This is a genomic window from Gallibacterium trehalosifermentans (genome assembly GCF_042433055.1).
Taxonomy (GTDB): Bacteria; Pseudomonadota; Gammaproteobacteria; order Enterobacterales; family Pasteurellaceae; genus Gallibacterium; species Gallibacterium trehalosifermentans.
The window spans coordinates 1-115,343 of record NZ_JBHLWB010000003.1; the positions used below are offsets into that span (position 1 = coordinate 1).

The 115,343-nt window shown below is 37.8% G+C and carries 113 protein-coding genes, 2 tRNA genes, 1 pseudogene and 1 riboswitch; of the genes and pseudogenes, 60 read left to right on the forward strand and 56 right to left on the reverse strand.

The annotated features are described in order from the left end of the window. Window positions 1-577 precede the first annotated feature (577 nt). A complete protein-coding gene (locus ACFFHK_RS03290) occupies window positions 578-1,186 on the forward strand; it encodes a hypothetical protein (protein ID WP_382369333.1) in 609 nt (202 codons plus the stop codon). A gap of 103 nt (window positions 1,187-1,289) precedes the next feature. Here ACFFHK_RS03290 and ACFFHK_RS03295 read toward each other — a convergent pair whose 3' ends face one another. After that, complete coding sequence (locus tag ACFFHK_RS03295) at window positions 1,290-1,631, reverse strand: YggL family protein (protein ID WP_382369336.1); 342 nt, start codon at window positions 1,629-1,631, stop codon at window positions 1,290-1,292. An 18-nt stretch (window positions 1,632-1,649) separates the two neighbouring features. Then, window positions 1,650-2,405, reverse strand: coding sequence for a tRNA (guanosine(46)-N7)-methyltransferase TrmB (gene trmB, locus ACFFHK_RS03300; protein ID WP_382369339.1), 756 nt, complete (start codon window positions 2,403-2,405; stop codon window positions 1,650-1,652). Between the two features lie 135 nt (window positions 2,406-2,540). On the opposite strand from trmB, the gene mutY reads away from it, so the two are divergent. The 7 genes from mutY to purB all read left to right on the forward strand — a co-directional run bounded on the left by mutY (window position 2,541) and on the right by purB (window position 7,525). Further along, window positions 2,541-3,656, forward strand: a complete 1,116-nt coding sequence (gene mutY / locus ACFFHK_RS03305; protein ID WP_382369342.1) for an A/G-specific adenine glycosylase — start codon at window positions 2,541-2,543, stop codon at window positions 3,654-3,656. Between the two features lie 22 nt (window positions 3,657-3,678). After that, window positions 3,679-3,951: an oxidative damage protection protein gene (locus tag ACFFHK_RS03310; protein ID WP_382369345.1), complete on the forward strand. Its 273-nt coding sequence runs from the start codon at window positions 3,679-3,681 to the stop codon at window positions 3,949-3,951. 13 nt (window positions 3,952-3,964) lie between these two features. Beyond that, window positions 3,965-5,047 carry a membrane-bound lytic murein transglycosylase MltC gene (mltC, locus tag ACFFHK_RS03315; protein ID WP_382369931.1) on the forward strand — a complete coding sequence of 361 codons (1,083 nt, stop codon included), beginning with the start codon at window positions 3,965-3,967 and terminating at the stop codon, window positions 5,045-5,047. A gap of 145 nt (window positions 5,048-5,192) precedes the next feature. Continuing rightward, window positions 5,193-5,268, forward strand: a tRNA-Phe gene (locus tag ACFFHK_RS03320). Between the two features lie 4 nt (window positions 5,269-5,272). After that, window positions 5,273-5,348 (forward strand) — tRNA-Asn (locus ACFFHK_RS03325). A gap of 164 nt (window positions 5,349-5,512) precedes the next feature. Then, window positions 5,513-6,142, forward strand: coding sequence for a high frequency lysogenization protein HflD (gene hflD / locus ACFFHK_RS03330; protein ID WP_382369348.1), 630 nt, complete (start codon window positions 5,513-5,515; stop codon window positions 6,140-6,142). A gap of 15 nt (window positions 6,143-6,157) precedes the next feature. After that, window positions 6,158-7,525: an adenylosuccinate lyase gene (gene purB / locus ACFFHK_RS03335; protein ID WP_382369351.1), complete on the forward strand. Its 1,368-nt coding sequence runs from the start codon at window positions 6,158-6,160 to the stop codon at window positions 7,523-7,525. A 102-nt stretch (window positions 7,526-7,627) separates the two neighbouring features. Here purB and ACFFHK_RS03340 read toward each other — a convergent pair whose 3' ends face one another. From ACFFHK_RS03340 to ACFFHK_RS03375, 8 genes are read right to left on the reverse strand one after another with little or no spacing between them, the layout of a single operon-like run. Further along, complete coding sequence (locus ACFFHK_RS03340; protein WP_382369354.1) at window positions 7,628-10,327, reverse strand: DEAD/DEAH box helicase family protein; 2,700 nt, start codon at window positions 10,325-10,327, stop codon at window positions 7,628-7,630. Beyond that, window positions 10,320-11,375, reverse strand: a complete 1,056-nt coding sequence (locus ACFFHK_RS03345) for a PDDEXK nuclease domain-containing protein (protein WP_382369357.1) — start codon at window positions 11,373-11,375, stop codon at window positions 10,320-10,322. Before ACFFHK_RS03345 ends, ACFFHK_RS03340 begins: the two co-directional genes overlap by 8 nt. A gap of 2 nt (window positions 11,376-11,377) precedes the next feature. Continuing rightward, window positions 11,378-13,045, reverse strand: coding sequence for a site-specific DNA-methyltransferase (locus tag ACFFHK_RS03350; protein ID WP_382369360.1), 1,668 nt, complete (start codon window positions 13,043-13,045; stop codon window positions 11,378-11,380). A 19-nt stretch (window positions 13,046-13,064) separates the two neighbouring features. Beyond that, the gene (locus ACFFHK_RS03355; protein WP_382369363.1) at window positions 13,065-14,363 is read right to left on the reverse strand and encodes an AIPR family protein; all 1,299 of its coding nucleotides are present in this window, start codon (window positions 14,361-14,363) and stop codon (window positions 13,065-13,067) included. A gap of 41 nt (window positions 14,364-14,404) precedes the next feature. Continuing rightward, window positions 14,405-14,806: a hypothetical protein gene (locus ACFFHK_RS03360; RefSeq protein WP_382369366.1), complete on the reverse strand. Its 402-nt coding sequence runs from the start codon at window positions 14,804-14,806 to the stop codon at window positions 14,405-14,407. After that, complete coding sequence (locus ACFFHK_RS03365) at window positions 14,806-17,688, reverse strand: SNF2-related protein (protein ID WP_382369369.1); 2,883 nt, start codon at window positions 17,686-17,688, stop codon at window positions 14,806-14,808. Before ACFFHK_RS03365 ends, ACFFHK_RS03360 begins: the two co-directional genes overlap by 1 nt. Window positions 17,689-17,748: 60 nt before the next feature. Then, window positions 17,749-18,324 carry a ribosome biogenesis GTP-binding protein YihA/YsxC gene (yihA, locus tag ACFFHK_RS03370; protein ID WP_382369933.1) on the reverse strand — a complete coding sequence of 192 codons (576 nt, stop codon included), beginning with the start codon at window positions 18,322-18,324 and terminating at the stop codon, window positions 17,749-17,751. 52 nt (window positions 18,325-18,376) lie between these two features. Beyond that, window positions 18,377-18,814: a DUF805 domain-containing protein gene (locus ACFFHK_RS03375; RefSeq protein ID WP_382369373.1), complete on the reverse strand. Its 438-nt coding sequence runs from the start codon at window positions 18,812-18,814 to the stop codon at window positions 18,377-18,379. Window positions 18,815-19,064: 250 nt separating this feature from the next. Here ACFFHK_RS03375 and eno point away from each other — a divergent pair, with 250 nt between their 5' ends. Continuing rightward, window positions 19,065-20,366, forward strand: a complete 1,302-nt coding sequence (gene eno, locus ACFFHK_RS03380; RefSeq protein ID WP_382369376.1) for a phosphopyruvate hydratase — start codon at window positions 19,065-19,067, stop codon at window positions 20,364-20,366. Window positions 20,367-20,454: 88 nt separating this feature from the next. On the opposite strand, the gene ACFFHK_RS03385 is transcribed toward eno, so the two are convergent. The 4 genes from ACFFHK_RS03385 to ubiK form a co-directional block, all read right to left on the reverse strand. Next, entirely contained in the window at window positions 20,455-21,963 is a 1,509-nt protein-coding gene (locus ACFFHK_RS03385; protein WP_382369379.1) for a methyltransferase regulatory domain-containing protein, read from the reverse strand. A 94-nt stretch (window positions 21,964-22,057) separates the two neighbouring features. Continuing rightward, window positions 22,058-22,744 (reverse strand): metallophosphoesterase family protein, encoded by a 687-nt coding sequence (locus ACFFHK_RS03390; protein WP_382369382.1) that lies wholly within the window; start codon window positions 22,742-22,744, stop codon window positions 22,058-22,060. 7 nt (window positions 22,745-22,751) lie between these two features. Then, window positions 22,752-24,014 (reverse strand): multifunctional transcriptional regulator/nicotinamide-nucleotide adenylyltransferase/ribosylnicotinamide kinase NadR, encoded by a 1,263-nt coding sequence (gene nadR, locus ACFFHK_RS03395; RefSeq protein WP_382369385.1) that lies wholly within the window; start codon window positions 24,012-24,014, stop codon window positions 22,752-22,754. Window positions 24,015-24,130: 116 nt separating this feature from the next. Further along, the gene (gene ubiK, locus ACFFHK_RS03400) at window positions 24,131-24,391 is read right to left on the reverse strand and encodes a ubiquinone biosynthesis accessory factor UbiK (protein WP_382369388.1); all 261 of its coding nucleotides are present in this window, start codon (window positions 24,389-24,391) and stop codon (window positions 24,131-24,133) included. Window positions 24,392-24,478: 87 nt separating this feature from the next. Next, window positions 24,479-24,619: riboswitch (FMN riboswitch) on the forward strand. A gap of 218 nt (window positions 24,620-24,837) precedes the next feature. On the opposite strand from ubiK, the gene ribB reads away from it, so the two are divergent. Beyond that, a complete protein-coding gene (gene ribB / locus ACFFHK_RS03405; RefSeq protein ID WP_382369391.1) occupies window positions 24,838-25,476 on the forward strand; it encodes a 3,4-dihydroxy-2-butanone-4-phosphate synthase in 639 nt (212 codons plus the stop codon). 48 nt (window positions 25,477-25,524) lie between these two features. Here ribB and tusA read toward each other — a convergent pair whose 3' ends face one another. After that, complete coding sequence (gene tusA, locus ACFFHK_RS03410) at window positions 25,525-25,764, reverse strand: sulfurtransferase TusA (RefSeq protein ID WP_382369394.1); 240 nt, start codon at window positions 25,762-25,764, stop codon at window positions 25,525-25,527. 73 nt (window positions 25,765-25,837) lie between these two features. On the opposite strand from tusA, the gene pepQ reads away from it, so the two are divergent. The 3 genes from pepQ to hemG are packed head-to-tail and all read left to right on the forward strand — an operon-like array spanning window position 25,838 to window position 28,304. After that, the gene (pepQ, locus tag ACFFHK_RS03415) at window positions 25,838-27,160 is read left to right on the forward strand and encodes a Xaa-Pro dipeptidase (protein WP_382369397.1); all 1,323 of its coding nucleotides are present in this window, start codon (window positions 25,838-25,840) and stop codon (window positions 27,158-27,160) included. Between the two features lie 8 nt (window positions 27,161-27,168). Then, window positions 27,169-27,780 carry a YigZ family protein gene (locus ACFFHK_RS03420; RefSeq protein ID WP_382369400.1) on the forward strand — a complete coding sequence of 204 codons (612 nt, stop codon included), beginning with the start codon at window positions 27,169-27,171 and terminating at the stop codon, window positions 27,778-27,780. A gap of 8 nt (window positions 27,781-27,788) precedes the next feature. Next, complete coding sequence (gene hemG, locus ACFFHK_RS03425; protein ID WP_382369403.1) at window positions 27,789-28,304, forward strand: menaquinone-dependent protoporphyrinogen IX dehydrogenase; 516 nt, start codon at window positions 27,789-27,791, stop codon at window positions 28,302-28,304. 65 nt (window positions 28,305-28,369) lie between these two features. Here the strand turns inward: hemG and rpsT are convergent, their stop codons facing one another. After that, window positions 28,370-28,633, reverse strand: coding sequence for a 30S ribosomal protein S20 (gene rpsT, locus ACFFHK_RS03430; protein ID WP_066107914.1), 264 nt, complete (start codon window positions 28,631-28,633; stop codon window positions 28,370-28,372). 286 nt (window positions 28,634-28,919) lie between these two features. Between rpsT and murJ the strand changes: the two genes are divergently transcribed. From murJ to ispH, 5 genes are all read left to right on the forward strand, one after another. Continuing rightward, window positions 28,920-30,485: a murein biosynthesis integral membrane protein MurJ gene (gene murJ, locus ACFFHK_RS03435; protein ID WP_382369407.1), complete on the forward strand. Its 1,566-nt coding sequence runs from the start codon at window positions 28,920-28,922 to the stop codon at window positions 30,483-30,485. Between the two features lie 206 nt (window positions 30,486-30,691). Further along, on the forward strand, window positions 30,692-31,630 hold the full coding sequence (gene ribF / locus ACFFHK_RS03440; protein ID WP_382369409.1) for a bifunctional riboflavin kinase/FAD synthetase: 939 nt from the start codon (window positions 30,692-30,694) through the stop codon (window positions 31,628-31,630). Between the two features lie 141 nt (window positions 31,631-31,771). Beyond that, window positions 31,772-34,591, forward strand: coding sequence for an isoleucine--tRNA ligase (gene ileS, locus ACFFHK_RS03445; protein WP_382369412.1), 2,820 nt, complete (start codon window positions 31,772-31,774; stop codon window positions 34,589-34,591). A gap of 127 nt (window positions 34,592-34,718) precedes the next feature. Beyond that, the gene (gene lspA / locus ACFFHK_RS03450) at window positions 34,719-35,219 is read left to right on the forward strand and encodes a signal peptidase II (protein ID WP_382369415.1); all 501 of its coding nucleotides are present in this window, start codon (window positions 34,719-34,721) and stop codon (window positions 35,217-35,219) included. Beyond that, on the forward strand, window positions 35,219-36,163 hold the full coding sequence (gene ispH / locus ACFFHK_RS03455; protein WP_382369935.1) for a 4-hydroxy-3-methylbut-2-enyl diphosphate reductase: 945 nt from the start codon (window positions 35,219-35,221) through the stop codon (window positions 36,161-36,163). The genes lspA and ispH overlap by 1 nt, the downstream gene beginning before the upstream one ends. A gap of 52 nt (window positions 36,164-36,215) precedes the next feature. On the opposite strand, the gene gnd is transcribed toward ispH, so the two are convergent. From gnd to nudE, 8 genes are all read right to left on the reverse strand, one after another. Further along, complete coding sequence (gene gnd, locus ACFFHK_RS03460) at window positions 36,216-37,670, reverse strand: decarboxylating NADP(+)-dependent phosphogluconate dehydrogenase (protein ID WP_382369418.1); 1,455 nt, start codon at window positions 37,668-37,670, stop codon at window positions 36,216-36,218. A 39-nt stretch (window positions 37,671-37,709) separates the two neighbouring features. Beyond that, the gene (locus ACFFHK_RS03465; RefSeq protein ID WP_382369421.1) at window positions 37,710-38,012 is read right to left on the reverse strand and encodes a nucleotidyltransferase family protein; all 303 of its coding nucleotides are present in this window, start codon (window positions 38,010-38,012) and stop codon (window positions 37,710-37,712) included. Beyond that, window positions 38,005-38,439, reverse strand: coding sequence for a nucleotidyltransferase substrate binding protein (locus ACFFHK_RS03470; protein ID WP_382369424.1), 435 nt, complete (start codon window positions 38,437-38,439; stop codon window positions 38,005-38,007). The genes ACFFHK_RS03465 and ACFFHK_RS03470 overlap by 8 nt, the downstream gene beginning before the upstream one ends. An 80-nt stretch (window positions 38,440-38,519) precedes the next feature. Continuing rightward, on the reverse strand, window positions 38,520-39,539 hold the full coding sequence (locus tag ACFFHK_RS03475; protein WP_382369427.1) for a PDDEXK nuclease domain-containing protein: 1,020 nt from the start codon (window positions 39,537-39,539) through the stop codon (window positions 38,520-38,522). Window positions 39,540-39,576: 37 nt separating this feature from the next. Then, window positions 39,577-40,287 carry a 6-phosphogluconolactonase gene (pgl, locus tag ACFFHK_RS03480; RefSeq protein WP_382369430.1) on the reverse strand — a complete coding sequence of 237 codons (711 nt, stop codon included), beginning with the start codon at window positions 40,285-40,287 and terminating at the stop codon, window positions 39,577-39,579. Between the two features lies 1 nt (window position 40,288). Then, window positions 40,289-41,788: a glucose-6-phosphate dehydrogenase gene (gene zwf / locus ACFFHK_RS03485; protein ID WP_382369433.1), complete on the reverse strand. Its 1,500-nt coding sequence runs from the start codon at window positions 41,786-41,788 to the stop codon at window positions 40,289-40,291. A gap of 105 nt (window positions 41,789-41,893) precedes the next feature. After that, the gene (gene cysQ / locus ACFFHK_RS03490) at window positions 41,894-42,718 is read right to left on the reverse strand and encodes a 3'(2'),5'-bisphosphate nucleotidase CysQ (protein WP_382369436.1); all 825 of its coding nucleotides are present in this window, start codon (window positions 42,716-42,718) and stop codon (window positions 41,894-41,896) included. Between the two features lie 10 nt (window positions 42,719-42,728). Then, the gene (nudE, locus tag ACFFHK_RS03495) at window positions 42,729-43,271 is read right to left on the reverse strand and encodes an ADP compounds hydrolase NudE (protein WP_382369439.1); all 543 of its coding nucleotides are present in this window, start codon (window positions 43,269-43,271) and stop codon (window positions 42,729-42,731) included. Window positions 43,272-43,402: 131 nt separating this feature from the next. On the opposite strand from nudE, the gene hslR reads away from it, so the two are divergent. After that, window positions 43,403-43,810, forward strand: a complete 408-nt coding sequence (gene hslR / locus ACFFHK_RS03500; protein WP_382369442.1) for a ribosome-associated heat shock protein Hsp15 — start codon at window positions 43,403-43,405, stop codon at window positions 43,808-43,810. A 6-nt stretch (window positions 43,811-43,816) separates the two neighbouring features. After that, window positions 43,817-44,305 (forward strand): transcription elongation factor GreB, encoded by a 489-nt coding sequence (greB, locus tag ACFFHK_RS03505; RefSeq protein ID WP_382369445.1) that lies wholly within the window; start codon window positions 43,817-43,819, stop codon window positions 44,303-44,305. Here the strand turns inward: greB and ACFFHK_RS03510 are convergent. The 5 genes from ACFFHK_RS03510 to ACFFHK_RS03530 form a co-directional block, all read right to left on the reverse strand. Then, entirely contained in the window at window positions 44,300-44,734 is a 435-nt protein-coding gene (locus ACFFHK_RS03510; protein WP_382369448.1) for a SoxR reducing system RseC family protein, read from the reverse strand. The two genes, greB and ACFFHK_RS03510, sit on opposite strands and share 6 nt — an antisense overlap. Then, on the reverse strand, window positions 44,731-45,687 hold the full coding sequence (locus ACFFHK_RS03515; RefSeq protein ID WP_382369451.1) for a MucB/RseB C-terminal domain-containing protein: 957 nt from the start codon (window positions 45,685-45,687) through the stop codon (window positions 44,731-44,733). The genes ACFFHK_RS03510 and ACFFHK_RS03515 overlap by 4 nt, the downstream gene beginning before the upstream one ends. A 112-nt stretch (window positions 45,688-45,799) precedes the next feature. Then, entirely contained in the window at window positions 45,800-46,363 is a 564-nt protein-coding gene (locus ACFFHK_RS03520; RefSeq protein ID WP_382369454.1) for a sigma-E factor negative regulatory protein, read from the reverse strand. Between the two features lie 23 nt (window positions 46,364-46,386). Beyond that, window positions 46,387-46,962: an RNA polymerase sigma factor RpoE gene (rpoE, locus tag ACFFHK_RS03525; protein ID WP_382369457.1), complete on the reverse strand. Its 576-nt coding sequence runs from the start codon at window positions 46,960-46,962 to the stop codon at window positions 46,387-46,389. Window positions 46,963-47,097: 135 nt separating this feature from the next. Continuing rightward, the gene (locus tag ACFFHK_RS03530; protein ID WP_382369460.1) at window positions 47,098-47,349 is read right to left on the reverse strand and encodes an FAD assembly factor SdhE; all 252 of its coding nucleotides are present in this window, start codon (window positions 47,347-47,349) and stop codon (window positions 47,098-47,100) included. A 145-nt stretch (window positions 47,350-47,494) separates the two neighbouring features. On the opposite strand from ACFFHK_RS03530, the gene recO reads away from it, so the two are divergent. The 6 genes from recO to murB all read left to right on the forward strand — a co-directional run bounded on the left by recO (window position 47,495) and on the right by murB (window position 54,294). Beyond that, window positions 47,495-48,214, forward strand: a complete 720-nt coding sequence (recO, locus tag ACFFHK_RS03535; protein ID WP_382369937.1) for a DNA repair protein RecO — start codon at window positions 47,495-47,497, stop codon at window positions 48,212-48,214. 3 nt (window positions 48,215-48,217) lie between these two features. Beyond that, entirely contained in the window at window positions 48,218-49,552 is a 1,335-nt protein-coding gene (rlmD, locus tag ACFFHK_RS03540) for a 23S rRNA (uracil(1939)-C(5))-methyltransferase RlmD (protein ID WP_382369463.1), read from the forward strand. A 63-nt stretch (window positions 49,553-49,615) separates the two neighbouring features. Beyond that, entirely contained in the window at window positions 49,616-50,425 is an 810-nt protein-coding gene (locus ACFFHK_RS03545; protein WP_382369466.1) for an ADP-ribosylglycohydrolase family protein, read from the forward strand. A 242-nt stretch (window positions 50,426-50,667) separates the two neighbouring features. Further along, window positions 50,668-52,893 (forward strand): GTP diphosphokinase, encoded by a 2,226-nt coding sequence (relA, locus tag ACFFHK_RS03550; protein WP_382369469.1) that lies wholly within the window; start codon window positions 50,668-50,670, stop codon window positions 52,891-52,893. 9 nt (window positions 52,894-52,902) lie between these two features. Next, window positions 52,903-53,259 carry a diacylglycerol kinase gene (locus ACFFHK_RS03555; protein WP_382369472.1) on the forward strand — a complete coding sequence of 119 codons (357 nt, stop codon included), beginning with the start codon at window positions 52,903-52,905 and terminating at the stop codon, window positions 53,257-53,259. 3 nt (window positions 53,260-53,262) lie between these two features. Further along, the gene (gene murB, locus ACFFHK_RS03560; RefSeq protein ID WP_382369475.1) at window positions 53,263-54,294 is read left to right on the forward strand and encodes a UDP-N-acetylmuramate dehydrogenase; all 1,032 of its coding nucleotides are present in this window, start codon (window positions 53,263-53,265) and stop codon (window positions 54,292-54,294) included. A gap of 52 nt (window positions 54,295-54,346) precedes the next feature. On the opposite strand, the gene ACFFHK_RS03565 is transcribed toward murB, so the two are convergent. The 3 genes from ACFFHK_RS03565 to rdgC form a co-directional block, all read right to left on the reverse strand. Further along, a complete protein-coding gene (locus tag ACFFHK_RS03565; protein WP_382369478.1) occupies window positions 54,347-54,988 on the reverse strand; it encodes a Fic family protein in 642 nt (213 codons plus the stop codon). 4 nt (window positions 54,989-54,992) lie between these two features. Further along, window positions 54,993-55,175 carry an antitoxin VbhA family protein gene (locus tag ACFFHK_RS03570; RefSeq protein WP_382369481.1) on the reverse strand — a complete coding sequence of 61 codons (183 nt, stop codon included), beginning with the start codon at window positions 55,173-55,175 and terminating at the stop codon, window positions 54,993-54,995. Between the two features lie 92 nt (window positions 55,176-55,267). Then, window positions 55,268-56,173 (reverse strand): recombination-associated protein RdgC, encoded by a 906-nt coding sequence (gene rdgC / locus ACFFHK_RS03575; protein WP_382369484.1) that lies wholly within the window; start codon window positions 56,171-56,173, stop codon window positions 55,268-55,270. Window positions 56,174-56,250: 77 nt separating this feature from the next. On the opposite strand from rdgC, the gene proC reads away from it, so the two are divergent. Both proC and ACFFHK_RS03585 read left to right on the forward strand, forming a co-directional pair. Then, complete coding sequence (gene proC, locus ACFFHK_RS03580; protein ID WP_382369487.1) at window positions 56,251-57,066, forward strand: pyrroline-5-carboxylate reductase; 816 nt, start codon at window positions 56,251-56,253, stop codon at window positions 57,064-57,066. After that, complete coding sequence (locus ACFFHK_RS03585) at window positions 57,066-58,241, forward strand: 3-phenylpropionate MFS transporter (RefSeq protein ID WP_382369939.1); 1,176 nt, start codon at window positions 57,066-57,068, stop codon at window positions 58,239-58,241. Before proC ends, ACFFHK_RS03585 begins: the two co-directional genes overlap by 1 nt. A gap of 44 nt (window positions 58,242-58,285) precedes the next feature. Here ACFFHK_RS03585 and xerD read toward each other — a convergent pair whose 3' ends face one another. Then, window positions 58,286-59,179, reverse strand: coding sequence for a site-specific tyrosine recombinase XerD (gene xerD, locus ACFFHK_RS03590; RefSeq protein ID WP_382369490.1), 894 nt, complete (start codon window positions 59,177-59,179; stop codon window positions 58,286-58,288). 181 nt (window positions 59,180-59,360) lie between these two features. Between xerD and ACFFHK_RS03595 the strand changes: the two genes are divergently transcribed. After that, window positions 59,361-60,686: a sodium-dependent transporter gene (locus tag ACFFHK_RS03595; protein ID WP_382369493.1), complete on the forward strand. Its 1,326-nt coding sequence runs from the start codon at window positions 59,361-59,363 to the stop codon at window positions 60,684-60,686. Window positions 60,687-60,948: 262 nt separating this feature from the next. After that, window positions 60,949-61,938, forward strand: a complete 990-nt coding sequence (locus ACFFHK_RS03600) for an amidohydrolase family protein (RefSeq protein WP_382369496.1) — start codon at window positions 60,949-60,951, stop codon at window positions 61,936-61,938. Window positions 61,939-62,320: 382 nt separating this feature from the next. Here ACFFHK_RS03600 and ACFFHK_RS03605 read toward each other — a convergent pair whose 3' ends face one another. The 3 genes from ACFFHK_RS03605 to pgk all read right to left on the reverse strand — a co-directional run bounded on the left by ACFFHK_RS03605 (window position 62,321) and on the right by pgk (window position 65,879). Then, the gene (locus tag ACFFHK_RS03605; protein WP_382369499.1) at window positions 62,321-63,514 is read right to left on the reverse strand and encodes a sugar efflux transporter; all 1,194 of its coding nucleotides are present in this window, start codon (window positions 63,512-63,514) and stop codon (window positions 62,321-62,323) included. A 64-nt stretch (window positions 63,515-63,578) separates the two neighbouring features. Beyond that, on the reverse strand, window positions 63,579-64,661 hold the full coding sequence (gene fbaA / locus ACFFHK_RS03610; RefSeq protein ID WP_382369502.1) for a class II fructose-bisphosphate aldolase: 1,083 nt from the start codon (window positions 64,659-64,661) through the stop codon (window positions 63,579-63,581). A 54-nt stretch (window positions 64,662-64,715) separates the two neighbouring features. After that, complete coding sequence (pgk, locus tag ACFFHK_RS03615) at window positions 64,716-65,879, reverse strand: phosphoglycerate kinase (RefSeq protein ID WP_382369505.1); 1,164 nt, start codon at window positions 65,877-65,879, stop codon at window positions 64,716-64,718. A 331-nt stretch (window positions 65,880-66,210) separates the two neighbouring features. Here pgk and ACFFHK_RS03620 point away from each other — a divergent pair, with 331 nt between their 5' ends. The 9 genes from ACFFHK_RS03620 to ACFFHK_RS03660 all read left to right on the forward strand — a co-directional run bounded on the left by ACFFHK_RS03620 (window position 66,211) and on the right by ACFFHK_RS03660 (window position 74,144). After that, on the forward strand, window positions 66,211-66,471 hold the full coding sequence (locus ACFFHK_RS03620; RefSeq protein ID WP_382369508.1) for a YfhL family 4Fe-4S dicluster ferredoxin: 261 nt from the start codon (window positions 66,211-66,213) through the stop codon (window positions 66,469-66,471). A gap of 134 nt (window positions 66,472-66,605) precedes the next feature. After that, window positions 66,606-67,598, forward strand: coding sequence for an aspartate--ammonia ligase (asnA, locus tag ACFFHK_RS03625; RefSeq protein WP_382369511.1), 993 nt, complete (start codon window positions 66,606-66,608; stop codon window positions 67,596-67,598). 111 nt (window positions 67,599-67,709) lie between these two features. Beyond that, window positions 67,710-67,949 carry a hypothetical protein gene (locus ACFFHK_RS03630; RefSeq protein WP_382369514.1) on the forward strand — a complete coding sequence of 80 codons (240 nt, stop codon included), beginning with the start codon at window positions 67,710-67,712 and terminating at the stop codon, window positions 67,947-67,949. A 412-nt stretch (window positions 67,950-68,361) separates the two neighbouring features. Next, window positions 68,362-68,598, forward strand: a complete 237-nt coding sequence (gene relB, locus ACFFHK_RS03635) for a type II toxin-antitoxin system RelB family antitoxin (protein ID WP_382369517.1) — start codon at window positions 68,362-68,364, stop codon at window positions 68,596-68,598. Further along, on the forward strand, window positions 68,567-68,845 hold the full coding sequence (locus ACFFHK_RS03640; protein ID WP_382369520.1) for a type II toxin-antitoxin system RelE family toxin: 279 nt from the start codon (window positions 68,567-68,569) through the stop codon (window positions 68,843-68,845). Before relB ends, ACFFHK_RS03640 begins: the two co-directional genes overlap by 32 nt. A gap of 383 nt (window positions 68,846-69,228) precedes the next feature. After that, window positions 69,229-69,810: a fimbrial protein gene (locus tag ACFFHK_RS03645; RefSeq protein WP_382369523.1), complete on the forward strand. Its 582-nt coding sequence runs from the start codon at window positions 69,229-69,231 to the stop codon at window positions 69,808-69,810. Between the two features lie 80 nt (window positions 69,811-69,890). Further along, complete coding sequence (locus ACFFHK_RS03650) at window positions 69,891-70,613, forward strand: fimbria/pilus periplasmic chaperone (RefSeq protein WP_382369526.1); 723 nt, start codon at window positions 69,891-69,893, stop codon at window positions 70,611-70,613. A 64-nt stretch (window positions 70,614-70,677) separates the two neighbouring features. Beyond that, entirely contained in the window at window positions 70,678-73,158 is a 2,481-nt protein-coding gene (locus ACFFHK_RS03655; protein ID WP_382369529.1) for a fimbria/pilus outer membrane usher protein, read from the forward strand. An 11-nt stretch (window positions 73,159-73,169) separates the two neighbouring features. After that, window positions 73,170-74,144 (forward strand): fimbrial protein, encoded by a 975-nt coding sequence (locus tag ACFFHK_RS03660; protein ID WP_382369532.1) that lies wholly within the window; start codon window positions 73,170-73,172, stop codon window positions 74,142-74,144. Between the two features lie 26 nt (window positions 74,145-74,170). Here ACFFHK_RS03660 and ACFFHK_RS03665 read toward each other — a convergent pair whose 3' ends face one another. Together ACFFHK_RS03665 and ACFFHK_RS03670 are read right to left on the reverse strand one after the other, a co-directional pair. Beyond that, window positions 74,171-75,916: an ABC transporter ATP-binding protein/permease gene (locus ACFFHK_RS03665; RefSeq protein WP_382369535.1), complete on the reverse strand. Its 1,746-nt coding sequence runs from the start codon at window positions 75,914-75,916 to the stop codon at window positions 74,171-74,173. A 93-nt stretch (window positions 75,917-76,009) separates the two neighbouring features. After that, a complete protein-coding gene (locus tag ACFFHK_RS03670; protein WP_382369538.1) occupies window positions 76,010-78,163 on the reverse strand; it encodes a TonB-dependent siderophore receptor in 2,154 nt (717 codons plus the stop codon). A 274-nt stretch (window positions 78,164-78,437) separates the two neighbouring features. Here ACFFHK_RS03670 and ACFFHK_RS03675 point away from each other — a divergent pair, with 274 nt between their 5' ends. Next, window positions 78,438-79,085 (forward strand): bifunctional 4-hydroxy-2-oxoglutarate aldolase/2-dehydro-3-deoxy-phosphogluconate aldolase, encoded by a 648-nt coding sequence (locus ACFFHK_RS03675; protein ID WP_382369540.1) that lies wholly within the window; start codon window positions 78,438-78,440, stop codon window positions 79,083-79,085. A gap of 65 nt (window positions 79,086-79,150) precedes the next feature. On the opposite strand, the gene ACFFHK_RS03680 is transcribed toward ACFFHK_RS03675, so the two are convergent. Beyond that, window positions 79,151-79,744: a YajG family lipoprotein gene (locus ACFFHK_RS03680; RefSeq protein WP_382369543.1), complete on the reverse strand. Its 594-nt coding sequence runs from the start codon at window positions 79,742-79,744 to the stop codon at window positions 79,151-79,153. Window positions 79,745-79,854: 110 nt separating this feature from the next. Here ACFFHK_RS03680 and ACFFHK_RS03685 point away from each other — a divergent pair, with 110 nt between their 5' ends. The 12 genes from ACFFHK_RS03685 to mnmA all read left to right on the forward strand — a co-directional run bounded on the left by ACFFHK_RS03685 (window position 79,855) and on the right by mnmA (window position 90,234). After that, window positions 79,855-80,163, forward strand: a complete 309-nt coding sequence (locus ACFFHK_RS03685) for a BolA/IbaG family iron-sulfur metabolism protein (protein WP_382369546.1) — start codon at window positions 79,855-79,857, stop codon at window positions 80,161-80,163. A gap of 449 nt (window positions 80,164-80,612) precedes the next feature. Continuing rightward, on the forward strand, window positions 80,613-81,953 hold the full coding sequence (locus tag ACFFHK_RS03690; protein ID WP_382369941.1) for a Na(+)-translocating NADH-quinone reductase subunit A: 1,341 nt from the start codon (window positions 80,613-80,615) through the stop codon (window positions 81,951-81,953). Between the two features lie 2 nt (window positions 81,954-81,955). Further along, on the forward strand, window positions 81,956-83,194 hold the full coding sequence (locus ACFFHK_RS03695; RefSeq protein WP_382369549.1) for an NADH:ubiquinone reductase (Na(+)-transporting) subunit B: 1,239 nt from the start codon (window positions 81,956-81,958) through the stop codon (window positions 83,192-83,194). After that, the gene (locus ACFFHK_RS03700; RefSeq protein ID WP_382369552.1) at window positions 83,187-83,957 is read left to right on the forward strand and encodes a Na(+)-translocating NADH-quinone reductase subunit C; all 771 of its coding nucleotides are present in this window, start codon (window positions 83,187-83,189) and stop codon (window positions 83,955-83,957) included. Before ACFFHK_RS03695 ends, ACFFHK_RS03700 begins: the two co-directional genes overlap by 8 nt. Then, window positions 83,957-84,580 (forward strand): NADH:ubiquinone reductase (Na(+)-transporting) subunit D, encoded by a 624-nt coding sequence (locus tag ACFFHK_RS03705; protein ID WP_382369555.1) that lies wholly within the window; start codon window positions 83,957-83,959, stop codon window positions 84,578-84,580. The genes ACFFHK_RS03700 and ACFFHK_RS03705 overlap by 1 nt, the downstream gene beginning before the upstream one ends. Window positions 84,581-84,583: 3 nt before the next feature. Further along, the gene (nqrE, locus tag ACFFHK_RS03710) at window positions 84,584-85,180 is read left to right on the forward strand and encodes an NADH:ubiquinone reductase (Na(+)-transporting) subunit E (RefSeq protein WP_382369559.1); all 597 of its coding nucleotides are present in this window, start codon (window positions 84,584-84,586) and stop codon (window positions 85,178-85,180) included. 13 nt (window positions 85,181-85,193) lie between these two features. After that, window positions 85,194-86,417 carry an NADH:ubiquinone reductase (Na(+)-transporting) subunit F gene (gene nqrF / locus ACFFHK_RS03715; RefSeq protein ID WP_382369562.1) on the forward strand — a complete coding sequence of 408 codons (1,224 nt, stop codon included), beginning with the start codon at window positions 85,194-85,196 and terminating at the stop codon, window positions 86,415-86,417. A 27-nt stretch (window positions 86,418-86,444) separates the two neighbouring features. Further along, complete coding sequence (locus ACFFHK_RS03720; RefSeq protein WP_382369943.1) at window positions 86,445-87,494, forward strand: FAD:protein FMN transferase; 1,050 nt, start codon at window positions 86,445-86,447, stop codon at window positions 87,492-87,494. Continuing rightward, window positions 87,494-87,721 (forward strand): (Na+)-NQR maturation NqrM, encoded by a 228-nt coding sequence (nqrM, locus tag ACFFHK_RS03725; RefSeq protein ID WP_382369565.1) that lies wholly within the window; start codon window positions 87,494-87,496, stop codon window positions 87,719-87,721. Before ACFFHK_RS03720 ends, nqrM begins: the two co-directional genes overlap by 1 nt. A 56-nt stretch (window positions 87,722-87,777) precedes the next feature. Beyond that, window positions 87,778-88,125, forward strand: coding sequence for a WG repeat-containing protein (locus tag ACFFHK_RS03730; RefSeq protein ID WP_382369568.1), 348 nt, complete (start codon window positions 87,778-87,780; stop codon window positions 88,123-88,125). 38 nt (window positions 88,126-88,163) lie between these two features. After that, the gene (locus ACFFHK_RS03735) at window positions 88,164-89,060 is read left to right on the forward strand and encodes a DMT family transporter (RefSeq protein ID WP_382369571.1); all 897 of its coding nucleotides are present in this window, start codon (window positions 88,164-88,166) and stop codon (window positions 89,058-89,060) included. A 19-nt stretch (window positions 89,061-89,079) separates the two neighbouring features. After that, a complete protein-coding gene (mnmA, locus tag ACFFHK_RS03740) occupies window positions 89,080-90,234 on the forward strand; it encodes a tRNA 2-thiouridine(34) synthase MnmA (protein WP_382369574.1) in 1,155 nt (384 codons plus the stop codon). Window positions 90,235-90,606: 372 nt separating this feature from the next. Here mnmA and ACFFHK_RS03745 read toward each other — a convergent pair whose 3' ends face one another. Genes ACFFHK_RS03745 through cscK form a run of 3 tightly spaced genes read right to left on the reverse strand, consistent with a single transcriptional unit; the run spans window position 90,607 to window position 94,029 of the window. Next, window positions 90,607-91,623, reverse strand: coding sequence for a LacI family DNA-binding transcriptional regulator (locus ACFFHK_RS03745; RefSeq protein WP_382369577.1), 1,017 nt, complete (start codon window positions 91,621-91,623; stop codon window positions 90,607-90,609). After that, a complete protein-coding gene (locus tag ACFFHK_RS03750; RefSeq protein WP_382369580.1) occupies window positions 91,620-93,086 on the reverse strand; it encodes a glycoside hydrolase family 32 protein in 1,467 nt (488 codons plus the stop codon). The genes ACFFHK_RS03745 and ACFFHK_RS03750 overlap by 4 nt, the downstream gene beginning before the upstream one ends. 16 nt (window positions 93,087-93,102) lie before the next feature. Next, the gene (gene cscK / locus ACFFHK_RS03755; protein WP_382369583.1) at window positions 93,103-94,029 is read right to left on the reverse strand and encodes a fructokinase; all 927 of its coding nucleotides are present in this window, start codon (window positions 94,027-94,029) and stop codon (window positions 93,103-93,105) included. 203 nt (window positions 94,030-94,232) lie between these two features. Between cscK and ACFFHK_RS03760 the strand changes: the two genes are divergently transcribed. After that, a complete protein-coding gene (locus ACFFHK_RS03760) occupies window positions 94,233-95,657 on the forward strand; it encodes a sucrose-specific PTS transporter subunit IIBC (protein WP_382369586.1) in 1,425 nt (474 codons plus the stop codon). Between the two features lie 71 nt (window positions 95,658-95,728). On the opposite strand, the gene ACFFHK_RS03765 is transcribed toward ACFFHK_RS03760, so the two are convergent. The 3 genes from ACFFHK_RS03765 to ispB are packed head-to-tail and all read right to left on the reverse strand — an operon-like array spanning window position 95,729 to window position 97,947. After that, window positions 95,729-96,211 carry a PM1805 family lipoprotein gene (locus ACFFHK_RS03765; protein ID WP_382369589.1) on the reverse strand — a complete coding sequence of 161 codons (483 nt, stop codon included), beginning with the start codon at window positions 96,209-96,211 and terminating at the stop codon, window positions 95,729-95,731. Between the two features lie 42 nt (window positions 96,212-96,253). Continuing rightward, entirely contained in the window at window positions 96,254-96,964 is a 711-nt protein-coding gene (locus ACFFHK_RS03770) for an epoxyqueuosine reductase QueH (protein WP_382369592.1), read from the reverse strand. 11 nt (window positions 96,965-96,975) lie between these two features. Next, on the reverse strand, window positions 96,976-97,947 hold the full coding sequence (ispB, locus tag ACFFHK_RS03775) for an octaprenyl diphosphate synthase (protein WP_382369945.1): 972 nt from the start codon (window positions 97,945-97,947) through the stop codon (window positions 96,976-96,978). Between the two features lie 262 nt (window positions 97,948-98,209). Here ispB and rplU point away from each other — a divergent pair, with 262 nt between their 5' ends. The 5 genes from rplU to ACFFHK_RS03800 all read left to right on the forward strand — a co-directional run bounded on the left by rplU (window position 98,210) and on the right by ACFFHK_RS03800 (window position 101,692). Then, a complete protein-coding gene (rplU, locus tag ACFFHK_RS03780; RefSeq protein ID WP_382369595.1) occupies window positions 98,210-98,521 on the forward strand; it encodes a 50S ribosomal protein L21 in 312 nt (103 codons plus the stop codon). 19 nt (window positions 98,522-98,540) lie between these two features. Then, window positions 98,541-98,798 carry a 50S ribosomal protein L27 gene (gene rpmA, locus ACFFHK_RS03785; protein ID WP_382369598.1) on the forward strand — a complete coding sequence of 86 codons (258 nt, stop codon included), beginning with the start codon at window positions 98,541-98,543 and terminating at the stop codon, window positions 98,796-98,798. A gap of 81 nt (window positions 98,799-98,879) precedes the next feature. Beyond that, the gene (gene mutM, locus ACFFHK_RS03790; protein ID WP_382369601.1) at window positions 98,880-99,710 is read left to right on the forward strand and encodes a bifunctional DNA-formamidopyrimidine glycosylase/DNA-(apurinic or apyrimidinic site) lyase; all 831 of its coding nucleotides are present in this window, start codon (window positions 98,880-98,882) and stop codon (window positions 99,708-99,710) included. A gap of 141 nt (window positions 99,711-99,851) precedes the next feature. Further along, a complete protein-coding gene (gene pckA, locus ACFFHK_RS03795) occupies window positions 99,852-101,465 on the forward strand; it encodes a phosphoenolpyruvate carboxykinase (ATP) (RefSeq protein WP_382369604.1) in 1,614 nt (537 codons plus the stop codon). 83 nt (window positions 101,466-101,548) lie between these two features. Beyond that, the gene (locus ACFFHK_RS03800) at window positions 101,549-101,692 is read left to right on the forward strand and encodes a hypothetical protein (protein ID WP_382369607.1); all 144 of its coding nucleotides are present in this window, start codon (window positions 101,549-101,551) and stop codon (window positions 101,690-101,692) included. Window positions 101,693-101,747: 55 nt separating this feature from the next. Here the strand turns inward: ACFFHK_RS03800 and rarD are convergent, their stop codons facing one another. The 8 genes from rarD to yceD form a co-directional block, all read right to left on the reverse strand. Then, window positions 101,748-102,653, reverse strand: coding sequence for an EamA family transporter RarD (rarD, locus tag ACFFHK_RS03805; protein WP_382369610.1), 906 nt, complete (start codon window positions 102,651-102,653; stop codon window positions 101,748-101,750). 70 nt (window positions 102,654-102,723) lie between these two features. After that, a complete protein-coding gene (gene acpP / locus ACFFHK_RS03810; RefSeq protein ID WP_382369613.1) occupies window positions 102,724-102,954 on the reverse strand; it encodes an acyl carrier protein in 231 nt (76 codons plus the stop codon). Between the two features lie 250 nt (window positions 102,955-103,204). After that, window positions 103,205-103,933 carry a 3-oxoacyl-ACP reductase FabG gene (fabG, locus tag ACFFHK_RS03815; RefSeq protein ID WP_382369947.1) on the reverse strand — a complete coding sequence of 243 codons (729 nt, stop codon included), beginning with the start codon at window positions 103,931-103,933 and terminating at the stop codon, window positions 103,205-103,207. Then, window positions 103,933-104,883, reverse strand: a complete 951-nt coding sequence (gene fabD, locus ACFFHK_RS03820) for an ACP S-malonyltransferase (protein WP_382369616.1) — start codon at window positions 104,881-104,883, stop codon at window positions 103,933-103,935. The genes fabG and fabD overlap by 1 nt, the downstream gene beginning before the upstream one ends. Before the next feature lie 30 nt (window positions 104,884-104,913). Then, window positions 104,914-105,864: a beta-ketoacyl-ACP synthase III gene (locus ACFFHK_RS03825; RefSeq protein ID WP_382369619.1), complete on the reverse strand. Its 951-nt coding sequence runs from the start codon at window positions 105,862-105,864 to the stop codon at window positions 104,914-104,916. A gap of 74 nt (window positions 105,865-105,938) precedes the next feature. Then, window positions 105,939-106,955 carry a phosphate acyltransferase PlsX gene (gene plsX, locus ACFFHK_RS03830; RefSeq protein WP_382369622.1) on the reverse strand — a complete coding sequence of 339 codons (1,017 nt, stop codon included), beginning with the start codon at window positions 106,953-106,955 and terminating at the stop codon, window positions 105,939-105,941. Between the two features lie 21 nt (window positions 106,956-106,976). Beyond that, window positions 106,977-107,141: a 50S ribosomal protein L32 gene (rpmF, locus tag ACFFHK_RS03835; RefSeq protein WP_013745784.1), complete on the reverse strand. Its 165-nt coding sequence runs from the start codon at window positions 107,139-107,141 to the stop codon at window positions 106,977-106,979. Window positions 107,142-107,156: 15 nt separating this feature from the next. Further along, the gene (yceD, locus tag ACFFHK_RS03840) at window positions 107,157-107,684 is read right to left on the reverse strand and encodes a 23S rRNA accumulation protein YceD (protein ID WP_382369627.1); all 528 of its coding nucleotides are present in this window, start codon (window positions 107,682-107,684) and stop codon (window positions 107,157-107,159) included. 208 nt (window positions 107,685-107,892) lie between these two features. Here yceD and asd point away from each other — a divergent pair, with 208 nt between their 5' ends. Both asd and bamJ read left to right on the forward strand, forming a co-directional pair. After that, window positions 107,893-108,777 carry an archaetidylserine decarboxylase gene (gene asd / locus ACFFHK_RS03845; protein ID WP_382369630.1) on the forward strand — a complete coding sequence of 295 codons (885 nt, stop codon included), beginning with the start codon at window positions 107,893-107,895 and terminating at the stop codon, window positions 108,775-108,777. Between the two features lie 24 nt (window positions 108,778-108,801). Next, window positions 108,802-109,434: a BamJ family beta-barrel-assembly machinery protein gene (gene bamJ, locus ACFFHK_RS03850; protein WP_382369633.1), complete on the forward strand. Its 633-nt coding sequence runs from the start codon at window positions 108,802-108,804 to the stop codon at window positions 109,432-109,434. 187 nt (window positions 109,435-109,621) lie between these two features. Here the strand turns inward: bamJ and ACFFHK_RS03855 are convergent. From ACFFHK_RS03855 to ushA, 3 genes and pseudogenes are all read right to left on the reverse strand, one after another. Beyond that, window positions 109,622-111,794: pseudogene (locus tag ACFFHK_RS03855) on the reverse strand (Tex family protein); the annotation flags it as partial. Between the two features lie 114 nt (window positions 111,795-111,908). After that, on the reverse strand, window positions 111,909-113,195 hold the full coding sequence (locus tag ACFFHK_RS03860) for an ATP-binding protein (protein ID WP_382369636.1): 1,287 nt from the start codon (window positions 113,193-113,195) through the stop codon (window positions 111,909-111,911). 311 nt (window positions 113,196-113,506) lie between these two features. Further along, window positions 113,507-115,168: a bifunctional UDP-sugar hydrolase/5'-nucleotidase UshA gene (gene ushA / locus ACFFHK_RS03865; protein WP_382369639.1), complete on the reverse strand. Its 1,662-nt coding sequence runs from the start codon at window positions 115,166-115,168 to the stop codon at window positions 113,507-113,509. Between the last annotated feature and the right edge of the window lie 175 nt (window positions 115,169-115,343).

Sequence of the window (115,343 nt, forward strand, 5' to 3'; positions counted from 1 at the left end):
TGTGAGAGTAGGACACTGCCAGGTTTTTGAATTAGAGAGAGCCTCCGTAGCGATACGGAGGTTTTTTGTTTTTTTGGGGGAGAGTAGGAAAGAACGCTAACAAGAAGTTAGCGTTTTTTTTACGACAAATATAAAATCTAATGTGTTACATCAAATCTAGCCCTAGACAGCGATTCCCTCTCCCTCTCTTTCCACACACAACTCCAATAAGAAAAAGCGAGAGAAAACAAACGAAAAAGCGGAGAAACGTTCAAACGTCCTAAAGTGATAATGGAGCTATACCGATTTTTTATCATCATTGACAGGTAGAAGAGCGAGAAGTGAAGAAGAAAGGAAAAGAAAGTCATGTTGTTTGTTGAGATGGATTTAGTCTATTATCTTAAGCCTAGTTATCAACTAAATAGGTATCCCATGTATAAGGTAAAAAAATTTGGGTAGATATAGTAAGCATTATCCAGCTATGCTTCGTTCAGGTTTATGTTTAGTGATGATATTGGTTATTACTAGAAATAACTGACACAATTAGACATATAGTGGTTAATGTCAATATAATTTCTAACTGGATTAATGTGTATATATGAATGATGAAATGAATATTTCAGCAAACTTTGTTGCTAAAGTGATGAAGTCTTTATTGTTCACTTTTATAATTTTTGTACTCGGGTTGTGTAGTCATATTGTTTATGATGTATCAAGATCTGTCTTGCCAGGGAAAGTGTTTCCAGTTCCACTTAAAGCCAATGGCGCCACTTATGAATTTGAGTATATTCCCCCAAATGCTAGTTTAAGAAGACAAACTCTATTTCTATATATAGATAAACAAGATTATCTCTTATGGAGAAAGAAATTAAAATTAGGAGATGAAGATTTTAGTATAGGGTATGTTTTTACTATTCAAATGACAATTTATCATAAAAATAAAAAAGTCTTTGAAAATACCTATTCTTATAAAAATACTTATAACTCTCCAAGTGTCTTTCTTAATGATAAACCAATTAATATTCAAGGATTTACTGCTTTTAATGTGAAATATCCTTATCCTAATAATTATTTTAAATTTAAATCAGGAGAAAAATATAAGATTGTATTTAAAGATTTATCTACTGATCCAGAAATCAAACATTTAAGAATCTATTTAGGTCTAGATGGTGCTGGCGAGGGTAGCGTTTATAAAGTTAAGCCATAAATTTGCAGGAGAATTGCATCAGAAATATATTAAAAAAGCTTAAAACCTTATAACAAAAGGCTTTAAGCTATTTTTGAGAAACATACACTGGTATTTCTAGGACTTATTTAGTAACTGGAAAATCCCACCAAATATCAAATAGTTCGCTAATTTCAATTTGAGAGAGTCCATTTTGTTCTAACCAAGTTTTGACTAATTGACGGTGAGAATCATCACATTTCCCAAGTTTTTCTAAACAAACTAAGCCTTCCCAGTGTAAATAACCACTTCCTTCATAGGCGAGTCCGTTAGGTTTGATGACTTCATCAATAAAACGATCAACAACTTGATCGATCTCACTTACAGGCGTATTTTCTGCAAATTGCCAATTCACCAGAAAACCTAATTCTTGGAATTCAGCAATGTGCATTTTTTTACGTTGTCTGCGATTGCGTTGATATGCCATAGTATCCTCCTTTTTGGATTATTGATTTTTAATAAAATAGAGATCCCACACGCCATGCCCTAGACGCTGCCCACGCTGCTCAAATTTGGTTAATGGGCGAGAATCTGGACGTGGGATAAAGTCATTTGTAATAGAAGTATTGGATAGATTTGATTGAGATCTTAATACTTCTAGCATATGTTCAGCATAATTTTCCCAATCTGTTGCCATATGGATAAAGCCATTAGGTGTTAATTTTTGCATAATTAATTCAATAAAAGGCGTTTGTACGATACGTCTTTTATGATGTTTTGCTTTTTGCCATGGATCTGGGAAAAAGAGTTGTAAACCTGCTAAAGAATTGTCAGAAATATTATCTTGTAGAATTTCGATGGCATCATGACAAATAACACGTAAGTTATTCACTTTCTGTTCTAGTGCAGTAGCAATACACGCGCCAACACCTGGAGTATGAACTTCAATACCTAAATAATTATATTGAGGATTTTGCTTTGCCATTGTAACTAATGATTGCCCCATACCAAAGCCAATCTCTAATATTACGGGGTGGGTATTACCAAAAATTTTTGCAAAATCAAAAGGTTGTTGTTGATGTTCTAAGCCAAAGAATGCCCAATTATCATTCATTGCACGTTTTTGGGCTTCGCTTAGTCGTCCAGTTCTTAACACGAAACTTCGCACTTTACGCATATAGCGCCCGTCTTCGGTAAATTCTGGGGTATTCACTGTTTTTCGCTTTTGCTCAGCAATATTATGTAAAGAATCTTGTTGCATGGAAAAATATATAAATAGTCGGTTCTACAATAAAAACGGCGGGTATTTTACCTGATAATTGACGGTTTTTGTGATGTTTTCATCAAATTCCTTGTGATACACTCGCACAATTTAATCGAGTTGTGAGAGAAATTTATGTGGATTGCAGAATCAACGCCACAAGCTCCCTTTGCTACTGCAGTTTTATCTTGGTATGCGAAATATGGGCGGAAAACATTACCTTGGCAGATAAATAAATCTTTGTATGGGGTGTGGTTGTCAGAAATTATGTTGCAGCAAACACAAGTAGCAACTGTTATTCCCTATTTTGAGCGTTTTATGCAACATTTCCCGACGGTTGTAGCCTTGGCAGATGCGTCTATTGATGAAGTTTTACATTTATGGACTGGGTTAGGCTATTATGCAAGAGCTAGAAATTTACATCGAGCCGCGCAAATTATCCGTGATCAATATCAGGGAGCCTTTCCGACAGAGTTTTCTCAAGTATTCGCATTGCCTGGTGTGGGATTAAGTACGGCTGGTGCAATTTTGTCTTCTTGTTTAGATGCGCCTTATCCTATATTAGATGGTAATGTGAAACGTGTTTTAACGCGTTATTTTGCGATTGAGGGCTGGCCTGGTGAGAAAACAGTAGAAACAATTTTGTGGCAAAAAAGTGCGATGGTAACGCCGCAATCTCAAGTTACTGCGTTTAATCAAGCCATGATGGATTTAGGTGCTTTAGTTTGTACAAGAAGTAAGCCAAAATGTAACTTGTGCCCGCTGGCAAGGGATTGTATCGCTTATCGTGATAATAGTTGGAGTGCATACCCAAGCAAGAAACCTAAGAAAACATTACCTGAACGAGAAAGCTATTTTTTATTGTTAGTTGAGCGGTCTAGAGTATTATTACAACAGAGACCAGCAGAGGGATTGTGGGGAGGGTTGTACTGTTTTCCGCAATTTGAAACGAAAGAAAAATTAGAGCACTTTTTACAACAACATCACTATCAAATTAGTGAAGAATTGCCTATTTTCCGTCATACGTTTAGCCATTTTCATTTAGATATTCACCCAGTTGTGGTAATGAATACACCGCAAGAAAGGGGATTGCAAAAAAATGTTGCGGAAAGTTGTGCAGAATATAAACAGAGAGTACAAAACGAACGTGAATATTGGTATGATCTAGCGGATTTTTCGCCGCCAAAAATTGGCTTAGCAACGCCAGTCAAAAATTTGTTGTTACAGTTAGCGGCAAATATAACAAAATAACAAATGATACAAGGATAATAGTATGGCAAGAACCGTTTTTTGTGCGTATTTAAAGCAAGAAGCAGAAGGGTTGGATTTTCAACTTTACCCAGGTGAACTCGGTAAACGTATTTTTGATTCAATCAGTAAACAAGCTTGGTCTGAATGGTTAAAAAAACAGACTATGCTCGTCAATGAAAAAAAATTAAATATGATGAATCCTGAACATCGCAAATTATTAGAACAAGAGATGGTGAATTTCTTATTTGAAGGTAAAGATATTCATATCGAAGGTTATGTTCCTCCTTCAAAGTAATAATTATATGAAAATAAAAAAATATTTTATTGCCACTGCATTAGCACTCTTATTAGTCGGGTGTGGCTCTACATCTCCTAATCGAGATGATATTGATTACGATGATGCCTTTGCAAAGGATACGCGTGCGTTAGATATTCTAACAGGGCAGTTTTCACATAATATTGACCGTATTTGGGGCGTTAATGAACTGCTGGTCGCTAGTCGTAAAGATTATGTGAAATATACGGATAAATATTACACTCGTAGCCATGTAAGTTTTGATGAGGGTGTGATAACGATTGAAACCCAGACAAGTTTGGCACGTTTGAAAAATGCGATAGTACATACTTTGTTAATGGGATCTGATGCAAATGGTATCGACCTTTTTGCTGATGGCGATGTGCCAATTAGTTCTCGTCCATTCTTATTAGGGCAGGTATTAGATCATCAAGGCGCACAAATTCCAGATATTGCAGTTGCTTCTGCCTTTGCCGATTATTTAGTGAACAATAAGTTGCAGAGTCGCCGTTTAAGTAATGGGCATGTTGTACAATTTGTTGTGATCCAAATGATTGCAAATCACGTTGCTATTCGTGCACAAAAATATATTCCATTTATTCGTAAAGCAGCACGTCATTATAATATTGATGAAAGTTTGATTCTTGGTATTATGCAAACGGAATCCAGTTTCAACCCGTATGCGATTAGTTATGCCAATGCGATGGGATTAATGCAGGTTGTTCCGCATACTGCTGGGCGAGATGTTTTTCAAATGAAAGGCAAAAGTGGCGTGCCATCGAAGAAATATTTATTTGATCCATATAAGAATATTGATGCTGGGGTTTCTTATCTATGGTTATTACAAAATAAATATTTAGCGGGAATAACCGATCCTACTTCACGTCGTTTTGCAGTGATTTCAGCGTATAATAGTGGTGCAGGCGCTGTATTACGTGTTTTTGATGAAGATAAAGAGATTGCAGTAAATAAAATTAATCGCTTATTACCTGAGCAGGTGTATCGTATTTTAACAACAAAACACCCATCAGCGCAGGCGAGAAATTACCTGCTCAAGGTTGATAAAGCACAGAAAAGTTATCGAGTCATTCGTTAATTCTGCTAGTTTTAGTGGTGATTTAGTATTAATTTTATCCGTTTTGGATAGAAAAACGGCTAACGTATGAAAAAAAGAAATTTTTTTCAAAATAGTGGTTGACTTGAAAGCCAAAAAAACGTTTAATACGCACCACTAAGACGTTGCCCAGATAGCTCAGTCGGTAGAGCAGGGGATTGAAAATCCCCGTGTCGGTGGTTCGATTCCGCCTCTGGGCACCACTCTTCCTCCTTAGTTCAGTCGGTAGAACGGTGGACTGTTAATCCATATGTCGCTGGTTCAAGTCCAGCAGGAGGAGCCAAATTCTAGAAGGCTGTTACAATTAATGTTGTAACAGCCTTTAATTTTTTCTACCAAGTGGTCAGAAGATAGCTTTTAAAAAGAGCAGAACGGTGTTATATTTTTGCACCTATTTTGTCATCATTTTAGTATCAATAACTTAGCACAAATAAGGTCTTTCTCTTTATGGACGATTATGCGAATTTAGCGATTGCACTAGCAGGTGTTTGTCAATCCGCAAAGTTAGTTCAACAATTAGCACATCAAGGCACTGTCGCAGAACAAGATCTCTCTTCTACCTTAGAAAGTCTTTTAGTTATCCAAGCAGACAAAACCGTTGATATTTATGGTGGCACATTGGCTAATCTAAAATTAGGGCTAGCAACGTTATTAGAACAGCTTAATGGGCAAAATGGTCGATTAGATGCTGAATTGAGTCGTTATTGGCTAAGCCTCTTGGCATTGGAAAGTAAATTAAACAATAATGCAGAGAAAAAACAACAATTAGTCGATAGAATCCAATATTTACCAGCACAGTTAGAGTTTCATAATGACTTGTTGGATAACTCAATGTTGGCTGTGTTAGCTGGTATTTATGTTGATATTATTAGCCCATTAGGTGCTAAAATTCAGGTAAAAGGTGTGCCGTTATATTTACAGCAGCCTGATATTCAAAATCGTATTCGAGCTTGCTTATTAGCGGGTATTCGTTCTGCGGTATTATGGCGTCAGTTAGGTGGTTCAAAGTGGAAATTACTCTTTTTCCGCAGAAAACTAATCCAAGCGGCGCAACAACTGTATTCTTCCCTTAAATAGACGGAGTGATTCTTCATGCAACTTAATGCGTTAACAGCACTTTCCCCGCTTGATGGTCGTTATCAAAATAAAACAGATGCATTACGTCCAATTTTTAGTGAATTTGGCTTATTGCGTTTTCGGGTAACGGTCGAAGTGCGTTGGTTACAAAAACTGGCAGAAGCGCCAGCCATTACAGAAATCCCCCTTTTATCAAAAAAAGCAATCGATTACCTAAACGATATTATTGCGAATTTTGATGTACAAGATGCACAGCGAATTAAAGAGATTGAAGCAACAACTAACCACGATGTTAAGGCAGTTGAATATTTCTTAAAAGAGAAGTGTCTGGCGCTTCCAGAGCTGGCTGCAATTAGTGAATTTATTCACTTTGCTTGCACCTCAGAAGATATTAATAATCTTTCACACGCACTGATGTTAAAAACGGCAAGAGAAGAGGTTATTTTGCCAGAATGGAAAAAGATTATTACTGAAATTAGCCGTTTAGCCGAAACCTATAAAACGATCCCATTACTTTCTCGTACTCACGGGCAACCTGCTTCGCCAACAACAGTTGGTAAAGAAATGGTGAATGTAGCTTATCGTTTACAGCGTCAATATCAACAACTACAACGTGTAGAAATTCTCGGTAAAATTAATGGTGCTGTGGGTAACTACAATGCACATTTATCCGCTTATCCTGATATTGATTGGCATCTATTTAGCCAACAATTTGTGCAAGATTTAGGAATTGATTGGAATCCATACACCACTCAAATTGAACCGCATGATTATATTGCTGAGTTTTTTGATTGTGTAATGCGTTTTAACACTATTATTATCGATTTTGACCGTGATATTTGGGGTTATATTGCCTTAAATCATTTCAAACAAAAAACTATTGCGGGTGAAATTGGTTCATCTACCATGCCACATAAAGTGAATCCGATTGATTTTGAAAATTCAGAGGGGAACTTAGGCGTAGCGAACGCATTGATGAGTCATTTGGCGCAAAAATTACCAATTTCTCGTTGGCAACGTGATTTAACTGATTCAACTGTATTACGTAATTTAGGTGTTGGCTTAGGATATAGCTTAATTGCTTATGCTGCGACTTTAAAAGGTATCAGTAAATTAGAAGTGAACGAGGCTCATTTACTGGCGGAATTAGATCAGAACTGGGAAGTGCTTGCTGAACCAATTCAAACCGTAATGCGCCGTTATGGTATCGAAAAACCGTATGAAAAATTAAAAGAATTAACGCGTGGTAAGCGTGTTGATCAGCAAACGATGCAACAATTTATTGATGGTTTAGCGATTCCAGAAGAGGAAAAAGCACGCTTAAAAGCATTAACACCAGCTAATTATATTGGCGCAGCAATTCAGTTAGTAGATGCGTTTTGATTAGGTAAGTTAATCTGACCTTGAAAAATGGCATAGTTCAGCAAAATATCAACGTTTTTGTCTACTATGCCAATAAGTAACACTCACCAAGGGAGGAGGTACTTATTTTCCATTGATATATAGATCAAAATCCTCCAACCTTTTATCTTCTGTAACTTGATCGTGTGAAATAATCAAATATTTCCAAGGCTTACTATTTGTTTTTTGTGCATATTCTGCTGCATACTCACACCAAGTTCTTGCTGCATTGGCTTTTGCTTGTACCTCCGGATTATCCAAATCCGTTCTTGCTTTTGTTTCAATCATTAAAAGAGAATCTTTTGTTTCCACAACAAAATCAGGAACATATTCTTTCTGCTCTGCATTAATTTGATAATAAATATGAAATTGTCCTTTGTTAGGTTTAAACCATTTTTGTGCATCTCTTTCTAAAATCACTGCAAAACGACGTTCAGTATCTGAATCAAATTTTTGTAGAGGGTATAAACATTTTTTAAATCCACCAAATAAAATTTGTCGAATACGCCCAATATTAGTGATAGTTTCACGCACAGAATAGATTTTTTCATTTGCCGATGAGGTGTAATTACAAGGTCTTAATGTTGTAAATCCTTGACTTACTTTTACTTCGTATGATGTAGCAGATTCCCAGAAATGTGCCATCATTTGTGAATGAATTTCTCTAGCAATCAAGCGACGATTTATATCTAATACATTTAACAGTTCTTCTTCACTTAAATAGCTTTGAAAATGTGTAACCACTTGTTTTGCTAAATCATAGAGAAAATCGGCTTGCGCAAAATAGTCAATATCTTCATAATCTAACAAGGCAAATACAATATAATCTTCAGGTCGTTTTTCGATTAACCCCAATTCTGTAGCTAAACTACTTTGTTCATTCGTCTGTAAATTGTGGATGGTTATTTCACGCTTACTAGGCTGTAGATGTAAAGATGAAACATCTAAGGTAAACGGATGAAAACCTGTTTTGATATCTCCTGCAGGTACAACTACAATTCTTGGAATATCAATAGATTGTTCTACAATGAATTGTGTTGTTTTGCTAACAACTGCTGCAATATCAATCTCTTCAGGTAATAATTCACCTTGTATAGAAGGTAAGTTTTGGTGTACTTGTGACATTATTTTTTCTTGAATGTCAGGCTGTAATAATGTTTTAATCGTTTGAACTTCTATTGGTTTCTTTTCATATTGTGCAGCAACTTCTAACACAACTTGAGCAATTTGTTTTTCTCTGTCTGAATTAAATGTAATGAGTTTTTTAGTATTTTCATTAGTTAGTGAAATGTCTGTAGCGAGAGATTCTACTGAATCTTGAGCAGTTAAATAATGTTCAAGATTACTCTTCACTTGTACACTCACTTTTTCTTCATCGTCATTAGGAGTTTCTAAAATCACTTGTTTTAATTTCAGGATAGAATCGCCTTTATTGGCTTCATCAATAATTTCTTGGAATTTATCGTGTGCGATAATGTTTAATCGATCAACAGGTTCCACACCTGTACGCTTGCCATAAGGCAAACGCAACCCACGTCCAATACTTTGCTCAATCAACGTCCGTGCATTAGCTGCTCGTAATGGCACAATAGTATAAAGATTGGTCACGTCCCAACCTTCTTTAAGCATATTGACGTGAATCACGATTTCGGTCGGCTCATCTCTACTTTCAACCGCTAATAGCCGAGTGATCATTTCTTCTTCATCTTTGCCACTTTTACTAGAGTCCACCTGAATGACTTTACCTTTGTAGCGACCATTGAAAAATGTTTCTGATTCTATTAAATCTAATAAATTCGCTGCATGTGTGGTATCTCGAGCAATGACCAACATAAATGGCTTAACAATTTCTACATTATTCTCACGTGCATAAGTTGTTAGTTCTACTTTTACATTTTCGTGTACTCGTATGCCATCTTGTAATTTGATGGTTTCTATTTCTTCTATTGTATGATTTTGGGCGTTAAAGTTACGCTGTGTTACCACGGCTGGCATTTTGACAAAACCATCTTCCATTGCTCGGGCTAATGGATAATCAATTACTACATTTTTAAAGGGAATAGGAGCTTTGCTGGATTCTACAAAAGGTGTTGCCGTTAATTCCAATCCAAGTAATGGATTAAGTTCATTAATAGACCTCATCCCTGCTGCTGCCCGATAACGATGTGATTCATCCATCAGCAAAACTAAATCGGGTAAATTAGCAAGATAATTAAAATAACTTTCCCCCAATACCTCACGCATTCTTTTAATTTTGGGTTCTTTACCACCACGCACTTCAGAATTGATTTTCGAGATATTAAAAATATTAATTCTTACCTCGCCAAATAACTCTCCCCCATAAATATTTTGTTGCTCATAATTCTCTCCAGTAATGACTCTAGGAGGATTAATGGCAAGCTCAGAAATGCCTCTAAATACATATTTAGTAGTATTCGGCGAAAAATCAGCAATCAATTTATTGTAAATCGTTAAATTTGGCGCCAACACAAAGAAATTATTGATGCCATACGCTAGATGCAAATAACTGATAAATGCTCCCATCAAACGAGTTTTACCTACCCCTGTTGCCAAGGCAAAGCATAACGATGGAAACTCACGCTCAAAATCCGTTAAGGTTGAAAACTCAGCTTTTAGTTTTTCTAGAATAACCGTAATATCTCTTTGTTTGGATAATATTTCAGGTGCCGTTTCCAATGCTGTAACCAATTTATCCAGTGATTCCATTTGTGGTGGTCGTAACGATAAACGTCCATTAATATAGTGTTGTGTTCGGTTATTCACGGTTTTCTCCTGCAAAATTATATCCTTGTTCCCAAAGTGTAAGTTCATTTTCTAACTCTTCTACACTGGGTAATTTTGTTTCTAATGTTTCCGGTAGAGTCCGCACCAATTCATATTCAGCGATACCGATAGGTTTATCCATACCGGATAATGCATATTCTGCGACTAATTGATTTTTAGCCCGGCATAACAATATACCTATAGTTGGGTTGTCATCTGCTGCCTTTAACTGAGCATCTACTGTGGATAAATAAAAATTGAGCTGCCCTGCATCTTCAGGTTTAAATGCTGTTGCTTTTAATTCAATAACAACATAGCACTTTAAGCGAGTATGATAGAACGATAAATCAATAAAAAACTCATCTCCAGCAACTTCTAAGCGAAATTGTCGCCCCACAAAAGCAAACCCTTTACCCAACTCCAATAAAAATTGGCTAATATGTTGAATCAAAGCTGTTTCAATATCTCGCTCTTGAGCTGCTTCCTCTAATCCTAAAAAATCAAAAAAGTAAGGATCTTTTAAATTTTCTTGTGCCAATTTAGCCTGTACGGTAGGTAATCGCTGCTGAAAATTGGTTACTGCTTTGCCTTGACGCTCATATAATTGATTTTTAATTTGTACTTCCAGTGTTGTTCTACTCCAAGCTTCTTCAATAGCTTTTTGTATATAAAATTGTTGGGTAGAATGATCTTTAATCCGTGTCATGATCAATACATTATGCCACCACGGTAATTGTGCAGCAGTCTGCTGCACAATTTGCTCATCAGGAAAAAACTCGGCAAAAGCCCGCATATATTTTAAATTTCTTGTCGAAAAACCTTTCATTTCGGGAAAAGCTTCTCGTAAGTCTCTTCCAAAACGTTCAATAACCTTACTACCCCATCCCTGAGCATTTTGTTGTTGCAAAATTTCTCTGCCAATAGTCCAATACAACATAATTAATTCGGCATTGACAGCCAGTGCAGCACGTTGTCTAGCAGTACTAACTTTAGATTTAATAGTTTGTAGCCATGCTTGATAATTTTCTTGATGACTGATTTCTTGCATAACTATTCCGCATCATCAAACAAGCTTTGCTGGCTAACAGGCTTCTGGCTGTCTGAAGCCTGATCAACATGCTCAGATTCCGATTCTGCCATCGGTAAATTGGAGACATTTAAACTATAATCATCATGCCCCCATTCACATCGTGCCAAAATCATTTTGGGAATTTTCTTTAAAGTCAGATTTGGCCATCTTTCCATAGCTTTTGCAGCAGTAATACCACGCCACGCCGAACAACAAATTAACAAACTACGTTTTTCACCCACTTCATCAGACAGTAATTGTAATTGTTCGGCAGATAAACTTTGCGTAGTAACATAAATAAAGTCATTTTCAGTAGAAAATCCGTGTTGCCACCACAAAATTTCAGACGGTTGATAGGTAAAACCTTCTAGTTTAGCTAAGGCTTCCGCCAACATTTCCACATTATATTCAGGATTAATAATTGGATTACCCCAATGGTCATTGACAATCAAACTCGGTGCCAAACGATAATAACGAAAACCGCCACCGCCTTGCCAATTTACCGCTTTACTAATACCGCCTTGATCGGTGCCATCAATCACTTTTTGTAAGCGTGGAATAATATGCGTATGGCAATGCTCACCTAACTCCACCATAATCCAACGCCGTCCCATTTTATGGGCAACCGCACCTGTGGTACCTGAACCAGCAAAAGAGTCGAGAACAAGATCGCCTTTATTTGTTGCTAAATGAATAATGCGTTCTAATAACTTCTCTGGTTTTGGGGTATCAAAAACATCATCAGCGTTAAATTGTTTGACTTCTTTTTTAGCATCTTGGTTATGCCCGACTTCTTGGTAAGTCCATAAAGTCATTGGAGTAACACCATCTTTAACTTCTGCTAAAAATCGTTTAATACGTGGAACTCCAGTCCCTTTAGAACCAAACCATATTCTGTTGTCTAATAAAAATTCCTCATATCTTTCTTTAGTTAACAACCAGCATCTCCCTTTAGGGGGTAAAACTTTTCTGCCACAGGGAGTTGTTATTTCGTAAACCTTACTATCAACAACTGGTCCTACCGAAAAATTATCAGATTGCCAAGGTCCTCTAGGGTCATTATCTGGATTTTTATATGGCGAATTTGCATCTTCACTCCTAGGAAGTTTATTTAATTCAAGCCCTATAGAATTTTTTGCATATACTAATATTGCATCATGACTTCTAGACAAGGTTTTTTTTAAATTAATGGGGGCATAGGCTCTTTGCCAAATAACTTCATCAATAAAGTTTCCTCTACCAAAAATTTCATCACACAAAACTTTTAAATAATGACTTTCATCAGCATCAATAGAAATCCAAATTGAACCATTATTAGCTAATAAATTTTTAAGGATTTCTAGACGATCTCGCATTAATCCTAGCCAAATAGAATGCTCCAAGCCATCATCATAATGTTCGAAAACATTACCTGTGTTGTACGGTGGATCAATATAAATACACTTTACCTTACCTGTAAACTCTTGTTCCAGTGCTTTTAAAGCCAACAAGTTATCACCAAAAATTAAGCGGTTATCAAAAATATCATTTTCTGACCGCACTTTGGCATGATACGATTTTTTGGCATCTTCCAACAGGATTCGTGCTTCTAACTTAGGACGTTTTTCCTTACCTATCCAAGTCAGTTCAAGTTTTTGTTTTTTGGTCATCACTACTACACCTTAAAATTTATTTACCTGAATTTAATTGTCTCATCAGTCTATCTTTAATCGTTTTGCAATCTGTTTGATTTTCAAAAATAGCCTGAGCAGATTTTCCCCACAGTTCATTCTGTATAATATTCACCAAATTCTGGCATACCTTATCAATTGAAACAGATAAGTTTTGTTTTTCTTCTTGACTAATAAAAAAACTATTGCCGTATTGTAGTTTATGCTTGATAAAAACAATATGAATAATCAACCAAATCCCTTGATTTAAAATATCTTTTGCTTGCAAATTAACATTTGCATCAAATGGTTCACCATTGGCACGATCCTTCACTACTTTGGCAATAAACCTACCGATTTGTACAATTCGCCATATTTCCTTAGCCGTCCTTGAATCAGGAAATAATTTTTGATAGGCATCTTTCATTTTTTCACGATGAGACGTTAAGCCAATTTGTCTAAATAATCTTTTTTTATCAGACTTAGCCGCTATAACATATTGTTGCCAATCATTTCCTGTTACCGTACACGCTAAAAGTGGAACTAGCTCCCTAATGTTAAAGCAAGTATCAGAATTAGGTGGATCATCATTACCTTGTTTGATTAAATAAGTAACTCCAGCCATATTTAATGTATCTTTTAATTTAACTTGATTATCATCCAAAGATGCAAAATCTTCTAAATCAACAGCATTTTGTCTATTTCTAGCTTGAGTTACTTCAATAGAGAAATTATCTGGTGTACCATTTAAAGATAAAAAAGTAGCAAAAACCCAAGTAGGATGCTCTTGATAATATGTAGAAGATTTATTACCAATTACACCGACAGTTTGGGCTCCATTAATGATAGATAAGCCTTGAACTTTAAATTTTCCTTTCTGTCGATTGGAATCTCTTGGGTACACTTCACTGATTGAACCACATAAAAATGTAATACCATTATTAAAATAGAAAAAGTGTTCTGGATGATCATCTAATGTTTTTGCTAAACTTTGATTAACGGATGTTTCTCCCTTAAATCTACGTATATTTTTTTCAACAAGTAAATGTTTATGTTGACTCCATAGTTCTAATAATTTTTCTGCATTTATTTGTCCATAATAAGCTTTATAGGGTTTCTGTATATGTCCAAAATTTATCAATTCAATTTCATTATCAATTGACTCATTAGCTGAACAAGCGGTGTGGATTTCGTGTAAAGTACTTAATCCATAAGCATAACAACGTATAGATTCAGGTGATGAATCATTAAAAGCCTGTTCTATATCAGTAAAAATATTTCTTCTATCATCTGAAATAGCTGTTCCTGAATATGCCAAAATAGCTTTAACTCTACATACACCACTATCTATAGCTTCTCTTATCTGACTTTCTTTTTCCCTAAGGAGTTATTAAATCTCTCTACTTTTCCATGAAGTAAATCAATAATACCATCACGGAACTTAGAAACATCTCCTAATTCTGGCTCTCCAGTACCGCTAGCAATATATTTTGACTGAATCAACCAAATGACATGACTACTATCAACAAAAACTGAGTCAATTCCATGATCCTGCCCTCCATCAATACTGGCAGCAATTGCATCGTCTATGCTTACTAATGCCTCTTCGTGTAATACGAAAGCAGCAATAGCTTTTGATAAAAAATTGCTTTTTCTAGCTTCTTCATCTTTACCGCTCGCATTAATCTTATCCCAATAGTCTTGCTCTAATTTTTGACATAATAGATCTAACTCTAGTGGTATAATTCTTTCTCTTGCCATCACACCATCTCCCATTCAATCAAAAACATTTCTTTTTGTTCCACCTTTGAAGTCAGACTACTCTCCAATTCCTCAATCAACTGGTTACGCTTCACATCAATTTCATCCTGTCTATCAAACAATTCTCGGCGTTGTTTGTTACGCTTACCTTCCAATTCTCGTTGCTTTTTCTGCCACATCAACTTTTCTTCCAGTGTTGTAGCAGATGCTGCTGTACGGCGAACTTCCTTAATTTCACGATCTGTTTCTTTAATTGCTTGCTCTAAAGCATTTTTTAAATCATCAGCCCAATCATCTAACTTTTGAACTTCTTGTTCAAAATAAGACAAATTACGAGCTTTGGAGGCTTGCAATAAGGACTGATACCGCTGAGTAATATCTTTTTCTAAAATCGATTCGTCAAAATGTTCATCAAGATCACCAACAATAATTGCAGGTAATTGCAATAATTTCTCCGGATCATCATCAACGAGAATCTCACCATTCTTGGTTATCGCAGATAATAAACAATATTCCTCAGTTCTACCCAATGCCTCAATAGTAACAAGTAAAAACTTCAGATACCCACCTTGACCTCGATAAGGTTCTAAGGTACTGATTTGTTTACCATAAGCTTGGTAATCCAATCGAATTTTTTGATTAGGACAAATGCGATTTTTGGCTTGTTCTAGAATAGCTTGTGCTAAAGGGTGATTTACCCGATATAAATAGGCATCTCCATTTTGGCGAGGTAATTCATAACGCCCTATCGGAGCAATATTAGACCAATATTCAGGTAAGCTTAGTACATTAAAGCCTGCAGTATCAAATTGTGCATACTGTCCTAATTCACTTTGAGTAATATCTAAAAGAATTTTTTCATATTTATTGCGAATAATTTGGCTGTTTTCAGCATAGATCTTTAATCGTTCTGCTACACTTTCATCAAAATTTTCTAATAAAGTTTGACGAGTTTTGGTCATTGCTTGATTGATTTCATCAGATAGCTCTTGTTGCAAATATGCAAATGCCTGTTGAATTTCTTCAGGTTGACGACAATCACGATAGATTTCTGCAATACGACGTTCAATATCTACACCTGAACCAATCGCACCTAATACTTCATCACTCGCTCCAAATACGCCTTCAAAAAGTTGAAATTTTTCTGCTAACAGCTCATAAACTCGAGCATCAGCTTCATTATTTCTATCAACAAAATTGACAACCACCACATCATGTTTTTGCCCATAGCGGTGACAACGTCCTATCCGTTGTTCTATACGCTGTGGATTCCATGGTAAGTCATAATTGATAACCAAAGAACAAAACTGTAAGTTAATACCCTCTGCACCTGCTTCAGTCGCAATCATAATCGTTGCACGATCTTTAAAATATTCTACTAAAGCTGCTCGGGTATCTGCTGTTTTTGAACCTGTAATTTTGTCTGTGCCTTCATGTTGGCATAACCATTCTTTATAAATTTTTTGAGCTTGTAGATCGCTATTTGTACCATTAAATAGAACAATTCCCTCGCCATTTTCACCTGCATAATGGGTATCAGCAAGACGTTGTTGTAGGTACTCTTGTGTGCGTTTGGATTCTGTAAAAATGATAGCTTTTTTTGCTGCACCTAAACGTTCTAATTCTGCAAAAGCTCTATCTAATGCTGTTAATAAAGCATCACCTTTTGCATCATTGCGGATGTTTTCGGCTAAGTTTTTGAATTGTTTTAACTCATTGATTTCATCAACAATAGCTTGATACTCTTGTTGTGATATTTGAGGCTCATTATCAACTTCATCTGACCATTCTTCTGCTGTTTCATCTAAACTTTCGTAATCTTGATCTAATGACTCTACTAAATCCTCTTCATCTATTTCAGATAACTGATTTTGTAAACGTTTACTTAAAGTATCTAATGCTCCAGCAATAGCTCGACTACTGGAGGCTAATAATTTCCATAATACTAAGGAAATAAGCTGTCGCTGTCCCGCTGGCAATGCTTTGGCATTATCACGTCTTAGATATTCAGAAACCAATTCAGATAATCGCTTTTCATCTTGGGAAGGAGTGAATTCTTGTACAATTGCACGTCGTGCAGTATAAGCTACATAAGGTTGAACTTGTCTTCGCAAAGTCCGCTTACAAATTGACTGTAATCGATGACGTAAATTTTGCAAATTTTTTTCATTTGCTTTTATCGTAAATAGATCTCGAAAGCTATCTAAATCACCAAAAACACGCTCATCAATAATACTGACTAAACCATATAATTCTAATAAAGAGTTTTGTAGAGGTGTTGCTGTTAATAAAACTTTAGCATGGACATGACTTAATGCTTCTTGTAGAGCTTTCGCTATCACATTAGATTTTTTATATACATTACGTAAACGATGTGCTTCATCTAAAATCACTAGATCCCATTGTATTTGCTTAAGTTCTTTAGCTTTAGCTTTTGCAAATTGATAAGAACAAATTACCGGGATATTCTGAGAAAAAGGTGTTTCCCCTTGTTTTTGTAATGTATTAAAAATTTTGCTTTCTAAAATTATGCTTTGAAGACCAAATTTTTCCTGTAATTCTTGATACCATTGTTTACGTAAATTGGCTGGAACAATAATTAAAATTTTACGTTTACGTTCTGCCCAACGTTGTAATATAACTAAACCGGCTTCAATTGTTTTTCCTAACCCTACCTCATCTGCTAAAATTACTCCTTTAGATAAAGGATTTCGACAAGCAAATAAAGCAGCATCTACTTGGTGTGGGTTTAAATCAACCTGAGAATCAACAAGAGTCATCGCTAATGAATCGATACTCGATTGGTCTGCTTGGCGTGTTAATAACCAAGCATAATACTGGGTTTGATGCGGAATTAAAAAAGTTTTTTTAGTATTATTCATAAAGATTACATATGTTATTAGATCATTAATACAAAATTTATAATATATTAACTGCTATTATTAGCCCTTACTAGTTACCCCAAACCACCCATCTAACTTCTGGGCGAGTTTATCAACCCCAAATTTTTTTAGCGAAGAGAAAGTTTCAACTTGAATATCACCTTGGAAAGGTAGGATTGCCTCTCTTACCATTTTGAGCTGTTTGCTGCGTTCACTTTGGCTTAATTTATCGGCTTTAGTGAGGAGTAGTAAGATAGGTAAGTTAGCACTAACAGCCCATTCAATCATTTGTTGGTCGAGATCTTTTAGGGGGTGGCGGATATCCATTAAAATGACTACACCGCCTAAGCATTCACGTTTTTGTAAGTATTCACCAAGCGATTTTTGCCATTGTAATTTTAATTTTTCAGGTACGGCAGCATAGCCATAACCTGGTAAATCAACAATTTTGCAGTTTTCACTGACTTCAAAGAGGTTAATTAATTGAGTCCGCCCTGGTGTTTTTGAGGTTTTTGCTAAGTTTTTTTGATTAGCTAAGGTGTTTAATGCTGTAGATTTTCCCGCATTAGAACGCCCAGCAAACGCAATTTCCACACCAGCATCAGCGGGTAATTGCGAAATATTTGCGGCACTCATTAAAAAATGGGTTTTGTGATAATTTAATTTGAATTCAATATTTGACACAAGATTATCCTTTTTTGAAAGTAATGGTTTCGCCTTTTATGCCGTAACGGTTTTCAGTGTTCTGCCCAATAAATACGCCCCATTCCATTAATAACATTGCTAAGATAAAAATTGGAAAATAGCGTCCTAGAATTAGTTGCATTGTCCCTTGACTATAAGGCGCAATCAGTACACAGCATAATGGTACGAGTAAAATAGTAATTGCTTTACCTGATCGACCACGATCATGTAAGCGTTTAATAATAATCACCAGCCAGCAATAACCAACAAAAATTAATGGTATAACAGCAAGCAATGCGGTAGTGGTTTGTTGAAATAATGAACGAATTGGAAAAAGATTGGCAATAATAAATAGCAGGGTTGCACATAATCCTGTTCCGATCCAAAAACCTTGACGGTTTAATCTCCCTTTAAGAGAAAAAAGTGCTTGTGTAATGTACATAAATCAGATTTTTTGATGAAAAAAGTGTCTTTTTTGCAAATTTGCCATTATACAGGGAATAGGTGGAAAAAGTGAAAAGTTTGCTACATTTTATGTGTCGTTAAAAGTTTATTTTAAAGGGAGTAAAAAATCTTAATTGTGATCAAGTTCACATCATTTTTTACAAGACAAAAATTAAAAATCGTTTTAATATTAGCACCGTTTTTTGATTTCTATCTTTGAAAATTAACTTAAATATGAGGAAAAACAAATGGCAAAAATCGTTAAAGTTCTTGGCCGTGAAATTATCGACTCTCGTGGTAACCCAACTGTAGAAGCAGAAGTTCACTTAGAAGGTGGTTTCGTTGGTTTAGCAGCTGCTCCATCTGGTGCATCAACAGGTTCTCGTGAAGCATTAGAATTACGTGATGGTGATAAAGCACGCTTCTTAGGTAAAGGGGTATTAAAAGCTGTTTCTAACATCAATGACATCATTGCACCAGCATTATTAGGTAAAGATGCGGCACAACAAGCTGAAATCGACCAAATCATGATCGATTTAGATGGTACTGATAATAAATCTAAATTAGGTGCTAACGCAATTCTTGCCGTTTCTCTTGCGAATGCAAAAGCAGCAGCTGCTTCTAAAGCATTACCACTTTATGCATGGATTGCAGAATTGAACGGTACTCCAGGTCAATATTCAATGCCATTACCAATGATGAATATTATCAATGGTGGTGAGCACGCAGATAACAACGTTGATATCCAAGAATTTATGATTCAACCAGTTGGTGCAAAAACGTTACGTGAAGCATTACGTATTGGTGCAGAAGTATTCCACAACTTAGCGAAAGTATTAAAATCAAAAGGTTTAAATACTGCAGTTGGTGATGAAGGTGGTTTCGCACCTAACTTAGCTTCTAACGCTGAAGCATTAGCGTGCATTAAAGAAGCTGTAGAAAAAGCAGGTTATGTATTAGGTAAAGATGTTACTTTAGCAATGGACTGTGCATCATCTGAATTCTATAACAAAGAAACTGGTATGTATGAAATGAAAGGTGAAGGTAAATCATTCACTTCTAAAGAATTTACTCACTACCTTGAAAAACTTTGTGAAGAATATCCAATTAAATCTATCGAAGATGGTCAAGATGAATCAGATTGGGAAGGTTTCAAATATCAAACTGAAGTACTTGGTGGTAAAATCCAACTTGTTGGTGATGACTTATTCGTAACTAATACTAAGATCCTTAAAGAAGGTATCGAAAAAGGTATCGCTAACTCAATCTTAATCAAATTTAACCAAATTGGTTCATTAACTGAAACTTTAGCAGCAATTAAAATGGCTAAAGATGCAGGTTATACCGCAGTAATTTCTCACCGTTCTGGTGAAACTGAAGATGCAACTATTGCTGATTTAGCAGTTGGTACAGCAGCAGGTCAAATCAAAACTGGTTCTATGAGCCGTTCAGATCGTGTGGCGAAATATAACCAATTAATCCGTATTGAAGAAGCTTTAGGAGATAAAGCGCCATTCTTAGGTTTAAAAGCGGTAAAAGGTCAAGCTTAATTAACGATTAAGAACATTAGGCTAAGATAAAAAACTGCACCATAGTGTGCAGTTTTTTTATTACTTATTTTCAATATAAAATTAATGCTTATTCTACGGTAGGTATATTCATATAGTTCTTTTCAATAAAGAGTCTGATATCAGATACAAATTGATTTACATTATTTTTTTGCTGTTCTATTTCTTCTTTAGAGAGATCTTTCTCCATATTATTTAATAGAATTTTAGCTATATCATCGTCTGTTTTCGTACCGTCTAATAATTGGATCACTTGAGATTCTAAATTACCTAATTCCATAATAAATCCTTGGAAATTAGCTATTTTTATAATGGGTTGAGAAATATTCAACAGATAATTAATACTTTTTCTATAAGCTTTACTAACGTTAATTTTTTCTTCTTTTATGATCGCTCGATATTCTGTTGTTGCAAAAATAATATCTGTATAAATAAGATTAGAAATAACTTTAGAATAGAGTGTGCGTGTATCTTGATCTGCATAATATTTTTCAATGAAATCGCTTAACTTAATCATTTGGGGAAATTCTATTTTCAGATTATCCAAGATATTTTTTGTTAGTTCATCTTGACTTTCCACATTTCTATCTTTTAAGAAAATATATAAATTCTTAATATTTTCAATATGTAAATCTTTAGAAATATGAATTTTTTCTTTATTTCGTGCGTGTGTAATAATACTACGCCTGAATTGTGTATTTTTCATAAAATCATAATATTGTTCTTTATGAAGAATATTATCGCCACATTCATTGGTTAAAAGCGTTTCGATTTCAGGGTTATTAAAGACAGGGAAGGTCAAACTTAAATCAGAATCAGAGATATAGGCTAGGTCAAATTGTTGTAATCGCTTATCAAATTCATAGAGATACATTGGGTGATTATAAGCTTCATAATACTCATGATAGATATAATAGTCGTCTTTTTTACGTATAAATTCTGCATATTCTTTTATATCTTCATCTAAAATAGAATGCTTCTCTAAAAATTCTAATGCACCTTTTCCGTAGCTGACTTTATCTTTGATACCGATTGTAATATCTTGTTGTTGAAGCATTTTAACGCGTAATTGCATAATATCTTTTAATACTTCAATTTTTTTCCAACCTGGGTAAGTATTATAAGAAATGATAGCAGAACCATTTTCTGCAAGATGATGATGGATAACGTCAAGAATTTTATCTTGTACTATTTCTGATACCCAACTAAACACCCCATGACAAATAATATAATCAAATTTACCAAAGCTATGATCGAAATCCATCACATTTTTATGGTACAGCTTGATATTTTTTAACCCTAAATATTCAATTAATTTTTGCCCTTCTTGAATTTGATGTTCGGATAGATCAATACCAATAACTTCTGCATTTGGGTTTGCTAACGCAAAAGATAAAATATTTCCGCCATAGGAACAGCCTATCTCAAGGACTCTCGCAGTGCTGAGGGGGGGGGTATCAAAGCCAAAAAGAGATAGAATTGTTTTTTGTCTATCTGGTTGGGTGTAGGCAAATGGTTTTGATGGATAAGGTAATCCATCATAATCTTTCAATGTCCGTTGAAAATCAGTATTCATCATTTTTCTAAAAACTTCATTAAAAAGTAAGGAATACTATCTTAAATAGTTACTTTTCCTTAAGCTTGAGTAAATAAATGTTTCTAGATGTATATTATTATCGATCGTCTATCCCGATCAAGAGGTAATTCCCATTTATATCACTTAAACTACGAAAACCGATATTAAAAATTTGGTAAGGACGTATCCGACTTTTCAGTTGGGTATAATCAAAATTATCATGGTGATGACCGTGAAAGATTTTTTTAACTCCCATACTTTCAGCTAATTGATTGATCGCTGCAAATCCAGAAGGGTGTGGCTTAGGTGCTTCATGGCAGATGAGAATATCAGCTTGTTGTGTAGCAAGCGTATCAATATCAGAAGGAAAAATAGATGTACGATGACGTAGTGGTAAACCGCCTCGCCAAATTTTATCTTGAGTACAATATTGGCAATAATGAATAGGATCAAAGAATAAAGGTTTATTTGGTGGCATCCAAATTTGCCCACGAAAAACACCCCCTAATCCTGCAATTTTTATACCTTCAATTTCAGCCACACGCCCATGTAAATTCCGTTGCTGCCATTTACTTCCCCAAAGTGCTTCAAATGCGGCAACTGTTTTACTATCATGATTACCATGGATAAACCAAAGATCACAATATTGCGCCAGTTTATCAAGTTCTTTGCAGTCAGTGAGTTGTAAATCACCAAGAATAATCAGCGATATTGGCGTATTATTTTGGATAAATGGATAAAGGTGTTCAAAATATCCGTGAGGATCACCAGCAAAAAGTAGCATGAATTACCTATTTCTCCTTATCGTCAAATATCTCATAAACGGATTCATCATTTAGTACTCGTTCTACAATCTTTTTCACTTGAATATAGCGTTCTAAATAACTTGGTGATTCAATTTCAATATAAGGAATTTTATATTTTTCTAATAACTTCTTGAGTAGTTGTTGAAAACGTTGGCGCTGTTGTTGAGAGCCTAAACTACGTAAGCCATCACCGACCCATGCCGTATTATTATTTAATAAAATAGTAACATCAAAGGGATATTCCTTAATCATTGAGTCTAAAAATGGGTGTGCTTTACCCTCATATTGAATACAGAATGCTTGTGTTGTTATAAAATCGGTATCAATAAATGCAACTTTATGAGCGTGTCGTAACGCATAATCAACATAACGTTGATGACCTAATGCCATTAATGGATAGTCAGAATATTGCATTGCTTGCTCGTTCCCACCTAGTTTTTCAAATACAAATTCCCTACCATATTCCCAAGCAGAAGTTGTATTAAATACCGCAGAGAGTTTATTTACTAACATGGTTTTGCCACTACTTTCACCCCCGATAATAGCAATCGTTTTAGCAAAGAATGGACGAACTTCTTTGGGAATAAATTTCCAATATTGGAAAGGGTGATTACGAATTTTTGTAGCAGATACATTAAAGAATGCACGCTCAGGATCAACGAGAACTACATCAAGATGTAAATATTTTTCATATGGTTCTTTATCTTGTGGCTCACTGGAAAAAACAACACTAGGTGAAAAATGTTTCTCTTTAAAGAGGTTTTTGACACGATCTGACCAATCTTGCCAACCATTGGGATAGGTAGCAATTCCATCTTCAACTAGATGATGGATAAAAATTTGTTTTTGCTGATATTTAAAAATCTGCTGTATCCAACGTAGGCGATCTTGTTCGGTTGGCATTTTTTTCATTTTACTGTCATAAAACAGTTTTAAATCGCGTTCCGTATCGGTACAAACAACCACGTGCAGCTCATCTACCTTACTAAAAGCTTCATAAATCATATTAATATGACCAGTATGTACAGGATAGAACTTGCCGAAAATCACACCGACTTGCTTATTTTGTGTATTAGAAATTTGTAAAGCGTGATGGATTGCATTGAGCTTTTTTGCACTTGGATTTTGAATTTTACCACCCACAAGTTGGTTGTAATAAGCACGAGTAATTTGAGCTTTTTCGCAGACTTCTGCGACTTTCATACCTAATTGTTTACGTTTTTGCTGTAAATAAAGAAAATCAGTCATATTATGCTCCTTTAATGGGGAGCATAATACGCAACAAATTAGGCATTGTCATTAGTCTTATGTTATCTATATAAGCTATATCAAAAATTAATTTTCCAATAAACGTCTTGTATATGCTACGTTTTTGGCTGCTCATCTTTTTGTTGTAATAACGCATCAACTCGTGCTTCTAATGCCATGAGTTTCTCACGGGTACGTAATAAAACTTGTGTTTGTACGTCAAATTCTTCACGCGTTACTACATCTAATTTAGTAAGTTGCGCTTGTAAAACCTGCTTAATTTTATTTTCAATATCACTACCAAGATCTTGTAAGCCTTTTGGCAGGGTATTTTGTACTTGTTGAATAATTTCTTCGATTTTTTTCGGATTTAACATAAGCACCTCATTATTTTTGCGCCAACATTGTATGAGAAAAACTTGGAATTTACTAGGCAACGGAAATTTTTTCTTTTATACTGCACAACGCATTCTCAGGGCGGGGTGAAACTCCCCACCGGTGGTAAGCGTCAGTAAGCCCACGAGCGTTCGTATTTGATATGAAGTCAGCAGATTTGGTGAAAATCCAAAGCCGACAGTGATAGTCTGGATGGTAGAGAACTGCGGTATTCCTAAGATAGAAAACAGGATTTTTTTGTTATTACGCAAAAATAAATCTTTCTATAATGTATTCATATATTCGATAATGTCTTATCAATATGCGATTAAAGTCTATATTGATAGCACTTGTCGCATATTGTAGAGAATTCATTATATTTTCTTCTGCCGTATTCCCATTAATCGCCCTGATTCTGGTACTAACAATTAACTAAGGATAATTTACCATGAGTCAGTCAATTCTTTCTCAATTTGGCAATGCCGAACAACGTGTGCGTAATGCGATTGCTGCATTGCAACAAGGAAAAGGGGTATTAGTGTTGGACGATGAAGATCGCGAAAATGAAGGCGATTTAATCTATCCAGCAGAAACTATTACGCCAGCCCAAATGGCAAAACTTATTCGTTACGGTAGTGGTATCGTTTGCCTTTGCCTTACTGATGAACTTTGTCAAAAATTAGCGCTTCCACCGATGGTGGAAAATAATACTAGTGTTAATCGTACAGCATTTACGGTTACCATTGAGGCTGCGCAAGGTGTCTCTACTGGAGTATCTGCACAAGATCGTGTTACCACAATTAAGGCTGCTGTTGCAGATAATGCAAAACCAAGCGACTTGCATCGCCCAGGACATATATTTCCTCTACGAGCTAATGATAAAGGCGTGTTAGGACGCCGTGGACATACAGAGGCATCAGTGGATTTAGCGGAACTAGCAGGTTTTAAACGTGCAGGTGTGATTTGTGAAATTACCAATGATGATGGTTCAATGGCACGCACTCCAGAGATCGTAAAATTCGCTTTAGCACAAGGCTATCCAGTCGTTACTATTGAGGATTTAGTGGCGTATAAGTTAAATCATTAATCAATAATGATGAAAAAGCCTAATGTGAATATGACATTAGGCTTTTTCTTATTTCCCTTTCTTAATCCAATATTGATAAGGTGTTGTCGCTGTTTCACTTTGCAATAAGGTATGTTCCATAAATTGGCAAAAACCAGGAATATCACGGGTGGTGGCGGGATCATCGGCTAAAATTAACAGAATCTCACCATTTTGCATTTCACGAATTTTTTTCCGCACTAACATTACGGGTTCAGGACAACGTAATCCTTGAGTATCCAAGGTTTGATTAATTTTCCATTCGGTCATATGATTGTTGCTTATTATAAATAAAGCAGTAATGATACTGCATTTTGCAACAAGATGGGATAGTGAGGAACCGATGAACCTATTATTTGCAACACATTTAGCTCGTATTCAAGAATTGGTGCGTGAAGCATTATCTTGCTGTCGTTTAGATGGCGTTTGGATTCACGCAGGACAAGCGACTCACTATTTTTTAGATGATCAAACCAAACCTTTTCGTATTAATCCTTATTTTAATTATGTTGTACCAATGCCACAGGCTGAGGGAAGTTGGGTCTTTTTAGATGGTTATAGCAAGCCACAGCTCTATTTTTATCAACCAAAAGATTATTGGTATTTTGTTGAGGCGTTACCAGAGGATTTTTGGTGTGATCAGTTTGATTGGCATGTTTTTACTGATACAGAGCAAGTAGTTACCTTTATTAATGACCGTAAAAATTGTGCCTTTATTGGGGAAGATGAAGCGTTAGCAAAAGCGTTAGGCTTTTTTGCTATTAATGATCGTAAGTTGTTGAATATTCTTAATTATTATCGAGCATATAAAAGTGAATATGAAATCACTTGCATCTTTCAGGCGCAAAAGCCTGCTTTATTGGGGCATCAAGCAGCGAAACAGGCTTTTGATGAGGGGAAAAGTGAGTTTGCGATTAATGCAGCTTACTTACAAGCCAGTGAACAATCAGATTTAAATGTACCTTATGGCAATATTGTGGCATTAAATCAACACGGCTCCGTATTACATTATAATCGTTTAGATAAACAAGTTCCGACCGAAACCAAGAGTTTTCTGATTGATGCAGGGGCAACTTATTATGGTTATGCGTCTGATATTACTCGTACTTATCAACGTGCGGAACATTCACTATTTCGTCAGTTATTGCAAGGAATGGAAACAATTAAGCAAGATATTATTGCCGATTTGCAAATTGGCTATAACTATTTAACTTATCATACGCAAATGCAACAACGTGTGGCACAACTGCTGCATGATACTGAATTAGTGAAATTACCAGCAGAACACATTTTTGATCTCGGAATTAATCGGGCGTTTTTACCACACGGTTTAGGGCATTTTTTAGGTTTACAGGTTCATGATATTGGTGGTTGGCAACAAAATAAACGAGGTGCGATTAAGCGTCCCCCAGAAGTGTATCCGAGTTTACGTTGTACTCGAGAATTAGCGGAAGGTATGGTGTTAACCGTTGAGCCAGGACTTTATTTTATTGAACTATTATTAGCACCATGGCGTACTCACGAATGTGCAAATAAAATTGATTGGCAAGCGATTGAATCCTTAAAAGCATTTGGGGGGATTCGAACCGAAGATAATATTGTGATGCGTGCTAGTGGTGCGGAAAATCTCACCGTGAAAATGCAGCAACAACTGCAACAATCATAAGGAACGTTATGCAGTATCCTGTGTTACAGCAAGCGGTGAATTTTAGTGAAGAGATTAAAAAAAGCCGTTTTATTACTTATCTCCAGCCAGTAGCAAATTTAGACGAAGCAAAGCAGTTTTGGCAACAGATTAAAGCGGCGCACCCTGATGCCCGTCATCATTGTTGGGCAACGGTAGCCGGTGCGCCAACTGACTCGCAGCAGTATGGTTTTTCTGATGATGGTGAGCCGTCAGGCACCGCAGGTAAACCAATGTTAAATGTCTTGTTAGGCAGTGGAATTGGTGAAATTTGTGCCGTGGTTGTGCGTTATTATGGGGGAATTTTGTTAGGTACGGGCGGGTTAGTGCGTGCTTATGGCAATGGGGTACAACAAGCCTTAAAATTAGCAACCACCACGATCAAAGTAGAGCGACAACAGTATCAATTAGTCTGTCAGTATGCACAATGGGCGTGGCTGGAGACGTTGTTGAAACAGTATGATGTGGAAATTGTGCAACAAACTTATACCGATCAAGTTTGTTTAGTCCTAGCGATTGCTCCTGAGCAGGTTGGTGAACTGAATACACAACTAAATGAACGTTCTGCGGGACAACTTGAATTACAACAATTAGAAACTTGAGAATAACTATGAAAACATTGATTTTATATTTAACCCATGATGGGCAGACACGAAAAATTGCGGAAGCCATTTCAGCACAACTTACGGGGCAATGTGTGATAGCAAATTTGACTGAGAATATGAATATTGATCTTATGCCGTATGATCGTGTGGTATTGGGAGCTTCTATTCGTTATGGCAAGTTTAATCCTAAGTTATACGCCTTTATTCGTGAGCATAAACAACAGTTAAAAGCCAAAAAAGGGGCATTATACACGGTGAATCTAACCGCACGCAAAGCGGATAAAAATACGCCACAAACCAATGTTTATACGCGTAAATTATTAGCGAAGATTGCATGGCAACCTCAAGTGGTTCAGGTGTTTGCTGGAGCATTATTTTATCCACGTTATACTTGGTTTGATCGCACAATGATTCGTTTTATTATGAAATTGACGGGGGGAGAAACTGATCCTCGAAAAGAAGTGGAATATACGGATTGGAAACAGGTTGCAAACTTTGCTCAACAGATTGATCAGTTATAAGAGAGATAATAAAAAAACCGCCAATTTTTAACGGCGGTTTTCTTTTAATTATGTCAAAAAAATCATTAAGCTAATTTTTTGATATGTGCAGATAATTTAGATTTGTGATTTGCTGCTTTGTTTTTGTGGATTAAGCCTTTAGAAGCCATTCTATCCACAACTTTTTGCATTTCAACGAAAGCTGTTTCTGCAACTGCTTTATCGCCAGCGGCTACTGCTGCATAAACTTTTTTGATATAAGTACGCATCATAGAGCGTTGGCTTGCGTTATGTTGACGGCGTTTTTCAGATTGAACCGCACGTTTTTTTGCTGACTTGATATTAGCCAAGGTCAAACTCCCAAAATTTCTAATTAATTACACTAAAAACGAAAGGCGTAAAATATGCCTATTTTTTAAGCCCTTGTCAATCGATTTATTGCCTGATGCCGAAATTTGCTTCGAGAGTAAGCAGTGGCAATGGTGTGCTTGCCTCAGTGAGACACAACCGAAGTAAGCCAAATAAAAGGCGGGCGAAATTTTACCAGTTTTTTCTGGGAGAATATAGCGTAAAAAGTAAAAATCTATACAATGAGCCGTAATTTTTACCACATTAAATAGAAAATGGCAGGTTATTTTGAGTAAAGGATTATTAAAATCGGGCATTGTCGTCAGCAGTATGACGCTGTTATCTCGTATCTTAGGGTTAGTGCGTGATGTCGTGATTGCTAATCTATTAGGAGCTGGCGTAGCGGCAGATGTCTTTTTATTTGCTAACCGTATTCCTAATTTTTTACGCCGTTTATTTGCAGAGGGTGCTTTTTCTCAAGCATTTGTCCCCGTATTAGCAGAATATCAAAAAGACGGTGATTTAGATAAAACTAGAGCATTTATTGCCAAAGTATCAGGAACATTGGGGGGATTGGTAACCATAGTAACGTTATTAGCAATGATTGGCTCACCAGTCGTTACTGCTATTTTTGGTACAGGTTGGTTCTTAGATTGGTTAAATGATGGTGCAGAAGCAGAAAAATTTACGCAAGCCTCACTGTTGCTAAAAATCACCTTTCCTTATTTATGGTTTATTACGTTAGTGGCGTTATCTGGGGCAATTTTGAATTCGATTGGTAAATTTGGCGTGATGTCATTTTCACCCGTGCTGTTGAATATTGCGATGATTAGTTCTGCACTGTTTCTGGCTCCACATCTGGATAATCCCAATCTTGGTTTAGCGATAGGGATTTTTCTTGGTGGATTATTACAGTTTCTCTTTCAAATTCCATTTTTAAAACAAGCAGGATTATTGGTGCGACCTCGTTGGGCATGGCATGATGCAGGGGTGAAAAAAATTCGTACGTTAATGATCCCAGCGCTTTTTGGCGTTTCTGTTAGTCAGATTAATCTGTTGCTAGATACGTTTATTGCCAGTTTCTTGATGACGGGGTCAATTAGTTGGTTATATTATTCTGATCGTTTATTAGAGTTTCCGCTTGGTCTATTTGGTATCGCAATTTCGACGGTGATTTTGCCAACGCTATCACGCCATCATGTACAAAATAATGATATGCAAAGTAATTTAGCCTTTCGCCAAACCTTGGATTGGGGCGTGCGAATGATTTTATTACTCGGTATTCCTGCTATGGTAGGCATTGCGTTGTTAGCTCAGCCGATGTTATTAGTGTTCTTTATGCGTGGGCATTTTGCATTAAGCGATGTACAAGCGACATCTTACTCATTATGGGCGTTCAATGCAGGTTTATTGAGTTATATGTTAATTAAAATCTTGGCGAACGGTTATTATGCACGTCAGGATACAAAAACGCCTGTGCGTTATGGGATTATTGCCATGGTGAGTAATATGGGCTTTAATTTATTAGCGATCCCATTTAGTTATGTTGGCTTAGCGATTGCGTCAGCGATGTCAGCAACATTAAATGCTTTTTTGTTGTATCGAGGATTAGCGAAGCAAGATGTTTACCATTTTTCTGCTAAAAGCTTGATCTTTTTTAGTAAAGTGGTGTTGGCAGCAGGAATGATGGGCGGCATATTATTTTATTTCACGCCGAGTTTATCTGAATGGTATGCGATGACCTTTGCTTGGCGAGTGATTTGGCTTACTGGCTTAATTGCTGTTGCTGCGGTTTGTTATTTATGTGTATTACTGATACTTGGTGTGAGAAAGAAAGATTTATTGGCACACTAATATGAATATTTTTCAGGCATAATTTAATCGCTCCAAGATTGACGTATTCATTACATTTTTGTTCAGTATATTTGTGAATGTACAACCTTGCGGATTATGTATCATGTGGAATAAGAAAAGGGATAGGTTCAAGTTTTACACCTTTTGACAATCTGCGTATAATACCCGCATTTTTTGTAACCTTTTTAATGAGCTAATAAGCAATAATGCAATTAATTCGTGGTCTTTATAATTTACCCACCTTTCCACAAGGTTGTGCGCTGACGATTGGTAATTTTGATGGTGTACATTTAGGGCATCAAACTATCTTGCAGCACCTAAAGCAAAAGGCAGATGAATTATCGTTGCCGACTGTGGTGATGTTATTTGAACCGCAAGCAAAAGAGTTTTTTCTCAAAAATAAAGCCCCCGCTCGTTTAATGCGTTTGCGTGATAAATTGACTTATCTGGCTCATTTTGGCGTAGATTATGTTTTTTGTGTCCCTTTTAACGCTGCATTCTCCCAACAATCCACAGATGAATTTATCCAGCATTATTTAATTAGTAAATTGCGTGTGAAGTTTTTGAGTGTAGGAGATGACTTTCGCTTTGGTGTAAATCGTAGTGGTAACTTTGCTACCTTACAGCAAGCAGGGGAAAAATATGGTTTTCAAGTCGAAAATAATCGTAGTTATTGCTTAGATGACTTGAGGGTAAGTAGTACAGCGATACGTCAAGCACTTGCTGAAGATAGGCTTGAACAAGTCAAACACATGTTAGGACGCCCTTATAGCATTTTGGGGCGTGTTGTTCATGGTAATGAATTGGGTAGAACAATAGGTTTTCCCACGGCAAATATCGGTTTACATCGGAATGTGATTCCCATTCAAGGCGTGTATGCTGTTGAAATTGGTCAGTCATCAGGTGAGCGCTATTATGGGGTGGCAAATGTGGGAAATCGCCCAACTATCAATGGGGTCAAACCATTATTAGAAGTTCATCTATTTGATTTCAAGGGTGATCTTTATGGGAAAACCTTAGAAATTTTCTTTAAAGCGAAATTGCGTTCAGAAATTAAATTTCCATCATTTGACGCTTTACGTGAACAGATTGCACGTGATGCAGAAAGTGCAAAAAATTACTTTCAACAAAATGATGAAAAATAGTCAATTTTTTTGATAAGTTTATTTGCATAGCGATCTAAAAAAGGCTATAAAGAAACGTTTTCAGGCGAAACTTTTGGTAACCAGAACCTCAAGTGAGCCAATCTAAATTTGATTTAACTTTTATTATTACGGAATAAACTCATGTCTAAAGAAACAACTGATTATAAAAGCACGTTAAACCTGCCTGAAACAGGTTTCCCAATGCGTGGCGACTTGGCAAAACGTGAGCCAGCCATGCTAAAAAATTGGTATGATAAACAGCTTTATCAAAAAATCCGTCAAGCAAGTAAAGGCAAAAAAACATTTATTTTGCATGATGGTCCTCCATATGCGAACGGAACAATTCACATTGGACACGCCGTAAATAAAATTTTAAAAGATATTATTGTTAAATCAAAAACAGCACTTGGTTATGATTCTCCATATATCCCAGGTTGGGACTGCCATGGCTTACCGATTGAATTAAAAGTAGAAGGGTTGGTGGGTAAACCTAATGAGAAAGTTTCTGCTGCGGAATTCCGTGAAGCGTGTCGTGCGTATGCGAAAGAGCAAGTCGAAGGACAGAAAAAAGATTTTATTCGTTTAGGGGTAATTGGGGATTGGGATAATCCATATCTCACGATGAATTTTGCCACAGAAGCAAATATTATCCGTACCTTAGGCAATGTAATCAAAAATGGTCATCTCTATAAAGGGTCAAAACCTGTTCATTGGTGTTTAGATTGTGGTTCTGCCTTAGCAGAAGCGGAAGTTGAATATTATGATAAAACTTCCCCATCAATTTATGTGCGTTTTAATGCGGTAGATGACGTAGCCGTATTAGCGAAATTCAATTTACAGCAAACAGGTGAAGGTAAGCTTTCAGCTGTTATTTGGACAACAACTCCTTGGACATTGCCATCTAACCGCGCGATTGCCTTACACCCAGAATTAGAATATCAATTAATTCAAGTGAATGGCGAGCGTTTAATCCTCAACACAGAGTTAGTTGACAGCGTGATGAAAGCGATTGGAGCAGAGGCTTATCACGTATTAGGTGTAGCGAAAGGGCAAGACCTTGAGTTATTGCAATTCAAACACCCATTCTATGATTACACGGTACCATTTATCCTTGGTGAACACGTAGGTAATGATGCAGGTACTGGTTTAGTCCATACTGCGCCAGATCACGGTCATGACGACTTTGTTGTAGGGCAACAATACCATTTACCAATGGCTGGATTAATTGGGAATGATGGTAAATTTAATAGCCAAGCGCAATTCTTTGCGGGGGAAAATGTATTTGATGCAAATCCTTTGGTGGTGAAAAAATTGGAAGAAGTGGGGGCATTATTAAAAGTTGAGAAGATCTCGCATAGTTATCCACACTGCTGGCGGCATAAAACCCCGATTATTTTCCGTGCAACACCACAATGGTTTATCGGTATGGATATACAAGGGTTACGTGCACAAGCATTAAAAGAGATTAAAAGTGTGCGTTGGATTCCAGACTGGGGGCAAGCTCGCATTGAATCAATGGTAGCGAATCGTCCAGACTGGTGTATCTCTCGTCAGCGTACTTGGGGCGTGCCATTAACTTTGTTTATTCATAAAGAAACGGAAGCACTACACCCTCGTACTTTGGAGTTAATTGAAGAAGTTGCGAAACGTGTTGAAGAAAAAGGTATTCAAGCGTGGTGGGATTTAGATATTAACGACGTGTTAGGGGAAGACGCTAAGGAATATCAAAAAGTACCAGATACCTTAGATGTATGGTTCGATTCAGGATCAACGTATTCTGCAGTTGCACAACATCGTGCAGAATTTGGTAATAATGAGGTTGATATGTATCTTGAAGGATCTGACCAACATCGTGGTTGGTTTATGTCTTCATTAATGTTATCAACCGCCACAGATAATAAATCGCCATATAAACAAGTTCTTACTCACGGATTTACCGTTGATGGGCAAGGTCGCAAGATGTCTAAATCAATCGGTAATATCGTTACTCCACAAGAAGTAATGGATAAATTTGGTGGTGATATTTTACGTTTATGGGTAGGGTCTGCGGACTATACGGGTGAAATTGCGGTATCTGATGAAATTTTCAAACGCGCAGCAGATTCTTATCGCCGTATTCGTAATACCGCACGTTTCTTATTAGCAAACCTCAATGGTTTTGATCCGAAACGTGATATGGTGCCAGCAGATGAAATGATCGTCTTAGATCGTTGGGCGGTTGCTTGTGCATTACAAGCGCAAGAAGAGATCAAACACGCTTATGATAATTATCAATTCCATGAAGTAGTACAACGTATTATGCGTTTCTGCTCCATCGAAATGGGCTCATTCTATTTAGATATTATCAAAGACCGTCAATATACGACCAAAGCGAATAGCCTAGCTCGTCGTAGTTGTCAAACAGCGTTGTATCATATTGCAGAAGCGTTAGTACGCTGGATTGCGCCAATTCTCTCGTTTACGGCAGATGAAATTTGGCAATATTTACCAGGTGAGCGTAGTGAGTTTGTCTTTACGGAAGAGTTCTATAACGGCTTATTTGCTCTCGCGGATAATGAAGAGATGAATGATGCGTATTGGCAAGAAGTATTAAAAGTCAGAGCAGAGGTTAACCGTGTATTAGAACAAGCGCGGAATGATAAAGTCATTGGTGCTGCACTTGCTGCCGAAGTAACCTTATACGCAAACCAACACTATGCAGATTTATTAGCAAAATTAGGCGATGAATTGCGTTTTGTATTGATTACTTCAAAAGCAGAAGTGAAAGCATTAACAGATGCCGATGTGGCAGAAGGGGAATTAAGCGGTTTAGCAGTGAAAGTAGTTGCTTCACAAGCAGAAAAATGTCCTCGTTGTTGGCATTATTCTGCAACAGTTGGACAAAATAGCGAACACCCACACCTCTGTTCTCGTTGTGTTGAGAATGTTGTCGGTGAGGGGGAAAGTCGTCAATTTGCTTAATTAGTGATAGCAATTCTTGAACAATTAATCGTGATCACTGCTAGGTTTATGACTTAGCAGTGATCCTTTTTTATTGTGAATAGGGCAAATGGTTTTATATAAAAAGCCCGTAATAATGAGTATCGTGATGAAACAAAAGCAAACAAACGGATTAATTTTTCTTTGGTTAAGTGTGCTGGCATTTGTACTTGATTTGGGAACAAAATGGCTAGTGGTAACCCGTTTTGAATTGTACGAAAGTATCAATATTTTACCGATTTTCAATTTAACATATGTCAGAAATTATGGCGCAGCATTTAGCTTTTTAGCTGATCATAGTGGCTGGCAAAAATACTTTTTTGTCTTCATTGCATTGGTGATTTCTGGGTTGCTGTTATTTTGGTTATGGCGTTCGCCACGCACAAAAGCGTTAATTAATAGTGCTTATGCGTTGATTATTGGTGGGGCGTTAGCCAATATGGTTGATCGTTTATATCACGGATTTGTGGTGGATTTTCTCGATTTCTATTGGCAAATTTATCATTATCCAGTATTCAATGTGGCAGATATTGCAATCTGTGTGGGAGCAGGGTTAATGATCCTCGATTATGTAAAGAATGAGAAAAAAGAAACAAAGGAAAGTGAGTGATGAAAATTATTTTAGCTAATCCGCGAGGTTTCTGTGCAGGTGTTGATCGGGCGATTAGTATTGTTGAATTAGCATTAGAGATTCATGGCGCACCAATTTATGTGCGGCATGAAGTTGTACATAATCGTTTTGTGGTTGAGGGATTACGTCAACGTGGGGCGATTTTTGTCGAAGAACTTAGTGAAGTGCCTGATGGGGCGATTGTGATTTTCTCCGCTCATGGCGTTTCACAAGCTGTTCGTCAAGAAGCCAAAGATCGCAATTTAAAAGTGTTTGATGCTACTTGTCCATTAGTAACTAAAGTCCATATGCAGGTTGCTCGTGCGAGTCGTAAAGGAACAAAAGCGATTTTGATTGGGCATAAAGGACACCCAGAAGTGGAAGGAACTATGGGGCAATATGATAACCAAGAGGGTGGGATTTATTTGATTGAGAATGTAGAAGATATTTTGAAACTCCCTGTGTCGAATCAAGATGATTTAACCTTTATGACGCAAACGACGTTGTCGATTGATGATACTGTAGAGGTGATTGCAGCACTGAAACAAAAATATCCTGCGATTCAAGGTCCACGCAAAAATGATATTTGCTATGCGACAACTAATCGACAACACGCCGTGAAAGAGTTAGCTACACAATCTGATTTAGTGATTGTAGTGGGTTCAAAAAACTCCTCGAATTCCAATCGGTTAGCAGAATTAGCATCACGCATGGGGGTAGCAGCAAAATTAATTGATGATGCAGCGGATATTGATCCAGCTTGGTTAGCAAATGTGAGGGTGATTGGGATTACTGCAGGGGCTTCCGCACCAGAGGTGTTAGTGCAATCTGTGGTGAGCCGTTTGTTAGCGCTTGGCGCTACAACCGTTGAAGAGTTAGCGGGGTGTGAAGAAAATACTGTGTTTGAAGTGCCAAAAGAACTTCGAATCACTGAGGTAGAGTAACAATATCGCACAGCAGAAGCTGTGCGATAGTATTTTAGAGGGCTAAAAAAGATTAAACATCATAAGTGGTTGATGCCGTGTTGCCACCACGCCCTGTCCAGTTGGTGTGGAAGAACTCACCACGCGGTTTGTCTTTACGCTCATAAGTATGCGCACCAAAGTAATCACGCTGTGCTTGCAGTAAGTTGGCCGGCAAGTTTTCAGAGGTGTAGCCATCTAAGAAGGTGATTGCCGATGCCATACACGGCATTGGAATGCCCACTTCAATCGATTTTGCCACCACTTTACGCCAGTCTGCCATTGCATTTTCTAAGATGTTTTTGAAATAATCATCAGAACCTAAGAATACAAGGTCTGGGTTGGCTTCGTACGCATCACGGATATTGCCTAAGAAACGGCTGCGGATAATACAACCCTCACGCCATAAAAGGGCGGTCGCCCCATAGTTAATATTCCAGCCAAAGTTTTCTGACGCTTCACGAATCAGCATAAAGCCTTGTGCATAAGAGATAATTTTGGAGGCAAGTAGCGCTTTGCGTACCGATTCAATCCAAACTTGTTTATCGCCCTCAACAGGTTGAATGGTTTTGTTAAACAGCTTCGCAGCGGCAGTGCGTTGTGCTTTAAATGAAGAAACGCAACGAGCAAACACCGACTCGGTAATCAAGGTGAGCGGAATGCCGAAATCAAGAGCGTTGATGCCTGTCCATTTACCTGTACCTTTTTGCCCTGCGGTATCTAAAATTTTCTCGACAAGTGGCTCACCATCGCTGTCTTTATAACCGAGAATATCCGTTGTAATATCAATCAGATAGCTGTCTAGCTCGGTTTTTTTCCATTCAGCAAAAATCTGTTGCATTTCATCGTAGCTTAAGCCTAGGCCCTCTTTAAGGAACTGGTAGGCTTCACAAATGAGTTGCATATCGCCATATTCGATACCGTTATGTACCATTTTAACGAAATGACCTGCACCCTCTTTGCCAACCCAATCACAGCAAGGCTCGCCTTTATCTGTTTTGGCTGAAATGGCTTGTAAAATTGGCTTCACATATTGCCACGCTTCTTCATTACCACCTGGCATAATCGACGGCCCGTGTCTTGCCCCTTCTTCACCGCCCGACACACCAGCCCCCACAAAGCGAATGCCTTTTTCCGCTAACGTTTTCACACGACGATTGCTGTCTGGGTAGTTGGAGTTACCGCCATCGATAATAATATCGCCTGCTTCTAAGTGCGGTAATAATGCGTCAATAAATTGATCAACCACCTCGCCTGCACGCACCATTAACATCACTTTGCGTGGTTTTTCTAATTTGGCAGCTAAATCTTCAAGGGAATATGCCCCAATGATATTCGTGCCTTTCGCCGCCCCTTGTAGAAATTCGTCCACTTTTGAGGTGGTGCGGTTATACGCCACCACTTTAAAGCCCTTATCGTTCATATTTAAGATAAGGTTTTGTCCCATTACCGCTAAACCGATAACGCCGATATCGCCTTTTACTGACATTTTGTTCTCCTGTTTTGTAAAATTTTATTCATCTTTCGGTTATGCCTTAGCTTGGATAACCACATATTTCTGTGCAATAATTTTCTGAAATTCAGCAGAGGTTGCTGCCCAGTCCACCACATCTACCGTATAAGGCAAATCGCTGTCTGAAAATGCATTTTCAACATCGCATAATCGCCTTAATGAAAGTGGTGTGTCGCTCATTATTACTAAGTCAAGATCAGAAAACTGGCTTGCCGTACCTTTCACTCTTGAGCCAAATGCACGCACTTCATATTCAGGCAAAAAATCTTGCAATATTTGTTTTACTATTGCCAAATGTTGTGGCTGAATATCAAGCATATTTATTCCGTTGTATTAATTGTTCAAGCAAAAATTGAGTCGATTGTAAAAATGTACGCATTTGTTGATAAACTTCCTGTGCTTTATTTTGATCGTAAGTATGCGAAGTGATATTTCTTAACTTACGGTAAAATATCCAGTTTTCAACATTATCAATTAATCCTGCTTTAGCACTTGCTCGCAATATATCACGAAAATCAAGTGTATTAATTTCTTCGGGTGTTTCAGACATTAATTTTAATTGGCGTTTCAGCATTTTGATACTTAGTTCATAGACAAATTCAAACTTTTGAATTGAACCTGCTATTAATGTATCTTGCACAATAGCATCTTGCTCATTAAACCATTGCTTATCGGCAAGTTTACCCACTGTTGCAGACAGTGAAATTACCGCTTTTTCTAGGCTTGATATATCAAGTTGTGCCATTTTATTGCCTCAATAAAATTTATTAAAAAATCACCGCACTTTGTTGGATACCAAAAAAATCTGGTATTACCATCATTTTTCTAGCAATGATTTTGTTCAAAAATCATTTTTTGGTTTTCAATTTCTCGCACTAATTCTTCTTCAGTCGGCAAATATGCCATATATTTGCTGGCAAAAAGTTGCGAGCTATCGTTTAGTACCGAATATTTTGCCACCACACTATCGGTTTCGGTGCAAAGTAGCAAGCCGATAGTCGGATTATCATCAGGGCGTTTTTGCAAATCATCATACATTCGCACATACATATCCAATTGCCCAATATCTTGATGGGTCAATTTTTCTGTTTTCAATTCAACGATAACAAAGCATTTTAGAATGTAATTGTAAAAGACCAAATCAATAAAGAAATCAGAGGTTTCTGTACGAATACATTGTTGGCGAGCCACGAAAGCAAAGCCTTTGCCAAGCTCGAGCATAAATTGTTGCAGATTATCAATCAAGGCTTTTTCGAGCTCTGCTTCGGTATATGCCAAATTTGTCGGTAAATTCAAAAACTCCAACACAGTGGGCGATTTAATCAAATCACTCGCTTGCAGTGGGACAGATTTTTCCTGCATTTCCGCCTTGACGCTATGTTGATCCTGACTGGCAAGCAAGCGGTCGTAATATAACGTAGAAATATTGCGATCAAGGGTTCTGACTGACCAATTATTTTCAGCCGCTTCTTTGAGATAATAGAAGCGAGCCTGATCATTGGAGACCTTTAATGAACGTTGAAAATGCGACCAAGACAATTGTGCGAACACTGTTCGCACTTTTGGAAAATCAGGAAATAAAACATAGAATTGTCGCATTTCCCACAGGCTACGTTTACTAAATCCTTTACCAAACGCATTGGTTAACTCAGCAGAAAGGTTTTTAATAATCTCTTTACCATAAGCCGCACGGTCAGCACCATTTTGCTCTTCTAATACAATGCGTTCGCCAATTTTCCAATAGGCTTCGACCATTGCGGAATTGACCGCCGTGTAAGCCTGTTGACGTGCATTGGCGAGAATTTGCTTAATTTCTAAAAGATAACTGTTGCTTACCAAATTCATTATTAGCCCCGATAATCGCTCAAAAATAACCGCCCTTTTACAATAATGCCGCCGCTTCTTTATCCAAATACCACTCCGTTATGCCATTTTTGGCTTTAATTTTAGCCGCTGGGTATGGCAAGGTTTCGGCTGAGTTTTCGTGAATCTCTTTTAAGATTTCCGCTTTGCTTGCCCCTGTTACTAAATAGGTAATGCGTTTGGCTTTCTCAAGCAATGAAGCCGTTTTAGAAATACGCACTTGCCCTGTTTCAGGGTGTTTAGCAATCACCGCTACATTCGGATCAGCAAAGTTGGTTTGATGGGGGAAAAGCGAGGCGGTATGTCCGTCTGTTCCCATGCCTAAAATAATCCAATCAAATACAGGTAAGTTATCTTGCTTGCTTGGAATAGTTTGTAAATCTTGTTCGAAACGTGCTAATCCCTGTTCTGGTGATAATTCTCCATAAATACGATGGATATTTTCATTAGGCATTGCAATATGATCGAATAATAAACGTTGTACTTCACCATAATTGCTTTCTGCATCTGTTGGTGGGACACAGCGCTCGTCTCCCCACCAGAAATGGAGGTTTTGCCACTGAATCTCGGTGTTGTAAGGGGATTTTGCTAAGGCTTGGAATAGTAGCTTTGGCGTACTGCCACCAGATAAGGAAATATGGATAGCTCGACCTAGTTGGCTATAACGTTTAAATTCTTCGGCAATATGATTGACCGCTGCTTGAGCGGTCGCAAAAACTTGATAATTCATTTTATAGCTCACAATAGTTGGTATCAGTTAAGTTTTTACATGGAAAACGCCATTCTCGCTGACTTTGGCTCATTAATTTATCCGCTGCTTCAGGTCCCCAAGTACCGCACGCATAACCGTGAATTTTTGGTGTACCAGCTTTGTAATCTAAAATTGGTTGTACAAATTTCCAAGCGGCTTGTACTGCATCACTACGGGTAAATAAAGTGGCATCACCATTTAACGCATCTAATAACAAGCGTTCATAGGCAGAAAAAAGATGTCCTTCTGCAATAGAATCATAGTGGAAATCCATCGCAACTTCTTTTGCTTTAAAACCAGATCCAGGTTGTTTAAGCCCAAAACTCATTACGATACCTTCATCTGGTTGAACGCGGATAATTAATTTGTTTTCAGGGGCATTCATATTGAATACAGGGTGTGGGGTTTTCTTAAAGTGAATAACAATTTCAGTTACTCGTGTTGGCATACGTTTACCACTACGCACATAGAACGGCACGCCACTCCAACGCCAGTTGTCAATATTTAAACGTAATGCGACATAAGTTTCCGTACGAGATTGCGGATCAACCCCTTTCTCTTCGCGATAACCAGGTAATTCTACGCCACGTACCATTGAGCGAGTATATTGCCCTAAGACAAGATTTTCTTCGAGTGTTTCTGGGGTGAGTGGGTGTAGACTTTGTAATACTTTCACCACTTCATCGCGCATCGATTTTGCATTGATCACTGCAGGGCTTTCCATTGCCACTAAGGCTAACACTTGTAATAAATGGTTTTGGAACATATCGCGCATTGCCCCAGAACCATCATAGTAGCCACCACGCTCTTCAACACCGAGTGCTTCAGCGCCAGTAATTTCAACATAATCAATATAATTTCGATTCCAGAGTGGTTCAAATAGACCATTAGAAAAACGTAATACTAAGAGATTTTGTACGGTTTCTTTACCGAGATAATGATCGATGCGATAAATCTGATGTTCTGCAAATGATTGGTGGATTTTATTATCTAGATCAATGGAAGATTGCAAATCATACCCAAATGGTTTTTCAACAATTAATCGTTTCCAACCCTCAGATTCATCATTTAAATTGTGGGCAGCCAAACACTCAGGAATGACACCGTATAAACTTGGTGGGGTAGATAAGTAATATAAAACATTGTGTTGGCAATTATGGCGGAAATTGAGTTCTGTTAAGCGATTTTTAATTTTGGCATAATCATTGACATTTTGGGTATCAATCGCTTGATAATAGATGTGCTGTAAAAAGGCTTCTAAAATGCCTTCATTTACTTTTTCATTTTCAATTAAACTTTGACGAAGTTTATCGCGGAAAGCATTATCGCTGTATTCAGTACGGCTCACGCCTAAAATCGCAAAATCATCTGCAAGTTGTTCATTTTCAAAGAGTTGATATAGCGCTGGGATCAGTTTGCGATGCGTAAGATCACCTGATGCACCAAATATAACAATGCTATTATTTTCTGGTTTCTGCATAATTATTAGTTCCTACCTATAACGATGTTGGAGTTCTTTTTATTGTCTATCATCTTACGGATAAATTTCATTATGACTAATCGGTTTTACCTAAAGTAATGATAACTAGGGGCTGTAGATGTTTTGTTGTAATAAAATTTGTTGCCAATCCCATTGGCGATCGCCAACCATAATAAAATGCGGATTGACGAAAGTTTCACGTTGATTATATGTAAGTGGTTGTTGTTTTAAGGTAAAAATATCACCACCACTCTCTTGGAGAATAAGTTCTGCTGCTGCAGTATCCCATTCCCCAGTATCACCTAATCGAATATAACAATCACACTGTTGGCGTGCAACGAGGGTACTCTTTAAACCACTTGAACCATAAGTGAGAAATTGATAATGAAATTTCGGGTTGAGCTGAGCTAATACTTTATTTTTATTGGTGCTTTTACCAATGGCAATCGTGATCGGACGATCAGGAGAAAACGAATGCTGGCTGTTAAGTGAGGAAATAGTGTCTCCCTGACGGAAAAAAGCCCCTTGCCCTTTCACAGCATAAAATGTTTGATTTAACACAGGCGCATGAATAATACCAATGACGGGGCGTTGTTGTTCAACTAAGGCAATCAAGACAGAAAATTGATCAGTGCGATCGATGAATTGTTGTGTACCATCTAAGGGATCGATTAGCCAGTAGCGTTGCCAATTTTGTCTTTCAGCAAGAGGGATTGCGCAGTTTTCTTCGGATAATACAGGAATGCTGGGATCAAGTTCAGTTAGTGCTTGAATCAAATAACGGCTGACTGCAAGATCGGCTTCGGTAACAGGCGTTTCATCAGCTTTTATTTTGATATTCACTTTTTGCTGATAAAATGTTTTCAGTTGATCACCTGCTTGATAAGCGATTTGTAATGCTTGTTCGAGTAATGTGGATAAGGATTGCATATTGCCCTCATTAACGTTGCGTCAAATATTGTTTTAATAAAAATAATGCGGAGAGATTACGAGCCTCATTAAATGTAGGATCCTCTAGAAGTTTATCAATTTTTGCTAATGGATAACGTACAAGCTGTAAAGGTTCAGGTTCATCACCCTCTAAACGGCTTGGATAAAGCGATTCAGCAAGCAGAATGTGCATTGGATTATTCATATAACCTGGTGAATTAATTACTGTTCTTAATAAGGTAAATTTTTCTGCGCCAAAACCGATTTCTTCTTGTAACTCTCGGTTTGCACTTTGTTCGGGTGTTTCGCCTATTTCCATTAAGCCTTTTGGAAAGCCCAGTTCGTACTGTTCTGTACCTACTGCATATTCATAGGTTAAGAGGAGATTTTGTTGCTCATCAAGTGCCAAAACCATTACTGCACTACGAGAAGCGGGTTTGAAACGCTCATAAGTACGTAATGCTCCATTAGAAAAACGTAAATCAACTGATTGAATTTCAAATAGGCGTGATTTCGCTGCTACGTTGACCGCTAAAATATCGGGTTTTTGCATAAAAAAGAACTCCTGCACGATTTTTTTGTTGTGATAATTACAGTGCTGTGTTTTACAAAAAACGAGAGTAACGATACCATAATTATTGCAATTATTCGAACGCTTGGTCGGCAAAATTTATCGGAGAATAGATGAGAAAAGAGAAACAACAAGAAGAACAGGAAGCCTATCGCTTGGATAAATGGCTGTGGGCAGCACGATTCTATAAAACACGTACCTTAGCCAGAGAAATGGTTGATGGTGGTAAAGTCCATTATAACGGTCAACGGACAAAACCGAGTAAAGAAGTAGAAATTGGTGCGATGATCAAATTAAGACAAGGTAATGATGAAAAAGAGATAGAAATATTAGCGTTATCGAATCAACGCAAAGCGGCGCCATTAGCTCAACTGCTTTATCGAGAAACAGAAGAGAGTATTAAAAAACGAGAACAACTGGCGTGGGCGAGAAAAGCCAATGCGTTATCGATGCCAAATCCAGAAAGACGACCAAATAAAAAAGAGCGTCGAGATCTCCTGAAATTTAAATATCAACAGTAATTATCTATGGCGAAATCAAATTACATTACGCGAGCTGGTTGGAACAGCTTAGATCAAGAATTGAAATATTTATGGAAAGTAGAGCGTCCGCAAGTTACTCAGGCAGTATCTGATGCAGCGGCATTAGGTGATCGTAGTGAAAATGCTGAGTATATTTACGGCAAACGGCGGTTGCGTGAAATTGATCGGCGCGTACGTTTCTTAACGAAGCGTTTAGAAGTGTTGCAAATTGTGGATTATCACCCTCGCCAAGAAGGGAAAGTATTTTTTGGAGCATGGGTTGAGTTAGAAACAGAAGATGGCGAAAACAAGCAATACCGAATTGTAGGCTGTGATGAATTTGATCCTGCTAAAAATTGGATTTCGATTGATTCTCCTGTGGCGAGAGCATTAATTGGCAAAAGTGTAGACGATGAGGTCAGCGTTGAAACCCCAGCGGGTAAAGTGATGTTATATGTGAATAAAATTTGGTATGAGAAGAGTGGCGGATTATAAAATCCGCTCAATCAGATACGGTTGATATTTTTGCTGTTGTTGTAAACGGTGATTAATCACTTTCACGACCACAAAGGCACAGGCAGTAGAAAAAACAGTAAAGAGAATATTTTGCCACTCTTGAGTAAAACAATAATTCCCAACGAATACACTAATAATTAAGACCATTAATGGTAGCGTATAGCCGATGAGAGCGAGTTTTAATAATGATTGTTCTGGCAGTCCAATTTCTACAATTTCACCAATTTGCATTGGACGTGAGCAAGGAAAGGTAAATTGGTATTTGGTTGATTTTCCTGTTAACTCAGACAATGCGGCGGTGCCACAATTTGTTTTGGAGGCACAGCCGCCACAACTTTGATTGGCTTGGCACTCGACCGTAACTTTGCCATTTTGATAAGCAATGACAATGGCTTGTTCTGTTATCATTGTGCAACCTCTTTAAATTTCACATCTTGTACGATACGGCGCGCGGTGGTGAGTGGAATTTGCCCTACGAGAACAACCGTTTTGCCATTAATGACTTCTGCATAAAGTGTATCAATGCCCTGTCGCCATGCCTGATTAATTGGCATTTCATTTTGATCAAGCAAATAGAGGGAAAAGGTAAATAAACCATCACTATAAAGTTGTGTTTGTGTAGATGGCGATAAGCCATCAGAATGGAATTTAATTAATTTAAACCCTTTGGGTACCCAAGAGGGTTGCCATTGGTAGTTTGTGGTATTAGGACTATAAATGGTAATTTCTGGAGGTTGTCTTAATTGAGTTGCGGTATCAATTAAGGTTTGTGGATTAGCGAGTTCGTCTAATGTAATGACTTTAAATTGTGAGAGGATTTCTCCATTACGATCAGTGATTTCACCGCGTAAAGGTAAATGGCTTTGTTCGTCGATCCAAACGGTATACGCATAACGAAATTCATCTTTTGGTATCAGTTTAATGACATTAGCAATGCGGTTAGCAACACGATTTTTGCCAAATGGTATGAAGTCATAATATTGGGTAAGTTGAGAAAAGTCGCTATAAACAATATTAGGCAGAGAGTCGATCATGTTATTGCTGCGAATACTGAAAGGCGCATAATTGGCTGAAAAGTAACTAATTGTGTTTTCTTTCTGCCAAATCTCTGTTCTCGGTCCATCTAAATAAAGGAGCTGGGCATAATGATTTTGTTGTTGATCACTTGCATGGCGATAACTTAAGGCATAACTCTCATTTTCTTCACTGTAAGTAAATGTCATCACATAATTTTGTTGTTGAAACGCATCTTTCATTTGAATGAGATGATCGACAGGGGATTCCTGTGTATTAGCAAAAATAGGAAAAGCACTACTACTAATAAGTAAGATAATAAGTGAGTGAAGTAACTTTTTAGCCATTGGTGAACCTATAATGTTTGATAATAATAATGTTTATTAAATAGATTGTATGACAAAAACAACGCCACCACCAAAATAAGGTGGTGGTGGGGGATTGTTGATGGAGGATAAATTATTCCGCTTTTGGATCGGAGTATAAACGGCGTTGTAATTGATAATTTTGCAGGATTTCATTTAACCGTTTATTTTGTTGCTCAAGTTGTTCTTTGCTTGGCACATTTTTATGTGAAACGTTATAGCTTACTTCTTGAACAGATTGAGTAAATGGTAATGTTTGAAGTGCAGGAGAAATCGTCGTATCACCATTTTTATCTTTATTTAAATTTTGGATACTAAATACAGCAATTAAACAAACACTTGCTGCTACAGCTGTTTGTAAAATTGGGGCAAAATATTTTTTCGTTTTAGCAAAAAGAGATGGGTTAGGAAGCTCAACTTTTTCTGGCAATGGTTGTTCTTGTAATTGGATTGCTGGTTCATCTTCGATTAATTTCGCCATTTTTTCAGTAAAAGAGGAATCCAATATCGCACTACTTTCATTACGTATTACAGCACGGGCTAGATGTAAAGTAGACCAACTTTTTTGTAATGTTGGATCTTGGCAAAGTGTATCAAGGAAGTCTTGACTGACTTTTTCACCATCTATATAAGCTGAAAGTTGTTCTTTGTGTTGCATAATTTTCCACCCTTTCATTTATCCTAATATTTCATCAATGGCGCTAATTGGTTTTCAATGAATTCTCGTGCTCTAAAAATTCTCGATCTCACTGTACCAACAGGACAATCCATTATCTCGGCAATCTCTTCGTAACTCAAGCCTTCAAGTTCACGTAATGTAATAGCAGTTTTTAACTCATCGGGAAGAGAATCAATCGTTTTAAACACAATTTCTTTTAACTCATCTGATAAGGTTAAATTTTCTGGGGTATCAATATTACGTAATCTTGAACCTATTTCGTAACTTTCTGCATCTTCCGCTAATACATCTTCTGTTGGAGGTCGTCTACCTTGCGACATCAGATAATTTTTCGCAGTATTCACGGCGATGCGATAAACCCATGTATAAAAAGCGCTTTCTCCACGAAACGATTCTAAAGATCGGTAAACTTTAATAAACGTTTCTTGAACAACATCAGGAATATCATTTGCTGATACATAACGTGTTAACAAGCCTGCGACTTTATTTTGATAACGAGCGACCAACAAATTAAACGCTTTTTTATCACCTTGCTGCGCTTTTTCAACTAAATTTTGGTCTGTTAGTTCTTCACTCATGTAAGTGAAATCTCCATTAATTCATTTAATCTAACAGCTTCCTTGTTGTTACAGCAAGAAATGCACCGAAGCGTTAGAGTTCGATTTTTGCTAAAAGTTCAAAAAATTTTAATAAATTTTTGCTGATTAAGCAGATCAAAATGAGGATAGTTTCTGTTTTATCAAGTCAACCATCGCTTGTAGTGGTTGAGTTGGCGCTTTTTCTTGATTCATTAACCAACGAAAGAGCTGGGGATCGGTATAGGTTAACAGTTCAATAAAGGTGTCTTTTTGCTCTTCAGATAAGTGATCAAATACATTTTGATAAAATGGCATAATCATTTTATCAAGTTCTAACATACCGCGACGGCAGTCCCATTCAATACGTAATTTATTATATTGTTTCATCTTGATGTCTATTTATTGTTTGAATTACTTGGGCGTTATCTTATCAATTTTTACTAAGGATAATGAAGAAGAATTAGTAGAGAATTATGATTGTTTGTTAGAATAATCGTATTTTTCAGTAAAGGCAGCGCATGAGAGGTGGCTTATCGACAGTTGGCAAAGGGGATTCGTCTTACATCGCCGAGAATATAGCGAAACCAGTTTATTAGTAGATGTCTTTACGGAAAGTTATGGTTGTCTAACCTTATTGGCTAAAGGGGCGAGAGCAAAACGTTCGCCATTAAAAAGTCTTTTGCAGCCCTTTACCCCGTTGTTATTGCGTTGGAGTGGTCGCGGACAACTAAAAATCCTAACGAAAGCGGAAGCCATTTCGGTTACCTTGCCAATGAAAACGGTCGCTTTATATAGTGGCTTTTATGTGAACGAATTAGTAGCAAGAACATTAGAACATGAAACAGCGTATCCTGAGTTATTTGAAGAATATTTGCGCTGTTTAACAGGATTGGCAACACATGGCGATCAAGTGGAAGCTGTTTTGCGCCGTTTTGAATTTATGCTACTGAAATCGCTGGGATATGGGGTTGATTTTGAGCATTGTGCAGGGAGTGGTGAACAGGTAACTGCTCAGATGACTTATCAATATCGTGAAGAAAAAGGCTTTATTGCTTCATTATTACGCAATAATTTAACCTTCTATGGTCGAGATTTACTCGCTTTTGCCAAATTAGAATTTACCGACAAAGAGACGCTACAAGCAGCAAAGCGTTTTACTCGTTTGGCATTAAAACCTTATTTAGGTAATAAGCCATTGAAAAGTCGAGAATTATTCCAACAACATTTAACTATTTTATATCCTAACGAATGAATTATGGTTCTGTTTTATCGTACGCCAACAAAGACAACAGTAAAAAGAAAACAGCAAATTGCCACCATTGAGGCACTTGATTATCAAGGACTTGGCATTGCTAAATTGAATGGTAAAACGTGGTTTATTGAGAATGCGTTGCCAGACGAAAACGTGCAGTTTGAGATAAAAGAAGAGAAACGCCAATACGGGATTGGTAAAGCTATAAAATGGCAAAATCGTTCTCCGCTTAGACAAGATCCGCGTTGTCCTTGGTATGCGCAGTGCGGTGGTTGTCAGATGCAACATATTCATATTGATACCCAACGTACCGCAAAACAAGCAGCATTATTGCGCCAATTACATAAAATCGCCCCAGATTTGCAAATTAAACCAATGATTGCCGATAATGAATGGGCATATCGCCGTCGTGCGAGAATAAGCTTGGATTTTTCTCATGAGAGCAAAACTATTCAATTTGGTTTTCGCCAGCAACAGAGCAATCAATTAGTTGAAATTGATCACTGTGCTGTGTTAGTACCACAGTTATCACAACTTTTATCGCCATTACGGCAGTTATTTCAACAATGGCAACAACCGAAGCAGTTAGGACATATTGAATTGGTCGCGGCAGATAATGGGGTTGCAATGTTATTGCGTCATTTAGGGGAACTTTCTGCACAGGATATGGCTCAGCTAATGGCGTTTGCGGAAAAGTATTCGGTAATGCTGTTTATTAGTACAACAGAAAATGAAATTATTGCGAAGACAACACAATCACCTTATTACCAACTGGGTGAAATCAAGCTCTATTTTGATGTGCGAGACTTTATTCAAGTCAATCCAACAATCAATCAACATATGGTTGCAACGGCATTAGAATGGTTGGAATTAACCGTAGAAGATCGCGTATTAGATCTGTTCTGTGGCATGGGCAATTTTAGTTTACCTTTAGCGAAGCAAGCCGCTCATGTTGTTGGTATTGAAGGCGTGGCAGAAATGGTAGTAAAAGCAACCGCCAACGCCGCACAAAATGGTCTGCAAAATGTGAGTTTTTACCAAACAGATTTAGCCGCCTCTTTTGCGGATAAAGCATGGGCACAAGAAAAATTTAATAAAGTGTTGCTTGATCCACCGCGTGCTGGGGCATTATTTGCCTTAGACCATATCATTGAATTACAACCTGAAAAAATGCTTTATGTGTCTTGCAGTCCTGCAACATTAGTGCGTGATGCGACGATTTTGGTGGACAATGGCTATCGTTTAGTGAAATGTGCCATGATTGATATGTTTCCACAAACGGGGCATATCGAAACAATGGTTTTGCTGTCAAAAACAGTTAATTCGTCATCATATTGATGATGTTAATTTTCTTATTACGTGTTGAATGATAACGTTATAAAGATAACTAAGGAGAAAGAGATGTTAGGGGCAATTATTGGTGATATTGTTGGCTCTCGTTTTGAATGGAATAATCATAGAAGTAAGGTGTTTGAACTCTTTACTGCTAAGTGTTTTCCAACCGATGATAGCATTATGAGTCTTGCGATTGCACAGGCAATATTGGTCAGTAAGCCTGATTATAGCGATCTGTCAGAAAACACTGTTACCTATATGCAAAGCATAGGAAGACATTATCCAAATTGTGGATATGGCGGTAGTTTTTATGGTTGGATTTTTACGGATAACCCACAGCCATATAACAGTTATGGCAATGGCGCCGCAATGAGAGTTAGTGCAGCGGGTATTGTTGCTAATAGCCTTGAAGAAGCAAAGCTGCTTTCACGATTGGTTACCGAGGTGAGCCATAATCACCCAGAAGGAATAAAAGGCGCCGAGGCAACGGCAGTTGCGATTTATCTTGCTAAAACAGGAACGCCTCTCTTGGCGATCAAAGAATATATTCATCAGCACTACTACCCGATGGATTTTACATTAGATGAAATTCGCGAGACATATCAGTTCAATGAAACCTGCCAAGAAACGGTACCGCAAGCGTTGCAAGCATTTTTTGAGTCAACTTGTTTTGAAGATGCGATAAGAAATGCAATATCCATTGGGGGAGATAGTGATACCGTAGCAGCAATCTGTGGTGGCGTTGCCGAAGCATATTATGGTATTCCGACCAATATAAGAGAACAGGCATTAACTTTTTTAGACCAAAGATTACTAAAATTATTAATATTATTTGAAAATAAATATCCGCCAGTAATAGAGAAAAAAGAGAAATAGTAAATGAATTCGTTATCGGGAACGAAACATCAGGAATTATTCAGTGTCTATATTAGACGCGTTTATGACAAGGATATTATCTGTTGTGAGAATATCAGTTTTTACAGTAGTATATTTGCAGTGATAAGGATTTGAATGTAAGAAATTTTTCTATGTTTATCGTATAACCGCGCTATGAGAACAAATATTATTATTTAGCGTTGCTGAAAATTTAGACACAATCAAAATACAGGAACAGGAAGATGGTTGCAGTAAGAGAAACACATTTAAAAGATTTAAACGGTTTTGTTTTTGATGAATGGCTAAATACATTGGCAATCACGCCACGTGCTAAAACTGCCCTGACGGAAGCTTGGCAATACCTCCAGCCGAAAGTTGAACATACAGAATATGCGAAAGATATTCTTTCTAGCAGTGTCGAAATGGTTTCTATCCTGACAGAATTAAATATGGACGATAGTACCTTAGTTGCAGCCTTTTTCTTCCCATTTGTTGAAAATGAAATCCTTTCTTTAGCAGAGCTTGGCGAAACATTTAATAAAACGATTGAACGTTTAGTGCGAGGCGTATTTGAGATGGATAATATCCGCCAACTGAATACCCATCGAGGGGCGGATAGTGTGCAAATTGATAATATTCGCCGTATGTTGTTGGCGATGGTGGACGATTTCCGCTGTGTTGTGATCAAGTTAGCTGAGCGCATTACTTTCTTGCGCACTGCGGATAGTCGGGTGAGTGAGGAAGATAAAGTCCTTGCAGCGAAAGAGTGTTCCAACATTTATGCCCCTTTGGCAAATCGTTTAGGTATTGGGCAATTAAAATGGGAGCTGGAGGATTACTGCTTCCGTTACTTACACCCTGCGCAATACCGTCATATTGCTAATCAATTACATGAACGCCGTCTAGATCGCGAACAATATATCCAAGATTTTGTACAAGAGTTAACAGGCTATTTGCAAGAAAGTATTTGTGATGTGGAAGTGTATGGGCGACCAAAACATATTTATAGTATTTGGCGCAAAATGCAGAAAAAAAATCTCGCGTTTGGCGATCTCTATGATGTACGAGCAGTGCGGGTGATCGTGCAAAAATTGCAGGATTGTTATGCCGCATTGGGTATCGTACATACACACTTTAAACATCTTCCTAAAGAGTTTGATGATTACATTGCCAACCCTAAACCTAATGGATATCAATCGATCCATACGGTGGTTTTAGGGCAAGGTGGCAAGCCGATTGAAGTACAAATTCGTACGCAAAAAATGCACGATGATGCGGAGTTAGGCGTCGCGGCACACTGGAAATATAAAGAGGGTGCTGGTGCAGGACGAAGCGGTTATGAAGAGAAGATTGCGTGGCTGCGTAAATTGTTAGCGTGGCAAGATGATTTAGCGGATTCTGGTGAAGTATTGGCAGAAATGCGTAGCCAGGTCTTTGATGATCGGGTGTATGTGTTTACGCCGAAAGGTGAAGTGATTGACTTACCAACTGGTTCAACCCCATTGGATTTTGCCTATTCGATTCATAGTGAAATTGGTCATCGTTGTATTGGGGCAAAAGTGGCAGGAAGAATAGTGCCATTTACCTATCAATTACAGATGGGCGACCAGATTGAAATCATCACACAAAAAAATCCAAACCCAAGTCGAGATTGGCTTAACCCAAATTTAGGCTTTGTGCATACGGCACGGGCAAGAGCGAAGATTCATGCGTGGTTCAAAAAATTAGATCGAGATAAAAATATTCCAGCTGGGCGAGAAATGCTCGAAAGCGAGATGAATCGTATTGGATTGACGCAAAAACAAATCGAACAATATGCCCTACCTCGCTATAACTTACGTAATTTAGAGGATCTCTATGCGGGAATTGGTGGTGGCGATATTAAATTAAATCAACTGATTAATTTTCTGCAAAGTAAGTTATTAAAACCCTCAGTTGAAGAGATTGATGAAGAAATACTAAAACACATCTCAAATAAATCAGCTAATCACAGCCAACAACAAAAAGAGAAGAAAAAAGGGCAAGTGATCGTTGAAGGTGTAGGGAATTTAATGCATCATATCGCGCGTTGCTGTCAGCCGATTCCAGGTGATGATATTGTCGGTTATATTACGCAAGGGCGAGGCATTTCCATTCACCGTTCCGATTGTGAACAATTAGCAGAATTACAAGCGGCGAATCCTGAGCGAGTGGTGGAAGCGTTATGGGGAGATAGTTATTCTTGTGGTGTTCATGTGGGCATTCGGATTATTTCTAGCGACCGTAATGGTTTATTGCGAGATATTACGACTGTATTAGCCAATGAAAAGGTAAGTGTTTTAGGGGTCAGTAGCCGCAGTGATACCAAACGGCAAATCGCAACGATTGATATGCAGATTGAACTGAACAATGTGCAAATGTTAAGTAAGATTCTCTCAAGATTAGCAAAATTAGATGATGTGATCGAAGCAAAACGGATCACCAATTAAAGGATAGATATGCAGAAATATACTGGGTTAACGCACTTCTTTAAAGCAGCGAAATATTCAATGCAAGGTTTGCGTGCCGCATTTAAATACGAAGCTGCGTTTCGCCATGAGGTTGGCGCGGCAATTATTTTAATTCCTCTCGCGTTTGTTCTAGGCAAAAGCAAAATTGAGATTGCTTTAATGGTCGTTTCCGTGTTGATGGTATTTGCGATTGAACTGTTGAATAGTGGTTTAGAGGCTATCGTTGATCGTGTGGGCAAAGAGTATCACGAACTTTCTGGACGGGCGAAAGATCTCGGTTCAGCAGCAGTGTTTGTGGCAATGGTAACTTGTGGATTAGTTTGGTTGATTATTTTACTTGGATAAATTATGCAGGATCTTGGTACGCATTTACAACCTTATCATACCTTTGGCATTGCAGCACAAGCGCAACAAATTCTACAAATCGATCAAGTTGAAGAGCTCTGTCAGGTTTGGCAAGAGAAGCAACAACAGCAAATTCCACTCTTATTATTAGGCGAAGGCAGTAATGTGCTATTTGTTGAAGATTTTGCAGGCGTAGTGTTATTAAATCGCTTGCGAGGCATTGAATATCAACAAGACGATAAATATCACTATTTTCACGTCAAAGCAGGGGAAAATTGGCATCAATTTGTGCAAGCTTGCGTTGCAAAAAATATTGGTGGACTCGAAAATCTGGCATTAATCCCTGGGTGCGTGGGCTCAGCTCCAGTACAAAATATCGGCGCTTATGGCGTTGAGTTAAAAGATATTTGCCACTCTGTTGAGGTGGTGGAATTAGCAACGGGCAAACAGTTTACTTTAAGTCGTTCGCAATGTGAGTTTGGTTACCGAGAAAGCGTCTTTAAACATCGTTATGCCAACGGATATGCTGTTATTGCGGTGAATTTTAAACTTGCTAAACAGTGGCAACCTGTGTTGAGTTATGGCAATTTGTCCCAGCTTGCAGCAGATACCGTTACACCACTGGAAGTTTTTCAAGCAGTATGCCAAACTCGCCAAAGTAAATTACCTGATCCAAAAGAGATTGGCAGTGCAGGTAGTTTCTTTAAAAATCCTGTGATTTCGGCAGCAGTATTTCAATCTTTATTCGCACAATATCCAACAATCCCACATTATCCGCAACCTGATGGCAATATAAAACTGGCTGCGGGTTGGCTAATTGATCAATGCAGTTTGAAAGGTTATCAGATCGGCGGGGCAGCCGTACACGAAAAACAAGCTTTAGTCATCATTAATAAACAGAATGCTACTGGTCAAGATGTAGTGGCATTAGCACACTATATTTGTCAATGTGTAGCGGAGAAATTTGCGGTGCAGTTATCTCCAGAAGTCCGTTTTATTGGTAAATATGGGGAAGTAGCATTCAATAGGAAATGATGGTTAGGGAATAGCGAACGCTCACAAAAACCTAACTGTATAAATGAATTTTCTATAATTTTGTGAGTAAATCAGAAATGAGAGATTGCAGTGGTTTATATTGTTTGTGAGCTAGAATAGCCTTATTTTCGTCTTGTAATCTTTCAACTAAAGTAGGATCGGTTGATTTTGCAATAGCTATATTGTTTACTTCATAATCTCGACCTAGATAGAGTTCATTCTGCTTGGCTTTTGACCAGTCTAGTTTGTAGCCGCACTCTTCAGATAATAGACGAGTAAATTCCCTTAATGTTCTGCTATTACCATCAGGAAATGGGTGAATATAATCTAGTTGCTGATATAAGTTAGTAATTTCTTTTGCAAAATCCGCTTTATTTAATCTTTTTAACTTATTCATATCAATACTGTTTAATAGTTTTTTTAATGTGAGAATATCTTCTGTAGTCATTCTGCTGTAAGAAACCAATATTTTCCCAAACCCTTTATAATTACGTTCTTTTTGCCAATGTTTTCCGTGAATGACTTCATCTCTGAATTTTCCCGCAATATCGGAACTATCTTGAAAAATATATGCATTAATCTTTGTCAAATGCGTTAAATTAAATTTACCTTTAATCGGAGTATTAGATAATTCACGGATTCTTACAAAAGATCTTATTTCTTTCTTTTTGTGATCAGTATCATATGGATTCATAAATTTAATTACTATTAATGGTTTTTAATAGTTTATTTGTATATTCTTGGCTTGTTAGTTTTCCTTGAATATACTCTTCAGAAATAGCTAAGAGTTGATCAGATAAATAAATTCCCTCTAATCCGACACTTGCTTTCGCATACTCAACCTCGTTACGTCTTTTGATTTTTTCTTGCTCAGTAATCATATTTACTCCAATTATTATTAAAATGATGGCACGACTATCTTTAATATTAATGCGATAACTAGAAAGAATACAGTAAAAGTAGATGATTATCTCTAATTAATCTGCCTTTCCCCTAGCAACTCAATTAAATTTTGCATAAATAGCGAGACTTCCCCAGTCATTAATACAAAATCGGCATCAAAGCGTTGGGCGACATCTTCTTTCAGAATATCATCATTTTTTTCTTTCACAACATCGGCAAATTTAACCCGTTTCAATGACGCATCTTCATTTAGTACAAATGAGAAATGATTTTCCCACTCTAGCGCTAATTTTGTTACCACTTTGCCAGCAGTTAAATGCCCTTGAATATCTTGTTCATAGAGATCTTGATTTTTACAGCGGATACTTGAGCCAGTATCTAAATCTTTAAATTCGCCCTCTTCTAAACAGGTCAGCCATTGTGGCAATTCATCGTTAAGTAACCAGTTGGTCATAGTAATAGGTAATTCTTTTGCAAAAGCAAATGGGATCACAGGCAGCGAACCGAGTGATTTTCTTAATAATGCTAAAACATCTTCTGCTCGCTTGCTGGAAGCGGCATCGATATAAATTAAGTCATTGGCACTATCAATCCATAATGCGGTACGTTGATGGCGACTAAATGCACGGGTTAATAAGGTTGCCACGACATCATCTTTTAACGCTTGTTTCTCGCTTTTCTTGAGTTTTCGTTGTTGTGCGGCTTCTAATGCTTGTACGCGATTATCTAATGCTTCTTTCACCACATTGCTGGGTAAAATTTTCTCTTCCCGATGGGCAACTAACAGAATTTGCCCACCAACACTAAAATGCAGTAGCTCACTTTCGTTTAATGGTGCTTGCCAACCAAATTTGCTTTGATCACTCGAACCACAAGGCGTGAATTGATGTTGCGCTAGATTATTTTGTAAAGCGTCTAATGACCAATCTAGTTTTTTAGTTAAACGGTAAACCAGAATATTTTTGAACCAGTACATAGGCGTTTCCTTTTGTTTGTATTATTATACGCTGCAGACAGCGGAAGCTATTGTAACTTGATTAAGAGAGAAATCCTATGCAACAGAAAAAGATTGCGTTTATTGGTGGCGGTAATATGGCGAGTGCCATTGTGTTTGGTTTACTAGCAAAGGGGTATGTGGCAGAAAATATTCGCGTTTGTGAACATAATCCAGATAAGCACCATGCGTTTAATGAGCGAGGGGTTTTTACTACGTTGAGTGCAACAGAAGCGATACCATATGCTGATGTGATTTTATTGGCAGTAAAGCCGCAAAATATGGAAGAGGCGTGCCAAGCATTTGCTCATCTTGATTTGAGCAATAAATGGATTATTTCGATTGCTGCGGGGATTTCTGTCAGTGCATTGCAACGTTTTTTACCAACCGCAACCCAATTTGTGCGTGTGATGCCAAATACCCCCGCGTTAATTTCTAAAGGTATGTCAGGATTATTTGCCACAAGTAGTGTAACGCCAGAATTTAAACGCTATGCGTCAGATCTCTTTGCCGCAGTAGGGCAAGTGTGTTGGGTAGAAAACGAAGCAGATATTAATACCATTATTGCGGCATCAGGCAGTAGTCCTGCTTATTTTTTCTTATTTATGGAAAGTATGCAAAAAGCCTTGCTTGAGATGGGATTAACCGAGCAGCAAGCACGTTTATTAGTGCAACAATCCGCGTTAGGCGCAGCGGAAATGGTGATTGCGAATCCACAAACTGAACTGGAAATATTAAGGCAACAAGTTACTTCAAAAGGTGGTACAACGGCTGCGGCGATTAATGTGTTCCAACAACAAAATCTTGAAGCAACCGTGAAGCAAGCAATGCAAGCAGCGATTGAGCGTGCAGAAGAAATGGAGAAATTATTTTGATTAAAATCCGTTCAGAGTATTGGTTAGTTCTGAATTATCTTGGTTACTTTTGTGCTTATGGTGTGTTTATGCCATTAATGCCAGTTTGGCTACAAGCACAATCCTATTCTGATGAAAACATTGCTTTATTATTAGCGTTTGCATATTTATTTCGCTTTTTTGGTGGGCTCTTTTTTTCGAGTCGGATTAAAGATACCGCTTATTTGCCAACATTATTACGCTATTTAGCCTTTGGTTCAGCCGTGATGATTTTGGCAATGGGAATGAGTGCGACACAATGGCATTCATTCTTATTCATTTTTATTTTGTTTAGCCTATTTAGTGTACTAAATGGCGCGGGAATGCCTTTACAAGATAGCCTAGCAAGCATTTGGCATCGACAAATTGGTTTAGATTATGGGCGAGTTAGGCTAACAGGATCATTAGGATTTGTGGTTGGAGTTGTTTGTTTTGGTAGCCTTATCAGTTATTTGGGGAATCATTCGATTATTTGGGTGTTAGCTGCCTTGTTAGTTGTTTATACATTGTTGCATTTACCTGCACCTACCATTTTACCTCAATCCACCATCACACAAGCGGCACGCCAGACAGTTAGCTATCGAGCGTTATTAAAAGAACCCAATACCTTGCGTTTATTGGTTGCAGCTTCATTAATACAAGGATCGCATGGTGCTTATTATGCCTATGGTACGCTTTATTGGCTCTCACAAGGAATAACGATTCAAACCACCAGTTGGTTATGGGGGATTTCGGTAGTCGCAGAAGTCGTATTATTTTTCTTTGCTTCTAAGTTATTTAAACATTGGAATATTACAGCTTTATTTTTCTTAAGTATCACTGCTGCCATTATTCGTTGGTGTTGTTTCCCGTTAATGACAGGGTTTGTACAACTTGCGATTTTACAGACGCTTCATGCGTTAACTTATGCAGTCGCCCATTTTGCTACCGTGCGTTATATCGCATCACAGCCAGATAGCCATATTGCGAAATTACAAGCTTTGTATAATGGGCTAAGCAGTTGTATTGCAGTTGCATTATTCACTGCTTTATCTGGTACGTTATATGCTTATTCACCAAGCTATGCTTTCTGGGGAATGGCTGTGATGGTGGGGCTTGCGTTTTTATTTTTACCAAGCAGTCTCAGGAGTAATATCAAAGCTATTCGTACTCCTTAATTCGTTATCAGTAAAATTTCATTTATTCATCTGGAGCAAAACGTTTATCCACGAGGGTGGTAATGGGCATGGAGTTGCTTCAAGCGCTCTTTTGCAACGTGTGTGTAAATTTGCGTAGTAGAAAGATCGCTATGTCCCAGCAACATCTGCACGACTCGCAAATCTGCCCCGTGATTGACGAGGTGAGTGGCAAAAGCATGACGTAATACGTGCGGCGATAATTTATCGGTATCAATATTGGCTCGGGTGGCGTAGTGTTTAATGCGATGCCAAAACGTTTGTCGAGTCATTAAGGTACCACGACGACTGGGGAATAAAATATCACTACTTTGCCCAGATAAGAGTGTTGTACGACCATACAAAATAAATTGTTGTATCCAATAGCTAGCTTCTTCGCCCATTGGTACTAGCCGTTCTTTATCCGCCTTGCCGATAATCCGCACTACACCTTGCTGTAAATTAATATTATCTGTCGTCAAGGTTACTAATTCTGTTACCCGTAATCCTGTTGCATAGAGTAACTCCAACATCGCTTTATCACGTAATTCTAATGGATCCTCTGTCGCAGGCGTATTTAATAAATCCGTTACTTGACTTTCTGTTAAATATTTTGGCAAACGTGCAGGGAGTTTTGGGGAAGAAAGTAAGGCGCAAGGATTATCTGCACGATATTTTTCCTGATAGAGATACTGAAATAATTTGCGCAATGAACTGAGCATTCGTGCGTAACTGGTTGCTTTATAACCCTGTTCTAGTCGTTCGCCAAGAAATGATTGAAGATCCAAATATTGCACCTGTTGTAAATTGGACTGCTGTTGTTCCAGCCATTGGCTAAAAAACTTTAAATCAGAGCGATAACTCGCAATAGTGTTTTGCGATAAATTCTTGCTTAACCAAAGGTCATCAAGGAAAAGATTGATCAAAGTACTGTCTTTCATTGTTATTTATTTTAATTCAAGAGTGATCGGGTATAATGTGCCACATTTTTTCGGCAAAGTTGAAACTCTAGCGCCTTTATAACATAACTGCAAGTCAATAGGCGTATAAAAAGGTGTGCTATCATCATTTGCCAGTTTGTTATTTTTTCAATTTTTATATTTATATTTTGAGGATTATTTTATGGTGCGTTCACAATGGGGATCACGCTTAGGTTTTATTTTGGCTTCAGCAGGATCAGCAATCGGTCTTGGAGCAGTATGGAAATTCCCCTATGTAACAGCGACACAAGGTGGTGGTGCTTTTTTATTAATCTATTTACTGATTTGTTTAACGTTAGGTTTAATTTTAATGTCTACTGAAATGGCGATTGGACGAGCAACACATTTAGGACCAATAGGCGCATTTCGTAAATTAGGTAATAAAAAATGGGCAATTATAGGGATAATGGGCGTATTAGTTGCCTTTTTTATTCTCTCTTTTTACAGTGTGGTTGGTGGCTGGACAGTGGCGTATTTAGTCAAATCATTAACAGGAAATATTGCCAGCTCAACGGATCCAACAATGAACGAGAGCTTGTTTACTGATTTTATTACCAACCCTTGGCAGCCGTTAATTTACCACTTCATCTTTGGTTTTCTTACCTTATTCACCGTTGTTTCTGGTGTGGAGAAAGGCATTGAACGTATTTCAAAATATTTAATGCCAGTTTTATTAATTTTAATGCTGGTTTTGATTGGTCGAGCAGTATCTTTACCTGGAGCGATTGAGGGAATTAAATTTTTCTTGTTACCTGATTTTAGCAAAATTAGTGGTACTACGTGGTTAGAAGCCTTAGGTTTGGCTTTTTTCTCCTTATCATTGGGCATTGGCATTATGATTACCTATGGCTCCTATGTGGGGCCAGAGGCGAAGTTAGTGAGTTCTTCGGTATGGGTGATTTTATTGACACTATTAACTTGCGTTTTATCTGGTTTAATGGTGTTGCCAGCCGTATTTGCCTTTGGTTTTGCACCAGGTGCAGGACCAGGGCTAACCTTTATTACTATGCCAGCCGTATTTGCAAGTATGCCATTTGGGCATTGGTTAGCGAGTTTATTTTTTGCCTTATTATTGGTTGCGGCGCTAACGTCTTCCATCTCGTTACTGGAAGTATTAGTGAGTTTCTTAATTGACGAATTTAACATGCACCGCCTGAAAGCAGGCATCATTTCCTTTGCCTTGTTCTTTTTATTAGGTATTGCAGCGTCATTGTCATTAGGAGATTGGCAGCAGTATACGATTTTTGGCTATAACATTTTTGATGCATTAGATAAATTAACGCAAAATATTTTAATGCCGTTAGGTGAAATATTTTTAACGCTGTTTGTCGCTTGGTGGCGTTGGGATAAAATCAAATGCCAGTTAGGGACAACAAATACTGTTTTGATTGCTGGATTACGCGTTTTGTTAGGTGTGGTGATTCCTGTGATTATTTTTATCATCTTCTTACAAGGCGTGATTGGTTAAAAATAATTCGATTAAAACGGTTGAGTTTTACTTGAATAGTCTTTATACTGCGCCTCCAGTGCTTACACTGGAAAGATAAAAGATGCAAAGTTATTCAACAAACAGTTTGGAACAAGCGAGTTACTCACAGGGAGTAAAATCTAGCCCATTATTGTTTGTTATTTATTTTGAAAATCCTCATTATTGAGGATTTTTTTTTGCCTGCAATTTACCTTCCAGCGTCTGTTGTTACGTGAATTAACTCAAAACTGGAGCAAACTCAATGAACCATATTCGTACGTTTAAAGCCTATGTGCGTGATGAAATTATTAAAAAAGGCGGTTGGGTCAATTCTCATGCACACGCTGATCGTGCATTTACCATGACCCCTGAAAAAATGCACATTTATCACAATAGTAATTTGCAGCAAAAATGGGATTTGGTTGATGAAGTGAAACGCAGTTCTTCTGTTGAAGATTATTATGCACGTTTTAGCCAAGCGATTGAGTTAATGATTGCCCAGGGGGTAACCGCATTTGGCACCTTTGTTGATATTGATCCCATTTGTGAAGATCGTGCGATTATTGCCGCGCATAAAGCACGAGAAGTTTATAAGAATGACATCGTTTTAAAATTTGCCAATCAAACCTTAAAAGGGGTCATTGATCCTGTGGCAAAATACTGGTTTGATCTTGGTTCAGAAATGGTGGATATCATTGGTGGGTTGCCATATCGAGATGAATTAGATTATGGCAAAGGATTAGAAGCTATGGATATCTTAATGGATAAAGCGAAATCACTCGGCAAAATGTTACACGTCCATGTCGATCAATTTAATACACCACGCGAAAAAGAAACAGAGCAGCTTTGTGATAAATCGATTGAACATGGAATGCAAGGGCGTGTTGTGGCAATTCATGGGATTTCGATTGGTGCGCATTCAAGAGAATATCGTTATCAGCTGTATGAAAAAATGCGTCAAGCGAAGATGATGATGATTGCTTGTCCAATGGCGTGGATCGACAGTAACCGTAAAGAAGATTTAATGCCGTTCCATAATGCATTAACCCCAGCAGATGAAATGATCCCAGAGGGAATCACTGTAGCGATTGGTACAGATAATATCTGTGATTATATGGTGCCATTATGTGAGGGCGATATGTGGCAAGAACTCAGCTTATTATCCGCAGGCTGTCGTTTCCCACATTTAGAAGCGATGGTTGATATTGCCAGCGTGAATGGTAGAAAAGTATTAGGATTGGATCCTTATTAATATTTGGTGGGAGTGGAGGAGATTTCTCTTGGGAGTTTCAGGCTGTGGCAAATCTAGATTTAAGTAAGAGTTTGATAAAATAATCAATGGGTTCCCTTGTGCCTTGCCCGAATGTAGGAAAGATTTTTAGGCAAAAAACGTCTAATTTTTCTGAGCCGTGCGAAGAAAAATATCAGTTTTTTGCCGCCCGAAAAATCTTGACGGAATGAGGAAATAGCAAGGCACTAGGGCGTGCTTTTTTTTGCCCACTTTTCTTTGCACGAGCAAAAAAAAGTGGGGCGCCCTTTAGGGCGAAACCTAAATCTTAATTTAAGTGAAAAATAATCCAAAAAATTAATAAATATAACTTTATCAATAAACTGAGATTCCAATCTAAAAATTCTTAAACACTCCTCACTTTCCATAAACAAAAAAGTGAAATAAAGGTTAAAACCGAACAAAAATAAAACGTATCATAATAGCTATAAATATCACCAATTAACCCAGCAATAGGTCCGCCTAGAATCCAGCTACTTTTTGCACTATTGGTAAATAATGTGGTGGCTGAGCCTAACTGTGTTGGCATAAGATCTTGAAAATAGGTGAGTCCAATCGTGGCTAAAATACCAATTAAAATCGCATTTAATAGTTGTAAACAAATTAACCCCCATATTGATGTGGTGATTAATAACAAAGGATAGAACACAATCCCACAGAGTAATGCACAGAGCATTAAATGTTTTTTTGCAACAAATTTACTTAACCACCCAGCTAGCAGCATTACAGGAATTTCTAGTCCAGCAGCCGTTCCCATTAGAACCCCCGCTAAATTTTCTGGTAAATGGAGTTGTGTTGTAATGTATAACGGCATATTAATCAAATACATACTATTACAACTAAAAATAAAGATTAATGCTAAGGCTAGATAAATCACGGAGCGCTTATTTTGTTGTGGCGCTTGTGGCAATGTTGTGGTTTTCGCGGTTTTTCTTTGCTCGCTGAGTTTTGGTAAGAGAAAACGTGCAAAAGCGCCACTCAACAAAAAAGTCGCAGCCCCTAATAAAAAAAGGAATGTGAAGCCTTTATTGATGGCTAACCAAAACGCTAATGGCGGACCAATAATCCAAGCTAAGGAAATTTGTGCGCGCATAATAGACATGAACATCACGGCTTGCCGTTGTTTACGGTCGGCATACTCACGCGCGAACGCAAAAATTTGTGGATTTGAGGCAGAACCTAAACCAAATAGGGTTACTGCCAACGTGAGTAATAGCCAGTAATTACGGCTATACGCAAAAATCACGTAACCCCCTGCCGCGAGGATACAGCAGAATAAAATCAGAGAACGCCGATCGCTTAGTCGATCAGAAAAATAACCGATCCATTGTCCCAATATGATACCGACCAACGCATTCACAGCAAAAAAGGTCCCAACCAAAAATGAAGAAACTTGAACCTCTTTGGCTAAAAACAGGCTTAGTACGGGTAATTGAAAAGCAGAGCCAATCCCTGTTAGAAAGGCAATAAACAGAAATGCAAAGGTTACTTTTTTTAGCGAAGTCGGGGAGTTTGTCGCAACTGAAGTGGATTTAAGCATAATAAGACTAACTAAGAAAAAGCCCCTGCAAAACAGGGGCGAAAGATAACAGAAAACGAATTTATTAGAGAACGTCTAAACAATTTAAATCTTTATACGCCTCTTCTAAACGCGCGATCATTGATTCTTCACCTTTACGTAACCAAACGCGTGGATCGTAATATTTTTTATTTGGTGAATCAGCGCCTTCAGGGTTACCTAATTGACCTTGTAAGTAAGCTTCGTTTTTCTTGTAGTATTGTAAAATACCATTCCAAGTTGCCCATTGGGTATCGGTATCAATATTCATTTTCACCACACCGTAAGAAACTGCTTCTTGAATTTCTTCATGTGTTGAACCTGAACCGCCATGGAAAACATAAGAAACTGGTTTATCCGCTGTTAAATTATGTTTTGCTTTGATGTAGTCTTGACCTTTTTTCAAGATAACTGGGGTAAGTTTTACATTACCTGGTTTATAAACGCCGTGTACGTTACCAAACGCAGCCGCAATGGTGAAACGTGAGCTCACTTTTGATAATTCAGTATAAACTAAATCGATCTCTTCAGGTTTTGAATATAGTTCCATTGGATCACGATCAGAATTATCAACACCATCTTCTTCACCGCCAGTAATCCCTAGTTCCATTTCTAAGGTCATGCCCATTTTGTCCATACGAGCAAGGTATTGCTTACAAATTTCGATATTTTCTTCTAATGGTTCTTCTGAAAGATCAAGCATATGAGATGAGAATAAAGGTCTACCTGTTTCAGCAAAATGTTTTTCGCCTGCTGCAAGTAAGCCATCAATCCAAGGCAGTAATTTTTTCGCAGCGTGGTCAGTGTGTAGAATTACTGGCACACCATAATGTTCTGCTAAGGCGTGAACGTGTTTTGCCCCAGCAATGGCACCAAGTACATCAGCACGTTGTCCTTCAGGTAATTTAATTCCTTTACCTGCATAGAAAGATGCCCCACCATTTGAGAATTGAATAATAACAGGGGCTTTTACACGTGCAGCAGTTTCTAATACCGCATTCACAGAGTTTGAGCTTACACAGTTAACCGCTGGAATAGCAAAGTTATTTTCTTTAGCAATTTCAAACACTTTTTGTACTTCATCACCAGCCAAAACACCTGGTTTTACGAAATCGAAAATTTTAGACATAGTATTTTCCTATTTTAAGTGAAGAAGAAGGGATTACTCCCCTCTAAAAAATGATTAACCTTTTGCTCTTTGTTCAAGAATTTCTACTGCTGGTAATACTTTACCTTCTACAAATTCAAGGAATGCACCACCACCAGTTGAAATATAAGAAATTTTATCAGCAATACCAAAAAGATCGATTGCTGCAAGGGTATCACCGCCACCAGCGATAGAGAACGCGTCGCTTTCTGCAATCGCACGCGCCACAATTTCAGTACCTTTACGGAAGTTAGGGAACTCAAATACCCCTACTGGACCATTCCAAAGAATCGTTTTTGCGCCACGAATAATTTTAGCAATCGCTTCTGCCGATTCATCACCTAAATCCATAATTTCTTCATCATCAAGGACTTCGGTCGCTTTTTTCACTGTTGCTGGTGCAGTTTCTGAAAACTCTTTACCAACACGTACATCAGTTGCAACAGGAATATCACAGCTAGCCATTAAACGTTGTGCTTCAGGGATCAAATCTTTTTCATAAAGAGAAAGACCGACATTATTACCTTGTGCCGCAACGAAAGTATTAGAAATACCGCCACCAACAACGAGTTGGTCAGCAATTTTTGCTAGTGAATCTAAAACAGTTAATTTAGTAGACACTTTTGAACCACCGACAACCGCAACCATCGGGCGTTGAGGGTTTTTCAATGCTTTACCTAATGCTTCTAATTCATTAGAAAGTAACGGACCTGCACAGGCAACAGGTGCAAATTTTGCAACGCCGTGAGTTGAAGCTTGCGCACGGTGAGCGGTACCAAATGCGTCCATAACAAAGACATCACAAAGTGCAGCATATTTTTGTGCTAACTCATCAGCGTCTTTCTTTTCACCTTTGTTGAAACGCACATTTTCTAATACCACTAATTCATTTTGCGCAATGTCAACGCCATCAAGGTAATCTTTGGCTAAACGTACAGGCACATCAAGAAGATTGTTTAAATAATCAACAACAGGTTGCAAAGAAAATTCTTCATTGTATTCACCCTCAGTAGGACGCCCAAAGTGAGATGTTACCATCACTTTTGCCCCTTGTTGTAAGGCGAGTTGAATCGTTGGGAGAGATGCTTTGATACGTGCATCGGAAGTGATTTTACCCTCTTTTACAGGCACATTAAGGTCTGCACGAATAAGCACACGTTTACCAGCAAGATCAAGATCGGTCATTTTAATTACTGACATTTTAAGCCCTCTTTCAAAGTTTATAGTAAATTTAAGTCAAATCACTACAACACACTTGAATGGTCGTTGTAATGGTTTAGTTACTGTTATAGTGGTTTGAATTTAATTTACTATATTTCATTCACTAGACAAAGGTAGGAATTGGTTTTACTGCAAAAAACGCCTCCATTATAACAGCTCATCACAATAAAAGCGTGGTCTAGATCAAAATTATTTTGACTAATTGCTGATTTATTTTAAGCAATAAAATAAATGTACAAAAAAACAATTAAAAAAACAGGTAGAAGTCTGTAGAATAGGTGCGCTTTTATTCACAACCAACGATAAAATTATGGCGCTATTAATTACTGATAAATGTACCAACTGCGATATGTGCGAACCAGAATGCCCCAATCAAGCGATCTCAATGGGCGAGGAGATCTACGTGATTGATCCAGCATTATGTACGGAATGTGTGGGACATTATGAAACGCCAACCTGCCAAAAAGTTTGCCCGATTACAAATTGTATTACTCGTGATCCGCAACATCAGGAAACACAAGATGAATTATGGGAAAAATTTGTCCTAATTCATCATGCTGCACAACTCTAATTGGAAAAAATTTAAAAATATTTATTATTTTTAGAGAATATCTAATAATTTTGCCAGAGAACCGAAAAAAGTTTTTGAAAATTAGCTGTATTGCTGAATAATATGCTCGATATTTTTTAGCAAGAGAATCTATTATGCAAAAATCATTTATTTTACAACAACAAGAAATTAGCTTTGTGAAGAATACATTTACCGCAAAATTAGCGGAACATTTAGGGTTAGTTGAAGTACAAGGACCGATCCTTAGCCAAGTTGGCAATGGAATGCAAGATAATCTTTCGGGCAAAGAAAAAGCAGTACAAGTTAAAGTGAAACAAATTGAAGGGGCGGTATTTGAAGTGGTGCATTCATTAGCGAAATGGAAACGCCATACTTTAAGCCGTTTTGATTTTAAACCAGGTGAAGGTTTATTTGTGCATATGAAAGCGTTACGCCCAGATGAAGATTCGCTTGACCGCACACACTCAGTATTTGTTGATCAATGGGATTGGGAACGAGTAATCCCAGAGGGGCAACGTACACTAGCGTATTTAAAAGAGACGGTACGTTCAATTTATCGTGCGATTCGTGAAACAGAAGCGTTGGTAGAACAACAGTATCATATTCCAGCAACCTTACCGCAAGAAATTACATTCATTCATTCAGAAGAATTGGTGCAACGTTACCCAGAAATGAGCGACAAGGAACGTGAAAACGCGATTTGTAAAGAGTATGGTGCGGTCTTTTTAATTGGGATTGGCGGCAAATTATCTGATGGCAAACCGCATGATGTGCGTGCACCTGATTATGATGACTGGACAACTGTATCTGAGGGCGATTACAAAGGTTTAAACGGCGATATTCTGGTGTGGAATGAGCAACTTGGTAGCGCGTTTGAGCTTTCTTCTATGGGAATTCGAGTTAATGAAGAAGCGCTTCGCCGTCAATTAGCAATTACAGGTGATGAGGATCGTTTACAGCTCACATGGCACCAAGATTTGATCAATGGCAAATTACCACAAACGATTGGTGGCGGTATTGGGCAATCTCGCATGGTAATGTTCTTATTGCATAAACAACATATTGGCGAAGTACAATCGAGTGTTTGGCCACAACAAGTTTGGCAGGAGTTTGATCATATTCTGTAAATAAATAAAAGCGTTACATTAGATTTCGCCTGCGAAGAGTAGGCGATTTTCTATTACAGTGAGGCTTCGTCTATTTATTCATAAAAAATAAAAGCCATAGTCGATTTAACTATGGCTTTATGTTATATTTTTTCTGCTCATTGTGAAACAATGTTGCTGGGGGGGCGTTCGCCCTCTGGTGGGGCGAGCGCTAAATATAAACCTAATATAGGTGATTATCTGATGAAAAAAATCTTAAAATTTTTCATTCTGATTACAATCGCATTACTATTGAAAGGTGATAATGGGCGCCAACCTGAAACACCTAAAAATAGCAATGTTGTTTGTAACAGCAATGAGCAACAAGAGTAAACTTGTCAAACCGACTCTACTTTGCTTTGCAGGGTAGAGTTGTTAGCATGATAGAGTTTCCAACGCAAAAAAGCAATCATTAAAGATAAATCATTTATTCATTATCTCGTTATTTTTAACAAAATTTAGGTTTAATACGTTGCTTGGATTGAAATGACAGTTGGTTGAACATTTATAGCATCAAATACTACCTGATGATGACTGATTTTTATACCGCTTTACAAAATCCCCATTCTTATCAATTTTTGAGAGTACTGGCTATCCTTACTTCTTTCGGTTTTGTGATTTACAAAAAATAATCGTAGTGAAATACATTTATTACTTGTATTACAATAATGACAAGATGATAATGCTTTGGTTGTATTTGAGTTAAGAATATTTAAAGTTGAAAACATATAAAAAGGAGACGTTTATGACGATTACAGTAAGATTACCTGATGAGTTGCAACAACGTTTAGATCATTTAGCGATGGAAACTGGGCGAGCGAAATCTTTCTATGTCAAACAAGCGTTAGAAATCTATTTAGAAGACTTAGAAGATTTACTTTTAGCGAATGCTACATTAGAGCGGGTGCGTTCTGGTAAGGAAAAAACATACAGTTTAAAGGATATCGAAAATGAGCTTAATTTGGACAGTACGGTTCGCTGATACTGCAAGAAAACAACTTGCCAAGCTAGCGAAGAAAAATCCTCAACAAGCGCAACGCATTATAAATTACCTTAAATCATTGGAAACGCTTGAAGATCCCAAAGAAAGAGGGAAAGGATTAGTCGGTAATTTATCAGGAATGTGGCGTTATCGTGTTGGTGATTATCGTATTATTTGCCATATTGATAATGGGGAATTACTTATTACGACATTAGAAATCGGACATCGAAGAGATATTTATAATTAATTTAAGCAAATTCTCAGACGATGATTTGGGAACAGATGTTAGCGTTTGGTTCCGCCCTAAACAGAAATTTCTCTCCAATTCCCTCCCTCAATAACTCCCTCAACCTCTGCAATAATTGTCAATTTTTCTCAATAACCGTAGATGAGAAAAGGTAAGGTGTGTTTACATCTGCATACAAATTAGAGGGTGGTTTTTCTGTTTTTTAGCAAAAAATTGCCTTTTTTTACCTCGTTTAGACTATAAAATGTCAGTTAATTGTTTTTATCTATTAAATTAATAAGTTTTAACATTAGTAAAATTTGATCTAGATCACTTCCCCCCCCCCCGCATGAATTTTATATACTTTGCACTCCGTTTAACTTAGACAAGGAAACTTTACAAAAATGAAAAAACTTGCTTTAACAGCACTTCTTGTTGGCAGTGCATTCTCTGCTTCAGTAGCAATGGCTGCAAATGTTGGTATGACTACTCATGTTCAAGGTGGGACTATTACTATTAACGGTAAAGTTACCAACAACACTTGCCATATAAAAGATAACCAAGGTGATAAAGTGGTTACCTTACCAACTGTATCAAAAAATGCGTTTGTAGGTGTGGGATCTACTGCGGGACGTACGCCAGTTGCCATTGAGTTGGTTGATTGTGCGGCGAAAAATGGGGATACAGAAGTAAAAGCCTATTTCTATGCAGATGATAATGTAACTGCAGGTGGACGTATTAAGAATACTGATACGACGACAGAAGCATCGTATGAAATTCAATTAGTTGATATGGACGGACGTACTCCAATCAATATTCAACGTGATGGTGCAGCGACACAACAAGGACAAAGCAACCAATATACCACAATGTCTAATACTGTAACGTTACGTTATTTTTTCGAGTACTACGCACTTAAAGCGCATAATGACCTTGCTGTGGGTAACGTTACAGGTAAAGTAAATTATATTTTATCGTATAAATAATTTTGTCTTTATTTTTTAGCTGATGGGCAGGCAACCTGCCCTCTTTTTTAGTCTGTTTTTGTTGGTTGATTAGAAATTTTATGTGGAAAAAACTATTTTGCCTCCTGTTATTGCTCCCGATGGGAATGGCGCAAGCAGGTATTATAATTCTTGGGACACGAGTGATTTATCCTGCGGAACAAAAAAGCGTTAATGTTAAATTAGAGAATAAAAACCCGAAACCGGCATTAGCGCAAGCGTGGATTGATAACGGCGATCCGAATGTACCGCCTGAACAAGTAAAAACCCCATTTGTAATCACACCGCCACTTTCTCGTATTGAGGCAAATAAAGGGCAAACCCTACGCATTACCTACACTGGCGACCCGTTACCAACTGATCGTGAATCTATTTTCTATTTTAATTTACTTGATATTCCGCCGAAGCCGTCTGCACAAATGCGTCAAGAGAACCCAAATTTTTTACAAATTGCGGTTCGTAGCCGTATCAAACTATTTTACCGCCCACAATCGTTACCGATGTCGGCAGAAGAGGCATATCAACAGGTGGAATGGCGTGTGGCAAGTGAGCGTGGTAAGCCTGTTGTGATCGTGAATAATAAAACGCCTTACTATATTACCTATGCCACGATTGAACTAAAGCAAGGGGCAAAAACAGCAAAAGCGAAAGACGCCGATATGGTGGCACCTTTCTCACAAGTAAGCTACCCATTGTCAAGTGCGGTGAGTGGACAAGCGACTGTTCATTGGAGCGTGATTAATGATTTTGGCGGCAAACAGTCGGGTACCGCAACATTACGTTAAGCGAAATGTGAAACGAATATAGCAGCACGGAATAGAAAAAATGAAAAAGTCGCAGAAAAATCAAATGAGATGGAAACAAACTGGGGTGTTTGTTTCGCTTGCCTTATTAAGCCAATTTTTGATCCCCGCACAGGCAAACGATTTCTTTGAGTTTGATGCGGATTTTTTAAGCGGTAGTGCGAAATCGAGTATTGATATTAGCCGTTTTAGTTATGGCAATCCGATTCCCGTTGGTAACTATTTGGCAGATGTTTATCTGAATAACCATTTTCGTGGACGAGTCAATTTACAATTTGTTGATCACCCTGAGAAAAAGCAGAGTGTGCTATGTCAAAATGACGCTTTATTGGCTGTGCTAGATTTGAAAGCAGATGCCTTGCTTGAGCAAGATAGTGCTGCGTTGGGGTGTCAGCTATTTGCCTTAGTACCTGAGGGAAAAATGGCGTTTGATATGTCGCAATTACGCTTAGATGTCGATCTCCCACAAGCCTTGATTGTACAACGCCCGCTGGGCTATATCTCGCCAGCACAATGGCAAGATGGCGTGCCTGTTGCTTTTGTGCGTTATGATGCGTCGCATTATCGCTATCAATATAGTGATAGCACAGCCAAGCAAGATTATTTGGGGATTGATGCAGGGATTAATCTGTTTGGTTGGGCATTTCGTCATCGTGGATCGCAAAGTTGGCAAGATCAGCAGCGTTTACCTTATCAATCGATTGCAACCTATGCACAGCGGGATATTGCCGCATTACGAGGACAGTTAACGATTGGTGATTTTTATACCAGTGGTTTATTAATGGAGAGTATGGCGATTCGTGGGGTACAGTTAGCCTCTGATGAACGTATGTTGGCAACTTCAGAACGAGGTTATGCACCAACGATTCGTGGGGTGGCTAATAGCAATGCGAGAGTACGAATTCGCCAAAAAGGTAATGTGCTGCGTGAGGTGATGGTGCCAGCAGGGGCATTTGAAATTAATGACCTTTTCCCAACAGGATATGGTGGCGACATTGAGGTAGAAATTTTAGAAGCTAACGGGGAAAAACGTTCATTCACTGTCCCTTATACTGCGGCGGTTGAGTTAATTAGACCTGGGTATAGCCGTTATCAGTTGTCTGCTGGGCGTTACCGCTACGAGGATAAAATTTCTAAAACCAATGTGGCACAAGCGACGTGGCAATATGGGTTAAGTAATAATGTAACCCTTAATTTAGGTGGTACCTTTTCCAAAGATTATCATGCGGAATTGATCGGTTTATCGGTGAATACGCCATTAGGTACTATCGCCACCAGTGCGACCTTTTCTAATGCGAAGTTCCGCAATTCGGATACAAAACGTAAGGGGTATAGTTTATATGCGAGTTATAACACCCGTTTAGAACCGACAAATACCAATGTTACTTTAGCTGCCTATCGTTATTTATCACGAGATTATTATTCTGTACAAGACGTGATCAAGGCGAATGATTCTGAGTTTATTGATGATAGCTTGCTGGATTTAGGCTTATATAACACTCGCCCTAAAAATCAGTTTGAAGTGGCGATTAGCCAAGCTTTCCGTCCAGGTTGGGGATCGGCATATTTAATTGGTAGCACCAGCACTTATTGGGGCAGCAATAAAAAGCAAAATGGCTATCAAATCGGTTACGGAAATAGTTATAAACAGCTCAGTTATAGTTTTTCTTTCTCACAAACTAAAAATAGTGAGGGAGAGAAAGAAAATCAGTTCTATCTGAATTTATCGTTAGCTTTTGGGGAGTCAAATACGACTTATTTATCTGAAGTATTATCTTATAACGCACAGAATGGTTATTTTAGCACCACTTCATTATCTGGCAGTGCTGGGAAAGATTATCGTTATAGCTATAACTTGTCAGTAAGCAAGCAGAAAGAGAATAGCAATATTTCGTTTAGTAATAACTATCGTGGTTCGTTAGCCAATATTGGTGCCTCTTGGAGCCAAGATAATCAACATAACCGTCAGATGTCGTTAAATCTTTCTGGGGCAGTGGTTGCACACCCTAAAGGCATTACACTCTCGAATGATTTAAGCAATCATTTTGCCATTATTCATGCAGCGGGGGCGAGAGGTGCCAAAATTAGAGGATCGATTGGTAATGAAATTGATTACTTTGGCAATGGTATTGTGCCGTATGTAGATCCTTATGCGGTGAATTACATTGGCTTGGATTTAAGTGATGTGCCTGATCGCGTTGAATTATCTTCCACTGATCAACAGATTATCCCACGTGCCAATAGTGCGATTTTAGTTGATTTTGCAACAAAAGTGGGAAATGTCGTGTTCTTTGAATTAACTAATATGACAGAATTTCCGCCGATTGGGACAGAAGTATTTGACCAAGCGGGGCAAGCGGTTGGCATTGTCTCACAAGGGGGACGCATTTATACCCGAGGTGTAGAGAAAAAAGGACAATTAAGTCTGCAATGGGGAGATAAGCAGTGTCAATTTACTTATCAAGTACCTGATGCGGCGGATAATGGTGAGTTGGTGATTGTGCCAGTGCAGTGTCAAATGAAATAAAGGAAACTAAAATGAAAATAAGAAAGCTCTGTGCATATTTTGGGCTAATTTTTGGCTTAAATACTTTTGCCACAGCAGAAGATTTAGCTATGACAGGAGTGAAGCAAGCTGATGGGAGTATCGTTTACACGGCGAATTTTCAAAGTCCAGGAAAAAAAGTGTGTGGGGCAAATTATAGTGGAACATTACGTTATGAAGTGCGGTATAACCGAATTGTACAGGATTATGCGCCTTATTTTGGTTTAAAAGTGGAAGCCTCTAGTTCGACGGCAACAACTCCAAAACAAATTTATGGGAATTGGCAAACGTGGCAGCTCATAGATGAGTTAGGTACAGGCGGATATTTGACGCTTAAAGTAACGTTAAGTCCACCAAATAATGGCGTATTTAGCACCAATGTTTTGCAGGCGGGACACCCATTATTAGATGGTAATATGGAGATTAGGTGTGTTTTCTCTGGTCATCAGCCTGGTACATATTTTGGTAGTAGAGTGGTGAATTTAACATTAACAGCTGTGAATGATATTCCACTAGGTAGAACTTGCGACTTAGCGTTATCGCCAGATAGAAGTGTGCGATTGGAAGAGATTTTTCTACAACGTTTGAATAGTAGTAATGAGGTGTATGGTGGTACGTTCCCGCTGCAATTAAATTGTCAAAATGCAACGATTAATAATGCTTACATAACCTATACCGATGGCGTGAATAATAACAATACCACCGATGTATTGACGGCAGATACAACAATCTCTGGGGCGGCTCGTAATGTTGGCTTAAAAATTTATGAACAGGAGAGTTCGACTGCTATTCGTTATCAAGCATCATCATCTTCACAATTTATTAATGTGAATGATACGCGGCAATTTGCGACCAATATTCGCGGTGGCAGTTATACTAAAAATTATAAAGTTTACTATACCAAAACAGGCACCCCAACCGCAGGGTCGGTAACGGGAAAACTGATTTATAATTTTTATTATCGTTAATAAATAGGTAAAAAGGTTGGCGGAATTTACGCCAACTGTAATACCTGCTGATGAAATTGTTGTAATGTTGAGCGATGTCCAACGCTGATTAAGAGGGCTTCAGGTAAGGCATTTTTAATGAGCTGATAAAGCCAACGTTCTGTTGGTTCATCTAATGCAGAGGTGGTTTCATCAAGGAAAATGGCGTGTGGTTTAGTGAGTAAAATTCGCATAAAGGCAACTCGCTGTAATTCACCTGGTGATAAAATGGTTTGCCAATCAAGATCTTGATGGAGATGAGAGAGGTATTTCTTGAGTTTGCATTGTTGCATTACCTCTTTCACTTCAGACAGAGTTGCTTGAATATTTGGATAGCAGATCGCTTGGTATAGTGTGCCTTGTGGCATATAGGGGCGCTGCGGCAAAAATAGGGTGTGAGCGATAGTTTCAATTTTCCCTGTTGTGCTAAAAGGATAAATGCCCGCCATGGCTTTTAACAGTGTTGTTTTCCCGCTACCTGATTTGCCCTGAATTAATAAGGAATCTCCCGCAGAAAGTTGTAGATTAAGGTTCGTCAATAATGGGTTGCCATTACTATCATTTACGCCAAAGTTTATTAATCTAATTTGCTGATGAGTTGGTTGATACGAGGTCAGTGGGAGCTTATCTAACTCATCAAGTTTCATAAAAAAGCCTGCTAGACGATTTAATCGTGCTTGGTAAAGGGTGAATTCTTCATAGAATAAACGGAAAAAAGACAATGCACGCATTAAGCGATTAAAAGATTGGACGGTTTGGTGCATATCGCCTAATGTAACTTGCCCACTAAAAAAGCGAGGGGCTTGTAAAATAAGGGGTAAGAGTTTCGCCACTTCAGATACGCCCGTATTAAAGCCATCTAATCCCAACATTTTTAGTACGATTTGCCAGCGGTTTTGCATAATCGCAGTGAACTTTTGCTTTAATAAGGTATGTTCTCGTTGCTCACCTTGATAAAAAGCGATGCTTTCGGCGTTATCTCGAAGACGAATTAACGAGTAACGATAGTTACCATTACGTTTTTCTTGATCAAAATTGAGTTTAATTAAAGGGTAACCAATCCAAACCGAGAGCGCAGTAGCTGTGATAATAAAAATATAAATAAAGAATACTACCCCTTTAGGAATATCGAAACCAAAGAGGGAGAGCAGTCCTGAAAGTCCCCACAAAATTAGCGTGAACTCAATGATAGAGATAATGGCATTAATCACACCTCTTACCATATTCACCGTAGTGGTAATAAATTCTCGTGCATCTTGTTCAATACGTTGATCGATATTATCGGGAAGATCTTGTTCATATTTTAGTCGATAGTAATTTTTATTGGCTAACCAGCGACAGAGCATAATATTGTTGAGTTTTTCTAGCCAACGGATTTCAAAAACTTGGCGGATAAGGTTGTTGATAATTGAGCGAATAATATTGATACCAACTAATAACGCATTAATGCCTGCAAAAAACCAAAAGGTATCCGCATTTCTGTTTTGTAATGAGGTATATAGTCCATTGTAGAAAAAAGTATTGAGGACGCTGATGCGTACTTCTAAGAGAACAAAGGTGATTAATAGTAAGATCAGTAAGGCAATTTTATAACGATTGCTTTGTTGAATACAGGGGGAAGCAATCAACCAAAACTGTTTGCCGAAGTGGGTATAACGGAGTAATTTTGCGGTTAGAAGTAAACCAAGGGATACCCAAAAAAGTGAGGTAGCTAACCAAAAAAAGCTCGTGTTGAGTTCGTGTTGCCAGTTCATTGTTTGTTGAATGTCTTAATCACTGCATTTTTTTGTAAATAGGCTTTCTCTTGCGAGATGGTGCGCTGGAAAATGAGAAAGCCTAGTGAAATATTAGAACGTGTATTCTATTTTTGCCCAATAAGTACGAGGCATACCTATTACGGCAAAACTACGATCATATCGACCTCGTTGTACTTGCCAATAATGTTTATTGAATAGGTTTTCCACTCCGATACGGAATGTCAGATTTTCAGTAGATTTGATTTGCCAAACATATTTCGCCCCGATGTCCACCGTGCTATAAGCAGGAAATTCATATTTTTTGGCGTAATCTTGATAAGACTTGCCGTAATATTGTAAGGCTGAGTTTAGCGTTAAGTTTGGGATAAAAGTAGGATCCCACTCAATCGCTGCTTTCGCGATGATACGTGGGCTAGCGACTTGGGTACTGTTAATGATTTCCCCTGCATAACTTGCATAATTGATAAGCTTAGCTTGGTTATAGGTGATACCAAAATTTGTGCGTAGTGTATTATTGAATACGTTAGTATAGATGTTGAACTCAATACCTCGATTACGCTCTGTACCTTGTTGTTCGCCTGCAATACGTGAATATTTACTTGCCGCTTTTGGGGTAATGGTGCCTGGACGACTAATTTGATAAGCACTGAGGGTTGTGGTAATGTTTTCGCCCCAGTTTTTGCGCATACCTACTTCATATTGACGGCTGATAATAGGCGATGCCATATGCCCATCATCATCAACGCTACCAGGTTCTAAATCTTCTAGATAATTACCATATACCATTAAATCTGCATTGGGTACCCAAGCAATCGTGAGTAGCGGGCTAAGGGTACTTTTATCTGCTTTTAACCCATCTTTATAATAATTAATTTGTTTGATCCATTGATAACGCCCGCCAAGTGTGAGGCGAAGTTGATTGTCAAATAAACCTAGCGTGTCGGCAAAGGCAAGACTATAAGAGTGTAATTTTATATTTGTACTAGCTGGGACAAGCTCAGGGAAAGTAGGATTATTGAGACTAAATGTTGGTTGATAGATATTGCCTGCAGAAAACGTTGCTAATGTTTCACTTTGTTTAAAGTTACGACGACGGCTGACGTTATCAAAGGCAAGATTCCAGTTATGGCTGATCGTGTCAGTGAGATACTCACCTTGTAATTTTAAATTCATACTGGTGGTACGTGTACGATAATCTATTGCACGCATTTGGCGAATTTTATAATCGCCGTTTTCTTTGAGATCGGTGGCGAGTATCTGCCCAAAAGCACCGTAATATTGGGAGTACATTTGTCCGATACCACCCGATAACATCAAATTTGTTGTGAGATCATATTCAAACGTTGTCAGAATGGTTTCATCTTCCGTTGTTTGTCCTGACCAATATGGGCTTAGATTTACCTTACCGTTTGGTGGAGATGGTAGTTGATAGGTGAGGTTTTGAATATCTTGCACGCGTCCACGACCACCATGAGTAGCGCGTTTACTGAACATATAATCAAAGCCAATACGAAAACGCTCGCCACGATAGTCAGTACTGATGGCAAATTCTTTATTGCGCTCATCATAATGGGTTCTGGCGGTATTTCCATCACGATATAAACCATTAATACGTATGCCCCATTCTTTATTTAACCCAAAGCGCCGACCTACATCAAAAGATTCTTGTAAGCGATTATTACTGTACCAAGCAAAACCAATTTTATTAATATCTTTATCTGTGGCGCGTTTGGTTTCAATATTTAAAGAAGCGCCAGATGATCCCTCTGGATCCATGCCAGTGGTCGCGGTGGACGCCCCTTTGATTAATTGTGCCGAACTGACCGCAGCCATAGGGGAATTGTACGTAGAATATAAGCCTGCTAAACCATTCACGCTGAATTGGCGAGCATCTAGTTGTAAGTTGCGAACATAAATGCCTGATAGCGTATTTGTTTCTCCGCCAAAATTCATGGCTGAGGGGTCAATTTTTGCCACCGCATCGACAAGATTGCGGGGAGATTGATCCGTAATTGCCGTTTCCTCGTAATTGACAACAGTAATAGGAGAGGTAAATGCTTGCTGTTTACCTAACAGACTAAGATTGACATCGGATTTGAGTTTATTTGTTGCTTTGAATTTTTCTAATTCTGTGATGACGACAACTTCATCAAGTGTCGCCTGTTCTGGAGTAATTGTGCTTTCTGAAGCAAGTGAAGAGGTAGAAAAGAGTAACAAATAAATTGGAATTGATTTATTTTTCATATAGTTAATTCCTAGATAATAAGATATTATGCAAAAATGCACGAAGTATAATGAAAGTAATTCTCAATTTCAATGATGGTTTGATAATTAATTTTTTAGATAAAATAAAAAATTAATCAATAGAAATTGAGGAAATGAGGGAGAAAGTGAGAAGAATAAATCGTATTAATTTTTGATGTAAATTTAAAAAAGTAAGATTTGTGATATTCAATTTTATTGGGTTGTGCTACTTTTATAGCCGTTTGTGTTTAATTTTATGTAAGGAAAGGGAAACATGATGAAGTGGATTTTACAACCGCAAGCTGTATTTAGTGCATCGCCTGTCGTGCCAGTTATGGTGATTAAAAAATTAGAAGATGCGTTGCCAATGGCAAAAGCGTTACAGGCTGGTGGGATTAATGTATTTGAAATTACATTACGCAGTTCAGTTGCATTGGAGGCGATTAAATTATTAAGTAAAGAATGCCCAGATGCATTAGTCGGCGCAGGGACAATTCTCTCTACGGAACAATATGATCAAGCGGTTGCTGCGGGAGCAAAATTTATTATTTCTCCTGGGGCAACACCAGCATTGTTAAAGCATGCAGCCGCAAGCGATGTTGCCTTAATTCCAGGAACAGCTACTCCATCAGAAATGATGCAGGCGTTAGAGCTAGACTATAATCACCTTAAATTTTTTCCAGCAGAAATTAATGGTGGCGCAGCGGCATTAAAAGCGATTTCGGCAGCATTACCACAGTTAAGTTTCTGCCCAACGGGAGGCGTATCACCAAAAAATGTGGCGAGTTATCTTGCAGTGGATTGTGTGAAAACGATAGGTGGTTCTTGGATGATTCCTAATGACGCCGTTGCCGCTGGAGATTGGGCGAGAGTAGAACAGCTAACAGCAGAAGCGGTAGCGTTAGTGAAAAGTTTGCGTTAAGTGTGATGAAATTACATTGATTTGAGATTCCCTCGTCTCAGGATAGCTGGACGAGGGAATTTTTCTTAGTGCGATAATTGATTAATTGCGTTTGATACCTCTTTATCCTGATGGATCTCTTTAATGGCATCTTCAAAGGCTTGTGCTAATACTTTTTGAATCTCTTTGGTTTTTGCGGTGAATGCTCCCTCTTGTGAACGACGCGTTTCTATGTTTTTACTATATTCACCTTTCGCACTTTGTACTTGAATCGAAAGTTGGACAGTGGCATCAATTTTATAACGCACATTCCCTTGGCTAACGTTGGCATAAAATTGTTTGATATTTACAGTAACATTGGTCGGAGCATTATTTGGCAATATGCGGAAACCTTTACTATTTAAGTCTTGTTGTAATGATTGTTGGAATAATTCTGCAACAGTAGGTTGTGCATAAACAGGGAATAATTGACCATTATTGGTGTATTGTGAAACCGCTTGATTAGCACGTAAATCACGAGAGCTTACATGCACACTGCTCATTTGGTTTTGTGTGTTGAATGGACCAACAGCTGCAGGTGGAATAAATGTGATCGTATTTGGCGGTGTTTGGCAACCGACAAGGACGAAATTGATGAGGAGAATACTGGCGAAAGCAAGACGTTTTAGTGTTTTATACATAATGAGCGTTCCTATTTATCCGTTGATAAGGTTCATGACATTGAATACATTTATACAATGTATAAAATAGCGAATATTTATATAAATTAGTTAATTAGTCAAAAGATATTATGAATAAACAACAACAAATTACCCTTTTACTTCAACAAGAGTTTTCACCTATTCATCTAGAAATTATTAATGAAAGTCATCTGCACAGCTCAGGTAAAGGGGCTGAATCTCATTTTAAAATTATTTTAGCAGCGGAACGCTTTATTGGCATGCGTGCCGTAGCTCGTCATCGTTTAATTTATCAATTATTGGCTGAACAATTAGCGACGGGGATCCATGCGTTAGCGTTACATCTTTATACACCAGAGGAGTGGCAGAATTTGCAGCAGGTTCCCGCTTCTCCAAATTGTATGGGGCATGGCAAGTAATATACTTCTAAAGTAGTATTTCGTTGATTTATTGAGAAAAATTAGCCCTTGTTTTTTTGAAAAATATCAAATTTTTCACATTTTTTTTAAAAATGCGAGTCATTGACTAGAATTAGATGGGGAGGTTGGTTAGAATAAACCGCTTTGAATATCCTTGTTCGCCTCTTGAAATTATTGTTATTAATTATTGAATTTAGTGTTTTGATGAATCTTTCTAATCTGAACAAGGATTGGTACAGATTTGAGTTTTAAATTTAAGTGGACAGTGTTGTTGTTGCCTTAGCGAATGCGAGAGATTATCACTTTGTTTTTCAAAGAGAAATTGTGGGGCTCTGGCAAAATTATCAATAAGATCAATGCTTCGCTGAAAACTACTCAAACGAGAGATCATTGCGATGAATATTGCAGTGATTGTTATGTTTAACCCAACAAAAAGTAGTGCAAACGATATGATTACAATTAAAAAAGGCTTGGATCTTCCTATTGCTGGGAAGCCAGCGCAAGTAATCCACGATGGAGCTGCCATCTCTGAAGTTGCCGTACTTGGCGAAGAATATGTTGGTATGCGTCCTTCGATGAAGGTGCGTGAGGGGGATATAGTAAAGAAAGGTCAGGTACTTTTTGAAGATAAAAAGAACCCTGGTGTGATTTTTACTGCTCCAGCCTCAGGAACAGTAACTGCGATTAATCGTGGTGCTAAGCGTGTTTTACAATCTGTTGTGATTAAGCTAGAAGGTAACGAACAAGTTACTTTTGCAAAGTATAGTGTAGATCAATTAGCAACACTTACTGCTGAGCAAGTCAAACAAAACTTAATTGACTCTGGTTTATGGACAGCTTTCCGCACTCGTCCATTTAGTAAGATTCCTGCAGTAGATAGCAAACCAAGTTCTATTTTCGTCAATGCGATGGATACTAACCCATTAGCCGCTGATCCAGTGGTGATCATTAAGGAAAATGCCGAAGCATTTCAATATGGTCTAACGGTATTGAGTCGCTTACATGATGGAAAATTATTTGTGTGTAAGGCAGCTGGTGCAACTGTACCAACTATCAATGTGTCAAATGTACAGGTTGAGGAATTTGCTGGTCCACACCCTGCGGGTTTAAGTGGTACGCATATTCATTTCTTAGATCCAGTCTCAATTAGTAAAGTGGTTTGGTATATCAACTATCAAGATGTGATTGCGATTGGTAAATTATTTACGACAGGTGAATTAGCTGTCGAACGTGTCGTATCTTTAGCTGGTCCACAAGTGAATAATCCTCGTTTAGTTCGTACTTGTTTAGGCGCAAATCTAAATGAGCTTACTGCTGGAGAACTCGCAGCAGGGGAAAATCGTGTGATTTCAGGTTCTGTTTTAAATGGCAGTATCGCACAAGGTCCAGTAGCCTACTTAGGTCGTTACCATCAACAAGTTTCTGTGATTGCTGAAGGGCGTGAGAAAGAATTTTTAGGCTGGATTACACCAGGCGCGAATAAATTCTCTATTACCCGTACTGTATTAGGACATTTTGGCAAGAAACTTTTTAACTTCACTTCTGCTGTAAATGGTGGACATCGTGCAATGGTGCCAATCGGTAATTATGAGCGTGTTATGCCATTAGACATTATCCCAACATTATTACTGCGTGATTTAAGTGTAGGAGATACAGATAGTGCACAATTATTAGGGTGTTTAGAATTAGATGAAGAAGATTTAGCACTCTGTACTTTTGTGTGTCCAGGGAAAAATGAATACGGTCCAATGCTGCGTGCAGCTTTAGATAAGATCGAGAAGGAAGGTTAAAAATGGGTTTAAAACATCTTTTAGAGAAAATGGAACCTGCATTTTTACCAGGTGGTAAATATGAGAAGTGGTATGCCTTATATGAAGCAACGGCGACATTCTTATATACTCCAGGTACGGTAACGGGGAAGGCTTCTCATATCCGTGATGCGTTAGATTCTAAACGTATGATGGTATTAGTGTGGTTGGCATTATTCCCAGCAATGTTCTATGGAATGTTTAATGTAGGTAATCAATCAATTATGGCGTTAAGTGTAGGTGATTTTGCACAAAACCTTGCACAAAATGTCAACAATGATTGGCATTTTGCTTTAGCAAATGCACTTGGTGTAGTTGCACCAGATGCAGGTGTTTTGGCAAAAATGGTATTAGGGGCAATTTTCTTTCTACCAATCTACCTAACTGTATTTGCTGTTGGTGGTTTCTGGGAAGTTTTATTTGCGACTATCCGTAAACATGAAATCAATGAAGGCTTCTTTGTAACCTCTATTTTATTAGCGCTAATTGTTCCGCCGACTTTACCGTTATGGCAAGCCGCATTAGCGACAACTTTTGGGGTCGTGGTCGCAAAAGAAGTGTTTGGTGGTGTGGGTAAAAACTTTATGAACCCAGCGTTAGCAGGGCGTGCGTTTTTATTCTTTGCTTATCCAGCGCAAATCTCAGGTGATGCAGTTTGGGTTGCAGCTGATGGTTTTTCTGGTGCAACAGCACTTTCTCAATGGGCAAATGGTGGCGAAGCAGCGTTAAAACACATTACAACTGGTCAACCAGTACAATGGCTAGATGCGTTTTTAGGTAATATCCCAGGTTCTATTGGTGAGGTATCAACCTTAGCACTATTAATTGGGGCAGCGGTTATTGTTTTTGCACGTATTGCATCATGGCGTATTATTGCTGGTGTGATGATTGGTATGATTGCAACAGCTACATTATTCAATCTTATCGGTTCTACAACAAACCCAATGTTCTCAATGCCTTGGTATTGGCATTTAGTGTTAGGTGGTTTTGCATTGGGAATGTTCTTTATGGCAACTGATCCAGTTTCAGCCTCTTTCACTAATAAAGGTAAATGGTGGTATGGTGCATTAATCGGGGTAATGTGTGTATTGATTCGTGTAGTAAATCCAGCTTATCCAGAAGGTATGATGTTGGCTATTTTATTCGCTAACTTGTTTGCACCATTGTTCGATTACATTGTTGTTCAAGCGAATATCAAACGTAGGAGAGCACGTAATGTTTAAGAAAGATAGTGTTGGCGGAACAATCCTTGTTGTTGTTTTGGTTAGCTTAGTTTGTTCTATTATTGTGGCAAGTGCGGCAGTTGGCTTAAAGTCGATACAAAATGAACAAAAATTATTAGATAAACAAAAAAATATTTTGAGTGTAGCGGGTTTATTACCACTAAAAGCAAAAGATGCTGAGATTAAAGCACTTTATGCGCAAAATATTGAGCCGAAAGTTGTTGAGCTAGCAACAGGGGATTATGTAAGTAATATTACTAATTTTGATGCTCGTGTCGCTGTAAAAGATCCTGCACAAAGTGTAGTGATTAATACAGATGATGATAAAGCAGGTATCAAAGTTCGCGCTAAATATGCAGAAGTGTATTTAGTAAAAGATGCTCAAGGTAATGTTTCACAAATTGTATTACCAATTTATGGTACTGGGTTATGGTCTGTGATGTATGGTTTCGTTTCTGTGGCTCCAGACGCAAATACTATTAAAGGGATTACTTATTATGAGCAAGGTGAAACCGCTGGTTTAGGTGGTGAGATTGCGAATCCAAATTGGCAGAAATATTTTGTCGGCAAAAAACTATTTGATGCCCAAGAGCAAGTGGCGATAAAAATCGGTAAAGGCGCTTCGGCAGATAAAGATCACGGTATCGATGGGTTATCTGGCGCAACGTTAACCACGAAAGGGGTACAAGGGTCTTTTGATTACTGGTTTGGTCATAATGGTTTTGGTCCATATTTGGATAAAATTAGAGCGGAGGCTAACTAATGGCTAATGTGAAAATGAAAGATTTATTGTTATCGCCAGTTGTAAATAACAACCCTATTGCGTTACAAATTTTAGGTATTTGTTCGGCGTTAGCGGTAACAACAAAATTAGAAACTGCCGTAGTGATGGCGATTGCAGTGAGTTTAGTTACTGCATTTTCAAGTTTCTTTATTTCTTGTATCCGTAACTATATTCCTAATAGTATCCGTATCATTGTGCAAATGGCGATTATTGCATCATTAGTAACACTAGTGGATCAAGTGCTACAAGCGTTTGCCTATGAGTTATCTAAGCAATTATCTGTATTTGTTGGGTTAATTATTACTAACTGTATTGTGATGGGGCGCGCTGAAGCGTTTGCTATGAAAGAACCTCCAGTAGCAAGCTTTGTTGATGGCTTAGGTAACGGTATTGGCTATGGATCTATCTTAATTATTGTTGCATTTTTACGGGAATTAATTGGATCAGGTAAAGTGTTTGGTATTACTGTATTACAAACTATCCAAGATGGTGGTTGGTATCAAGCAAATGGTTTATTCCTTTTAGCGCCGAGTGCATTTTTTATTATCGGTTTCTTAATTTGGGGTTTGAGAACTTGGAAACCTGAACAGGCGGAGAAATAATCAATGGAACATTATTTAAGTCTATTTGTTAAGTCCATTTTTATCGAAAATATGGCACTTTCTTTCTTCCTTGGAATGTGTACATTCCTTGCGGTTTCCAAGAAAGTTTCAACAGCTTTTGGTTTAGGGATTGCCGTTATCGTGGTATTAGGTATTGCTGTCCCAGCGAATCAAATCGTTTATACCCATATTTTAAAAGATGGTGCATTAGTTGATGGCGTAAATTTAAGTTTCTTACGTTTTATCGTCTTTATTGGTGTTATTGCAGCGCTAGTTCAAATTCTTGAAATGGTATTAGATAAGTTTTTCCCAGCGTTATATAACGCATTAGGGATATTCCTGCCATTAATTACTGTAAACTGTGCAATTTTCGGTGGTGTATCATTCATGGTTCAACGTGAATATAACCTTGCTGAATCTGTTGTTTATGGTGTTGGTGCTGGTACAGGCTGGCTGTTGGCTATTGTTGCATTAGCGGGTATTACTGAGAAGATGAAATATTCCGATGTACCAAAAGGATTAAAAGGATTAGGTATTACTTTTATTTCTGTTGGTTTAATGGCACTTGGTTTTATGTCTTTCTCAGGAATCCAGTTGTAAAAGGGGATAAAGAATGGAAATTACATTAGGAATAGCGATGTTTACCGTCATTATTTTAGTATTGGCGGTATTGATCCTGTTTGCTAAATCAAAGCTAGTAAACTCTGGTGATATTACTATCAGTATTAATAACGACCCTGAAAAAGCCATTACTTTACCAGCAGGTGGAAAATTACTCGGTGCATTAGCAAGTCAGGGAATTTTCGTTTCATCTGCTTGTGGTGGTGGTGGCTCATGTGGTCAGTGCCGAGTGAAAGTAAAAAGCGGTGGTGGTGATATTCTTCCGACAGAATTATCACACATCAATAAGAGAGAAGCGGCGGAAGGTTATCGCTTATCATGCCAAGTTAACGTTAAAAGCAGTATGGATATTGAATTACCAGAAGAAATTTTTGGCGTGAAAAAATGGCAATGTACTGTTATCTCAAATGATAACAAAGCAACCTTTATTAAAGAATTAAAATTAGCCATTCCTGAAGGAGAAGAAGTGCCTTTCCGTGCGGGTGGTTATATCCAAATTGAAGCAGATCCACATACTGTAAAATATAGTGATTTTGATATTCCAGAAGAGTATCAAGATGATTGGAAAAAATTCAATTTATTCCGTTATGTGTCTAAAGTTGATGAACCAATCGTGCGTGCGTATTCAATGGCATCTTATCCTGAAGAAAAAGGGATTATTATGTTGAACGTGCGTATTGCAACGCCTCCACCAAGAAACCCTGACGTACCACCAGGTCAAATGTCATCTTATATTTGGTCATTAAAAGCAGGTGATAAGGTAACGATTTCTGGTCCATTTGGTGAATTCTTTGCTAAAGATACTGATGCAGAAATGGTATTTATCGGTGGTGGTGCAGGTATGGCACCAATGCGTTCGCATATTTTCGATCAGTTAAAACGTTTGAAATCTAAGCGTAAAATGTCATTCTGGTATGGTGCACGTTCAAAACGCGAAATGTTCTATGTTGAAGATTTTGATATGTTACAACGTGAGAATGATAACTTCGTTTGGCACGTAGCATTATCTGATCCATTGCCAGAAGATAACTGGGACGGGTATACAGGCTTTATTCACAATGTACTTTATGAAAACTACTTGAAAAATCATGAAGCACCAGAAGATTGTGAATACTATATGTGTGGACCGCCAGTGATGAATGCAGCGGTTATTAAGATGCTGAAGGATCTTGGTGTAGAAGACGAAAACATCTTATTAGATGATTTCGGTGGTTGATAAATTAAATATTTATTAATTATGTTATTGAAAAAACTAACTTATTGGCTGGTCCTTGTAGGACTAGCCTTTTTTCTTACCGCTTGTGGTAAACAGGCTCAGATTATTACTCTCTCTGGTAAAACCATGGGGACAACTTACCATATCAAATATCTCGATAATGGTATTGCTACTGAACCTGATATGGCACATCAAAAAATTGATGAATTATTAAAAGAAGTTAATCATCAGATGTCCACGTACCAAAAAGATTCTGAATTAAGTCTGTTTAATCAAAGTCAAGAAGTTGATAAGCCATTTGTGGTTTCTGCTGATTTCATGACTGTAGTGAAAGCGGCTATAGATCTTCATCAAAAAACAGAGGGTGCGTTAGATGTAACAGTGGGTCCATTAGTTAATTTATGGGGTTTTGGTCCAGAAAAACGAACAGATAAAGAACCATCTGCAGAAGAAATTGCTGCACGTAAAGTTTGGACAGGTATTGATAAGTTAGCAGCTACTGAGTCAGAGGGTAAGCCTGCATTGATTAAAAAGATTCCTGAACTGTATGTTGATCTTTCTTCGATTGCGAAAGGATTTGGTGTTGATAAAGTAGCAAGTTACTTAGATAGTATTGGGGTAACAAATTATTTGGTCGAAATTGGTGGTGAGATTCATACTAAAGGTGTCAATGAAAAAGGGCAACCATGGCAAATTGCGATAGAGAAGCCAGAGTTTGATGGTTCGCGAGCGGTGGAGCAAATTGTTGGTTTGAGCAATCTTTCAATGGCGACCTCAGGGGATTATCGTAATTACTTTGAGGAAAATGGAAAGCGTTTTTCGCATGAAATCGATCCAAATACAGGGTATCCATTACAGCATAACCTTGCTTCTATTACTGTTATCGATCCGAGTTGTATGATTGCAGATGGTTACGCAACAGGGTTATTTGTATTAGGACCTGAAAAAGCATTAGCCGTGGCAGAAAGAGAAAATTTAGCAATCTATTTAATTATTAAAACCGATAAGGGGTTTGAAGTAAAAATGTCGCAGGCATTTGCGAAGTTAATGGATACTAAAAAAGAAGGAGAGAAATAATGAAACTATTTTTAGTAACCTTTGGATTTTTTGTGGTTGTGATGTTCGCGATGGCGATTGGCTATTTAATTAAACGTAAAACAATTAGTGGTAGTTGTGGTGGTATCGCTACATTAGGCTTAGAGAAAGTCTGTGATTGCCCAGAACCTTGTGAAAATCGTAAAGCTAAAATGGCGAAAGAAGCTGAACGTCAAGCAAAATTACAAGAAGCGGGTCGAATTTTATAACAGCAATCGTGTTGAGGCTTGTTGGACAAGCCTCTCTTTCTTAAGAACAAATCACCTTGAAAACTTATATATTATTATCGGTTCTTATTTGTGTATTGAGTGGTTGTACTACTCAGGCGCAATATCGTCCTTATCATTTTGATAATGGAGAAGACTATGTCGTGGAAGGAATGGTGCGTATTGTTGATCAACAAGGACGAATTGGCTATGCCGATCAAGAGAAAAAGGTCATTATTCCCCCTCGTTTTGTTTGTGCATTTCCCTTTGAAAATGGTCGAGCTAAAGTGGCTGATAAAGGACAAATTCAAGAAGTACTGGGTTCAAAGGGAGAGTATCATTATTGTCAAAGTGATGCTTGGTACTATATTGATCGACAAGGTAATAAAGTTTCAGATACAGAATAGTGCATAATGGATTATTTGTATCACGATAAGGAAATATAATGTTTAAAGGAATACTACTTGCCTTACTGGCGGCAGCACTAAATGGGACGATTGGTATCTTCAGTAAGGTATTAATTGAACATGGTATGACGATTGAGGCAATCGCTTTTATTAAAACGTTGTGGGCGTTTATCTTGATTAGCCTATTATTAGGACGCCAAACCCAGCGCACTCAATTACAAGACATTCAAACAGCATTTACCTCAGTAACAACCTTATTACTACAAATTGCTTTTTGCGCTTTCTTAGGCATTTTTGTGCTATTTTTCTTTGAAACCACCGCTTATCAATACGGACAAGCAGCAAATGTGGTTGTAGTATTAATGGCAGCCGCTGCGGTGTCGGCATTAATTGGTGGTTGGCTATTATTAGCGGAAAAAATCACGTTGTCGGCAATCATTGGTACACTTGTCGCCATAACGGGTATTTTTATTATTTCGTGGGCTGGGAGTAGCAGTTGGCAAGCAGTGTTCTATGCAGCACTAGCAGGCAGTGGTTATGGTATTTTTTCTGTCTTAGTTAAACGTTTTGATTTAAAAGGTGGATTACCACTAACTAAAATGTTGATGTTGTTTGGCGCACTATTTTTATTCATTCCATTTGTACAAAATTTACAGCCGATTGAGTGGAATATCAGTGTGGTATTGAATTTGCTGGCGTTAGCGATTTTGCCAACCTTATTGGGGTTTTATTGCATTACCAAAGCATTAGCTTGTATTAGTGCTGCCAATGTACAAGTAACAGGATTATCAGAACCGATTTTTTCAATGTTACTTGCATGGATCTTTTTAAATGAGGTTCCAACAAGTCAATTTTTCTTAGGGGCGGTTTGTATCATAATCGGCATTATTTTGATTAATCAGTTATACCGAGTATCACCTAAAACAGAAGGGTAGAGAAAATAAAGGATAAAAAATGACATTAATTTCAAAAACATTCACCAGTTTAATCACCATCACACCAGAACAATTTGCCAAAAATCAACAGAAGAAAGTGATTGTAGGAATGTCTGGTGGTGTCGATTCTTCCGTTTCGGCTTATATTCTACAGCAGCAAGGCTATCAAGTTGAAGGCTTATTTATGAAGAATTGGGAAGAAGATGATGATACAGAATATTGTTCTGCGGCAACTGATTTAGCTGATGCACAGGCTGTTTGTGATCGTCTTGGTATTCACTTACATAAAATTAATTTTGCAGCAGAGTATTGGGATAATGTTTTTGAACATTTTTTACAAGAATATAAAGCAGGCAGAACACCAAATCCTGATATTTTGTGTAATAAAGAGATTAAGTTTAAAGCCTTTTTAGAATATGCCGCAGAGGATTTAGGCGCTGATTATATTGCCACAGGGCATTATGTGCGCCGTTGTGGGGAAGATGATAATGCACAACTATTACGTGGCTTAGATAGTAACAAAGATCAAAGTTATTTTTTATATACGTTAAGTAGCAAGCAAGTTGGGCAAAGTCTATTCCCTGTCGGGGAATTAGAAAAGCCTGTGGTGCGTCAAATTGCAGATGAGTTAGGATTAGCGACTGCGAAGAAAAAAGATTCAACAGGGATTTGCTTCATTGGTGAACGGAAGTTTAAAGACTTTTTAGCACGTTATTTACCAGCCCAACCTGGGGATATTCGTACGGTAAATGGCGAAGTAATTGGTCGCCATGATGGCTTGATGTATCACACTTTAGGACAACGCAAAGGCTTGCGTATTGGTGGTTTAAAAAATGCAGGCGATGAAGCGTGGTATGTGGTGGATAAAGATCTTGAACATAATGAACTGATTGTGGCACAAGGACACGATCACCCAAGATTATTTTCTATCGGTTTGATTGCTGCTCAATTACATTGGGTGAATCGTCAACCTATTACGCAACGATTACGTTGTACAGTGAAAACGCGTTATCGCCAGCAAGATGTGGCTTGTGAGATTATTCCTATCAATGATGAAAGCATAGAAGTGCGTTTTGACGAACCACAAATGGCGGTAACACCAGGACAATCAGCTGTATTTTATCTTGATGAGGTTTGTCTTGGTGGGGGGATTATTGAGCAGCAGATTCGTTAATGGGATAAAGATGTTATTGTGTGTAATGAAAATTTAGTTTTTTGACAAAGTCATATATCAATATTCTTAGCTAAATTTAGGTTTCGCCCTAAAGGGCGACTTCATTTTTTTGTTCGTGCAAAAAAACGAAGCAAAAAAAGCACGCCCTAGTGCCTTGTTATTCCCTCATTCCGTCAAGATTTTTCGGGCGGCAAAAAACTGATATTTTTCTTCGTAAAACTCAGAAAAATTAGACGTTTTTTGCCTAAAAATCCTTCCTACATTCGGACAAGGCACAAGGGAATCTATTAATTATTTTATCGAGATCTATTTTTGAAATTAGATTTGTCAGCAGTCTAAAGCCTTTATTTCACAATAAAGGCTTTTAATCGATTAATTTCGCCAAATAATTTTCGCTGGAATAATTTGATTTTCAACTGTCTCACCTTTCAGTAGTGCTTGTAGCATCACAAACAGTTGCTGCGCAATTTTTTGATGGTTTTGTTGAATGGAATTAATTTTGAACGGCAAGCAATTCAATAGCTCATAGTCATCAAAGGTAGAAAGGTGCATTTTTCCTGAGGTCAGTTGATCAAGTAACTGATGATCGTTGAGAAAACGTAACACCCCCTCTAATAGCGCATACGATCCTGTAAAAAGGGCGTGTGGTAAACGACCCAGTCTATGATAAAGTTGCTCAATCGCCAGATAAGCACTCTCAGCATAATAAGAGGTTTGGATAACCCAGTCAGGTTGTAATGTTAAGTTTGCTTTACGTAAACCTTGCTTAAAACCAGATAATCGTGCGGTACTTGGGCGTAATTCGGCTTGTCCCCCGATATAGTAAAATTCGGAGAGTTGATAACGTTGGCATAAAGTATCAATTAGCTCAATGACCGCACTTTCATCATCGGTAATAATGAATGGTGTGCTGCTTTTTTGAGTAGCGCGGTCAAGTTGAATGACAGGAACGTTAATGTTTAAACCACGATAATAAGCCGCATCAGCATGAATTGGTGTGGTAATTAATAGATCAATTTGCCGATCAAGCAAGCGTTCAATCGCAATCGTTTCCTGTTGTAGCATTTCATCAGAGCACGCAATGATGAGTTGTAAGCCATTATCCCGACAGAGCCGTTCTAATGTTTTTGTCGTCGCAGCAAACCCTAAATTGGAAAAATCAGGAATGACTAATCCGATGGTATTGCTGCGCTGTGCTTGCAAAGCTCGGGCAACACTATTCGCTTTATAGTGATGTTTTTTAGCAATCGCGAGAATTTTTTCTTGGGTTTCTGGTTTGATGCGGAAATTATTCCCACGACCATTTAATACCATGCTGACAGTAGTTTTCGATACGCCTGTTAATTGGGCAATGTCCGTAATTGTCAGTCGTTTACTATTGGTATTCATAACGTATCCTTGTCAAAATGGATTGGTAAAACGCTACCTATTGTTACTGTCATTGGTTGTTCTACCACAATAACATTCTGCTTATTTTCAATAAAAAAGCGAGAAGTCATTGCTTTTTCGCCATGATTGAAGAAGATTTCAATAATGGAATGATCAATAAAAATATCAATTTCGTCTAATTGTTCAATTTTGCAGTAACGTTGTTGCCCAAACTGACGCATACTTTCTGTTTGCTCAGTTTGACTCCGATCTAAACAGAAAATACCGTTTTTATAGCTTAATGTAAGATGCTGTTGTTTGTCATTGCTAAATAAACGTAAGCAGAATGGCTGTTGTTTCACCGCAAGATGCAGATAACTTTGTGTGAGATTAGGATATTCTAGTTGATCAGTAATGGTATATTGCTGGCATTGTTGTATATTTTTTTGAACTTGTTCGATTGGATATTGATAAATTGTCGTCCCTTCTAACCAAAGTTTACGAGGTAAGGTGAGCATTGAATGCCATTGATAGCGATCGGTTGGGTATTGTAAATCAGGCAGCCCACACCAGCCATACATGATGGTTTCATCAGTGTTATTAAGCCCAGAAAAGGTTTGTGGGGCATAAAAATCAAAACCTTGATCTAATTCAGCGAAATTTTCAATGTTGAAATTCCGCTCTTGTAGTTGTCCGACTACATAAGTGGCATGATAATTATTTTGGAATTGATTGGTTTCCCGTTTTTTTCCTTGAGGCGACCAGATAAAAATATCTTTCCCACTCAGTTTTGTTAAATCAGGGCATTCCCACATAAAAATCTGCTGGTTATCAAAAGGAGATAATGTTAATTCACCTAATAAACGTGGCGTATCTTGCAGTGAATCCATTTCATATAACAGGGCTGTCCCAGAAAGATTGTCTCGTTGTGCGCCTAACACAAAGCGAATTTTGCCATTTTCTGTAACAAATGGTTTTGGATCACGGCAGTGTTCCGTGTAGCCTTGCGGTGCTGCTGTGAGTAATGGGCGTTTTTCTAATAATGTGCCGTTACGATCAAAAATGGCAATATTTTGAAAAGGAATGCGTTGATTGTCGCTTTCTCGACGTGTATTCCCAGTATAAAACACCACGATTTTGTCTTGATAATTAATTGCACCGCCTGAATAACAACCATGGGATTCAAATAGTTCATCTGGGATTAAACAATCAGCTAATTCAAAATGTTGAAAATCTTTGGTGCGGTAATGACGCCAGTGCTTCATGCCATGAAAAGCACCAAAAGGGAACCATTGGTAAAAAATATGGTAATGATCACCATCAAAAATTAAACCGTTAGGGTCATTCAATAAACCTGTTGGCGGAGCAAGATGATATTTTGGACGATGATGAATATCTTGCGCAACTTGTTCTGCAAGTTGTGTTAATTCATTAGGTTGTGCAGTATGAAGACTACGATATTTACCTTGGTTAAAAATAATCATCTTTGCTCTCCTCTAATTAATTGTTTAATAGTTGTTGTAATTGCTGTTTGTTTGGTAAGGCTGACATGGCACCTTTTGCTGTGGTGGCTAAACCACCGCAGAGGTTAGCTTGGATAATGGCTTGTTCTAATACTTGAGCATTTTGCCATTGGTTATATTGTGCTAAACCTTGCAACATACCACCTACAAACGCATCGCCAGCACCTGTGGTATCGACGACGTTAACTTTATTACCTGTGATTTTGCCACTAATTTGTTGATAGAAATAAACCGCCCCTTCTGCACCAAGTGTTACCAGAATTAATTTATCAGGGTACTGTTGGCGTGTTTGCTGAATAGCTTGTTCAAGATTTTCAAGACCGCTCAATAGGCAAATTTCTTCTTCGGAGAATTTAATTACATCAGCACATTCAATCATTTTTTTGACTTCTGCAAGCATAGTTTGTTGATCAGCCCATAAGCTTGGTCGTAAGTTTGGATCAAATGAGACAAAACCGCCTGCTTGCTTAATTTGTTCCACCGCTTGTTGCACGGTTGTACGAGAAGGTTGATGAATGAGGGCGATGGAACAGAAATGTAACCATTCTCCTGATTTAAATATTGGCAGATCGGTTGGTTGGAGAAATTGATCTGCACTTGGGTTGACCATAAAAGTAAAGGTTCTTTCACCAGCATGATCAAGATCCACAATAACTGTTGATGTACGATGCTCTGGATCGAGGTGCATATAAGTAGTATCAACTTTTTCTGTTGATAATGTTTGTTGTAAGAAACGTCCTAAGGGATCGTTACCCACTCGTCCAATGAAACCGCTTTCGCCCGATAAACGAGAAATGGCGACCGCAACATTCGCAGGCGCACCACCTGGACAGCGTAAATAGTGATGTTCACCATCTGGTAATAAATCAACAACGGCATCACCTAAAACCCATACTTTATTCATACTTTTATCCTCTTTAGGTTATCTATGAGAAAATTCTAGCTAAACCGTTTTAGTTCGGCAAATTTATTTGTAAAATTTATATTGAAAGTGTTATCTGGATCACAAAATTGAGATCTTATTTTTTATCTGGATAGATTTTACTAAAACGTTTTAGCTATAATTAATCTTATTGATAATTTAACCACCTACTAGGAGAAAAACCGATGGATTTTCCAAAAATTGCAAATCTGCTCATTGAGAAGTTGGGCGGTAAAGAAAATATTAGTGGCGTTGCGCATTGTGCCACACGATTACGTTTAGTCTTAAAAGATGAAAGTAAAGTTGCTAAAGAGGCGATTGAACAAATTGAAGGCGTTAAAGGACAATTTTCAGTTGCTGGACAGTATCAAGTCATTTTCGGTTCTGGGACGGTAAATAAAGTACACGCCGCCATGACTGAGATTTTAGGGCTGGGCGATATGACCAAGAGCGATGTTGCTAACTTGGGTGCAGAAAAACAAAATATTTTACAACGATTAGTAAAAGGTTTAGCGGATATTTTTGTGCCAATTATCCCAGCTATTGTGGCGGGTGGTTTGCTAATGGGATTAGCAAATGTTTTCACTGCACAAGGTTTATTTATTGATAATCAATCATTAATTGATGCTTATCCAAATCTTTCTGATCTTGCTGCAATGATCAATACCTTTGCAAACGCACCATTTGTCTATTTACCTATTCTGTTAGCCTTTTCTGCGAGTAGAAAATTTGGGGGCAATCCATTTTTAGGGGCGGCATTAGGTATGTTAATGGTGCACCCTGATTTATTAAATGGTTGGGGATTTAGTGCTGCAAGTTTATCTGGCAATATTCCATACTGGGATATTTTAGGTTTCCATATTGAAAAAGTAGGTTATCAAGGTTCAGTATTACCAGTATTAGCCGCAACATGGATTCTGGCTAAATTAGAGAATGGTTTCCGCAAAGTGATTCCATCAGTATTAGATAATCTGTTAACTCCGTTACTTGCGTTATTTATTACAGGCATTTTAACGTTTACTTTTGTTGGACCAATTACTCACAAATTAGGTTTCTTAATTGGAGACGGGTTGACTTGGTTATATGACACGACAGGGGTTGTTGGCGGGGCAATCTTTGGGGCTTTCTATGCGCCGATTGTGATTACGGGTATGCATCAAACTTTCATTGCGATTGAAACCCAATTATTAGCCGATATTGCGCATACTGGCGGTACCTTTATTTTCCCAATCGCAGCAATGTCAAATGTCGCACAAGGTGCAGCTTGTTTAGGGGTAATGTTCTTAATTCGAGATGCAAAAGTGAAAGGTATTGCATTACCATCAGGTATCAGTGCGTTGTTAGGGATTACTGAACCAGCCATGTTTGGGGTGAACTTAAAGTATCGTTATCCATTTATCGCTGCGATGATTGGTTCTGGCGTATCAAGTGCATTTATCGCTTTCTTCCATGCAAAAGCACAAGCCTTAGGTGCGGCTGGGTTACCAGGTATTATTTCAATCAAACCAGATAGTATTGCGGTTTATTGTATTGGAATGTTGATTTCGTTTGTGGTTACGTTTTCCATGACATTATTGTTAGGATTAAGAGCTAAGAGAAAGGCAAGTTAGTTTTATTGCTTAAGAAAAAAGGCTGGTAAATCCAGCCTTTAATCTATTTATTTTTGTGAGAATGAAATAATTTATTTCTTTTGTTCAGTGTCATTCACTTGCTTTTGTAAATCTTCTAATGCTTTTTCTGCATCGGCTAAACTTTGTAATGTTTTCTCTTGTAAGCTAGTATAAGTTTGAATTTCTTCTTGTGATGGTTGGTGATTGACTAAATCCGCCGACATCTTCATTAAATCAACAAGGAGTTTTAAACTGTCGTTATATTTTGTTTGGATTAGTTTAGTTTCTGCACTTTTCATATTTAAATCATTGAATGCTTTTATGGCAGTTTGGGTATTGTCAATAATGGTATCATACACTTTTACTTTATCTTCCCCAGTTTTTGCTGCCTCAAGCTGTTGAGCTAATTGAACAAAGTGCTCTGATTGTAGAGAGGTTTTAATAACCTGATTGATAGCGTCTATATCCGTTTTTAATTCCACTGTTTTATCGCCACAGGCAGCAAGAAATAACGTAAATAAACTTACTAAGAAAAAGTTTTTTAATTGTTGCATAAAATTATATCCTTAAATAAAAGATTGAATTAGATAAATGAATTAATCGGCAGAGTAATAAAGTTTACCGATTTCGATTTTGGCACGACCTTGCGATTCACGCCATCTATTGGTGTCGCGTAAAGAATAAACGCAGCCACAATATTCTTGTTGATAGAACCTTTCTCGTTTGCTGATTTCAATCATTCTTTGAGAACCGCCACCTTTACGCCAGTTATAGTCCCAATAAACGACATCATCATATTTTTCCGCAGCACGATGACCACACCCATTAATTTGATTCATATCTTTCCAGCGAGAGATACCTAAACTGCTGGTAAAGACAGGGAAACCATGTTCGTGAGCATATTGTGCAGCTTTTTCAAAACGCATATCAAAACACATGGTACAACGGATACCGCGTTCAGGTTCATCTTCCATTCCTTTGGCTCGCTCAAACCATTCAGCTCGATCATAATCAGCATCAATAAATGGAATATTATACTGCTCCGCAAAACGAATGTTTTCTTCTTTGCGAATTAAATACTCTTTTTGTGGGTGAATATTTGGGTTATAGAAATAAATAGTAAAATCAATTCCTGAGGCTAATAAGGCTTCCATTACTTCACCAGAACAAGGCGCACAACAGGAGTGTAATAACAATTTATTGTGTCCATCAGGTAAGGTGAGTTTTGGACGCACAAATGGTGCATTAGGATCTTTTGCTGTTTTCTTTTTTCTTCCTCGAGGAAGATTTAGTTGGATCTCTGACATAACTTTACATCTTAATAACTTCGTTCAACAGAAATTTTTGCAAGGGAAATAAGCGCATCTTTATACGGACTATCCTCAATGATTGCGAGTGCATCAATCGCCTTTTGTGCTTCAACTTTTGCTTTTTCAACGGTGTATGTTAAAGAGGCATATTTATCCATAATCGTTTGAATCTCGGTAAGATATTGACGACCATGCCCATTTTCAATAATAGAACGAATTAGTTGGCTTTCTTCTTGGGTTGAGTGCTGCATTGCATGAAGTAAAGGCAGTGTTGGCTTGCCTTCTTCTAAATCATCACCGAGATTTTTACCTAATTGGTCAGCATCGGCACGATAATCCAAAACATCATCAATTAATTGGAAAGCAGTACCAAGGTAACGACCATACATTTTCATTGCAGATACTTTCTCTGGTGAGGCTTCTGCTAATAGCGCAGAACACTCTGCAGCAACCTCAAATAGGCGAGCTGTTTTACTATAGATAACCTGCATATAGCTCTGTTCGGTCGTATTTGGATCATTACAATTCATGAGTTGTAAGACTTCACCCTCAGCAATGACATTTACTGCATCAGACATCACTTGTAATACAGGAAGCGAACCTAATTGGGACATTAATTGGAACGCACGAGTATAGATAAAATCACCAACTAATACGCTTGCCGCATTACCGAAAATAGCATTGGCGGTGTCTTTTCCACGACGTAACGTAGATTCATCAACGACATCATCATGAAGCAATGTAGCGGTATGAATAAACTCAATAAAAGTTGCACAAGTAATATGTTTATTTCCTTGATAATGCAAGGCATTAGCAACTAAAACAGCTATTAAGGGGCGAATACGTTTCCCACCACCGTTAACAATGTAGAAACTTAGTTGATTAATAAGTGCAATATCAGATTGTAACTGTTGTGAAATCATCGCATTCACAGCTTTCATATCATTAGCTGATAATACTTGAATATCCTGTAAATCCATACTTTCCTTCATAATAATGGCATAAGAAAGTGCATATAATACTTTCATATCAAAATGACCGATGATTTTACCTTAAAAATTCATTTTTCTAAAATTAAACAATAAAATTCAGCAAGATTTTTTATTTTGTTGAAAATCCACACTTGCTATTTTGTTTTTTTTTCCGTAAAATCCGCGACCTATTATGTGAATTTTAAAGTGCTGAGTTAGCTAACCTTAGGGTTTGATTTGATAGCACTATTATTTAGCGGAGTTTTCTTCTATGTACGCGGTTTTCCAAAGTGGCGGCAAACAACACAGAGTGAGCGAAGGTCAAGTTGTTCGTTTAGAAAAACTTGAAGTGGCAACAGGTGAATCAGTTGAATTCGATTCTGTGTTAATGGTCGTTAATGGTGAAGATGTTAAAATTGGTGCACCAGTTGTTGCTGGGGCAAAAGTAGTGGCTGAAGTTGTTGCTCACGGACGTGGCGAAAAAATTAAAATCGTTAAGTTCCGTCGTCGTAAACATAGCCGTAAACAACAAGGTCATCGTCAGTGGTTCACTGAAGTGAAAATCACTGCAATCAACGCTTAATTCAAAGGAGATCAGATAAATGGCAACTAAAAAAGCTGGGGGTTCAACCCGTAACGGTCGCGACTCTGAAAGTAAACGTCTTGGTGTTAAGCGTTTCGGTGGTGAATCTGTATTAGCAGGTAACATCATTGTTCGTCAACGTGGTACTAAATTCCATGCTGGTACAAACGTTGGTATGGGGCGTGATCATACTTTATTCGCAACTGCTGATGGCAAAGTGAAATTTGAAGTAAAAGGCGAAAAAAGCCGTAGATACGTAAGTATTGTAACTGAATAATTTCAAATAATGTTTTATGAAAAACTGCACTTTAATGATTAAAGTGCAGTTTTTTTATGCCTTAATTTTAGGAATTGAGTGATGCCAGAATTACCTGAAGTTGAAACAACACGATGTGGAATTTTACCTTATCTACAAGATCAAATGATTGATCATTTGGTTATTCGTACACCCCGTTTGCGTTGGCCAATTAGCCAAATGCTTTTTAATTTAAAATCAGAACGGATTATTGCGGTCAATCGTCGTGCTAAATATCTGATTATTCAATTAGAACTTGGTTATATCATTGTGCATTTGGGAATGTCAGGATCATTACGTATTGTTTCTGCAACAGATCCCGTGGATAAACATGATCATATCGATCTCGTTTTAGCAAATGGCAATATCTTACGCTATAACGATCCTCGTAAATTTGGTGCTTGGTTATGGACGGAATCACTTGAGCAGTTTTCTCTCTTTGAAAAACTTGGACCTGAACCATTAAGTGAAGCATTTACTGGTGAATATTTGTTTTCTATAAGTCGTAAACGCCATACTGCAGTCAAATCGTGGCTAATGAATAATGCTGTTGTGGTAGGGGTAGGAAATATTTACGCTAATGAAGTATTATTTCGTTGTAAGATTCACCCTATGACTGAAGTAGCGGCATTGAGCATAGTGCAATGTGAGTCTTTGGCAAGTCAAATCAAATCCATTTTGCAACAGGCAATAGCACAAGGTGGCACGACGCTACAAGATTTTGTTCAACCAGATGGGAGACCTGGTTATTTTAAACAGGCTTTGAATGTATATGGACGTAAAAATGAGCCTTGTGTAGATTGTGGGGCACCTATTGAAAGTCTAATGATTGGTCAGCGTAATAGTTTTTATTGTCCAATCTGTCAATTAATTTCTGCTAATGAAAAGATCTAAATAAAAATTAAAAAATCAAAAAATTTTTTACTACCTCTAATGAGTGAATAGCAGAAATTTGATCTAGATAACGTTTTTTTTTTGAAAAAAGGATTAGAATGCAAAAGGTGATTTTTTTATTTAATTTAAAGGAAAACTATTATGTCAAATTTAAAAGCTTATTTAGACTCAGTTGGTATTCATGATGTAGCTGAAATTGTTCATAATCCAAGTTATGAACAACTTTTTGCGGAAGAAACAAAAGCTGAGCTACAAGGCTATGAAAAGGGGCAAGTTACTGAACTTGGTGCAGTGAATGTAATGACTGGTGTTTATACTGGTCGTTCTCCAAAAGATAAATTCTTCGTTAAAGATGAAACAACCAAAGATACTATTTGGTGGACGTCAGATGAGTACAAAAACGATAACAAACCAGTTACACCAGAAGCTTGGAAAGAAATTAAAAAATTAGCAACTGAAGAGTTAAGTGGTAAACGTTTATTTGTTGTTGATGCATTCTGTGGTGCAAATGAAAGCAGCCGTTTAAAATTACGTTTTGTTATGGAAGTGGCATGGCAAGCACACTTTGTAACGAATATGTTTATTCGCCCAACAGCAGAAGAATTAGCGAACTTTGGTGAGCCAGACTTCGTGATTATGAATGCTTCTAAAGCGAAAGTTGAGAATTATAAAGAATTAGGCTTAAACTCTGAAACGGCAGTTGTCTTTAACTTAACTGAAAAAGTACAAGTTATCTTAAATACCTGGTACGGTGGTGAAATGAAGAAAGGTATGTTCTCTTACATGAACTACTTACTTCCATTAAGAGGTATGGCTTCAATGCACTGTTCTGCTAACACCAGCAAAGATGGTAAAGAAACAGCGATTTTCTTCGGTCTTTCAGGTACAGGTAAAACTACATTATCAACAGATCCTAACCGCCTGTTAATTGGTGATGATGAGCACGGTTGGGACGATGATGGTATCTTTAACTTTGAAGGGGGGTGTTATGCAAAAGTTATCAACCTTTCTAAAGAAAATGAACCAGATATTTATAATGCGATTCGTCGTGATGCGTTATTAGAAAATGTAACTGTTGATGCAAATGGTAAAATTGATTTTTCAGATAAGAGCGTAACGGAAAATACTCGTGTTTCTTATCCAATTTATCATATTGATAATATTGTTAAACCAGTATCAAAAGCTGGTCATGCCAACAAAGTTATCTTCTTATCAGCTGATGCATTCGGTGTATTACCACCAGTGTCAATCTTAACGCCTGAACAAACTAAATATTATTTCTTATCTGGTTTCACAGCGAAATTAGCGGGTACAGAACGTGGCGTAACTGAGCCAACTCCAACATTCTCAGCTTGCTTTGGTGCGGCATTCTTAAGTTTACACCCAACTAAATATGCTGAAGAATTAGTTAAGAAAATGGAAGCGAATGGTGCGAAAGCATACTTGGTAAATACAGGTTGGAATGGTTCTGGTAAACGTATTTCAATCAAAGATACTCGTGGTATTATTGATGCGATTTTAGATGGTTCTATTGATAAAGCGCCAACGAAGAAAATCCCAGTATTTGATTTCGAAGTACCAACTGAATTACCTGGTGTAAACCCTGCAATTTTAGATCCGCGTGATACCTATGCAGAAAAAGGTGAATGGGAAAAACGTGCAGATGATTTAGCAGAACGTTTCACTAAGAACTTTGTGAAATATACTGGTAACGAAGCTGGTAAAGCGTTAGTAGCTGCAGGTCCTAAAAAATAATGCAGTTGAGATGATTATATAGTGATAGCACCTTACCTTTTTAGGTAAGGTGTTTTTTCATCTCTTGAATATGAAAGGAAGTAATGATGCGTAGGAGTTCTCGCCGAACATTAAAAAATTTTAAAACATTAAGAATTCGTCGTTTAATGTTATTGAAACGGATCCAAAAACGTAAACAATATATTCAAGCTAGACATAGAATTCGCTTCTTAAAAGAACAAGAATAATTAGTGTTTGGTTTGTAAATATTTTGTATCTAATTTATCAAGAAATCAGTAAATCTTATTTGATTGATTTAATTTTCTTCGCAGTAGGTGTGATAAAACTGTTGATTGCTAAAACACCTAATGCACTCCAGATAAAACCATAGGTGATATACGCTGCTACAGGCATATCAATATTAAGAAGAGTAACAGAAATCACAAATAGTAATGCTGGTTCTATATAGCTAAGTAAACCAAATAATTTCATTGGTAGGATTGTACTAGAAAGGATATTAAAGAACATTGATAATGCACTTACGGCTCCTAATAATGGTAATAAAATCCAATATCTGGGTTCATTACTAATTAATTGCCAGACATCTTGTTGTGGTAATAAATACAGTACAGCAAAAGGAGCAATAAGTGTTAAATCTAGTGTTAATCCTGGCAGAGTAGGAATATTCATAATCCTGCGTGATAAGTAATACGGAGGGTAGAGCAGAACGACCCATAGTGTAGCCCAAGAAAAAGCATAAGTTCGATAAAGCTCATGTAAAATACCGCAGATTGCTAAGATCAATGCAAATAATTGCAATCTTGAAAGTTTTTCCTGCCAAACAACTTTTCCTGCAAATACCATAACCAGTGGGAAGAGAAAGTATCCCATCGCAACATTTAACCCCTCTCCATTAATGGGCGCCCACATAAAGATCCATAATTGGCTGCCTAAGATACAAGTACCAAGTAACATTATTACCCAACGGCGAAAGGATTTACCCAGTGTATTTACGATAAAAGAAAAAATACTTTGTTTATTTGTGCTTACCAAAGAAAGTCCCCATAATCCCAACATCATCACAACAATTCGCAAAGCAAAGATTGTGCTGCCTGTGAGTGGTTGCATTGCATAGCTAAATAAATAGAGTGAACTAAAAAGAACTTGGGAAAATATGCAAAGGGTTATACCAAGAATGATCGGATTCATTTTTCTGTGGGGGTAATAAACAAAAAGGATTATCTATTAGATAATCCTTTTTCGCAAAAATCAACTAAAATTATTGATGATTTTGAACGTAATCAATCGCAGATTGAACAGTAGTAATTTTTTCTGCTTCTTCATCAGGAATTTCAATATCAAATTCTTCTTCTAAAGCCATTACTAATTCAACTGTGTCTAAAGAATCAGCACCTAAATCTTCAACGAAAGATGCTTCTGGTTTAACGTCTTCTTCTTTAGCGCCTAATTGATCAACAATAATTTTCTTGACGCGTTCTTCAATGCTCATTTGTTAATTTCCTATTTGTTTATTCTGCAAGAGGAGAAATTGTATGCATATTTAATTAAGTTGCAACTGTTAAATTGGAGGTCAAACCTCACTTCTAACCAGAAGGTCGGAATCAGTATGCATACATTGACCAAGTTACATACTCGGCGCTCATTTTATCATTAAGTATAGTGAATTGCTATGCTTTCCTTATTTGAAATGAATAATGTAAATGAAAGTATCTATGCTGTTACAAATTGATAACAGCATATTAATTCATATACATTCCACCATTTACATGGAGTGTTTCACCAGTAATATAACCTGCATCATCTGAAGCTAAGAAAGCAACTGCTTTTGCAATATCCTTTGGCTCACCTAAACGCCCAGCAGGCACTTGTGCTAAGGTTGCCACTTTTTGCTCTTCTGTTAATGCGTCAGTCATATCTGTTGCAATAAAGCCGGGGGCAACTACATTGACTGTAACACCTCGAGAAGCCACTTCTTTTGCTAATGCTTTTGAAAAACCAATAATCCCTGCTTTCGCTGCACAGTAATTTGCCTGCCCAGGGTTTCCCATTGAACCAACGACAGAACCAATACTAATAATACGCCCAAAGCGTTTTTTCATCATGCTACGTAAAACCGCTTTGGAGAGATGGAAGACGGAACTTAAATTGGTCTGTAAAATGACGTCCCAATCCTCTTCTTTCATTCGCATCATCAGGTTATCACGAGTGATTCCAGCATTATTAACTAATACATCAATATCGCCAAATTCTTGTTTAATCTGCTCTAAGAGATTATTGATTGATTCTAGAGAGGTAACATTTAATACTAAACCTTTACCATTTTCACCAAGATAGGCAGAAATAGCATTTGCCCCATTTTCACTGGTAGCGGTTCCTATTACAGTAAAGCCTTTATTGACAAGCTCTTCAGCAATCGCTTTACCAATACCACGACTTGCGCCTGTTACTAATGCGATTTTTTGCATAATTATTCCTTTTCTTCGTGAGTGAAAGTAGCTACTTCTGCCAATGACGCGTTGTCATTAACTGCAGTAGATTGAATTGCCGAACTAATACGTTTATTTAAACCAGTTAATACTTTATTTGGACCGATTTCAAAAGCGAACTCAATGCCTTGTTTTTCCATTTTTTCCACAGTTTCAGTCCAACGGACAGGGTTGTATAGCTGGCGTACTAACGCATTGCGAATAGCATTTGGATCTGTTTCTGTTTTGACATCAACATTATTAATGACTGCGATTTGTGGCTGTTTGAAAGAAATAGATTCTAAAGCAACAGCAAGTTGATCGGCTGCGGGTTTCATCAATGCACAGTGTGATGGCACACTCACCGCTAAAGGTAACGCACGTTTTGCTCCTGCTTCTTTACATAATGCTGCGGCACGTTCTACGGCAGCTTTATTTCCAGCAATAACAACTTGTCCAGGTGAATTGAAGTTCACTGCTGAAACAACTTCCTCTTCTGCAGCTTGTTCACAAGCTTGGATAATTTTCTCATTTTCTAAACCAATGATTGCGTACATAGCACCCGTCCCTTCTGGAACAGCTTGTTGCATCAATTTGCCTCGTAATTGCACAAGTTTAATTGCATCTTGGAAATCAATTACTCCAGCACACACTAAAGCAGAATATTCACCTAAACTATGTCCAGCCATAACGGTTGGCACTAATTCTGGATATTGTTGTTGCCATACACGGAAAATTGCCACCGATGCGGCTAATAATGCAGGTTGAGTGCGCCAAGTTTTATTCAGTTCTTCGGCACTTCCTTGTTGTACTAATGCCCAGAGATCGTAATCCAGTACCGCTGATGCTTGTTGGAAAGTTTGTTCAATAATTGGGAATTGAGTTGCTAATTCGGCAAGCATTCCAATAGCTTGAGAACCTTGCCCAGGGAAAACCATTGCAAATTTTTTCATGATATAACCTTTATTAATTTTAAAAATTCATTAAAAACGAACGAGGGCGGAACCCCAAGTTAAGCCACCGCCAAATGCTTCGAGTAATAATAATTGACCACGTTGAATTCTACCATCTCTGACAGCTTCATCTAGTGCAGTGGGAATACTCGCAGCAGAGGTATTACCATGACGATCCAATGTAATTACCACTTGTGAGAGATCCATATTTAACTTTTTCGCTGTAGCAGAAATAATACGTAAATTTGCTTGGTGTGGTACTAACCAGTCAATTTGTTCTTTTTCTAACTGGTTGGCTGAAAGTGTTTCTTCTACCACATTCGCTAATTCGCGTACGGCAATCTTAAAGATATCATTGCCTTTCATGGTTAAATATTCAGGGTTGTCTGTATTCGGTAAATTGATAGGTAAGGCAAGAATAGTTGAGTCTTTAGCATTTGCGTGTAAATGGGTGGAAATAATGCCCTCTTGCTCAGAAGCTTCAAGAATCACGGCGCCAGCACCATCACCAAAAAGAATAATTGTGCCTCGATCCTGTATATCCAAACGACGAGATAAGAGATCTGAGCCAATTACCAGTGCTTTTTTTACTTTACCAGTACGGATAAATTGATCAGCAACACTTAGCGCATAAACAAATCCAGAACACGCTGCGGCAAGGTCAAAACTAATTGCATCATCAATATTTAACATCTGTTGAATTTGGCAAGCTGCACTAGGAAAGGCGTAAGAACTACTTGCTGTTGCGACGAGAATAAGATCAATATCATTGGCATCAATATTGGCAACCTCTAAACATTGTTTAGCAGCTTCATAGCCCATTGTTGCGACAGTTTCATGTTCTGCAGCAATGCGGCGCTCTTTAATACCAGTGCGTTCAGAGATCCATTCATCAGAGGTATTGACCATTTTTTCAAGGTCGGCATTGGTTCTAATTTGTTTTGGAAGGTAACTACCTGTCGCTAAAATTCTGCTATACATAATTATCTCGTTATATAAAAAATTGTCGGAAATATTATCGTACTTTTGTGGATAATCAAAAAGTTTGTTACTGCTTATGACAAATTCGTAAGGATTTTTTCAGGAATATTGAGTTTTACTTGTAAGATAGCGTGTTCAATCGCATGAGCAAAAGCAAGACTATTTGAACTACCATGACTTTTTACAATGACTGATTGTAAACCTAATAGTGAAGCACCACTGTGTTTATCGGGGTTAAATGATTGTAATTGTTGGTATTTATCTTTTAAGAAATGACGAAGAAGTTGTTGTAACCAAACCGCACACCATTTTGGTTGCGATCTCTCATTATCTTTCAGTAAGTGAATGATATTTTTTGCCGTTCCTTCTAACGTTTTTAAAGCAATATTGCCGTTAAACCCATCAGCGACAATCACATCGGCAATATGATTTAATAACTGATCACCTTCAATAAATCCAACATAATTGAGATCGATTGCTTGTTCAAGTTTTGCTGCGGCTTCACGGATATGTGGTAACCCTTTAATTGCTTCAATCCCAATATTTAATAATGCTACACGTGGATAAACTAAATCCAACATATTTTCTGCAAAAATGGATCCCATTTTAGCAAATTGGCACAACATATCGGTACTAACTTCAGTATTCGCCCCCAGATCAAGCATCACGGTATGTTGACCATTCATAGTTGGAATAAGAGACGTTAATGCTGGACGTTGAATACCTGGAATTGCCTGCAACAAGATTTTGGATAGTCCCATTAACGCGCCAGTATTACCTGCACTCACGCAAGCATCTGCATAATTTTTTTGCACGGCTTCAATCGATAAACGTAAAGATGTTCCTTTACTATAACGTAGTGCTTGGGCAATAGGGGTATCTGAATAAATTTGCCTACTACAATGATGAATGGTAATTCGTTCTGATAATGCGCGATGAGAGGTTGGGAGATAATGCTGAATTTCAGCATGATCGCCAAAAAAAAGAAAACGAAGCGTTGGATAATTTTCCAACACTTGAATTGCTGCTGGGACAGTAATACGGGGACCAAAGTCCCCGCCCATCATATCTAACGCAATGGTTAGACTCAATTTATTACCTTTTGACGAAAATTATTTAATTTTACGACCACGGTAGTAACCATCAGCAGTAACATGATGGCGTAAATGAGTAGCACCAGTTTCTTTATCGATAGAAACTGCAGCGGTAGTTAATGCGTCGTGTGAACGGCGCATATCACGTCTTGAACGAGATTTTTTATTCTGTTGAACAGCCATTGGCTATACTCCTAACTATTTTTGCTTCTTTAAACTAGCTAACACAGCGAACGGGTTTGGTTTTTTTGCCAACTCTTCAGGCAATTCGCCAAAGACCTGTTCAGCCTCGGACACTTCACAGTGTTCTGGTTCATGCATTGGAACCAATGGAAGCGAAAGAAGAAGTTCATCTTCAATCACCCCCAATAAATCTATTTCCCCAAAATCATTAAGCTCGATCGGTTCATAAATTTCAGGTAACACATCAGCCTGATCCATGTTAGACACTGGACTGTAATTAAATGTGCAAGATAAATGATATGGAAAAGGGGTACTGCAACGTTGGCATTCCAACATAACATCAACCCTTGCTGTACCTTGTATTGCAACCAATTTTTGAGGATCAATTGCAAAGGAAAGTTCAGCTTCAACATCATTTAGCACTTGATTAACCGCATCTTTTAAACGAACCAACTGAACTTGAGAATAGTACCCCTCATAGTTCAAACGTCTTTGGGCTGATTTAATCGGATCAACGGTTAATGGTAGCTTTACCTTTTTCATAGGGTGCAAATATTAACGTCAGATACAACAATAGTCAAAGGAATTACCGCTTTTTTATCAAAATAATAAAAAAATTTATTATGGAGAAAAAGAAAAATCCATACGTTGATGGTGATTGAAAATTGCAGAATAGAGATAAGTTGCTATAATCCAGCAGTTCATCTATTTACTGAACTTATTTTTTCATTTTTTATAGAGGAAAATCCCTTTGAACAAGACGATAACCTATTTTGATAAACTTAAAGTGGCGTTCCATTATGTTTTACCACAGCTTTGGGTAACCCGAGCAGCAGGTTGGTTAGCTGAAAAACAATGGGGGGTAGTTACTCATACTATTATTCGCCTTTTCATAAAAAAGTATCGTATTAATATGCAAGAAGCATTGTATTCTGATGTAAAAGACTATGCTTCATTTAATCAATTTTTTATTCGTCCTTTACGTGATGGTGTTAGACCAATTAACCAAGATCCAAATGCACTTTGTTTGCCAGCAGACGGTCGAGTAAGTCAATTAGGTGCGATTGATGAAGGTCGTTTAATTCAAGCGAAAGGTCATTATTTCAGTTTGACAGATCTATTAGCGGGTGATGCTGAGTTAAGTGCAACATTTAAAAATGGACAATTTATTACCACCTATTTGTCGCCAAAAGATTACCATCGTGTCCATATGCCTTGTGCGGGAACGTTGCGGAAGATGATTTATGTGCCAGGTGAACTTTATTCAGTGAATCCATTTTTAGCAGAGCATATCCCGCATCTGTTTTCACGTAATGAGCGTGTGATTTGTTTGTTTGAAACAGAGTTTGGACCAATGGTGCAAATTCTTGTCGGCGCAACCATTACAGCAAGTATGAGTACCGTTTGGGCTGGGGTGATTAATCCTCCGCGTCCTAGCGAAATTCAAACTTGGCATTATCCTGCAAAAGGTGAGTCAGGGGAAATTCATTTGGAAAAAGGGCAAGAAATGGGCGCATTCCGTTTAGGTTCAACAGTGATTAATATTTTTGCTGAGAACCAGGTCGAATTTGCGACTTATTTATATCAAGATACCGCAGTGCGTGTTGGTGAACTATTAGCACATAAGGTCCAATAATTTTTTAACCAGTAAGGAAATTTCATGTCTCAACAATTTTTTGAACAAGTCTCATTAGATAGCGTAGAAGCAAAAGGTAGCTACGGAATTGGATTGCAAATTGGTCAACAATTATTAGCAAGTCAATTAGAGGTTGAAGCGAGTGCTATTGCAAAAGGTATTTTTGATGTATTAAACCAAAATACTCCAGTACTAGATCAACAGCAACTTGCAGAGGCAATTCAACAATTACAACAACGTGTTGAAGAAAAACAACAACTTCTTTTTAAAGAGATTGAAGCAGCAGGTAAAGCCTTTTTAGCTGAAAACCGTCAACACCCAGATGTGGTAGAAACAGAAAGTGGTTTGCAATATCAAATCTTAACTAAAGGGGAAGGCAATATTCCTGCGAAAACGGACAAAGTACGTGTTCACTATACAGGATCATTAATTGATGGCACGGTTTTTGATAGCTCTGTGCAACGTGGTCAGCCAGCCGAGTTCCCTGTAAATGGGGTAATCGCGGGTTGGATTGAAGCATTAAGCATGATGCCAGTTGGATCAAAATGGCGTTTAGTGATTCCTCACAATCTCGCTTATGGTGAGCGTGGTGCGGGTGCCTCAATTCCACCATTCAGCACACTAATTTTTGAAGTGGAATTATTAGATATTCTTTAATATCGTTATTTGAATAAATAAACAAAGGCTGCCATGTGGCAGCCTCTTTTATATAAACTCTACGCTAATCTTTACCGTTTCCAATTCTTCAACGCATCAGCAAAAGCATTACCCATTGCAGATTGTTGATGAGAGGTTGTTCTTTTTACAGGTTTAGCTTTATGTTCAGTAGTAGATTCAGATCGAGTAGCTTGTTCATTTAAACGCATGGTCAACGCAATACGTTTCCGAGCAACGTCAACTTCTAACACTTTCACTTTTACAATATCGCCTGTTTTCACTATGTCATGCGGATTTTCGACAAATTTTTCACTTAATGACGAAATATGCACTAGACCATCTTGATGTACACCAATATCTACAAATGCACCGAAATTGGTAACATTGGTTACGGTTCCCTCTAAGATCATACCCACTTTAAGATCGCTAATTTGTTCTACACCCTCTAAGAACGTTGCTGTTTTGAACTCACCACGCGGATCTCGCCCAGGTTTTTCTAACTCTTTCAAAATATCAGTTACGGTAGGTAGCCCAAAACGCTCATCAGTAAATTGATTTGCATTTAATTGGCGAATAGCAGAGGCATTCCCCATTAATTCTGTTAGCGATTGTGCGGTAACTTGCAGAATTTTTTCCACAACGGGATAGGCTTCAGGGTGAACACTAGACGCATCTAGCGCATTTGTCCCATCAAGAATACGCATAAATCCAGCACATTGTTCGAAAGCTTTTGGTCCTAAGCGAGGAACGTTTTTCAGCTGTTCACGGCTAGCGAAACGTCCATTCTCATCACGATAAGCCACAATATTTTGCGCTAAGGTTTTCGTCATACCCGCCACCCTCGCGAGCAAAGGGGCAGATGCGGTATTTAAATCAACCCCAACAGCATTTACACAATCTTCGACTACTGCATCAAGTTTTCGAGCGAGTTGGCTCTGATTAACATCATGTTGATATTGTCCCACCCCGATAGCTTTTGGCTCAATTTTCACTAATTCAGCCAGTGGATCTTGCAGGCGGCGTGCGATCGATACTGCACCACGTAACGATACATCAAGTTCAGGAAACTCATTTGCTGCAAATTCTGAAGCAGAATAAACAGATGCACCTGCTTCGCTTACGACGACTTTTTGCGCTTGCCAATCTGGTTTTGCTTTTAAAATGTTTGCCACAAAACGCTCGGTTTCCCGTGAAGCTGTACCATTGCCAATCGCAATCAATTCAACTTGATATTTCTTGCCAAGCTGATAAATCGTTGTTGCTGCTTGTGCTTCTTGACCTGTATGCGGATAGATTGTTGCCGTATCGAGGAGTTTCCCAGTGTTATCTACAATCGCGACTTTCACCCCTGTGCGTAATCCAGGATCTAGCCCCATTGTATTTTTAGCACCAGCAGGCGCAGCCATTAATAAAGCAAATAAATTTTTCGCAAATACATCAATCGCTTCCTCTTCGGCGCGTTCACGCAATGCTGCCATTAATTCGGTTTCTAAATGTAAAGCAACTTTGATTTTCCATGTCCAAGACACCACTTGTTGACGCCAACTGTCCGCAGGTTGACCTGTAAATTGTACGTCTAAATGCTGGCGGATAATCTCCTCACAATAACTTACGCTATTTTCTTCTTGAGCAGGATCTGCATTTAGTGCTAGCGTTAAAACACCTTCATTGCGACCACGCAACATTGCTAATGCGCGGTGCGATGGGACATTTTTTAATAATTCGTGGTGATCAAAATAATCACGGAATTTTTCACCCTCATCTTCTTTGCCAGCAATGACTTTCGCCACTAATTCTGCATTATTACTCAGATAGTTACGCACTTTGGCTAATAATTGGGCATCTTCGGCGAAACGTTCCATTAAGATATATCTTGCCCCGTCTAATGCCGCTTTACTGTCAGTGATCCCTTTGTCGGCATTAACATAGTCTTGAGCGACTGTTTCAGGGTGCTGTTGTGGTTCATTCCAAAGCAAATCGGCGAGTGGTTCAAGCCCAGCCTCAATCGCAATTTGTCCACGAGTACGGCGTTTTGGTTTATACGGTAGATACAGATCTTCTAATTCAGTTTTGCTTTGTGTCGTTTCAATCGCTTGACGCAGTTCTTCTGTCAATTTGCCTTGTTCTTCAATCGATTTCAAAATGGTTTGGCGACGATCATCTAATTCACGCAAATAGATTAAGCGAGTTTCAAAATGGCGTAATTGGCTATCATCTAAACCACCCGTAACCTCTTTACGGTAACGAGCAATAAATGGAATCGTATTTCCTTCATCTAACAGCGAAATTGCCGCAAGAATTTGTTTACTCTGAACATTTAGTTCATCAGCAATAATTTGGCTAATAGTTTGATTTAACATAGTTTTACTTCAAAAATAAAAAATCACCGCGCAATTATAGGCGGTGAGGGTGGAAAATGGAAAGAAAGAATTTGGAGCCATTCACTAAATTTAAATTTGCAATAAAAACTTGCTTTATAAAGAAATCCCATATAACGGCACATTTATTAGCCAGTCTTGCTCTCTAAAATCAGACATAGAAAAGCGAAATGCTTGTTCTGGTTGGAATTTGTCCACATAGACCTTTAAACTTTTTGCTTTTAAGTTTTCTTCGGCTTTAACCTCAATCGGAATGACGGCTTGTTTATGTTGTAGTACAAAATCGACTTCAGCAGAACCTTTTTCTGTTGCCCAATAAAATACAGGATTTTCTTGGGTAGCAATAAGTTGTTGCAATACATATTGCTCTGTTAGTGCACCTTTAAATTCAGTAAAAATTCTGCTTCCTTCTAATAATACAGAAGCATCTAAATGACTTTGTGCGGCAAGTAATCCTACGTCTAGACCATACAGTTTAAAAGCATTGTCTTGATAGGCGGAAAGCGGTAAATGAGGCTTTTTAATTCGAGGCACGCTATGCACTAACCCGCTATCTTTTAGCCATTGCAATGCGATTTCATACTCTTTACTTTTAGCGCCTTTTTGTAAGTGTGAATATATGAATTTTTTATTTTCTTTGGCTAATTGTTCAGGAATTGATGCCCAAATCGAACGTACTTTTTGTACTGTTTGTCCATCACGAATATGTTTAGAAAAATCCTGCTCATACGCAAGTAATAAATTGCGTTGTACTTGACGAACTTCCTCAACATTTTGTGTTTCGACAAATACTTTCACAGCTTCGGGCATACCACCGACAAAATAGTATTGACGCAGATAGTCAATATAGGTTGTTTTCATCGCAGAGATTAAAGTCCAATCCCGCATTTCTAATAATTGCGCTAAATCTTGTTTGCCCAATGCAAGCAAAAACTCGTGAAAATCCATAGGGTAAAGCGGTAAAAAATCGACCTTACCAACAGGAAAAGAAACTTGGTGATGCAAAGAGACGCCGAGTAATGAGCCAGCGGCGATAATATAAAATTGCGGTGTATTTTCATAAAAATATTTGAGGGAAGATAATGCTTGCGGTACTTCTTGTACTTCATCAAAAATAATTAGGGTGTTTTCCGCTTGAATATCAACGCCACTTTCAATTTTTAAACCAAAAATTAGTCGATTAATATCATAATCGCCTGAAAATAAGGCTTGCATTCGTGGGTTATTGTCAAAATTGATATATGCCACATTATCAAATGACTGCTCGCCAAAGTGTTTCATTACCCACGTTTTGCCTACTTGTCTTGCTCCTTGAATAATCAATGGTTTACGGTTAGTTTTTTGTTTCCATTTATTCAGAGCTTGTATAATTTTTCGTTGCATAATTCACTCGCTTTTTGTGCTTTTAGATCTATTCTAAAAGGAGAAATTCCTTTTTTTCAAGGGAAATTATGATTTTATATCCTTTTTTTTGATGGAAATTTTATAAATTTTTTCTTTTTTTCTATGGAAAAATAAAGTTCAGTATGATTTTTTGATTATAAAAACACCAAAAATGAGATGGCGGTAATTGAGTTAAGATATAAATTGCTTAATGGAATGAATAATAAAAAATAAACCTACGATCATATACCGTAGGTTTGTTAGTTATTTTACTTAAATGGTGTCTATACTAGACACTTTTCTCCAATCAATTATTCCTTATAAACAATCCCTGAATTGGCTTCAAATTTGTTGATATCAATTGGTGAATTTTCTTGGAAATAGGCTTTTAAACTATCGGCATCAACATAGCCAGTATTAACGTAAGTTGGATTATTCGTTACTACTGGATAACCATCGCCACCAGCAGCACAATAGCTTGGTAAAGAAACCCGATAGGTTTTTTGTAGATCGATTGGCTTACCATGAATTTTTACGTCAGAAATCTGTTTTGCTTTACGATCAACAGTCATAGTAATGCCATAGAATTGTGGATAAGCACCAGAATCAACCTCTTTTAGTGCTACAACATGGAGATAATCAAGTAGGTCTTTACCATTCATTTCAAAGTAACTAATGATATTACCGAATGGTTGTACAGAAAGAATATCTTTATAAGTCACTTTACCAGCTTCAATTGATGTGCGAATACCGCCAGAATTCATAATTCCAATATCGGCTTTAACACGTTCTGCTTGTGAGCGAGCGATAAGTTGCCCTAAATTAGTTTGGTGGAAACGAATAATATCTCGATCACCCTCTAAGCGACCATTCACGCTACCAACTTCTTGATTTAATAATTTATCGCCTTTATCTTGGTAGGTTTGTAAATGAGCTAATAATTTTGGATCAGCTGGGATTTCTTCTTGATATAGCACATACTCACTTGAGCCATCCGCTTTTTTCATTTTATGTTTTAAATTAATCGGAATGAGCTGGTATTTTTCAAGGGTGAGCTTGCCGTTACGGAAACTGAAATCAGCTCGTCCAACATATTTACCCCATTCACCTGCTTGCATAATCCATGTACCATTTTCAAATAGTGGTTGGCAACTATCGCCAGGTTTAAATTTGTCATTAAAACTGCCGTCTGGGTTGATACAAACTGTGTCGTGTGTATGACCACCTACCACAATATCAAATGCACCTTTTGGTAACTCCCGCACCATAGACACATCACCAGGAGCATTTGAACCGTAATTAGCATTATGGTAGTAGCCCATATGTGTTAAGGCGATTTTAATATCGACAGGCTTTTTGTTGTGTTTGAGATCGGCTAATACTTTTCTGGCTGTATCAGTTGGACGTTCAAATTTGACTGCGGAAATAAATTCAGGATTGCCTAGTTTGGCGGTATCTTCTGTACTTAATCCTACCACCGCAATATTTAAATCTTGTTTATGCAAGATGGTGTAAGGCTTCACTAATGGTTTACCTGTTTTTTGATTGAAAATATTAGCAGCAAGAAATGGGAATTTTGCCCATTTTTCTTGCATTTCTAATAATTGCAATGGATTGTCGAATTCATGGTTTCCTAGTGTGAGGGCTTCATAGCCAATCATATTTAATGCATCTAAATCAGGCTTGGCATTTTGTAAATCAGACTCTGGTACTCCAGTATTAAAATCGCCTGCATTTAATAGAATGACAGATCCACCTTGTTGTTTTACTTCTTGGCGAATGCGATCAATTAATGTTTTTTGCGCGGCTAAACCATATTCACCATTTTTATTTGCCCAATAATGGCCATGAATATCATTGGTATGTAGTAGTGTGAAATGATAAGTATGATCTTTTTGGTAGGCATAGCTAAAGGGTGAAACGGCAATAAGAGAAGTTATTGCTGAGAATTTAAGTAGATTCGTTAATTTCATTGATGTTCCTCCATTGAAGTAAATCAGCATATTCTATTCTAAGCAACAAATTCACTTAAAAAAAGAGGAGTTTAATCAATAATATAGTGTGGTCATTCTCAGATATAAGTAACACGAAAGTTTTTGTCGTTACTTAAACTAAAGTAAGGTAATGATTGATTTTTCTGGGAAAAAC

Excerpts from the sequence above, each read along its gene's own strand:
- ACFFHK_RS03595 (WP_382369493.1), top strand. The coding sequence starts at position 59,361 with ATGGTGCGTTCACAATGGGGATCACGCTTAGGTTTTATTTTGGCTTCA.
- ACFFHK_RS03750 (WP_382369580.1), bottom strand. The coding sequence starts at position 93,086 with ATGATTATTTTTAACCAAGGTAAATATCGTAGTCTTCATACTGCACAA.
- ubiK (WP_382369388.1), bottom strand. The coding sequence starts at position 24,391 with ATGTTAAATCCGAAAAAAATCGAAGAAATTATTCAACAAGTACAAAAT.
- trmB (WP_382369339.1), bottom strand. The coding sequence starts at position 2,405 with ATGCAACAAGATTCTTTACATAATATTGCTGAGCAAAAGCGAAAAACA.
- fbaA (WP_382369502.1), bottom strand. The coding sequence starts at position 64,661 with ATGTCTAAAATTTTCGATTTCGTAAAACCAGGTGTTTTGGCTGGTGAT.
- ACFFHK_RS03475 (WP_382369427.1), bottom strand. The coding sequence starts at position 39,539 with ATGAATTTGGTAAGCAACAGTTATCTTTTAGAAATTAAGCAAATTCTC.
- hslR (WP_382369442.1), top strand. The coding sequence starts at position 43,403 with ATGAGAAAAGAGAAACAACAAGAAGAACAGGAAGCCTATCGCTTGGAT.
- cscK (WP_382369583.1), bottom strand. The coding sequence starts at position 94,029 with ATGAATAAAGTATGGGTTTTAGGTGATGCCGTTGTTGATTTATTACCA.
- ACFFHK_RS03360 (WP_382369366.1), bottom strand. The coding sequence starts at position 14,806 with ATGGCAAGAGAAAGAATTATACCACTAGAGTTAGATCTATTATGTCAA.
- yihA (WP_382369933.1), bottom strand. The coding sequence starts at position 18,324 with ATGAGTGCCGCAAATATTTCGCAATTACCCGCTGATGCTGGTGTGGAA.
- hflD (WP_382369348.1), top strand. The coding sequence starts at position 5,513 with ATGGACGATTATGCGAATTTAGCGATTGCACTAGCAGGTGTTTGTCAA.
- nqrM (WP_382369565.1), top strand. The coding sequence starts at position 87,494 with ATGAAACTATTTTTAGTAACCTTTGGATTTTTTGTGGTTGTGATGTTC.
- ACFFHK_RS03695 (WP_382369549.1), top strand. The coding sequence starts at position 81,956 with ATGGGTTTAAAACATCTTTTAGAGAAAATGGAACCTGCATTTTTACCA.
- asnA (WP_382369511.1), top strand. The coding sequence starts at position 66,606 with ATGCAAAAATCATTTATTTTACAACAACAAGAAATTAGCTTTGTGAAG.
- ispB (WP_382369945.1), bottom strand. The coding sequence starts at position 97,947 with ATGGATTTACAGGATATTCAAGTATTATCAGCTAATGATATGAAAGCT.
- acpP (WP_382369613.1), bottom strand. The coding sequence starts at position 102,954 with ATGAGCATTGAAGAACGCGTCAAGAAAATTATTGTTGATCAATTAGGC.
- ACFFHK_RS03345 (WP_382369357.1), bottom strand. The coding sequence starts at position 11,375 with ATGCAAGAAATCAGTCATCAAGAAAATTATCAAGCATGGCTACAAACT.
- rplU (WP_382369595.1), top strand. The coding sequence starts at position 98,210 with ATGTACGCGGTTTTCCAAAGTGGCGGCAAACAACACAGAGTGAGCGAA.
- ACFFHK_RS03760 (WP_382369586.1), top strand. The coding sequence starts at position 94,233 with ATGGATTTTCCAAAAATTGCAAATCTGCTCATTGAGAAGTTGGGCGGT.
- eno (WP_382369376.1), top strand. The coding sequence starts at position 19,065 with ATGGCAAAAATCGTTAAAGTTCTTGGCCGTGAAATTATCGACTCTCGT.
- rpoE (WP_382369457.1), bottom strand. The coding sequence starts at position 46,962 with ATGAGTGAAGAACTAACAGACCAAAATTTAGTTGAAAAAGCGCAGCAA.
- ACFFHK_RS03745 (WP_382369577.1), bottom strand. The coding sequence starts at position 91,623 with ATGAATACCAATAGTAAACGACTGACAATTACGGACATTGCCCAATTA.
- ACFFHK_RS03350 (WP_382369360.1), bottom strand. The coding sequence starts at position 13,045 with ATGACCAAAAAACAAAAACTTGAACTGACTTGGATAGGTAAGGAAAAA.
- ACFFHK_RS03565 (WP_382369478.1), bottom strand. The coding sequence starts at position 54,988 with ATGAATCCATATGATACTGATCACAAAAAGAAAGAAATAAGATCTTTT.
- ushA (WP_382369639.1), bottom strand. The coding sequence starts at position 115,168 with ATGAAATTAACGAATCTACTTAAATTCTCAGCAATAACTTCTCTTATT.
- ACFFHK_RS03770 (WP_382369592.1), bottom strand. The coding sequence starts at position 96,964 with ATGTCAGAGATCCAACTAAATCTTCCTCGAGGAAGAAAAAAGAAAACA.
- mutY (WP_382369342.1), top strand. The coding sequence starts at position 2,541 with ATGTGGATTGCAGAATCAACGCCACAAGCTCCCTTTGCTACTGCAGTT.
- ACFFHK_RS03800 (WP_382369607.1), top strand. The coding sequence starts at position 101,549 with ATGATGCGTAGGAGTTCTCGCCGAACATTAAAAAATTTTAAAACATTA.
- ACFFHK_RS03675 (WP_382369540.1), top strand. The coding sequence starts at position 78,438 with ATGATGAAGTGGATTTTACAACCGCAAGCTGTATTTAGTGCATCGCCT.
- ACFFHK_RS03600 (WP_382369496.1), top strand. The coding sequence starts at position 60,949 with ATGAACCATATTCGTACGTTTAAAGCCTATGTGCGTGATGAAATTATT.
- ACFFHK_RS03605 (WP_382369499.1), bottom strand. The coding sequence starts at position 63,514 with ATGCTTAAATCCACTTCAGTTGCGACAAACTCCCCGACTTCGCTAAAA.
- pgk (WP_382369505.1), bottom strand. The coding sequence starts at position 65,879 with ATGTCAGTAATTAAAATGACCGATCTTGATCTTGCTGGTAAACGTGTG.
- zwf (WP_382369433.1), bottom strand. The coding sequence starts at position 41,788 with ATGCAGAAACCAGAAAATAATAGCATTGTTATATTTGGTGCATCAGGT.
- ACFFHK_RS03700 (WP_382369552.1), top strand. The coding sequence starts at position 83,187 with ATGTTTAAGAAAGATAGTGTTGGCGGAACAATCCTTGTTGTTGTTTTG.
- tusA (WP_382369394.1), bottom strand. The coding sequence starts at position 25,764 with ATGACCGAATGGAAAATTAATCAAACCTTGGATACTCAAGGATTACGT.
- pckA (WP_382369604.1), top strand. The coding sequence starts at position 99,852 with ATGTCAAATTTAAAAGCTTATTTAGACTCAGTTGGTATTCATGATGTA.
- fabD (WP_382369616.1), bottom strand. The coding sequence starts at position 104,883 with ATGAAAAAATTTGCAATGGTTTTCCCTGGGCAAGGTTCTCAAGCTATT.
- cysQ (WP_382369436.1), bottom strand. The coding sequence starts at position 42,718 with ATGCAATCCTTATCCACATTACTCGAACAAGCATTACAAATCGCTTAT.
- ACFFHK_RS03630 (WP_382369514.1), top strand. The coding sequence starts at position 67,710 with ATGGCTTTATGTTATATTTTTTCTGCTCATTGTGAAACAATGTTGCTG.
- rlmD (WP_382369463.1), top strand. The coding sequence starts at position 48,218 with ATGGTTCTGTTTTATCGTACGCCAACAAAGACAACAGTAAAAAGAAAA.
- nqrE (WP_382369559.1), top strand. The coding sequence starts at position 84,584 with ATGGAACATTATTTAAGTCTATTTGTTAAGTCCATTTTTATCGAAAAT.
- lspA (WP_382369415.1), top strand. The coding sequence starts at position 34,719 with ATGAAACAAAAGCAAACAAACGGATTAATTTTTCTTTGGTTAAGTGTG.
- nudE (WP_382369439.1), bottom strand. The coding sequence starts at position 43,271 with ATGCAAAAACCCGATATTTTAGCGGTCAACGTAGCAGCGAAATCACGC.
- ribB (WP_382369391.1), top strand. The coding sequence starts at position 24,838 with ATGAGTCAGTCAATTCTTTCTCAATTTGGCAATGCCGAACAACGTGTG.
- yceD (WP_382369627.1), bottom strand. The coding sequence starts at position 107,684 with ATGAAAAAGGTAAAGCTACCATTAACCGTTGATCCGATTAAATCAGCC.
- ACFFHK_RS03660 (WP_382369532.1), top strand. The coding sequence starts at position 73,170 with ATGAAAATAAGAAAGCTCTGTGCATATTTTGGGCTAATTTTTGGCTTA.
- ACFFHK_RS03515 (WP_382369451.1), bottom strand. The coding sequence starts at position 45,687 with ATGGCTAAAAAGTTACTTCACTCACTTATTATCTTACTTATTAGTAGT.
- ACFFHK_RS03665 (WP_382369535.1), bottom strand. The coding sequence starts at position 75,916 with ATGAACTGGCAACACGAACTCAACACGAGCTTTTTTTGGTTAGCTACC.
- relA (WP_382369469.1), top strand. The coding sequence starts at position 50,668 with ATGGTTGCAGTAAGAGAAACACATTTAAAAGATTTAAACGGTTTTGTT.
- pepQ (WP_382369397.1), top strand. The coding sequence starts at position 25,838 with ATGAACCTATTATTTGCAACACATTTAGCTCGTATTCAAGAATTGGTG.
- ACFFHK_RS03570 (WP_382369481.1), bottom strand. The coding sequence starts at position 55,175 with ATGATTACTGAGCAAGAAAAAATCAAAAGACGTAACGAGGTTGAGTAT.
- ACFFHK_RS03310 (WP_382369345.1), top strand. The coding sequence starts at position 3,679 with ATGGCAAGAACCGTTTTTTGTGCGTATTTAAAGCAAGAAGCAGAAGGG.
- ACFFHK_RS03375 (WP_382369373.1), bottom strand. The coding sequence starts at position 18,814 with ATGTACATTACACAAGCACTTTTTTCTCTTAAAGGGAGATTAAACCGT.
- ACFFHK_RS03290 (WP_382369333.1), top strand. The coding sequence starts at position 578 with ATGAATGATGAAATGAATATTTCAGCAAACTTTGTTGCTAAAGTGATG.
- ACFFHK_RS03365 (WP_382369369.1), bottom strand. The coding sequence starts at position 17,688 with ATGAATAATACTAAAAAAACTTTTTTAATTCCGCATCAAACCCAGTAT.
- ACFFHK_RS03385 (WP_382369379.1), bottom strand. The coding sequence starts at position 21,963 with ATGATGAATACTGATTTTCAACGGACATTGAAAGATTATGATGGATTA.
- ACFFHK_RS03765 (WP_382369589.1), bottom strand. The coding sequence starts at position 96,211 with ATGCAACAATTAAAAAACTTTTTCTTAGTAAGTTTATTTACGTTATTT.
- purB (WP_382369351.1), top strand. The coding sequence starts at position 6,158 with ATGCAACTTAATGCGTTAACAGCACTTTCCCCGCTTGATGGTCGTTAT.
- ACFFHK_RS03530 (WP_382369460.1), bottom strand. The coding sequence starts at position 47,349 with ATGAAACAATATAATAAATTACGTATTGAATGGGACTGCCGTCGCGGT.
- rarD (WP_382369610.1), bottom strand. The coding sequence starts at position 102,653 with ATGAATCCGATCATTCTTGGTATAACCCTTTGCATATTTTCCCAAGTT.
- ACFFHK_RS03825 (WP_382369619.1), bottom strand. The coding sequence starts at position 105,864 with ATGTATAGCAGAATTTTAGCGACAGGTAGTTACCTTCCAAAACAAATT.
- ACFFHK_RS03390 (WP_382369382.1), bottom strand. The coding sequence starts at position 22,744 with ATGCTACTTTTTGCTGGTGATCCTCACGGATATTTTGAACACCTTTAT.
- mutM (WP_382369601.1), top strand. The coding sequence starts at position 98,880 with ATGCCAGAATTACCTGAAGTTGAAACAACACGATGTGGAATTTTACCT.
- rpmF (WP_013745784.1), bottom strand. The coding sequence starts at position 107,141 with ATGGCTGTTCAACAGAATAAAAAATCTCGTTCAAGACGTGATATGCGC.
- ACFFHK_RS03860 (WP_382369636.1), bottom strand. The coding sequence starts at position 113,195 with ATGCAACGAAAAATTATACAAGCTCTGAATAAATGGAAACAAAAAACT.
- ACFFHK_RS03680 (WP_382369543.1), bottom strand. The coding sequence starts at position 79,744 with ATGTATAAAACACTAAAACGTCTTGCTTTCGCCAGTATTCTCCTCATC.
- ACFFHK_RS03655 (WP_382369529.1), top strand. The coding sequence starts at position 70,678 with ATGAGATGGAAACAAACTGGGGTGTTTGTTTCGCTTGCCTTATTAAGC.
- ACFFHK_RS03670 (WP_382369538.1), bottom strand. The coding sequence starts at position 78,163 with ATGAAAAATAAATCAATTCCAATTTATTTGTTACTCTTTTCTACCTCT.
- murB (WP_382369475.1), top strand. The coding sequence starts at position 53,263 with ATGCAGGATCTTGGTACGCATTTACAACCTTATCATACCTTTGGCATT.
- ACFFHK_RS03420 (WP_382369400.1), top strand. The coding sequence starts at position 27,169 with ATGCAGTATCCTGTGTTACAGCAAGCGGTGAATTTTAGTGAAGAGATT.
- ACFFHK_RS03520 (WP_382369454.1), bottom strand. The coding sequence starts at position 46,363 with ATGCAACACAAAGAACAACTTTCAGCTTATATAGATGGTGAAAAAGTC.
- hemG (WP_382369403.1), top strand. The coding sequence starts at position 27,789 with ATGAAAACATTGATTTTATATTTAACCCATGATGGGCAGACACGAAAA.
- ACFFHK_RS03510 (WP_382369448.1), bottom strand. The coding sequence starts at position 44,734 with ATGATAACAGAACAAGCCATTGTCATTGCTTATCAAAATGGCAAAGTT.
- ileS (WP_382369412.1), top strand. The coding sequence starts at position 31,772 with ATGTCTAAAGAAACAACTGATTATAAAAGCACGTTAAACCTGCCTGAA.
- nadR (WP_382369385.1), bottom strand. The coding sequence starts at position 24,014 with ATGACTGATTTTCTTTATTTACAGCAAAAACGTAAACAATTAGGTATG.
- proC (WP_382369487.1), top strand. The coding sequence starts at position 56,251 with ATGCAACAGAAAAAGATTGCGTTTATTGGTGGCGGTAATATGGCGAGT.
- relB (WP_382369517.1), top strand. The coding sequence starts at position 68,362 with ATGACGATTACAGTAAGATTACCTGATGAGTTGCAACAACGTTTAGAT.
- ACFFHK_RS03705 (WP_382369555.1), top strand. The coding sequence starts at position 83,957 with ATGGCTAATGTGAAAATGAAAGATTTATTGTTATCGCCAGTTGTAAAT.
- rdgC (WP_382369484.1), bottom strand. The coding sequence starts at position 56,173 with ATGTACTGGTTCAAAAATATTCTGGTTTACCGTTTAACTAAAAAACTA.
- gnd (WP_382369418.1), bottom strand. The coding sequence starts at position 37,670 with ATGTCAGTAAAAGGCGATATCGGCGTTATCGGTTTAGCGGTAATGGGA.
- ribF (WP_382369409.1), top strand. The coding sequence starts at position 30,692 with ATGCAATTAATTCGTGGTCTTTATAATTTACCCACCTTTCCACAAGGT.
- xerD (WP_382369490.1), bottom strand. The coding sequence starts at position 59,179 with ATGAAAGACAGTACTTTGATCAATCTTTTCCTTGATGACCTTTGGTTA.
- ACFFHK_RS03685 (WP_382369546.1), top strand. The coding sequence starts at position 79,855 with ATGAATAAACAACAACAAATTACCCTTTTACTTCAACAAGAGTTTTCA.
- ACFFHK_RS03640 (WP_382369520.1), top strand. The coding sequence starts at position 68,567 with ATGAGCTTAATTTGGACAGTACGGTTCGCTGATACTGCAAGAAAACAA.
- ACFFHK_RS03650 (WP_382369526.1), top strand. The coding sequence starts at position 69,891 with ATGTGGAAAAAACTATTTTGCCTCCTGTTATTGCTCCCGATGGGAATG.
- rpmA (WP_382369598.1), top strand. The coding sequence starts at position 98,541 with ATGGCAACTAAAAAAGCTGGGGGTTCAACCCGTAACGGTCGCGACTCT.
- greB (WP_382369445.1), top strand. The coding sequence starts at position 43,817 with ATGGCGAAATCAAATTACATTACGCGAGCTGGTTGGAACAGCTTAGAT.
- ACFFHK_RS03470 (WP_382369424.1), bottom strand. The coding sequence starts at position 38,439 with ATGGCACAACTTGATATATCAAGCCTAGAAAAAGCGGTAATTTCACTG.
- ispH (WP_382369935.1), top strand. The coding sequence starts at position 35,219 with ATGAAAATTATTTTAGCTAATCCGCGAGGTTTCTGTGCAGGTGTTGAT.
- nqrF (WP_382369562.1), top strand. The coding sequence starts at position 85,194 with ATGGAAATTACATTAGGAATAGCGATGTTTACCGTCATTATTTTAGTA.
- ACFFHK_RS03545 (WP_382369466.1), top strand. The coding sequence starts at position 49,616 with ATGTTAGGGGCAATTATTGGTGATATTGTTGGCTCTCGTTTTGAATGG.
- mnmA (WP_382369574.1), top strand. The coding sequence starts at position 89,080 with ATGACATTAATTTCAAAAACATTCACCAGTTTAATCACCATCACACCA.
- ACFFHK_RS03645 (WP_382369523.1), top strand. The coding sequence starts at position 69,229 with ATGAAAAAACTTGCTTTAACAGCACTTCTTGTTGGCAGTGCATTCTCT.
- ACFFHK_RS03620 (WP_382369508.1), top strand. The coding sequence starts at position 66,211 with ATGGCGCTATTAATTACTGATAAATGTACCAACTGCGATATGTGCGAA.
- ACFFHK_RS03555 (WP_382369472.1), top strand. The coding sequence starts at position 52,903 with ATGCAGAAATATACTGGGTTAACGCACTTCTTTAAAGCAGCGAAATAT.
- pgl (WP_382369430.1), bottom strand. The coding sequence starts at position 40,287 with ATGAATTATCAAGTTTTTGCGACCGCTCAAGCAGCGGTCAATCATATT.
- ACFFHK_RS03735 (WP_382369571.1), top strand. The coding sequence starts at position 88,164 with ATGTTTAAAGGAATACTACTTGCCTTACTGGCGGCAGCACTAAATGGG.
- ACFFHK_RS03295 (WP_382369336.1), bottom strand. The coding sequence starts at position 1,631 with ATGGCATATCAACGCAATCGCAGACAACGTAAAAAAATGCACATTGCT.
- ACFFHK_RS03690 (WP_382369941.1), top strand. The coding sequence starts at position 80,613 with ATGATTACAATTAAAAAAGGCTTGGATCTTCCTATTGCTGGGAAGCCA.
- ACFFHK_RS03465 (WP_382369421.1), bottom strand. The coding sequence starts at position 38,012 with ATGCTTGATATTCAGCCACAACATTTGGCAATAGTAAAACAAATATTG.
- bamJ (WP_382369633.1), top strand. The coding sequence starts at position 108,802 with ATGTCTCAACAATTTTTTGAACAAGTCTCATTAGATAGCGTAGAAGCA.